This window comes from Streptomyces sp. NPDC038200, assembly GCF_055600785.1.
Genome location: NZ_JBVJYH010000012.1, coordinates 1 through 115,343, shown reverse-complemented (window position 1 = coordinate 115,343; position 115,343 = coordinate 1). Strand labels below are relative to the sequence as shown.

Below are 115,343 nucleotides of genomic sequence, written 5' to 3'. Positions count from 1 at the left end.
CGACAGATCCGCCACCGGCAGGATGTCCTCGGGCAGCGGCACCCGTGCCTGCCGGGGCGCCCCGCCGTCGGCCGGATCGGCGAACACCGTGCTGTGCAGCGTGTAATGCCGTTCCGTCAGAGCGCGCACCGAGGCGCGCAGCGTCCCGGCGTCCAGCAGGCCGTGCAGCCGCAGGGCGAACACCTGGTGGAACGTGTCGGCGACGTCCTCCAGCTGCCCCATGGCCCAGTAGCGCTGCTGGGCGTGGGACAGCGGCAGCGGCTCCCGGTGCTCGGTGCGCACCAGGTCGGGGCCGGTGAGCGGGCGGGACCGCTCGGCCAGCGCGGTCAGGCCCGCGGCGGTGGGTGCCTCGAACAGCGCGCGCACGGGCAGATCCACGCCGAGCGTCTGCCGGAGGCGGCCGACCGTCCGGGCCGCCGTCAGCGAATGGCCGCCCAGGGCGAAGAAGTTGTCGTCGACACCCACCCGGGGCAGGCCCAGCACGTCGGCGATCACCGAGCACACCACCTCCTCCCGGGCGGTGAGCGGCCGCCGTACGGCGGGCACGTCGTTCCGCGCGGGCTCCGGCAGGGCCGCTCGGTCCAGCTTGCCGTTGGCGGTGCGGGGCAGTTCGTCGAGGAGCACGAACGCGGCCGGCACCATGACCTCCGGCAGCGCGGCCCGCAGGCGCTCGCGCAGCGCGGCGGGCTCGACGGCCGGCCCGGGGCGCCCCGGGACCACGTAGGCGACCAGACGGCCCGCGCCGGCCGGGCCCTCGCGCAGCAGCACGACCGCCTGGGCGACCCCGGGGTGCTCGCGGAGCACCGCCTCGATCTCCCCCGGCTCGACCCGGACGCCCCGGATCTTGACCTGGTGATCGACACGCCCCAGGAACTCGATCTCGCCGGCCCGCGTCCACCGCACCAGGTCCCCGGTCCGGTACATCCGGGAGCCCGGCGGTCCGAACGGGTCGGGAACGAACCGCTCGGCGGTCAGCGCGGGCTGGTTGCGGTAGCCGTGGGCGAGCTGCGCGCCCGCCACATACAGTTCGCCGGGCACGCCCGGGGCCACCGGGCGCAGCCACGCGTCCAGCACATGGCAGCGGGTGTTGAACACCGGCCGGCCGATGGGCGGTTCCTGGGGCCAGCCCGCTCCGCCCGGCGGCAGGGTGTGGACCGTGGCGACATGCGTCTCGCTGGGGCCGTAGTGGTTCTGCAGGCGCAGCCGGGGGTGGCGCGCGCTGAACGTCCTGACCTCCTGGCTGAGCACCAGGGCCTCACCCGCGTGCACGATGTGCCGCAGCTCGGGCAGGCCCTCGGGGGTGGCGTTGGACTCCCGGGCGATGGCCTGCAGGACCAGGTTGGGGATGAACAGCGCGTTGACGCGGTTCTCGCGCAGCCAGCCGACGAACCGCTCCGGGTCCTTGCGGACGTCGTCGTCCGGGACGACCAGACAGCCGCCGGACAGGGCCGCCGTGAACGTCTCGTGGGCGAGCACGTCGAAGCCCAGCGCCGAGAACTGCGCGACCCGTGCGGCGGCGCCGTCCGGGAGCTGCGCGAGGTTGTCCCACAGCAGGTTCACCAGCGCCCGGTGCGGCAGCACCACGCCCTTGGGCCGGCCGGTGGAACCGGAGGTGTAGAGCACGTAGGCCGGCGCGTCCGGGGACACCCCGGGGAACCGCGGCGCGGGCGTGCGCCCGGCATGCGGCCGGTACCGGTCCTGGTCGAACCTCAGCACCGGAACGCCCTCGGGCAGCCGGGGCAGCGTGGCCTCGTCGGTGACCACCAGCCGGGGCACGGCGTCGGAGACCATGTGGGCGATGCGGGCGGTCGGGTAGTCGAGATCGATGGGCAGGTAGGCCGCACCCGTCTTCAGCACCGCCCAGACGGTGGCGATCGTCAGCGGCGAGCGGGGCAGGGCGATCGCCACGACCCGGTCGGGCCCGACCCCGTGCTCGATCAGCTCCCGGGCCAACCGGTCGGACCAGGCGTCGAGTTCGGCGTAGGTCAGCACCAGACCGGCACCGCGCAGCGCCTCGGCGTCCGGGGTACGGGCGACCTGCCGGGCGAAGAGGTCGGTGAGGGTGGCCTCCGGGACCTCGTGCGCGGTGTCGTTCCAGTCCGCCGCGACCGCCCGGCGCTCGTCGGGGGTGAGCACGTCCAGGTCCGACAGGGGCAGGTCCGGCCCGGCCACGGCCGCGCGCAGCAGTCGTACGAAACGGTCGGCGAGCCGCTCGGCACTGTCGTGGTCGAACAGGTCCCGGCTGTACTGCACCGCCAGGTCGAGTCCGGCGGGGGCGCCGTCGTCGTCGCGTTCGGTGAGGTTGATCAGGAGGTCGAACTTGGCGGTACCGGTGGGCGCCGGCTCGAAGTCGATGGCGACGTCGGGCAGCGCGATCTCGCCGTCGTCGTGGTTGTCGAGGACCAGCATCACCTGGAAGAGCGGATGCCGGGACAGCGACCGGGCCGGGGCGAGCAGCTCCACGAGCCGTTCGAACGGGACGTCCTGGTTGCTGTAGGCCGCCAGATTGCCGGCCCGCGTCCGGTCGAGGGCCTCCCGGAAGCTCGGGTTCCCGTCCGTGTCGATCCGCAGGACCAGGGTGTTGGCGAAGAAACCGACGAGGTCGTCCAGAGCCTGGTCGGTGCGGCCGGCCACCGGCGAGCCGATCGGGATGTCGTTGCCCGCGCCGAGCTTGGTCAGCAGCATGGCGAGCGCGGTCTGCAGGGCCATGAACAGGGTGGCGCCGTTGCCGCGGGCCAGCCGCAGCAGCTCCGCGTGGAGCCCGGCGTCGATCGGCGTCTCGAACTGACCGCCCTGGTGGTCGCTGACCGCGGGACGCGGCCGGTCGGCCGGCAGCCGCAGCTCCTCGGGGATCCCGTCGAGCGCCTGGCGCCAGTGGGCGACCTGGCCGGACAGGATGCTGTCCGGGTCGTCCTCGCCGCCGAGCAGTTCGCGCTGCCACAAGGTGTAGTCGGCGTACTGGACGGGCAGCGGCTGCCAGCCCGGTTCGGCGCCCCGGGCACGGGCCGCGTAGGCGGTGACGAGGTCGCGCGCCAGCGGACGGATCGACCAGCCGTCACAGGCGATGTGGTGCAGGACGAGGAGCACGACGTGCTCCTCGGCACCGAGCCGGAACAGCCAGGCGCGCAGCGGAGCGTCCCGCGTCACGTCGAACGCGGTACGGGACGCCGACAGCAGTTCGCCCGCCAGGTCGTCGGCCGCCACCTCCCGGGTGACCAGCGCCGGCCGGGCGGAGGCGACCGGAAGGATCAGCTGACGGGGCAGGCCGTCGTCGTCCGGGAAGACCGTGCGCAGACTCTCGTGCCGGCCCACCAGGTCGCCGAGCGCCGCGGCCAGCGCTGCCTGGTCGAAAGAGCCGCGCAGCCGCAGCGCGGCGGTCATGTTGTACGTCGGGCCGGGGCCCTCCAGCCGGTTGAGGAACCACAGCCGCGTCTGGGCGTACGACAGCGGGAGCCGGTCCGGGCGTTCCACCGGGCGCAGCGCGGCGTGGGCGGAGCCGGCCGTGTCGAGGGCGGCGGCGAGCGCCGCGACCGTGGGTGCCTCGAAGAGGCGCCGCAGCGGCAGTTCCACGCCGAGCGCGGCCCTGATCCTGCTCGCCAGCCGGGTGGCCAGCAGCGAGTGGCCGCCCAGGTCGAAGAAGCTGTCGTCGACGCTGACGCGGTCCACCTGCAGCACTTCGGCGAACAGGGCCGCCAGCACCGCCTCCCGCGGGGTGCGCGGGGCGCGCCCGCCGGAGGTTCCGCCGCGGTCGGGGGCGGGGAGCGCGGCTCGGTCGAGCTTGGCGTTGTGCGTGAGGGGGAGTTCGGGCAGTGCGACGTAGGCGGCCGGCAGCATCGCGGAGGACAGCAGCCGCGCGGCGTGTTCCCGCAAGCCGGCCCGGTCCGGCAGGGTGTGCCCCGGAGCGGGCACGAGGTAGGCCACGACACGCTGGTCGCCGGGTTCGTCCTCCCGGACGACCACCGCGGCCTGGCCCACGGCGGGATGCCCGGTCAGGGCGGCCTCGATCTCGCCCAGCTCGATACGGTGACCGCGGACCTTGACCTGGTCGTCGCCGCGTCCGCAGAACTCCAGCCGGCCCAGCGGGCCCATCCGGACCATGTCACCGGTGCGGTACATCCGGGCGCCGGGCGGCCCGGCCGGATCCGGCACGAAACGGGCCGCCGTCAGCCCCGGCTGATGGTGGTAGCCGCGGGCCAGCGCCGCGCCGGCCACGCAGAGTTCACCCGTCTCCCCGGCCGGCACCGGTCGCAGGTCGGGCCCGAGGACCCGGAGCGCCACATTGGGCACGGCCCTGCCGATCACCGGCTGCTCGCTGTCGGCGAACGCGGCGACCGTCGTGTCCACGGTGCACTCCGTGGGCCCGTACATGTTGTGGGCGAGCACCCCGGCGGTCTCCCGCAGCTCCCGCCACAGAGCCGGCGGTACGGCCTCGCCGCCGAGCAGCACCACAGGGGGCCGGTGGTGTTCCGGGGACAGCAGTCCCGCCGCGTTCAGATGGGCGCAGTGCGTGGGCGTGACGTCCACGACGTCGACCCGGTTGCGCCGCACATAGGCCACGAAGGCGGAGGTGTCGCGCCGCACGCCGTCGCCGAGCAGATGCACCGTGTGCCCGGCGAGCAGCCACAGCAGCCCGCACACCGAGGCGTCGAACGACAGCGGTGCCGCCATCGCCACGCTCAGCTGCCGTCCGCCGACCGTGGCGGCCGACGGGCCGAACAGCTCCGTGCTGTGCGAGCCGAAGACGTTGACCGCGCTGCGGTGCGTCACGACGACGCCCTTGGGCCGGCCGGTGGAGCCGGAGGTGTAGATGATGTACGCCGCGTTCCACGGATCCAGGGGAGACGTCCGGTCGGCGTCGGTCAGGTCGGAGTCGGGCTGGGCGGCCAGCTCCCGCAGGACGGCGTCGTCCTCCGGATCGAGCACCGGCACGCCGTGGTCGGCCAGACCGGAGGCGATGTCCGCGCGGGTGAGCAGCAGTGCGGGGTCGGCCTCGGCGAGCACCGCCCCGATCCGCTCGGCGGGCTGGTCGGGATCGACCGGTACGTAGCAGCCGCCCGCCTTCCACACGGCGAGCAGGGCCACGATCGCGGCCGGGGTCTTCGGCAGCAGCAGGGCGACCGCGCGCTCCGGACCGATGCCCCGGGCCACGAGCAGTCTGGCCAGCCGGTTCGCCCGGCCGTTGAGGTCGGCGAAGTCCAGCCGGGCGTCGTCGACGGCGATCGCCGGGGCCGCCGGGGTACGGGCGGCCTGAGCCTCGAAGAGGCCGCCCAGGGTGGTGTCCGGGATCGGCGCGGTGCGCACCGGGATCGCCGCGCCGGCCAGCGACCGGCGGTCGACCTTGCCGTGGGCGCTCAGCGGCAGCTCCGGCACGCACAGCAGCTGGGCCGGGATCACCTGGGCGGCCATGCGCTCCAGGAGGTGACCGCGCACCCGCTCGTTGGTGAGAACCCCGGCGCCCGCCACCGGCACGACGTGGGCGACGAGTTCACGGTCGCCGTCCGCCGCGGTGCGCACGTGCACGGCGGCCCGCGCGATGTCCGGGTGGGCGACCAGCGCGGCCTCGATCTCCCCGAGTTCGACACGGTGGCCGCGGATCTTGACCTGGCGGTCGACCCGGCCGAGGAACTGCAGAACACCGTCGGTCCGCAGCCGTACGCGGTCTCCGGTGCGGTAGAGGCGGGAGCCGGGCGGCCCGAACGGGTTCGGACGGAAGCGGTCGGCGGTCGTCCCCGGCTGCGCGAGGTAGCCGCGTGCCAGCCCCACGCCGCCGATGTGCAGTTCACCGGGGACGCCGGGCGGGGTGGGGCGGCCGTGCCGGTCCAGCACGTGCACCGTGTAGTTCGGCCGGGGCCGGCCGATGGGCGCGACGTCCTCGCCGGCCAGGTCGCCGGCCGTGCCCGAGGTGGCCTCGACGGTCGTCTCGGCGGGCCCGTACCCGATCGTCACCTCGCGGCCGGGCGCCTGCCAGCGGGCGCACAGCGCCGCCGGCACCTCCTCGCCGCCGAGCTTGAGCCTGCGCAGGTCCGGCAGGTCGGCGCCGTCGAGCAGCGACAGCACCGCGGGGGTGGCGATCAGGGTCGTGACGCGCTTGTCGCGCAGCAGGGCGACGCTCGCCCGCGGGTCCAGCAGCGTCGTCCGTTCGGCCTGCACCAGACAGGCGCCCCGGCACAGGGTGCCGAGCATCTCGTACATGCTCACGTCGAACGTCGGGCTCGCGAACTGGAGCATGCGGTCGCCGGGACCCAGGGCGAAGCCCTCGCTCAGGCCGAGCACGAAGGCGACCGCCGCCGCGTGCGGCACCTGGACGCCCTTGGGCACGCCCGTGGAGCCGGAGGTGAACACCACATAGGCGAGGTGACCCGGTGCGGCGAGCGGCGCGGGCCGCACGACGGGCGTGTCGGGCGCGGCGGCGGGGCGGACCTCGACGCCGGTGACGCCGGGCGGCAGCGCCTCCAGCCGGCCGACCGTGGTGACGACATGGACGCACCCGGCGCGTTCCAGGGTGGCCCGCCGCAGCTCCGGCGAGTGGGCGGGGTCCAGCGGGAGATAGGCGCCGCCCGCCTTCATCACTCCCAGCAGGGCCGTCGGCAGCTCGGCGCGCGAATCGAGCAGGACCCCGACGACGGTGTCCGGGCCGACCCCGTGCGCGCGCAGCGCTGCGGCGAGCCGGTCGGCCCGCTCGTCCAGCTCCCGGTACGTCGTCGTGGTGTCGCCCGTCATCAGCGCGGGCGCGTCGGGCGTGCGGTCGGCCCACTCCTCGAACAGCTGGTGCACCAGTGGCAGAGCGGACGTGAAGGGCAGCACGGGACCGGTGCCGGCGGCGCGGAGTTCCGCCTCGTCGGCCGGGCCGAGCAGGGGCGCCGCGGACAGCCGGGTGTCCGGGGCGGCGAGCAGCGCCCGCAGCAGCGTGGCGTAGTGCTCCAGCAGCCGGGTGATGCGCGGGTGGTCGAAGAGCTCGGTGGAGTACTCCGCCCACAGCCGTACGCCCTCGCCGACGACCTCGGTGACCTCCACCAGCAGGTCGAACTGGGTGACGTCGCGGTTGCGCGGATACGGCTCGATGCGCAGGCCGCCGGCCTCGACGGACTCGGTGATCGCGTGGTGCAGGGTGAAGCAGGTGCGGAACAGGTCCTCGTCGCCGTCCCGTGTCGGCCGCAGCTCCTTCACCAGGTGGGCGTACGGCAGGTCCTGGTTCAGATGGGCGCCCACCACGGTCTCGTGGGTGCGGCGCAGCAGTTCGGCGAAGGTGGGGTCGCCCGCCGTGGACGTCCGCAGCACCAGCGTGTTGGCGAAGTAGCCGATGAGTCCGGTGACCTCGGCCTGGTTGCGGCCCGCGAAGACCGAGCCCACCGCGATGTCGTCCTGGTCGGTGTACCGGGACAGCAGGGCGCTGAACGCGGCGAGGTACACGGTGAGCGGGGTGACCCGGGCGGACCTGGCGAGGTCCTGCACCGCGGCGCCCAGGTCACTGGGGAGCATCAGCCCCGCGGTGGCCCCGGCGGCGGTCGGCCGGGCGGGGCGGCGGCGGTCGGCCGGCACCTCGACCACCGGCAGACCGGCCAGCCGCGTCCGCCAGTAGGCGAGTTGCCGGTCGAGTTCGCCGCCCTGGGTGCGGGCCCGCTGACGGCGCGCGAAGTCCGCGTACTGCAGGGGCAGCGGGGGCAGCTCGGGGGAGTGGCCGGCGCGGGCGGCGGTGTAGTGGGCGATCAGCTCGCGGGCGAAGACCTCGAACGAGGCGCCGTCGAAGGCGATGTGGTGGACGACGACCACCAGCACATGCCGCTCCGGCGCCAGCCGCCCCAGTCCGGCGCGCAGCACCGGTCCCGTCGCCAGGTCGAACGGAGCGTCGCCCAGGGCGTTCACATAGCGCTCGACCTCCTCCGGCGCCGCCGTGGTGAGATCGGTGACCGGGACCGGCCAGTCGGCGGGAGCGGGGTCGACGACCGGGTGCGCGGAGCCGTCCGTCTCGGGGTACCGGGTGCGCAGGATGTGGTGCCGTTCGACCAGTGCGGTCAGGGCGCGCGCCAGCGCGGGCACGTCGAGCGGTCCGGCCAGCCGCAGCGCGAGCGTCACGTGATACAGCGGCAGTTCGGATTCCCACTGGTGCAGGAACCACTGCTGCTCCTGGTTGTACGACAGCGGGGGCGGCGCGTCCGGACGCGGATCCGCTGCCGACGGCGTCGCCGTGGCGTCCGTCCCGGACGAGGTGCGCCGTCGCTGCCGGGCCCGCTCGCCCTGCAGGGCGCGCCGCGCGTCCGCGAGGCTGGGGGCGGCGGGGCGCCGGTCCTGACCGCTCATGGTCATCTCCGCTCAGCTCCGGGACGTGTCGTCGGCTTCGGCGGCGAGCTGCCGGATGGTGTGCTCGCCCAGTGCCACCTCGATCGGCAGCTCCAGGCCGAGTTCACGGGCCCGGGTGATCACGCGCACGGCACGCAGCGAGTTGCCGCCCAGGGCGTAGAAGCCCTGGTCCATGGAGATGGACTCGTCCTCGAAGATCTCCGCCCACAGGCCGGCGATGAGGGCCTCGGCCTTGCTGGACGGCGTGTGGTCACCGTCCTCCGCGGCGGCCGGAGCCTCCGCGGCGGCCGGGGCGGGAGACGTCGTGCCGAGCGGGCACGGCAGCTCGGACACGAGTGCCGCCGGGTTCTCCGCCGCGGCGGCGAGCAGCGCCTCCCAGCCGCGTGCCGCCCGGCGCACCGTCTCCGGGGTGAAGACGTCGGCCGCGGCGCCGAGGTTTCCGGCCAGGCCGCCGTCCTCCTCCTTCACGTCCAGCACCACGTCGAAGGGCAGCTGGCTCATGGGCAGCGCCAGCGGCTCGCCCGTCAGTCCCTTCATGGTCACGCTGCCGTGCGGCTGCTGAAGGTTGATCCAGGCCTGGGCCAGCGGGCTGCGGTCCACGACGCGCTCCGGGCTCAGGCTCTCCACCAGCTTCTCGAACGGCACGCCGGAGTTCGCGTTGGCCGCCAGGCACCGGCGCCGCACGTCGGACAGCAGGTCCGCGAAGCTCTGGTCGGCGGAGACGGGGATCCGCAGGGGCACGGTGTTGATGAAGAAGCCGACCAGGTCGAGCAGTTCGCCCTGATCACGGCCCAGCGACGGGAAGCCGACGACGACGTCCGGCTGTCCGCTCCAGCGGGTCAGCAGCGCCGCGTACCCGGCCACCGCCACCATGAACGGAGTGGCACCGGAGCCGAGCGCGGTCAGGGTCTTCACGACGCCGGCGGGCACGGCCACCCGGTCCACCTCGGCCGCATGGGTCGGCCGGGCCGGCCGCGGCCGGTCGAGCGGCAGTCGCAGCGGCTGGATCCCGCTCAGCTCGCGCCGCCAGTGGTCGATCTGTTCGTCGAGCGCGCCGGACGCGAAGGTCTCGCGCTGCCAGACCGCGAAATCGGCGTACTGCAGCGGAAGTTCGGGAAGCTCGGGGTTCAGCCCGGCCGCATGGCCGCTGTACAGGTGGGCCAGTTCGGCCAGCAGCACCTCGATGGAGTGGCCGTCCCCGATCGCGTGGTGCATGACGAGCAGCAGCACCTGCTCGCGGGGGCCGGAGCGGATCAGATGGCAGCGGATGAGCGGTGCCGTGGCCAGGTCGAAGGGCTCCGCGTCCAGGCGCCGGATCAACGCGTCCACACCGTCCGGGCCCTCGTCCGGGGTGACGACGCGCAGCGGCGTGTCGATGCTCTCCAGCACGTCCTGGACGACCTGGTCGCCGTCCAGGCGCAGGACCGTGCGCAGCACCTCGTGCCGGGCCACGATGTCCCCCAGGGACCGGCGCAGGGCCTCCTCGTCCAGCTCGCCGGTCAGCCGGAGGCCGCCGGTCAGGTTGTGCAGGGCGGAGCCGGGCCGCAACTGGTCGAGCAGCCAGAGCCGTTCCTGTCCGAAGGAGGCGGGCAGGACGTACGCGGTCTGGGACATGGTCAACGATTCCTCTCGACGGGCAGCGCCGACAGCGGCCGGTCCTCGGGGGCCACTTCCGCCACATGGCGCATCGCCCCGAGAACACGGCGTACGGTCCCGGGGTCGAAGAGTTCGGTGGAGTACTCGGCGCGGCAGGTCATGGTGCCGCCGGCCGTCGTGATGAAACACGCGGAGAGATCGAATTTGGCGGTGTCCGTGAACAGGGGCACGGGCTCGATCTCCAGATCCCCCAGCCGCACCGGCACGGGGGGCTCCTCCCACTGCACCAGGTGGTGCACGAGCGGGGTGCGCCCGCCGGACTCGCGCCCCAGCCGCAGGGCCTCGACCAGCCGCTCGAACGGTACGTCCGCGTGGGCGCGTGCGATACCGACGGCCTCGTTGACCCGGTCCAGCACCTCGCTGAACACGGGGTCGCCCGACAGGTCGACACGGACCGGCACGGTGTTCATGAAGCACCCGACCAGCGGCGCGAGCTCGTCGCGCTCACGGCCGCCGACCATCATGCCCACGACGACGTCGGTCTGGTCGGCGAGACGGGCGAAGGCGGCCATGCTCACGGCCATCACCGCGGCGAACGGGCTGGCCCGGCGCCGCCGTGCCAGATCGAGCAGCGCCGCCGCGGACCGCGCGGGGACGGTCTCGGTGAGAGTGGAGCCGGCGGAGGTCGGCCGGCTCGGCCAGGGCCGGTCGGCCGGCACCCGCAGCGGCTCCGCGCCGTCGAGCCGGCGGCGCCAGTGCGCCAGCGCCGGGTCGGCTCCGGCCGCCCGGGCGGCGGCGGCCCGCTCCTGCTGCCAGGCCGCGTAGTCGGAGTACTGGACGGGCAGTCCCGGCAGCAGCCGGGGGTCGGTGTAGGCGGTGGTGAGTTCCCTGAGCAGGACGTCCAGGGACCAGCCGTCGGACACGATGTGGTGCATCACCACGACCAGCAGGTGCAGGTCCTCGGCGACCTTGAGCAGGGTGGTGCGGAACACCGGTCCCGTCGTCGGGTCGAGCGGGGTGCCGATCAGCCGGCGTGCCGTGTCGAGGGCCTCCCGCGTGCCCGGTCCGGCCTCGATCAGGGGCAGCTCGCTCACCACCGGGCCCACATGGCCCGCCAGTTCGCCCTCCCGGTCCACCCGGTAGGTGGTCCGCAGCACCTGGTGGCGGTCGAGGACGACCTCCAGCGCCCGGCGCAGCGCGCCGACGTCGAGGGGGCCGCGCAGCCACAGCCCGCCACCGATCTGGTAGCGCGGACTGTCCGGCATCAACCGGTGCAGGAACCACAGGCGCTGCTGGACGAACGACAGCGGCACCACGGGACCGGGGGTGCGGGGCAGGATCCGGGCCGAGGCCGCGGCGGTTCCCTGCGCGTCGAGCAGCCGCTCCAGCAGCGCCCGCCGGTCTGCCGAGAGCCAGTTCGATGTCACGCGATGATGATGGTCGGTCGCCGGGATCGGTGCCATCAGGGGTTTCCCGGACTGGCGCGGGCTCTGCCGCGCTGTTGCCATCGTCTCTGGCCCCCTGCGGGGCGGCCGCGCCGGCCCCCGTGCCGAGGGGGCGCGACCGAAGGACGGCTCACACCTGATGCTAGAACGCAGTCATCACATGCTTGATCCGGGTGTAGTCGTCCATGGCGTAGGCCGACAGGTCCTTGCCGTACCCGGAACCCTTGAAGCCGCCGTGGGGCATCTCCGTGGCGAAGCGCAGGTGGGTGTTGATCCACACACAGCCGAAGTCCAGCAGCCCGGACAGCCGCGTCGCCGTCGAGTGGTCCCGCGTCCACAGGCTGCACGCCAGCCCCTGCGCGACCCCGTTGGCCAGCGTGACCGCCTCGTCCAGGGAGGAGAAGCGCTGCACGGTGATCACCGGGCCGAAGATCTCCTCCTGCACGATGTCGTCGTGCTGTGCGACGTCGGTGATCACCGTCGGCGCGTAGAAGTAGCCGCGGTCCCCGACCCGGTGGCCGCCGGCCACGATGCGCGCGGTCCGCGGAAGCCCCTCCACCAGGCCGGTCAGCCGGCGCAACTGGTCGGCGTTGTTGAGCGGACCGTAGTCGGCCGTGGGGTCGCTCGGCGGTGCGGTGACCGTCCGCTTGGCCCGCTCCGCGAGCGCGTCCACCAGGTCCTGGTAGACGGCGGGGCCGGCGATGACCCGGCTGGCCGCCACGCAGTCCTGCCCGGCGTTGAAGTAGGCGGCCTCCGCGATGGTGTCGGCGGCGGCGGCCACGTCGGCGTCGTCGCAGACCACGACCGCCGCGTTACCGCCCAGTTCGAGGTGCAGCCGCTTGACGCCGTCCGCGGCGGCCGCCGCGACCTCCCGGCCGGCCCGGGTGCTGCCGGTGAGCGACACCAGCGCCGGTTCGGGGGCCGCCACCAGCGAACGACCGGTGTCCCGGCCGCCGCACACCACGTTGAGCACACCGGGCGGCAGGAAGTCCGCGGCGATCTCGGCCAGCCGGACCGTCGTCACCGGGGTCGTCTCGGCGGGCTTGAGCACCACGGTGTTGCCGGCGGCCAGCGCGGGCGCGATCTTCCAGGCGGCCATCATCAACGGGTAGTTCCAGGGGGCGATCTGCGCGCAGACGCCCACGGGTTCGCGGCGGGTCGACGAGGTGTGGCCCGCGAGGTACTCGCCCGAGGCGCGGCCCTCGGGCAGCCGGGCGGCACCGGCGTAGAAGCGCAGGGTGTCGATCGCGGGCAGCACCTCCTCGTCCATGGTCGGCGCCGGCGGCTTGCCGGTGTTCGCCGACTCCAGCGCGACGAGGGTGTCCGCCTCGGCTTCCAGGGCGTCGGCCAGCCGCAGCAGGGCCCGGGACCGGTCGCCCGGCGGGGTCGACCGCCAGTCGGGGAACGCGGTGGCCGCGGCGGCCGTGGCCGCGCGCACGTCGGCCTCCGCGCTGACCACCGCCTCCCCGAACCGCTCACCGGAGACGGGGTCGATCAGCGGCGCCCTCCCGCCGGCCGTGCCGGTCACGCTCCGGCCGTTCACGAAGTTGCCAATCACCAGTTCAGACATGGGAGTTCAAGCTCCTATTCGCCGCGGCGGACCGAACTCGTCCGGTGGCCGCCGGTCATCCTAAGCATGATCTTCGAAAGGTGTTCGATGACTGTTCTTGCCGACACAGCCGTTGCCGACCCCGAGATCGCCCGCCTGCTGGGAGACAGCGCGATGGCACTGGCGCGCGACGGAGCGACCGCGGACGAACTGTCGCCGCTGGTCGTACCGCCCGATCTCGATCAGGCCCTGCGCACCGTGCTGCGGGCACCGGATCCGGTCACCGGCCGGCTCGTGGTCCGGGGACTGCTCGCGTTCCTGCCGGATCCCGGCCCCACGCCCGCTCACTGGAGCGACGCCCGGACGGATTCCACCCGGGCCCTGGACCTCGCGGTCCGTATCGTCGCCTCCACCCTCGGAAAGGTGTTCGGCTGGACCGGCCAGCAGGAAGGCCGGCTGGTGCACAACATACTGCCCACCCGCGAGGCGGAACACCAGCAGGTCGGGGCGAGCAGTGCCGTTCCGCTGTACTGGCACAGCGAGGACGCCTTCCACCCGGAGCGGGCCGGGGTGCTGATGCTGGCCTGCGTCCGCAACCCGACCGGCGTGGGCAGCAGGGTCGCCAGCGTCCGCGAGGCCGGGCTCACCGAGCGGCAGCTCCGGGTGCTGGAGCGGCCGGACGCGGCGATCCTCCCGGACGCCTCGTACCCGGAGTCCTCCAGGAGCGAGCCGGACCCGGCCGGGCTGCGCGGCATCCCCACCGTCTGGCGGAGCGACGACGGCCCGTGCATCCGCTACGACCCCTCGTACACCCGCTTCCTCACCGACGACCCCGAGTTCTCCCGGGCCTACGAGGAGTTGGGGCGGGCGCTGGACCGGTGCGGCACCACCGTGCCCAACGAGCCCGGCGACCTGACACTCATCGACAACGACGTGGCCGTGCACGGGCGAGTGCCGTTCCGGCCGCGCTACGACGGCACCGACCGCTGGCTCAAGCGGGTGCTGATACGGCCGAACCGGCAGCGCCCGGCCGTGGAATCGACCGAGGACGGCTTCGGCCAGCAGACCGTCTCACCGTCCGTGAACTCAACCCTGGAGACCCGGCCATGAACCCTCTGTCCCTGCTGTCCCGGCCGCTGAACGAACTGCTCGCGCTGCCGCTGCCCGAGCAGTTCCCCGGTCTGCGCGCGGGCTCCGCGCGGTTCGACGGCCCGGGCGGCACGCTGACGCACCTGGCCGTCCGGGACGCGATCACCGCCTACCTGGGCAGCGAGCACGTCGCCAACGACCACGGTGCCTTCCCGGCCAGCCAGTACTCGACACGGGTCGCCGAATGGGCGGCCGACCGCTTCCGCGCCCTGATCGCCGCGGAGGACGGCGAGGTCGTCTTCGGCGCCAACATGACCACCCTGACGTCGACGTTCCTGCACGGTCTCGCCGAGCACCTCGGCCCCGGCGACGAACTGGTGGTGACCGAGCTGGACCACGAGGCCAACGTCGCCCCCTGGCGTGCCCTCGCCGCCGCCCGGGGGGCCTCGGTCCGGGTGGCCCGGATGACCGAGGGCGGCGCCCTGCCCGTGGAGTCCGTGCGCGAGCAGCTCGGCGACCGGACCCGATGGGTCGCGGTGACCGCCGCGTCCAACGCCCTGGGCACGGTCCCGGACCTGCCGGGGATCTGCGCCGCCGCGCACGCCGTGGGCGCACGCGTGTACGCCGACGGCGTGCAGATCGTCGCCCACCGGCCGGTGGAGGTGTCCGCCTGGGGCTGCGACGCCTTCGTGACCTCCCCGTACAAGTGGTACGGCGCGCACTGCGGCGCACTGTGGCTGAGCGACTCCGTCGCGGCCGAGGTGCGCCTACCCGGACAGACGCCCTCCGCGGGCGACCGGCCCGGTGAGCGGCTGGCCCTGGGCACGACCAACTTCGAGGCGGTCCTGGGCGCCGGCGTCGCCGCCGAGGTCCTGATGGGGTGGGACCGCAAGCAGCTGGCCGACACCGAACTCGAACTGACCGCGGGGCTGGTCACGGGACTGACCGCCGACCCGCGGGTGACCCTGCTCGGACCGGCCGCCGGAGCCGAGCGGGCCGGCGTCGTCACCTTCCAGGTGGCGGGGCGGTCCGCCGAGAGCGTCGCGGAGGACCTGGCTCGGTCGGGCGTCTCGGTGTGGCACGGCACCTTCTACGCGTCGTCGGCGATGCGCGCCGTGTCCCCCGGCGCCCCCGACGCCGTACGCGCCGGGATCTCCGCCTACACGACCGCCGAGGACGTCGCCCGGCTGGTCGACGCGGTGCACTCCCTGGCCGACTGACCCGGACGGACCACGAAGGCCGCCGCCGCACCGAAGGGTGCCGGCGGCGGCCTCGTCGTACGAGCACTCAGGCCAGCCGGACCAGCAGCTCCCGCATCCGTCGCGCGGCACGCCCGACCGTGTCCCGGCCCAGGGCCTGCGGCCGGTAGGTGAAGGTCAGCCGCAGCCGCCGGCCGGCCGTGGCCACCAGCGACAGCGGGTAGTGCGTGCGGTCGGTGGCCTCGACGTCCGTCACCAGAGTGCTGCCGACGGCCGCGTCCCGCAGCCGCACCGACCGGTTCTCGAAGACCACCAGGGTGTCGAACAGGGCCGATCCGCCCAGCCGTTGCTGGATCGCGCCGAGCCCGATGTGCTGATGGGGCGCCAGCCGCGTCTGCTCGTCCCGGATGCGCACCAGCGTGTCGACCGGGCCGGCGTCCGGATCCGTGCGCACCCGGACGGGCACGGTGTTGACGAACATCCCCACCAGGTCCTCCGCGCCCGGCAGTTCGGCCGGCCGGCCCGACTCCACGGCACCGAAGACGACGTCCCGGCGGCCGGTCAGCTCCCCGAGCACCTCGCCCCAGGCGCCGAGCACCGCCGTGTAGAGCGTCAGCCGGTGACGGCGCACCACCGTCTCCAGCCGGGCCGTGTCCTCCGCGTCCAGTTCGACCGTGACCTGGTCCTCCGGTCCGGACACCGCGGGCGCGGCGGCGAGGAGCGTGGGCCGTACCGGCCGGCCCGTGCCGTCCTCCAGGGCACGCCGGAACGCCTCCGCCGCCCCTTCGCGGTCGGCCGCCGCCAGACGGCGCAGCAGCGCCGTGTGCGTCGTCCCGGCCGGCCGCTCGACCGCGTCCTCGGCATCGAGGCGGGCCAGCAGCTCGCGCACCACGAGCCCGCTGGACCAGCCGTCCAGGACCAGATGGTGGAAGGTGAGCAGCAGCCGGTGTTCCGCCGGGCCGAGCCGGATCAGGTGCCAGCGCACCAGCGGCGGCCGGGCGAGGTCGAAACGGCTGTGCAGCTCGGCGCGGGCCGCCTCGGCCCACTCCCCGGCGGGACGGCCGCTCAGGTCGCTCTCCCGCCAGGACGGCGCGGCCGAGGCGGACACGAGCTGCAGCGGGCCGCGCAGACCGTCCACGAGGAACGCCGAGCGCAGGGCGGCGTGCCGCAGGGTCACCTCCGCCACGGCGGCGCGCAGCGCCCCGCTGTCCAGCGGGCCCCGCAGGGTCAGCGTCAGCTGCTGGGCGTACACGTCCTCGGCGGGACGGTCCGGGCCGGCGGCGTGCTGTGCGGCGTGGAAGAGGAGCCCCTGCTGGGCGGGGGTGACCGGCCAGATCTCCTCGACGTCCGGTACGGCCTCCTGCACCCGGGCGAGTTCCGCCTCGGTGAGATGCACCAGGGGGCCGCCGGCCGCCGCCCGGCGCTCCCGCCCGGGATCCGCCCGGTCCGCCGCCTCGGCGAGCAGCCGGGGAGTGGGGCCGGCGAAGACGTCGGCGACCGTGACCTGGAGTCCGGCGGAACGGGCCAGGGTCACCAGCCGCGCGGCATGGATGCTGTCGGCGCCCAGCGCGAACAGGTCGTCCTCCGGGCCGGCCGCGGCGACGCCGAGCACCTCGGCGAACGCGGCGCACAGCACGCCCTCCGTGCGGGAGCGGACGTCCTGGCGGGCGGTCGCGTCGAACCGGGGCGCGGGCAGCGCCCTGCGGTCGGTCTTCCCGCTGGGGGTGAGGGGCAGCCGGGGCAGGACGACCACCACCGCCGGCACGGCCTGTGACGGCAGCCGGTCGGCGAGTTCACCGCGCAGCAGCGCCGGCTGGAGCCGTTCCCCGGAGGCCGCCACCACATAACCGATCAGCCGGGGGTGCCCCGTGCCGTCCTCCTTGAGGGCCGCCGCCGCGTGCGCGACCCCCGCGCAGCGGGCCAGCGCGGCCTCGACCTCACCGAGTTCCACGCGATGGCCGCGCACCTTCACCTGGCTGTCGGCCCGCCCCAGGCACACGAGGGTGCCGTCGGGCTCGCGCCGGGCCAGGTCCCCGGTGCGGTACATGCGGGTGCCCGGCGGACCGTAGGGGTCGGGCAGGAAGCGGGTGGCGGTGAGCGCCGGACGGTTGAGGTAACCGCGGGCCACACCCGCACCGGCGACGTACAGTTCGCCGGTCCGTCCGTCGGGAACGGGCCGCAGCCGCTCGTCGAGGACATGGGTGCGGACCCCGGTCAGGGGCCGGCCGATCGGCGCGACGGGCGGCAGGTCCGTGTGCGGGGCCCGCAGCACATGGGCCGCGGCGTCCTGGACCTCCGTGGACCCGTACTGGTTGCGCAGCCGCAGCCGTGGATGGGCGCGCAGGAACCCGGTCACACCGGGGCCCAGCCGCAGTGGCTCACCGGACTGCAGGACGTCCCTGAGGTCCGTCAGCGGGGCACCCGACTCGGCGACGGCCGCCGCGACGAGTTCGATGGCGACCGTGGGGGCGAACCACTGCTGGATGCGGTGCCGGCGCAGCCACTCGACCAGCCGCGGCGGATCGCGGCGCACCTCCTCGGACGGGACGACCAGCGTCTTGCCGAGGACCAGCGTGGCCAGGATCTCGTGCAGCGACACATCGAAGCCCAGGGCCGAGAACTGCGCGGTGCGGATGCCGGGCGCGCACGGGACGTGGGCCGCGTGCCAGTCGAGCAGATTGAGCAGGACCCCGCCGGGCACCTGGACGCCCTTGGGCGTGCCGGTGGAACCGGACGTGTAGACGACGTACGCGGGATGCCCGTCGAGCAGCGGGCCGAGCCGGTCCTCGTCCGTGGGATCACCGGCCGCGCCGCCCGGACCGCCGTCGGCGAGCACCACGGCGCGGCCCGGCGCCGCGGGCAGCGACCCGGCCGGCGCCGCGCTGGTCACCAGCACCGCGGGGGCGGCGTCGTCGAGGACGAAGGCGGTGCGTTCGCGGGGGTAGGACGGGTCGAGCGGCAGATAGGCCGCGCCGGTCTTGACCGTGGCGAGCAGGGCGACGACCAGCTCCGCCGACCGGGGCAGCGCCACGGCCACGATCCGTTCCGGACCCGCCCCGGCGTCGATCAACGCCCGTGCCAACCGGTTGGCACGGGCGTTGAGTTCCGCGTAGTCGCAGGAACCGGTGTCGGTGATCAGCGCGGTGTCGTGCGGCCGGCGGCGGACCTGTTCCTCGAAACGCCCGGGGAGGTTCACCGCCCGTCGGCTCCCGGCCGTGGGCGGCGCACCAGCTTCGGCCCCTCCGGCTCCTGCCGCGGCCCGGAGACCAGCAGGGCCTGGGCCTCGACGGTGGTCGCCTCGAACAGCTTCGCCAGGTCGACCGGGCTGCCCGTCGCCGCTTCCAGCCGGGCGGCCAGGCGCAGCAGCAGCAGCGACGTCCCGGACAGACCGAAGAAGTCGTCGTGCGCGCCGACCTGTTCGACGTCCAGCAGAGCCGACCACACCTCGGCGACCTGCCGCTCGGCAGGGGTGCGGGGAGCCACGTACGGCGGCCGGTCCGCCCCGTCGGGGTGTTCGGCGTTGTGCTGTGCCTCTGTGGCCATCGGGGCTCCTCAACTCTTCATCTCGCGCGACCGACAGAGGCCCATGGTGGTCGTCTCCGGCCCGCACCGCAGGTCGGGCATTTACCTGACTCCACCATGCTCCGGCCGGATGCCAAGGTGGAGGCCCGACCCCAGCCGTGCGACGGAGTGGAGCACCCCTTGTCCGAAGTGATCGTGCGGCCGCTGGAAGCCGGCGAGAGCGGACTGTTCGAGTCCTTCGCGCATCCGGCGCCACCCGGCACGGGCCCGGACCAGGACTCGTACCGCGAGCGGGCGGAGCAGGGGCAGTACCGTCCCGAGTGGACGTGGGTCGTCCAGGAGGACGGGGTGACCGTCGCACGCGCCGCGTTCTGGGGACTGCCCGAGGACCGCCACCCCGTCCAGCTGACCTTCTTCGACCCCGGCGACGGGCCCGGCCGGCTCGACCGCGGGCGGCGCCTGCTGGAGGCCGCCTACGCCGGGACCCGCACCGAGGAGGGGGAGCGGCCCCGCTACCAGCTGAAGGTGCCGCCGGGCTGGCGGGACTCCGAGGAGGCGAGGCGGGCCGTCGAGGAGCGCACCGACTGCGTGACCTCCCTGGGCATGGGCCTGTTCGTGGAGCGGCTGTCCTTCAGCTGGACCCCCGCCGACGGACTGCCGCCCCGCGAGGGCGCGTTGACCTTCGGACCCGCCGAGGACGACGACGCGGTCCGTGACGTGCTCGCCAGGATCAGCGACGGCACGCTCGACGCGGGCACCCGCGCCGCCGTCGAGCGGCTGGGCCGCGCACCGGCGGCGGCCGAGGAACTCGACCTGATGCGGGACCGGTACCCGGGCACCCGCGACGCGTGGCGGCTGGCCTACCTGGCCGGCGAACCCGCCGGGATCATCGTGCCCGCGACGAACTTCCAGGGCGCGCAGATCGCCTACATCGGGGTCGTACCCGAACACCGCGGCCGGGGCCATGTCGACCAGCTGCTCGCCGAGGGCACCCACCTCCTCGCCGCCACCGGCGTGGACGAGGTCTGGGCGACCACCGACCACGGCAACACCCCCATGGCGGCGGCCTTCGCACGGGCCGGCTACCGCAACGACGACGCGATGCTGATCTACACATGGTGACCGCCCTGCCCGACCTGGGCGACGAGAGCTTCTACGCGGCGAACGACCCCACCCCCCTGTGGCGCGAACTCGTCGCACAGGACGCGGTCGTGTGGAGCGCACCCAGCGCGACCCACAACGGCTTCTGGTCCGTCTTCTCCCATCGGCTGTGCAGCACCGTGCTGTCCGAGAAGTCGCCCTTCACGTCGGAATACGGCATGTTCATCGGCTTCGACACCGAGCGCCCCGACACCGGCGGCGGTCGCATGATCGTGGTGAGCGAAGGCGAACAGCACGCGCTGCTGCGCCGGGTGATGGGCACGTTCATCACCCGGCTCGTCTCCGGGCCCCTCGCGCGGTACGTGCACACCAACGTGGACGACATGCTGGCCGCCCTGGTCGCGGAACCGGGCCGGGACGTGGCCGGCGAGCTGGCCTGCTGGCTGCCCAACGCGGTGGTCTGCGAGCTGCTGGGCGTCCCCGCAGAGGACCGCGAACAGCTGCGCAGGCTCACCTACTTCGCCGTCGGCGCGCCGGAGGAAGGGGCGCCGATGACGGCCAGCGGCGCCCACACCCGGATCATGCTGTACTTCGCCGAACTGGCCGACCGCCGCCGGCGTCACCCGCAGGACGACATGCTCAGCCACCTCATCCACGAATGCGGGATGAGCGAGGAGGACGTCCTGCTCAACTGCGACAACCTGTTCAACGCGAGCAACGCCACCACACCGATCTCGCTCGCCGCCGTGTTCCATGTGCTGGCCACCGTGCCCGGCCTCCTGGAGCGGCTGCGCGGCGACGCCGGAGCGGTCCGGGACGCCACCGAGGAACTGCTGCGCTGGAGCACCCCGGGGCCGCATCTGCTGCGCATCGCCACGCAGGACATGACGCTCGGCGGACAGCACATCGCCAAGGGCAGCCCGGTCGTCGCCTGGGTGAGCGCCGGCAACCGCGACCCCCGGGTCTTCGACCAGCCCGACGCGTTCCGGCTCGGGCGGCGGCCCAACCGGCACCTGTCCTTCGGGCACGGACTGCACTACTGCATCGGCGCCGTCCTCGCCCGCCTGGAGATCCGGCTGCTGCTCGGCGCACTCGGCGAGCGCGCCCGGTCCCTGACCCTGACGGAGCCCCCGGTCCGCCGGTTCACCACCAAGCTCAGCGGCTACCGCCGGCTGACCGTCGACATCGACTGGAGGTAGACGCAAGGTGTCCGACACCACCCTGATCGGCCCGCAGACCGCCCGGCGCCTGGGCGTGCACAGCGTGCCCGGCCCCGTGCCGATGCTCACCCCCGTCCACCGGGACGTCGACGTGCTCGCCTGGGCCGCCGAGCACCGGGACACGGTCGACGGACTGCTGAAGGCCGGCGGAGCGCTCGTCCTGCGCGGCTTCCCCGTGACCGGGCAGGAGACCTTCGAACAGCTCGCGCTGGCCCTGAGCGCGTCCGGCTCGGTCGCCTACCGCGAGAACGCCACCCCGCGCTCGCACGTGGCGGGCAACACCTACACCTCGACCGACTACCCGGCCGACCGCACCATCTACGCGCACAACGAGAACTCCCACACCCTGAGCTGGCCGGGCAAGCTGTTCTTCTACTGCGCCACCCCGGCCGCCACCGGCGGGGAGACACCGGTCACCGACTGCCGCGCGGTCCTGCGCCGCATCCCGGCCCCCGTCCGGGACCGGTTCCTGGAGGAGGGGTGGCTCTACCGCCGCTCCTTCAGCCCCCGGCTGGGCATCGGCTGGCGCCAGGCCTTCGGCGTGGAGACCCCCGAGGAGGCCCACGCCTACGCCGCGGACAGCTGGATGGACGCCGAGTTCGACGGCGACCGGCTCGTCGTCCGCTACCGCCGCTGGGCCGCCGTCGACCACCCCGGCACCGGCGAGCGGGTGTGGTTCAACCACGGCACCTTCTTCAACCAGGCCACCCTGGAACCGGAACTCAGGCGGTTCGCCACGGCACTGGGCGCGGGACGCCTGCCGTACAACACCTTCCACGGCAACGGCGACCCGGTCTCCGAAGAGGTCGTCGACATCCTGCGCAAGGCGTACGAGGCGGAGACCACCAGCTTCCCCTGGGAACGCGGCGACATCCTGATGATCGACAACATGCTGGTCGCGCACGGCCGCCGCCCCTTCACGGGCGAGCGGCGGGTGCTGGTGACCATGACCGAGCAGATGGCCGCCGCGGCGACCGACCTGCCCGGCGCGGTGGCCGTACGCACCAGCCCCCAGGCCGGTCCCCCCGTGGACCTGCCGGCCGTCTGAGCGGACGGCCCGCCGGCGACACCCGTCCCGGCAGACCCAGCACGGACGTCACGCAGTGGAAAGGCGGCCCCTCCATGCCGGAGGAAACAGGAGGAGTGGACAAGGCGCTCGGCGCCCTGTCCCCGGCGAAGCGCGCGCTTCTGACGCTGGAGCTGGCACGCCGCCGTGCCGGGACCCGGACCCCGGGTCTGCCGGTGCTGCCCCGGCCCGACGGCCCCGCGCCCTTCCCGGCCTCGCCGGGACAGGAGCGGCTGTGGTTCCTGCACCGGCTGGACGAGGACTCGGCCGCGTATCTGATGCCGATCGCGGTCCGGCTGACCGGCCCGCTGGACGAGACGGCGCTGATCCGGGCGCTGACCCGGATCGTGGACCGGCACGAAGCGCTCCGCACCGGCTTCGACACCGGCGGCCCGGACCAGGCGGTGCGCCAGGTCGTCCACCCGCCCGGGTCGGTGCGCCCGGAGGTCCGTACCGCCGAGACCACCCAGGACGAACTGACCGCCGCGATCGGCGCGCTGGCGCCCCGCGGCATCGACCTGGCCCGGCCGCCGCTGCTGACCGCGACCCTCCTGCGGGTCACCGACGCGGCGGAACCCGAGCGGGTGCTGGTGCTGTGGGCCCATCACATCGTCCTGGACGGCTGGTCGCTCGGGATCCTGGTCCGCGACCTGACCACCGCCTACGCCGCGCTCGCGGCCGGTGACGAGACACCACCGCCGGCGCCGTCCGGGCCCCAGTACGCGGACTTCGCCGCCTGGCAGCACGACTGGCTGCGCGGTGAGGAGGCCCTGCGGCACGAGGAGTACTGGCGCACCCGGCTGGCCGGCGTGACCCCGCTGCCCCTGGCGGCCGGCCCCGCACCGGAGCGCACCACCGCGGGCGACGCCGTCCCGGTCCCGCTGGACGCCGGCCTGGCCGCGCGGCTGCGGGCCGTCGCCGAGGCCGAGCAGGCGACACCGTTCACGGCCCTCGTGGCCGGCCTGTCCGTGCTGCTCGCCCAGTGGACCGGCCGTGACGACCTGGTGATCGCGACCGCCGTCGCCGGGCGCCCCCGCACCGAACTGGAGGGGGTCGTCGGGTTCTTCGTCAACACCCTGCCGCTGCGGATCACGGTCCGCGAGGACCTCGGCTTCCGGGCGCTGCTGCGCCACGTCGCCGAGGTCTGCGTCACCGGGTTCGCCCATCAGGACCTGCCCTTCGACCGGATCGTCCGGGCCCAGGGCGGAGCCGACGCGGGCGCCGCCCTGGCCCAGGTCATGCTCTCCCTGCGCAACGTCGACCTGCCCCCGCTGACCCTCGGCGAGGTGCGGGCGGAGATCGTGGAGGTGCCCAGCGGAGGCGCCCAGGCCGAGATGGGACTGGAGTTCGCGCCGACGGCCGACGGCGGGCTGTCCGGCTGGCTGGAGTTCTCCACCGACGTACTCGGCCACGAGCAGGCCCGGCAGCTGGCGTCCGGGCTGCGCACCCTGCTCGACGCGGCGGCCCAGGACCCCGACCGGCCGGTGGGAACCCTCCCCGTGCTCGACCCGGCCCACCGGCACCGGCTGGTGGAACGGTTCAGCGGAGCCGGGACGCCCGCCACCCCGCGCAGCCTGCCCCGCTGGTTCGAGTCGGTCGTGGACGCCTCGCCCGACGCCGTCGCGGTGGACGACCGCGACCGCGTCCTCACCTACCGCGAACTCGACGCCTGGGCCAACCGGCTCGCCCACCACCTGCTGAGCCTCGGCATCGCGCCCGAGGACCGGGTCGGCGTCCGCATGGACCGCGGCCCCGGTCTCGTGGCCGCGCTGCTCGCCGTCCTCAAGTCCGGCGCCACCTACCTGCCGCTGGATCCCGCGCTGCCCCCCGCCCGCCTGGAGCGGATGGCCGAGGCCGCCGGAGCGTCGGTGGTGCTCGCCGACGCCGAACCCGCCGGACTCGACCGCTTCCCGCCGGACCGGCTGCCGGCCGCGCCCGACCCCGACCAGGCCGCGTACGTGCTGTTCACCTCGGGCTCCACCGGTGCCCCCAAGGGCGTCGTGTGCACCCACGGCGGCCTCGCCAACCGGCTTACGGACATGATCGAACGACACGGGTTCGGACCCGACGAACGCGTCCTGCAGAAGACCCCGCCGGGCTTCGACCCCTCGCTGACCGAGACACTGACCCCGCTGCTCACCGGTGCACGGCTGGTCGTGGCCGCCCCGGGCCGGCACGCGGAGCCGCGCTACCTCCTCAACCTTATCGAGGAGGCCGGGATCACCAGCTGCGACTTCGTGCCCTCGGTGCTGCGCGTCGTACTCGCCGAGAGCGCGGTCCCGGCCCGCACGAAGAGCCTGCGCCGGGTGTTCTGCGGCGGCGAGGAACTCTCCGCCGACCTGGCCCGGTCCTTCGCCCGTGCCGTCCCCTCCGCCGAACTCGTGAACCTCTACGGCCCCACCGAGGCGAGCGTCGACGCCAGCGTCCACACCGTACGGCCCGGCCACCACGGCCGGATCCCCATCGGCCGGCCGCTGACGGGCGTGGAACTGTACGTACTGGACGCGCGCATGCGGCCCCGGCCGACCGGTCTCCCCGGGGAACTCTTCATCGGCGGAACCCAGGTGGCCCGCGGCTACCTCGCGGAGCCCGGCAGGACCGCCGCACGCTTCGTCCCCCATCCGTTCCGGGCCGGCCGGCGCCTGTACGCCACCGGCGATCTGGCCCGCTGGTCGCCCGACGGCGAACTGGAGTTCCTCGGCCGCCTCGACGACCAGCTCAAGATCCGGGGCAGCCGGATCGAACCGGGCGAGATCGAATCGGCGCTGCGGGACCACCCCGCCGTCGCCGACGCCGCGGTGGTGGCCGCGCGCCCCGACGGCCCGGACGCCGCCGACCGGGACGCCCTGCTGATCGGCTACCTCACCCGGACGCCCGGCCACGACGAGCCCGCCGCCCGGGACCTCAAGGACTTCCTGCGCCGCCGGCTCTCGGACGTGATGGTGCCGGCCGCGTTCGTCTGGCTCGACGCGTTCGCCCTGACCAGCGCGGGCAAACTGGACCGGCAGCGACTGCCCGCCTGGGAAGGCCCCGCGCGCGACGAGCGTCCCACCACCCCGCCCGCCGACTCCGTGGAGGAGGTGCTCACGGAGGTGTGGGCCGACGTCCTCGGCACACCCCGCGTCGGCGTGGACGAGGAGTTCCACGAACTCGGCGGCCACTCGCTGCTCGCCACCCGGGCCGTGGCCCAGATCAACGGGCTGCTCCGGCTCGACCTGCCGCTGCGGGACTTCGTCCGCTCCGCCACCGTCCGCGAACTCGCCCGCCGGGTCAGGGAGGTGGCAGCCCGCGGCGGTGTCGACGCCGACCGCGTCTGCGACACCGTCCTCGCCGTGCGCGACATGCCCGACGAAGAGGTCGCCCGTCTACTGCGCCACGAGGAGTAACCCACCATGCCGTACGCCCCCGCTTTCACCGGCCTGGTCGAGGTGTTGCGCGAGCGCGCCCGCACCACCCCGGAGGCGGACGCCCTCGCCTGGCTCGACTCGCACGGTGCCGTGCGCACCATCGGCTACCGGGAACTGGACGCACGGGCACGCGCCGGGGCCGTCCGGCTGACCGTCCTCGGGCTGCGGCCGGGGGACCGGGCCCTCGTGGTGCACCCGCCGGGCCTCGACTACGTGACCGGATTCCTCTCCTGCCTGTACGCGGGCGTGGCCGCGGTACCCGTACCGCTGCCGCGCGACCGCCGGGGGCTCGAACGCGTCTGGGCGATCGCCACCGACTCCGCGGCCGGCGTGGCCCTGACCGACGCGGCGAGCCTCGCCGAACTGCGCGCACGCCTGACGGAACTCGGCGTCGACCCGGACGCCGCGGCCGGACCCCGCTGGGAGAGCACCGACGGCATCGGCACCCGCGACGCGGACGCGTGGTCGCCCACCGCGCCCGGTCCGGAGGCCCTGGCCTTCCTGCAGTACACCTCCGGTTCCACGGCCGCCCCCAAGGGCGTGATGGTCAGCCACCGGAACCTGGTGCACAACTCCTCGCTCATCGCCGAGGCACTGGAGGTCGCACCGCAGACCAGGGGAGTGAGCTGGCTGCCGCCCTACCACGACATGGGGCTCATCGGAGGCATCCTCCAACCCCTCTACAGCGGCTTCCCCTGCCTGCTGATGTCGCCCATGACCTTCCTGCACCGGCCCTTCGCCTGGCTGGAGGCCATCAGCCGCTTCGGCGCCACCTCCAGCGCCGGACCCGACTTCGCCTACGCCGAGTGCGTGCGCCGGGTCACCGACGAGGAGATCGCCCGGCTCGACCTCAGCCGCTGGCGGCACGCGCTGGTGGGCGCCGACGTCGTCCGCCCGGAGACCCTGGACTCCTTCGCCGAACGGTTCGCCCCGGCCGGATTCGACCCCTCCGCGTTCCTGCCCTGCTACGGACTCGCCGAGGCCACCCTCTTCGTGACCGGCGTGAAAGCGGGCGACGCGCCCGTCGAGCGCCGGCTGGACCGGGCCGCACTGGCCCAGGGCACGGCCGTGGACGCCGACGCCGGCGCGGACGGACTGCGCAGCGCCAACTGCGGCTGGGGCCGGGGCGAGGACGAGATCGCCGTGGTCGACCCGACGGCCCGCACCGCCCTCGACGCCGGGCAGATCGGCGAGGTCTGGGTCTCGGGCCCCACCGTCGCGGCCGGCTACTGGCGCAACAAGGAGGCGACCGAGAGCGTCTTCCGCGCCCGCCTGGCCGACGATCCCGGCCGGACCTGGCTGCGCACCGGCGACCTCGGCTTCCACACCCACGGCGGCCTGCACATCACCGGCCGGCTCAAGGACCTCATCGTGGTCCGCGGCACCAACCACTACCCCCAGGACATCGAGGACACCGCCGCCCGGGCGCATCCCTCGCTCCGGCCCGGCCGCGCGGCCGCGTTCGCCACCGACGAAGGCCGCCGGGTCGTCCTCGTCCAGGAGGTCTCGCCCGGCCGGATGTCCCCCGAGGAGCGCACGGCACTCCTGGACGCCGTCCAGGAGGCCGTCGCCTCCGGACACGGGCTCGCCCTGCACCGGGTGCTGCTGGTCCGGCCCGGCGCGGTGCCGCGCACCTCCAGCGGCAAGGTCCGGCGCCGGGAGTGCGCCCGGATGTACCGGGACGGCGAGTTCAGGGTGCTGGCCTCCTCCGGCACCGAGGAGACCGCCCGGCAGCCGGAGACCGCCGGCCGGGCGGCTCGCGGGGGCCCCGAGGCGGCGATCGCCGCCCTGGCCGGCGCCGTCCTCGGCACCGACGCCCGGCTGGTCGACCCGACACGCACCCTGGTCGCCCAGGGCCTGGACTCCCTGACCGCGGTCCGGCTGCGCGCCCGTCTCCAGTCCGACCTGCGACTGGACGTACCCCTGCGGGACCTGCTCGGCACCGCCACGGTCGAGGACCTCGCCACCCGCCGCCCCGCCGACACCGACACCGCCCCGATTCCCCGGCTGGCGGGCACCGCGACGCCCCCGCTGTCGTACGGCCAGGAACGCCTGTGGCTGCTGGCCGGGATGGGCGCCGGCGCCGCGTACCACACCACCGGCCTGATCGAACTTCCCCCCGACACCGACCCGGAGGCCGCCGCCGCGGCACTGCGCCTGCTCCTGGACCGGCACGAGCCGCTGCGCACGGGCGTCCGGCAGAGCGCCGACGGCACGCTCGAGGCCGTCCTGCTGCCGGCCGGCGAGTGCACCGTCGACCTGCCGGTGCGCGAGGTCCAGGACCGGGAGGAACTGGAGAGCCACGTACGCCGCTGGTCCCGGGACCTCTTCGACCTGGCACGGCCGCCGTTGCTGCGCGCGGCCCTCTACCGCGTCGGCGGCACGGGGTGGCGGCTCGCGGTCTGCGCGCACCACATCGCCGTCGACGGCTGGTCGCTGGGGGTGCTCGCGCAGGAGTTCGCCGCGGCCTGCCGGGAGGCGGCGGCCGGCCGCGAACCGTCCCCCGCCCCGCTGCCGGTGCGCTACGGGGACTTCGCGGCCTGGCAGCGGACACAGGGGGGCGAACGCGAGCTGGAGTACTGGCGGCACGCCCTCGACGGCGCCGCCCCGCCGCAGCCGGCCGCGCCCGCGCCGCCCGCGAGGGCGGGAGCGAACCTGTTCGACGGGGCCCGGCTGCCCTTCGACCTCCCGCCCGGGCTGACCGCGGACTTGCGCCGGGCCGGCACGGACTGCGGCGGCACCCTGTTCATGGTGCTGCTCGCCGGTTTCACCACCGTGCTCGGCCGCTGGGCCGACACCGAGGACGTCCTGGTGGGCACCGTCACGGCCGGCCGGCAACGGCCCGAACTGCTCGACCTGGCCGGGTTCTTCGCCGACGTGCTGCCGCTGCGGGTGCCGCTCGGCGGCGACCCCGGCCTGCGCGAGCTGGTGCACCGCACCCGCTCGGTGTGCCTGGACGCCTACGCGCACCAGGACGTCACCTTCGAGCAGATCGTCCGGCACACCCGCCGGCCCGGCGAGACGGCACGCCTGCGCCCGCTCGTACGGCATCTGCTGGTCCTCCAGGACGAACAGGCACACACCGGCGGCGCGGGCCAGGTCACCGTCCTGCCCGCCGAAGGCGCCCGGTTCGACCTCGAACTGGAACTGGTGCCCCGGCCCGACGGGGGACTGTCGGGAACACTGAGCTACGACACCACGCTCTTCACCGCGGACTTCCTCGACGACCTGCTGAGGAACCTGCGCGGGCTGCTGGAACAGGCGGCCGGGGCACCCGAACGGCCGCTGTCCGCGCTGCTGCCGACCGAGGGGGACCGGGCCCGGCTGCACGACTTCAGCGGCACCGACAGCCGGCCGGTGACCTGGCCCGCCTTCCCCGCCTGGTTCGAGGCCCGGGTCGACGCCGCGCCGGGCGCGACCGCCGTCGTCGACCCCGACGGCGGTGCCACCAGCTACCGGGAACTGGACGTGTGGGCCAACCGCATCGCCCACCGGCTGCGCGAGGCGGGCGTCGGGCCGGAGGACCGGGTCGCGGTCCATCTGCCCCGGGGCGCCGCGCTGAGCGCCGCGGTGGTGGGCGTGCTGAAGGCCGGCGCCGTCTATCAGCCCCTCGATCCCAGCCAGCCGGCACAGCGGCTCGCCCTCCTGCTGGAGGACGGCGCTCCCGCCCTGGTCCTCACCACGGCCGAACTGGCCGCGCGGCTCCCGCTCGACCCGGACCGCGCCGTGCTGATCGACACGGACGACGACCTCGCCTGCGCCCCCGGGCACCGCCCCCGGGTCCCGATCGCCCCCGGCAACGCCGCCTACCTCCTCCACACGTCCGGATCGACCGGCCGCCCCAAGGGCGTGGTCAACACGCACGCCGGACTGGTGAACCGGCTGGACTGGGCCCGCACCTGGCACGGTCTGCGGCCGGGCGACCGGGTGCTGCACAAGACACCGATCGGATTCGACGTCTCCCTGTGGGAGCTGCTGCTGCCGCTCACGACCGGCGCGACCCTGGTCCACGCCGGTCAGGACGCCCACCACGATCCCGCCCTGCTGCACCGGCTCATCGACGAACAGGGCGTGACCACCTGTCACTTCGTGCCGTCGATGCTGCGGGCCTTCCTCGACGCCCCCGGCCCCGCGCACCCCACGCTCCGACAGGTCGTGTGCAGCGGCGAACGCCTCACCGCCGACCTGGCCGCCCGTTTCCACGAGCGTCACCCCGAAGCGGCCCTGCACAACCTGTACGGACCGACCGAGGCGGCCATCGACGTGACCGCGCACACCGTGTCCGCGCCCGCCGTGTCCGTCCCCATCGGCACCCCCGTCCCGGGCGTCGACCTCCATGTGCTGGACCGCCGGCTCAGGCCGCAACCGGTCGGCGCGGCCGGTGAACTCTTCATCGGCGGCGCCCAGGTCGCCCGCGGCTACCACGGGCGGCCCGGGCTGACGGCCCAGCGTTTCGTACCGCACCCCTTCGCGTCCGGCGAGCGCCTCTACGCCACCGGCGACCGGGCCCGCTGGCTGGCCGACGGCACCCTGGAATACCTCGGCCGCGCCGACGACCAGGTGAAGATCCGCGGTCAGCGGATCGAGCCCGCCGAGGTGGAGGCGGCCCTGCTCACCCACCCCGGGGTCGCCGCGGCGGCCGTGGTGGCCCGGCAGGGCCCGGACGGCCAGCCGTTCCTGGCCGGCTACGTCACCACGCACCCGGCCCAGGACGGCACCGGGTTCGGCGTGCGGGACCTGCGCGAATACCTGGCGCAGCGGCTGCCGGCCGCGCTGGTCCCCACCGCGTGGTGCCGGCTGGACGCCCTGCCCCTGACCACGAGCGGCAAGACCGACCGTGCGGCTCTCCCGCCGATCGCCGCCGCCGAGCACACCGGCGGCGAGTACCTCGCGCCGAGGGACCCCGTGGAGCGGATCCTCGGCGAGATCTTCACCGACGTCCTGAAAGTGCCCAGGGTGGGCGTCCACGACCGCTTCTTCGACCTCGGCGGTCACTCGCTGCTGGCGATCCAGGTGGTGAACCGGATCAACGAGCGCTTCGGCACGGCACTCGCCGTCGGGGAGCTGCTGCTGGCCGGGCAGACCGTGGCCGAACTGGGCGAGCTGGTCCGGCAGGGCCAGCTGGCGGCCGCCGAACCCGGCGACACCGAGGAGATCCTGGCCATGCTGGCCGACATGACGGAGGAGCAGGCAGTCGAATGGCTCGCCCGACTGGAAGACGACGTCCGCTGAACCCGGTGACTCCGTGCTGAGCCGCGCACGCCGACGGCCGGACACGACCACCGGCACGAGCGTGTGGCGGCTGCGCGAGTACCGCCTGCTGTGGTTCGGGGACGCCGTGTCGGCCCTCGGCTCACAGGTGACGCTCAACGCGCTGCCCCTCATCGCGCTGCTGACCCTGCACGGATCGGGCTCGGAGATCGGCTCCCTGCGCGTGCTGTACATGGCGCCCTTCCTGCTGCTCGCCCTGCCGGCCGGGCTCTGGCTGGAACGGGCCCGCCAGCGGCGGGTGATGCTGGCCATGGACCTCGGCCGGGCCGCGCTGGCCCTGACCGTCCCCGTGGCGGCCTGGCTGGACCTGCTCGGCCGGACCCAGCTGTACCTGGTGGCGGTGCTCGGTGGCGCGATGACCGTGGTGTCCGAACTGGCCCTGCCCGCCTACCTGTCGAGACTGGTCGGCCCCGACCGGCTGGCCGCCGGCAACAGCGGACTGGCCGTCAACCTCGCGACCAGCGGCACCGTCGGACCCGGGATGACCGGCTGGCTGATCGGCCGGCTCGGCCCGAGCACGACACTGCTCGTCGACGTGGCCTCCTACCTGGTGTCGGCCGTGACCCTCCTGCTCATGCGCGAACCGGTCCCGCCCGCCGCACTGCCACGGCAGCCCGGCGCCGGGGAGCGGACCCCCAGGGACTGGAGAGGGGAACTGCGCGAAGGCTTCGGCGCCGTGTGGCACAACCCGCCGGTCCGCGGGCTGGTGATCGCCTCGGCCATCGCCTCCTTCGGCGTCCAGTTCGTCTCCGTGGCCGGGGTCGTCCGGCTCGTCGCCGACCTGGACGTGTCCCCGGGCTGGTTCGGCACGGCGGCGGCGCTGGCCGGGGCCGGCGGAGTGCTGGGCACCGTCTGCGTCCCGGCCGCCGTGCGACGGCTCGGATACGGCCGCGTGCTGCTGTACGGCTCCGTCCTGGCCGCCCTGCCGTGCGCCCTGTTCCCGCTGTCGGGCGACCCGGAGACCGCCGTGGCACTGAACTGCGCCGGCTTCCTCCTGATCGGCGCGGGCGGCGGCGCCACCGGCACGGCCACCGTGACACTGCGGCATCTGCTGACCCCGTCCCGGGTGCACGCCCGGATGAACTCCGTCTTCCGGCTCGCCCAGTTCACCGCGATTCCGCTCGGATCGGCCGTCGCGGGACTCCTGGTCGACACGGCCGGGGCGCGCGGCACCCTGTGGGTGTGTCCCGTCGTCATGACGGCGGCGCTGATTCCCGTACTGACAAGGCCGCTGAGCAGGCTTTCCACGGTCGAACCGGTGGGCTAACCCACCTCCCTGAACAGCAGTAGTCCGGCAAACTCCCGACGTGATCCGCCGGGGCGGGTCTGTGATCGTGGGGGTGTCGTTGGCGGACCGTTCCGGCAGCAAGCCGCCGGAGGGCAGAGTGCGGATGGCGGATATGACCAGCACGGACACCTTTGTCGAGTACGAACTCAGCGCGTCCGAGGCCGACGAACTGCGCGAGCTGGCCGAGCGAGTGGGCACCTGGGGCGAGGACCCCGTCACGGCGGCCTTCTACGATCGAGCCCGCCCCGCGGTCGAGCGGATACCGGACGGACTGCGCGCCTTCCTGGAAGGATTCGCCGCCGAACAGGCCGCGGCCTGTCTGATCCACGGGCTGCCCGAGCCGGAGCCGCCCGTCCGGCCCACCCCCGCCCACTGGCAGGAGGCCGCGGCCGACCGCTCCACCGTCGGCCGGGAGACACTCCTGGCGCTCTGCGCGATGACCCTGGGCGAGCCGTACACCTGGGCCACCCTCCAGTCGGGCCGGCTGATCCAGGACATCCTGCCCATCGCCGGCGACGAGAAGCGGCAGAACGGACACAGCAGCGACACCCTGCTGGAGTTCCACACCGAGGACGGATTCCACGACAGCCGCTACGACTTCCTGCTGCTGATGGGCCTGCGCAACCACGACCGGATCCCCACGACGGTCGCCTCGATACGGGACGTCGACCTGGACGAGACCGACCGGGAACTGCTGCGCCGCCCCAACTTCCACATCCTCCCCGACGACGAGCACGTCCGTCAGATGGAGGCCCTCGGCGGCCCCGGGCACCCGGCACTGCACAAGATGCGCCGCATGCAGCGCCACCCGGAGCCGGTCGCCGTGCTCTTCGGCGACGAGAAGCACCCCTACCTGCGGCTCGACCGTCCCTTCATGCGCTCCGCCGACGGCGACCCGGCCGCGGAACGCGCGCTGGACCGGCTGGTCGACGCGCTCGCCGCGGCCCGCCGCGACATCGTCGTCGAGGCCGAGTCGGTCCTGGTGGTCAACAACCATCTCGCCGTCCACGGACGCATGCCGTTCACCGCGCGCTACGACGGCACCGACCGCTGGCTCAAGAAGCTCGGCGTCGGCCGCGAACTGCGCAGCACAGACGCCCGGCACGGAGCTCCGGCCGGACCCCGTGTCCTGTTCTGACGGGTCCTTGACCCGCAACCCCGAATGGATTGGCTGAGGAGGCGTCCTGTGCGGACGGTCATTGTGTCGGGCGCTTCGAGCGGCATCGGGCGGGCCACGGCCGAACGCTTCGCCCGCGGCGGCGACCAGGTGGTGAACCTGGACATCAACCCCCCGCCGGCCGACGGCGACCCCGGGATCGGATGGATCGAGACCGACGTGGCCGACTGGGCGTCGATCCGGCAGGCCGTGGCCCGGGTGCACGACGAACACGGCCGGCTGGACGTGGTCGTCGCCAACGCGGGCATCAGCCTGCGCCGCCCCGCGCTGGAGGTGAGCGAGGAGTCCGCGCGGCGCGTCCTGGAGGTCAACCTGCTCGGCGTGCTCGGCCTGTGGCAGAGCGCGGCCCGCTACATGGTGGCCAGGCGCACCGGTGTGCTGCTCGCCACCTCCTCGGTCAACGGCAGCCGCGGCTACCCCTTCTACGCCGACTACAACGCGAGCAAGGCCGGAGTCGCCGCGCTCTGCCGGACGTTCGCGCTGGAACTCAGCCCCCACGTACGGGTGGCGTGCGTGAGCCCGGGCGCCGTCCTGACGCCCATGCAGCGCGCCGAGTACACCGACGAGATGCTCGACGAGGTCAACCGGCGCATCCCGGCCGGACGGCACGCCGCACCCGAGGAGATCGCGGCGGCCTTCCACTACCTGGCGTCCGACGACGCCCGGTTCATGACGGGACAGGAACTGGTGATCGACGGCGGGGAGACGGCGGGGGCCACCACCGCGGTGTTCGGGCATGACGACGCTTGACGGGACGGCCGCCGAGGTGCGGGACCTGGCGCGGCGGCTCAGCCGGGAACCCGCCGCGGTCGACGGCGCCGTGCTGGCCAAGGTGGTGCACGTCGTCAGCGGCGGCCGGGCCCCGAGCGTCACCGACCTCCCCGACGGCTCCTGGCAGTCCCTGCTCACCTGGGCCGAGGCCGCCGGCCCCGGACTGGCCGGACGGCTCCGGGCGGAACTCGCCGAGTACCGTCCGGACGGCGGCACCGGCTACCTGGCCACCGCGCTGCGGCACCTGGCCCAGGACCCGGACGCCCCGCACCACGAGCGGAGTCTGCTCCCGGCGGACGAGCGGGAACACCTGCTCACCGGCCTCGCCGGGCCGGTGCGGGACCTGCCCGACCGCCGGGTCCACGAACTCTTCGAGGAACAGGCCGCGAAGACCCCGGACGCCGTGGCCGCCCGCTGCGGGGAGCGCACGTGGACCTACGGCGAACTCAACCGGCGGGCCAACCGGCTCGCCCATCTTCTGCTCTCCCGGCGGCCCGCCCCGGAGACGGTCGTGGCGGTGGTCACCGAACGCCATCTCGACTGGCTCGCCGCCGTCCTCGCCGTGTTCAAGGCCGGGTGTGCCTACCTGCCCGTAGAGCCCGGCTATCCCGCCGACCGGGTCGCCGGCATGGTGGCCCGCTCGGACTGCGCCCTGGTCCTCGCCGAACGCTCCTCCACCGGTGCGCTGAGCGGGCTCGCGGGGACCGACGTGGTCCTCCTGGACGACGTGGACCTCACGCCGTTCCCCGACACCGATCCCGCCCGGGAGATCGGCCCGGACCGGCTGGCGTACATCTTCTTCACCTCGGGCTCCACCGGCGAACCCAAGGGCGCCATGTGCGAGCACCTCGGCATGCTCAACCACATGCTCGCCAAGATCGAGGACCTGGAGATCGACGCCACGAGCGTGGTCGCCCAGACCGCCTCGCAGTGCTTCGACATCTCCGTCTGGCAGCTGCTGGCGGCCCTCCTGGTCGGCGGGCGCACGGTCATCGTGGAACAGGACGTGATCCTGGACATCGAGCGCATGGTGACCACGCTGGTGGAGGAGGAGGTGACGGTCTGGCAGGTCGTGCCGTCCTACCTGAACGTCATGCTGTCCCACGTCGAGCGCCGGTTCGTGCCCCTGCCCGCGCTCCGGTTCGTCAGCGCGACGGGCGAGGCGCTCCACCCCTCCCTGGTGAGCCGGTGGTTCGCCCGGTACCCGGGGATCCGGATGCTCAACGCGTACGGCCTCACGGAGACCTCGGACGACACCAACCACGAGATCCTCGACGCCCCGCCGGAGCACGGATCCGTCCCGCTCGGGCGGCCCGTGGCCAACGTCTTCGTGTACGTGGTGGACGAGCGGCTGCAACTGGTCCCGCTCGGCACGCCGGGGGAGATCGTGTTCTCCGGGATCTGCGTGGGACGAGGCTACGTCGGCGCCCCGGAGATCACCCGGCGCAGCTTCCTCGACGACCCCCACCGGCCCGGCCGGCGGCTCTACCGCTCCGGTGACTTCGGGCGCTGGGCGCCCGACGGCAGACTGCTGTTCCACGGCCGCCGGGACGCACAGGTCAAGGTCCGCGGGCGCCGCGTGGAGATCGGCGAGGTCGAGAGCAGACTGCTCAAGGCACCCGGCGTGCGGGACTGCGCGGTGCTGGCCAGGCCGGGACAGGACGGCGACGCACAGCTCGTGGCCTGGTACACCGGTACGCCCTCGACGCCCGTCCGGGCGATCAGGCAGGCCCTCGCCCGGTCGCTGCCCGAGCACATGGTGCCGACCCGGTTCCACTGGCTGGACGCGCTGCCGACGACCGGCAGCGACAAGATCGACCGCAAGGCCCTGAACCGTCTGCTCGACGCCGACCAGCGGCCCGGGAGCGCCCCCCGCCCCCCGCGCACCGCGACGGAGCGGCGGCTGACGCTGGCCTGGGCCGACGTACTCGGCGTCCCCGCCGACCAGGTGGACCCCGAGGACCACTTCTTCGAGCGGGGCGGCACCTCGCTGGCCGCGATCCGGCTCGTCGCCCGGCTGGACGGCGCCACCACGGTCGCCGAGGTGACCCGCCACCCGGTCCTGGCCGACCTCGCCGGCGCCCTCGACCGCCACGCCGGCCGGGCGGACCGCCCGGCCCGGCGGACGACCGAACTGTCCCCGCCGGGGGTGTGTCCGGACAAGGGCACCCTGGTCTGCTTCCCCTACGCGGGCGGCAACGCCGTCAACTACCGGGCCATGGCCGAGGCGCTGGCACCCGCCGGCATCCGGGTGTACGGCGTGGAACTGGCGGGCGGGGCCGGGGAGTTCCGCAGCGTCGAGGAGCTGGTCCGGGACGTCGTACCCGATCTGGCCGAACGGGGGCCGCTGGCCCTGTGGGGGCACTCGCTGGGCACGGCCTTCGCGATCGAGGCCGCCCGGCAGCTGCACGCCCGGGGCGGCCAGGTGCGGCACGTCTTCCTCGCCGCCCAGCTCCTCGGCACGGCGGGGGAGCGGGCGCGGACCGCCGCGTGGGCCGACGGCCTGGACGAGACGCGGGCGGCCGACGCGCTGCTCGCCGAGTTCGGCGGCGCGCACGAGGCACCGATCGACACGGAGACGGCCCGTCGTGCCGCCGCCGCGTACCGGCACGACGTCGCGACCGCCAGCCGTTACCTCGCCGGCGTGCTCGCGGACCCGGCCGGATTCCCCCTGCCCGTCGGCGCGAGCGTCGTGGTCGCCGCGGACGACCCGGGCACCGAGGGCTGGCGTACGGCGCACGGCGACTGGGCCCGCCTGGTCTCCCCGGTCGAGCCGTGCGAACTGCCCGGCGGCGGCCATCACTTCCTGCACACCCGAGCGGCCGACTCGGCCGCGATCGTGATCCGAAACGGAGGCTTCGGTGACTGATTCCGCCGTCAGCGCCCACCCCACGACGGCCGCCGAGCGCGCCTCGGCGGTGACCGACCGGCTGCGGGCCCACTGGGCCGGCCGCGAGGTGGTCCTGCTCGTCAACCGGGACGACGGCGCCACCCGCGCACTCGCCGGCGAGCTGCGGGCCTGCGGCGCGGTCGTCGCCGCCGTGGTGGCCGGGGACCGCTGCGCCCCCGGCGACTTCGGCGCCCGTCAGGTGTGGAACTGCGCCGACCACGGCATCACCCTGCCGCGGTCCCGGTTCGACGCATGGCTGCGGGAGCCTCCGGCGGAACTGGCCGACTGGCTGGACCGCCTCGACCCCGGGCGCACCTGGACGGCCCTGGGCACCACCTACACCGACACCGGCGAGTTCTGCGGCCGGCCGGTGCACGGGTGGTGGCGCCGGGACTGGGCGCACTGGGAGGACAAGACCGAGGTCGACGCCCTGTGGGAGCGGGCGGGCACCCCGGCCCCGCCGTACGAGGTGCTGGCCGTCGACAGCCCCGGCCTGCCCGACGCCGTGGCCAGGCTGGACCGGGGCAGGGGAGTCGTGCTCGCGGCCGACGCCACCCGGGGCGCCCTGGGCAGCTCCAAGGGCCTGCGGTGGGTGCGGCGTCCGGAGGAACTCGGGGCCGCGCTGGACGACTTCCGGGGTTCCACGGACCGGCTGCGGGTCGCCACGTTCATGCCCGGCGTGCCGTTCTCCGTCCTGGGGATGGTGCTGGACTCCGGCGTCGCCGCCTTCGAACCCTTCGAGATCATCACGCTGCGCGACCCGGTCGACGCCCGACTGGTCTACGGCGGCACCTCCACCTGGTGGCGGGCGGACCAGCGGGTGCGCGAACGGATCCGGCACCACACGAGGCTGGTCGGCGAGCGGCTGGCGGCCGAGGCCGACTACCGCGGCATGTTCAGCATCGACGGCCTCGCCACCGCCGACGACTTCGCGGTCACCGAACTCAACCCGCGGCACGTCTCCGGGCTCACCCTGTGGGCGGGCTGGCCCGAGTTCCCCGCCCGGCTGTTCAACCGGGCGGTGCAGGAACGGCTGACGGGCTTCGTCGACGTCGACTGGCGCGACATCGAGGAGTCCTTCAGCGACGCCATCCGGCGAAGCCCCGCCTACATGGTCAAGCTCCCCGTGGCGGAGGGCCTGGTGACGACCCCGGTCACGGGCACCGTGCGGGTGCCGGGCGGTCCGCAGGGCGGCCCGGAGTCGGACGAACGCACCCTGCGCTACGCACTGGAGCCGGGAGCGCTGCGCGTCCTGGACGTCGACCGGCCCCGGCAGGACGGCGCGATCGCGCCGCTCGCCGCCGAGGCGGCCAACCGGCTCTGCTCGGCCGGTCTCGTCTCCTTCCTGGACGACGAGCGCGCTCACTGACCGAGCAGCGCCTTCCTGTCCACCTTTCCGTTGGGCGTCAGCGGCAGCTCCTCGCGGACGACGTACTCCGCCGGCACCATGTAGTCGGGCAGTGCCCCGGCCAGGTACCCGCGCAGCTCACGGGAGCTGACGCGGGATCCGGGCTCGGGCACCACGTACGCGGCCAGATACCGGTCACCCGGGATCTCGTCGCGCAGCAGGACGACCGCCCGGTGGACCTCGGGCCGCGCGGCGAGCGCCGCCTCGATCTCCCCCAGCTCCACCCGGTACCCCCACAGCTTCACCTGGTGGTCGGCACGCCCGACGAACTCCAGCAGGCCGTCGGGACGGCGCCGGCCGATGTCACCGGTGCGGTACATCCGGCTGCCGGGCGGCCCCCAGGGGTCGGGGACGAACCGGGCGGCGGTCAGGGCGGCCCGGCCGAGATAGCCCCGGGCGAGCTGCGGGCCGGCGATGTGGAGCTCTCCCTCCCCGCCGACGGGAACCGGACGCAGCCGCTCGTCCAGCAGATGGATGCGCATGCCCGGATGCGGGGTGCCCAGGGGCACCGGGCCGGGGCCGAGCGGCTCGGCCGGGGCGATGCGGTACTCGGCACAGTTGACGGTCGCCTCGGTGGGTCCGTAGACGTTGTGGACCGCGACGTCCGGATGGCGCTCGCGCCAGCGGGCCAGTGCCGCCCCGGTGAGCACCTCGCCGCCGAGGACCAGCTCCGTCGAGGGGGAGTACTCGGGGGCCGCCGCGTTCAGCAGCGGCAGATGGCTGGGCGTCCCCTTGAGGAAGGTGCACGGCGCGTCGCGCAGATGCGGCGACGGGGTGCGCTCGCGCGCCGACAGCGACGCGACATGGATGCGCCCGCCGAGGACCAGCGGCGTGAAGAACGTGGTGACCGTGCCGTCGAAGGCGCTCGAGGTGTGCCACACGGCGACCTCGGCCGCCCCGCGGTAGGTCCGCGCGGCGCGTTCCACGTACGCGGCCAGCGCCGCGTGTTCCACCATCACGCCCTTGGGTTCCCCCGTCGAACCGGAGGTGTGGACGACATAGGCGAGCTGGTGCGGATCGGGCCGTGCCCCGGGGTCGGTGTCCGGCAGGGCGTGCAGCCGCCGGGTGACCTCGGGGTCGTCCAGGACGACGCGGGGCGGCAACGGCCCCTCCACGGGCAGCGGGGTGTGCGAGTGGCCGACCAGCAGATCGGCGCGCGCGTCGCGCAGGAGCCGGGCGAGGCGCGGCCCCGGGTGGCCGGGGTCGAGCGGCAGGTAGGCGGCGCCCGACTTGAGCACCGCCAGCACGGCCACCAGCATGCTCCACGAGCGGGGCAGCGCCAGCGCGACGATCCGTTCGGCACGGGCGCCGCGCTCCGCGAGCAGGGCGGCGAGCCGGTTGGCACGGCTGTTGAGTTCGCCGTAGCTCAGTACGGTCTCGCCGTCGACGACGGCCGTGGCGTCCGGGGCGAGGCGGACCCGCGACTCGAACCGCTGGACGACCAGGGACCCGTGGGCTCTGCGAGGTGTCATCTCCGTCATCTCCGGGTCAGCCCGCCAGGGTGCCGTGTCCCACCCGCGCCGCGACGGCCGCGCGCGAGGACACCTCGAACTTGCTGAAGATCCTGCTCAGGTGGGTCTCCACCGTCTTGTGGCTGAGCCCCAGCTCACGGGCGATCTGCCGGTTGGTCCGCCCCCGGCTCACCAGCACGGCGACCTCACGCTCGCGCGGCGTCAGCTCCTCCAGCGCCGGGGTCTGCGGCGGCGTGGAGGAGGCGTCCGGTCCCGCGCCCTCGGCCCGCAGCGCGGCGATGCGACGGGTCATACGGCGCGCCCCCATGAGCGTCGCGAGGTCGTCGGCCCGGGTCAGCGGTTCCGCGGCGGCGCCGGCGCCCTGCCGCAGCCGTTCCCGGGCGATGAGCGTGTACGCCTGCGCGACGGTGGGCAGATGGTCCGCCTCCTCCGCCGCGGCCAGGGCGTCGGTCGCGTGCCGCAGCCGCTCCTCCCCCGTGGGGGCGCACTCGGCCAGCGCCGTCTGGGCGATCGCCGTCCGGCCGGTGATGCCGAGCCACCTGGCCGCCCGGCCGGCCTGCTTCGCCCAGCCCAGGGCCGTCTGCCGGTCGTCCGTGGCCAGGGCGGCCCGGGTCAGCGCCGCGTAGGCAGGCGGGTGGTACGGGGCCGCGAGCAGGGGCAGCCGTCCGCCGCCGCACTGCTCGACGAAGCCGGCCGCGGCACCCTCGGCCGCGAGATCACCCACGCCTTCGCCCTCGCCCTCGCCCTCGCGCTCGGCGAGCCGGGTCTCCAGCACGGCCAGCCGGGCGGTGAGCAGGACCGCGTTGTCGGCGGGCAAGGCGCGCAGTGCCTCGTCGAGTTCGTCGACATGGGACACGGTGTCCGCGGTGGACGACTCCAGGCGGCACAGCAGGGCCAACGCCGAGGCCGCCGTCTCCAGGGCCCCGCTCTTGCGGGCCAGCCAGAGCGCGCGTTCCACGTGCACGGCTGCCTCCGCGTAGCGTCCGTGCCGCAGGCACAGCTCCGCCAGTCCGGACCGCGCCGCCGCGGCCAGCTCCCACTGCCAGCGGTCCACCAGACTCAGGCACCGGGACAGATGGCGTACCGCCGAGTCGTCCTCCTCCAGGAGGAGTTCGCACCAGCCGAGGACCAGCAGGGTGGACGGACGCCGTGCCGCCTCGTCGGGGGTCAGGGTGTCGACCAGCCGCGCGCAGGCGGTCGCGGCCTCACCGCCGCCCGCGATGTCGCCGCCGCTCAGCCGTGCCATGGCCTGGACCGCCAGCGCGTGCATGTGCAGCACCAGATCGGGACCGGCGGCCGTCGCGTGCACGGCGCTGTCGGCCCACACCTGCCCGATGCCCGGCCAGCCGCCCGGGGCGGCCACGGCCGCGCGCTGCACCTGGAGCCGGGCCGCCAACGCGGGATCGATCCCCACCACTTCGTCCAGCGCACCGTTCAGCACCTCGACGGCGCCGGTGCGGTGTCCGCGCAGCCGGGCCATGCGTGCCCGGACCATCGCCAGCTTGGTGCGACGGACGGGATCCTCGTCGTCGACGGTCATCGCGTCACCGATGCGCAGCGCGCGGGCGCACTCGGCGTGCCGCCCGGCGTTGAGGCAGGCCCGGGCGAGAGCGAGCTGGACCGCGAAGGGGTCGCCGCCCGACTGCCGGGCCGCGTGTCGGTACCAGGCGATGGCGATTTCAGGGGTGTGTTTGTCGACCTCGTGCGAAACCTCGGTCATCAGCGCCGCCAGCTCGTTCGCGCGGGTCATGACCGCGGATTTTGTCCGATCCGCGAAAGGGTCGGGCGCGGAGGGATCGGTGGCGGGCTGTGATGGTTCGTGGCCGTCGAGCACGCCGAAAGTACGGCGAGACTTGATCGTCATGCGATTTCCCCGTTGTTCGAGGGGGAGATTGCGTCATCGGTCCCGCCGCGATGCAAAGCCCCCGTCCGAATGCCGCCCGCCATCGTGTGGCGCATCCGCGGCACAGTGTGTGCTTGGTGCCCGAAAATTTCAGCGAATTATGGGCGGTGTCGGTTCTGGCTTTTCCCGCGGCCGTGGTCAGTGGCCTCTGGGTCGCTTCCGGGTCAGCGTGGAAAGAAGAATGGAGCCGGAAACAATGCCTGCCAAGAGTTCTGCGTCCGAGACGCGCAGAAGCCTCCTGATTCTCGTCAGCATGGACGATCTCCCCCGTTGTGTGCATGACGCGACGTCAGCACGCCATTGGCCCATGCTAGGTGTCGTCTGACTGAACTCGCAAGCATGGTGCAGGAAATGATGAGTCCGGTTGTGGCTCTGGGGTGTTTTTCCGGATTGGTCGCGAGTGTTACGTGATAAGGGAGCACACCGGAACTAATCGAAGTCAACGGTGCTCGTGCGTTCGGTATCCTTTCGGCAAGGTTTCTCTGAGTGATGAGTGCGCCGCCCCGGAGCGGCAATTCGTCCGCATCGCACACGACCGCGGCCGTGCACCGTCCGACACCGACAGCGCGGGCGGCACCGGCCGAACCAGGGGGAGACGCACATGTCCGAGCAGATCTGGACCACGGTCCTGCGGCCCACACGGCACACGCCACGAGGGAGGGTCGTCACCGTTCCGCACTCCGGCGCCGGACCCAACGCGCTCCTCCCGCTGCTGCTGCGGCTGCCGCCCGACATCGAGGTCGTCGGCATCACCCTGCCGGGACGCGAACGGAGGTACGGCGAGAGCTTCGACCGGCTCCCGGAGGACCCGGAGGCCGTGGTGGACGCCGTGCGCGGTGAACTGGAGGCCGCGCCCCGGCTCCCCACCGTCCTGTTCGGTCACAGCATGGGCGCCGCCTTCGCGGCCACGCTGGCGGTGCGCGCGCCGGCGCTGTGCCAGGGACTGGTGCTGAGCAGTCTCGCCCGGTCCGGTTCGCCCTCCGAACCGCCTGAGCGTCCGACCGAGGCGGACGTGCTCGACGTGGTCCGGATGGGCGGCGGCACACCGGAGGAGTTCCTCCTCGAAGCCGGCCTGCGGGCGCACCTGCTGAGGCTCCTGGTGTGCGATCTGACCCTCGGGCGCAGGCTCGCCGCGCTGAGTGCCGGCCGCCCGTTGCCCGTGCCCCCGGTCGTGCTGGGCGGCCGGGACGACAAACTGGTCGCGCCCGAGGACCTCGCCGACTGGACCGGAACCGGTTCCGGCGCGGCACGCACGCGGCTGTTTCCCGGCGGCCACTTCTATCTCCTGGACCAGGCCAATCTCGACGCCGTCGCGGCGGAGTTGACGACTGCCCTGCCGAGCTGACCCACCGGAACCCGGCGGCCGGACCCGGCGCGGCACCGGCTCCTCGGCCGGCCCGCGAGGAACGCCGCCGCCCGCCCCCGTCCGCGTCGTCGGGGAGGACCCGGACCCGTTCGCACCGGCCCGGAGCGGCGAGGAACGCGCGGCGGGGGAGGCGGGGCGGGACCGCGACGAGACGGTGGCGCTCGCGGAGCGGACGGGGCGGCATAGGGTGTCAGCGGATGCCGCTACTGGCCGGCGGGAGGCGATGTGGTCGACGAGAGTGCGCCGGGCCCGCTCCTGGAAGGGCTGCTGCCCGCGGCCGTCGCCGTGGCCGAGCTGTTCGGCCCCGCCGCCGGGGTCGAGCTGTTCCCGCAGGAGGCCGAGGCCGTCGCCGGTGCGGGGGAGGAGCGGCGGCGGGAGTTCGGCTCGGTCCGGCTGTGCGCGCGCCGGGCGCTGGCGCAGCTCGGCGTGGCACCGCGACCCCTCGTGCCCCGGGGAAGCGGCCCGGGGTGGGCCCGCCGGGCACCGCGCTGGCCCGAAGGCATCGTCGGCAGCATGACCCACTGCGCGGGCTACCACGCCGCCGCCGTCGCGCCCGCGGCGTCCTTCGCGGCCCTCGGCGTGGACGCGGAGCCCGACGAACCCGTCTCCGAGGACGTACGCGAGCTGATCACGGTGCCCGAGGAGCGGCCCGTGCTGCAGCGGCTCGGCACCGCCCACCCCGGCGTGCACTGGGACCGGCTGCTGTTCAGCGCGAAGGAGAGCGTCTACAAGGCGTGGTTCCCGCTGACCGGACGCTGGCTGGACTTCGACCAGTGCGCGATCACGCCCGACCCGGAGCGCGGCACGTTCACCGCGGTCCTGAAGGCGCCCGGGCCGGTGGTGGGCGGGGTGCGTCTGGACCGCTTCGACGGGCGGTGGCGGGTCGGGCGCGGGCTGCTGGTGACCGCCGTGGTGATCCCCGCGCCTACCAGTGGGCGGGTCGGCTGAGCGCGGGAGACAGCGCGGTGGCCGCGTCGCCCTTGGCCGCGTTCAGCTGCGCCTGGGTGAGGAACAGGGCACCGGTGAGGTCGGCGCCGCGCAGGTCGGCGTCGCGCAGGTCGGCCCCGATCAGGTCGGCGTCGCGCAGGTCGGCCCCGCTGAGATCGGCCGCGACGAGGAGGGCGCCGCGCAGGCTCGCCCCCCTGAGGCCGGCGCCGGACAGCTTGGCGCCGATCAGATCGGCTCCCCGGTGGTTCTTCTTGCGGCCCGGCACCCGGGCCCGGACCAGCTCGCTGGCCCGCAGCAGCAGGACGTTGACCTCGCCGCGCAGCGCGTTCACGTCCAGCGCGACGACCGACTCGGCGTCGCCGCGGGTCAGCCCCTCGACATGGGCCAGCGCTCGCCGCAGCTCCTTGTGGACGGGGCGGGCCGGTGCGAGGTCGAGGGCCTCGGTGACGTACCAGAGCAGCTCGTGCAGCTGCCGCATGACGGGGAAGACCTCGAACATGGAGCGCGCCGTCTCGGGCGCCTGTCGCCAGTCGGTGCCGCCGAAGGTGACCTGGGACACCTTCTGTCCGGCGCCGAAGCAGTCGAACACGGTGCAACCGGAGTAGCCCTTGTCGCGCAACTGCGCGTGGATGCCGCAGCGGAAGTCCGACCGGAGGTTCGAGCACGGTTTGCCGGCGGGCTTGTCGACGGCGAAGTCGGCAGAGCGGGCGAAGGGCAGGGCCACACAGCACAGGCCGAAGCAGTCGCCGCAGTCGGCCTGGAGGTCCCCCCGGTCCGGGGAGGCCCCGCGGCTCCGGGGCGCCTCGCGGTCGTGGACTGCCCCGCGGTCCCGGGCCTCCCGGTCCGGCCCGGCCTGCCGGTCGTTCCCGGCCTGCCGCGCGGAGCGGTCCTGGCCGGCGGTGCCGCGCTCCCGGTCCTGTTCCGCGGTCCGCGCACGCTCGCGCTCGCCCGACCGGGACGGGCGCCCCCGCCCGCCGCCGGCGGAAGACCGCCGGCGTCCCCCGGCGGAGGAGGGCTGCTTGCGACCCCCGGAGGAAGAGGGGGATCCGTGCTGTGGCGACACCTGTGTGCTCCTGTTGGGCGGCGAGCACCGCATACCGCGGCGCTCCGAGAACGGCCCCCCATTGTCGCAGGCGGCACAGGATGCCCCACCGAGCGGCTGCCGGAGCCGTGCCGGGCCGGGGTCCGGACGGGAGCCCGCGCCGGGTCGCGGCGCTCGCGCGGTGCTCGTCCCGGCGCGGGACCGAGGCGGGCTGTCACCGACCGCGTCCGCTCCCGTACAGTCCGTGCTGTCGACGCCCCCCAACGGCCAAGTCCCGCCCGCTGACCAGGAGAAGAAGCATGGACACCGAGACCGGCACCGGCTCCGCCGCGGACGTTCCCGAATCGAGTCGGCCGGTCCCCGAGGCCGAGCCCGGGCTCGTTCGACGCTGGCGGGCGGAGGGAGGCGAACTGGTCGAACTGCTGTCCCAGGTGCACGAGCGGTACGGCGGCATCGCCGCGTTCCGCCTCGGTCCGGCCCCCACCGTCCTCGTCACCGATCCGCAGGCGGTCCAGCACGTCCTCGCCCGGCAGCCGGAGCTGTACGTCAAACGCTCCCACCGCGCCCGTCTGCTGATCGGTGACGGTGTCCTCGCCGCCACCGGCGCTGCCTGGAAGCGGCAGCGCCGACTGTTGCAGAGCCAGTTCACGGGCACGGGGATGCGGAGCTACGAACGGCGGATCACCGAGGCCGCCCGGACCGCGGCCGACCGCTGGGCCGGATACGCCCGCACCGGTGAGACCTTCGACGTCGGCCAGGAGGTGCGCCGCTTCGCACTGGACACCATCTGGCGCACCCTCACCGGGCACCCCCTCGACGACGGGACCGAGCGCGAACTGGCCGCCGTGGCAGCGGTGGCGGCAGTCCTCCCGACGCTGCCCGCCGACGCCGTCGCCGCCCAGGACGCCGTCGCCGCCGACCTCGCCCGGATCGACGCGGTCGCCCGGCACGCCATCGACGCCGCGCGCAGCGGCACGGCCGGCCCCGCGGGCCCCGGGCTGCTGAGCATCCTGACCGACGCGGCCGCCGAACGCCCCGAGTACACCGACCGGTTGATCCGCGACGAGCTGGTCACGCTGCTCGTCGCCGGGCACGAGACCACCGCCACCACGCTGACCTGGCTCTACCTGCTGCTCGACCGCTACCCCGCCGCGCGCGAGGAGGCACTGGCCGCGGGCGCCGCAGGCTCCGCCGAACGGCGCCGGGCCGTCCAGGCCCTGGTCCACGAGACGCTCCGGCTCTACCCGTCCGCGTGGATCCTGCCCCGCCACGCCACCCGGGACGACACCTTGGCCGGCTACGCCGTCGAGGCGGGCACCGACATCCTGGTCTGCCCCTACCTCACCCACCGCGATCCCCGACTGTGGCCGGACCCCGAGCACTTCGACCCCCGGCGCTTCGGCACACCGGACGGCCGGCCCACCGACCCGGGCGCCTACTTCCCCTTCGGCATGGGCCCCCGCGCCTGCCTCGGACTGCAGTTCGCCCTCCGTGAATCGACCGTGCTCCTCGAACACCTGCTGCCGGTCCACGTCCCCGTCTTCTCCGCCGCACCCGCGAAGGCGGTGTACGGCATCACCGTCCGCCCCGACGGCCCGGCCCCCGCGACCCTGAGGGCGCCCCTCGCCTGAAGCGGGGCGCGCCGCGGGTGCGGACGGCTGTGAGCCCGTCCGGGTTCTCCTCCGTACGTCTCTTTCCGTGTACACCGAGAGGTGGATCAAGACTGCCCTGAAGGGGGATTCGCCGGCGTCCCGGACACGAAATCGTCGCTCCGTACGCATAGTTGACGGAAAGGAACGGCACATCGTGCGGATAGGACGCATGGCGCCCTTGCTCGCGGTGGGGGTCACGGCAACGCTGGTCCCCGCCCTCGCCCCGGCGCAGGCATCCGCGGCAGAACCGCTGAAGAGATTCGAGACGCAGAAGCCCGCGTGGCACCGATGCGACGCGTCGCAGCCGGCGGCGTTCCAGTGCGCCACGATCACGGTCCCGCTCGACTACAGCCGCCCCGGCGCCAAGACGATCAAGCTGGCCGTCTCCCGTGTGAAGACCGGCGTCCCGGGCAAGCGGCACGGCGCCCTCCTCTTCAACCCCGGTGGTCCGGGCGGCGAGGGCCTGGACATGCCGGTCATGATGAAGGACATGCTGCCCAAGAAGGTCCGCGAGAGTTACGACCTCATCGGGTTCGACCCGCGCGGCGTGGGGCGCAGCACCCCGGTCACCTGCGGTCTCACGGGCACCGAGCAGAACATGGAACACCCCTACAAGGCCGAGACGTTCAGCCGGGACGTCAAGTGGGCCCGGACCGTCGCCGACAAGTGCCGTGCCAGGAACGGCGACCGGCTCCCGTACATCACCACGCGCAACACCGCCCGCGACATGGACGTCATCCGCGCCGTGCTGGGCGAGAAGAAGATCTCCTACCTGGGGTACTCCTACGGCACGTACCTGGGCGCCGTCTACGCGCAGATGTACCCCGGGCGGACCGACCGCTTCGTGCTGGACAGCGCGGTCGACCCCGCACGGGCCTGGCGCGGCATGATCCAGGTGTGGGCGGAGGGCACGGAGCCGGCGTTCACCCGCTGGACGAAGTGGACCGCGCGGCACCACCGCACCTACCGGCTCGGCGACACGCCGGCCAAGGTGAAGAAGACGTTCTGGGACCTGGTGGCCCGCGCCGACCGTACGCCCATCGACAACGGTGGCCAGAAGTTCACCGGCGACGACATCCGGGCCGGCCTGCGCCCCGCGTTCTTCACTCCCCGGTACGCGGCCGAGGCGGTCGTGGACCTCAAGAAGGCCGCCGGCGGACATGCGACCCCCCGTCGTTCCCCGGCGCCCGAGGCGCAGCCGGGACCGGGCCGGTCCCGGGCATGGGCCGCGCAGGCGCGGGCCGACAACGAGTCCGCTGCCTTCTGGACCGTCGTCTGCGGTGACACCGCGGCGTGGCCGCGCGACCCGGAGCAGTACCGGCGTGACGCCATCCGCGACAAGGCCGCGTACCCGCTCTACGGCGACTTCGGCTCCACCATCACGCCCTGCGCGTTCTGGGACAAGCCGGCCGAGCCCGTCACCGCGGTGGACAACAAGGTCGGCCTGCTCACCGTCCAGAACCAGTGGGACTCCCAGACGCCCCTGGTCAGCGGCCTCGGCATGCACCGCGCTCTGAAGGGGTCGCGCATGGTGTACGTCCAGGGCGGCGAGGGCCACGGCGTCTACTCCGGGGACCCGCAGGCCTGCGCCGACCGCACCGTCAACGACTACCTGAGCAACGGGAAGCTCCCGGCACGGGACGTCACCTGCAAGCCGTCCGGTGACCGGAACCCGGGCGTGGCCCGCCCCCTCGTCCCGGCGCGGCCCACACCGGGAGCGCCCCGCTTCTGACGCGCCTTCCCGACCCGGTGACGCCCGTCCGGTCGTGCGACGCACCGCCCGGACGGGCCCGACGCGAGACACCCGCCGCCCACGGCCGGATCCCGGCCCGGGACAGCGGGTGTCTCCCGGTCATCCTTGTGTCCGCGCGACATCCGCTTCCGGCGCGGTGGGCCCGGTCGCCGCGCGCTCACGGGCGACCGGGACGTCGCGGGCGCCGGCCTGCGCGGGAAGGGTGAGGAAGAGGGTCAGCGCGGCGCTCGCCAGATAGAGACCGGCGAAGATCCACATCACGCCTTCGACGCCGAGCGGTCCGAGGAAGAGGGCGACCACGGCCGGACCGACGAACGTGCTGGCTCCCGCGCCGAGATTGAGCGCCGACATCGCCTGGCCCTTGTGTTCCGGTGCCAGGGAGGGCATGAGCGCGGACAGCGGCACATAGCCGGCGAGCGTGGCACCGAAGAGGCTCACCAGCACCATCGCCACGGCGAAGTCGTCGCCGGCGGCCGCCGTGCCGTAGTAGAGCAGCAGCGTGGTGACCGCGCAGCCCACCCCGCCGAACCAGGCGACCGTGCGCTGCCAGCCGAGGCGGTCGCCGACGAGACCGAAGAGCAGGTTGAAGAAGATGTTGGCGGCGAACATCGCCGACAGCAGCCGCAGCCACTCGGTCAGCGAGAAGCCCAGCGTGTCCGTGAAGAAGACGGGCAGGAAGACCAGGAAGCCGAACTGCGCCGCGGTGTTGACGGTGCGGACCACCGCGCCGACGCCGATGCGCGGGTTGCGCCAGACGATGGAGAGCGAACCGAAGAGCGTGGCCAGCGGGCGCTCACCGGCGGGCGCGAGCCGCCGTCTGCCCGTCGGCTCGCGCACCAGGAGCAGTGCGACCAGGCCGCCCGCGACGACCAGGACCAGCGCGAGCCACAGCGTGCGGTAGGTGCCCACCCACGGCACGGTGAAGCTGGCGACGAGCGAGCCGAGCGTGGGCAGCCCGCCGGTGAAGGCGAACCAGAACCAGCCCACGGCGGAGCCGAGCCGGTACCGAGGTGTCACCGCCGTCACCCAGACCAGGAAGCCGTACGCGAAGAGCGGATAGCCGAAGCCGCGCAGGCCGTAGCTGATCACCAGCAGCCCGTAGTGGTGCGTCGGGACGGCGAGGCCGAGGAAGGCCACCTGGAGCGTGGTCCAGACGGCGAGGCCCAGCATCATCACGCGGCGCGGGCCCCACAGGTCGGAGAGCGCTCCGGAGAACCAGGCAGAGACGCTCGCCGTGACGCCGTACACGGTGAACAGCAGGGCCACACGCTCCTTGGAGATGCCCTCGTGCAGCAGATAGGGCGAGAGGAATCCCGATTCGACGCCGTCACCGATCATGAAGATCAGGACGCCGAGAAAACCCCACGAAAGGGCCTTCGGAATGCCTGCGCGATCCAGGAATCCGCGTGCCCCGGTTTCGTCGGGTGCGGAATGAGGATTCAGGGGGACGGTCACGGCGGCCACCTTCTTGGGGAAATGGGGAGAGCGGAGTGCCGTACGGCGTGGCACCGATGAAAAGTCCGCTCCCGGGCGGGGTCAATCCGTCGTGGAAAAGACCTCGCGAGCCGTGTGACGCGTGGCGTTAAGTCGTCGCTCCCTCGCCGCGCGACGGTCCCCGGGCCGGGGGCGTCGCCCCAGATCAGGGCGCCGAACGGGCCCTGGCTAACGGGGCGCGGCGAGTGAGGACCGTGTGATGTTCACGTGGCGCCGTGCGGCCGGGTCGCGCCGGGCGCGCCGGTGACGGTGCGGACGTGGACGCCGTTGTCGCGCAGCCGCCGTATCTCGGCCGCCGGGGCCGCGTCGTCGACGAGCACCAGGTCGAAGTCGGTGAGCGGAGCGAGCGCGTACAGGCCCTGGTTGGCGAACTTGGTGTGGTCGATGACCAGTACCCGACGTGCGGCGGCCGCCATCATCGCCTGCTTGACCTGCACCGTCTCGGGTGACATGTGATAGCAGCGGCCGCCGGTCACCGCCGTGGTCGACATGAACAGCACGTCCGCCCGGAACGCCTCCACGCTCCGCGCCGTGTGCGCGCCCAGGAAGGCGTCGTAGGCCGGGAAGTAGGTGCCGCCCAGCGCGACCAGGGCCACGCCGGGTTCGCGGGCCAGCGCCGAGATGGCCGGCAGCGAATTGCTGATGGCCGTGACGGGCGTGTGGTCCGGCAGGTGCCGGACCAGGTTCAGGCAGGTCGTGGAGTCGTCGATCATGACCACCTGGCCGGGCGCGAGTTCCTCGGCGGCGGCACGCGCCAGCAGCTGCTTCGTCTGCACCATCGTCGTCAGACGTTCGCTGGTGCTGCCGTGGAACTGTGTCGAGGGCAGACAGCTCGCCCCGCCGCGCACCTTGCGCAGCCACCCCTGCGCCTGGAGGGCGTCCAGGTCGCGGTGGACGGTCATGACGCTCACACCGAACTCGGTCGCGAGGTCGGCGGTCCGGACGAAGCCCTTGCCCGTGACGAGTCCGCGCAGCCGGTTCCGGCGCTCCTCCTGGGCGTCCGTCCGGGCATCCACACCGGCCATGGCAGCCGCTCCTTCCGGGCTCCGCGCGGTTCCCCGCCGCGACGGACGGGAACGGATGAGAAGAGCCTCATGAGAACCCCACATGAACGTAACACGGCGGCGGCGGGCCACGGACCGGTCGCCGGCCGCCCGAGCGGCGCACGCGCGGGGTGGCGCGCCCGGCCCGGCGGGGATTTCACACGACGCGCGGGCCGGACCGCGGGACGATTCGCGCGACCGATTGACGGACTCACGGAAACGCGTTTCCCTGATTTCCGCGAGCCGCCCGGAAGCCGGGCCGCTCGATTAGAGAGTCCCGGTCCGTGGGTGCGGCCTTTGTTGAAGGGGCAGGTAGAGCAGTCATGTCGGTTCTCACCATCGATGTCGGAACCTCGGTCATCAAATCCGTCGTGTTCGACGACCAGGGCCAGGAGCTGGCGGTCTCCCGTATCGGCACCGAGGTGCTGCGTCCCCGACCCGGCTGGGCGGAGCAGGACATGGACGCGGTGTGGAACGGGGTCGTCTTCACCGTCCGCAGCGCCCTGTCCCGGCTCGGCCCCGCCCAGGACCCGGTGTGGCTGGTGAGCTTCACGGCACAGGGCGACGGCTGCTGGCTCGTGGACGGCGACGGCCGCCCCACCGGCCCGGCCGTCCTGTGGTCCGACGGACGCGCCGGCGACCTGCTCACCCGCTGGCAGGACGACGGCGTCCTGGAGCAGGCGTTCCGCCGCAACGGCTCACTCACCTGCAGCGGCATGCCGAACGCGGTGCTCAGCTGGCTCGCCGGGCACGACCCGGAGCGGCTGCGGCGCTCCCGTACCGCGCTGACGGCGGCCGGCTGGCTGTTCCTGAAGTTCACCGGGGTCAGCGCCGTCGACGAGTCCGACGCCTCCGCGCCCTTCCTCGACCACACCACCGGCGCCTACGACCCGGAGATCCTCGACCTCTTCGCCCTGCGGTGGGCCGAGCCGCTGCTGCCGCGGATCCTCGGCGAGCACGAGCGCATCGCCGAGATCACCCACCACACCGCCGCCGAACTCGGCCTGCCCGCCGGGCTGCCCGTCGTCATGGCCCCCTACGACATCGCCGCCACCGCCCGCGGCGCCGGAGCCGTCGACCCCGGCCAGGCGTGCGCCATCCTCGGCACCACCCTGTGCACCGAGATCGTCATGCGCGAGCCGGACACCGGGGGAGAACCGTGCGGCATCAACATCGCCTACCGCGGCCGCGAACGCATCCTGCGCGCCTTCCCCACCCTCTCCGGCACCGAGGTCCTCGACTGGGCCTGCCGCACCCTGTCCGTGGAGGACCCCGCCCACCTCGGCAGGCTCGCCTTCGGCGTCGAGCCGGGCGCGGGCGGACTCGCCTTCCTGCCGTACCTCTCGCCCGCCGGTGAGCGCGCCCCGTTCCTCGATCCGCACGCCCGCGGCGCCTTCTGGGGCCTGTCCCTCGACCACACGCCCGCCCATGTCGCCCGCGCCGTCTTCGAGGGGCTGTCCCTCGTCGTCCGCGACTGCCTGGCCGCGTCCGGGACCGACGTCCACGAACTGCGCCTGTGCGGCGGCGGATCCGCCAGCGACGCCTGGTGCGGGCTCATCGCGGACGTCACGGGCGTGCCGACGGCCCGCGGCGCCGACACGGAGCTGGGCGCCAAGGGCGCGTTCCTGACCGGTCTCGTCCTCACCGGGGCGGAGAGCAGCATGCGCGAGGCCGCCGCCAAGTACGTCCGCATGCGCGCGGCCTGGCAACCGGACGCCGAGCGCGCCGCGTTCTACGACGGGCTCTACGACGCGTACCTCACCTGGCGCGACACCGCCCGCTCCCTCGGCTGGGCACCCGCGCCCGCCCTCTCGTCGACCGCCGCCGTACCGACCGCCGCCTCCCCGGCCCGTACCCCGGAGGCTCCGCATGTCTGACGCCCTGTCACCCGACGCCGTCCACCTCGGGCTCGATCTCGGCACCCAGAGCGCCCGCGCGGTCGCCGTGGACGGCGCCGGACGGCTGCTGGGCGCCGCCTCCCGTCCGCTGACCGGCAGCCGCGACGGCGTACGCCACGAGCAGGACCCCGAGCAGTGGTGGTCCGCCCTCGCCGCCGCCTGCCGGGAGGCCCTGACCGGGATCGACCCCCGCCGGGTGCGGGGCCTGGCCGTGGACGCCACCTCCGGGACCCTGCTCCTGGCCGACGCCGCGGGCATCCCCCTGACCCCGGGGCTGATGTACGACGACCGCCGGGCCGACGCCTGGGCCGACCGCGTCAACACGCGCGGCGCACCGGTGTGGGAGAAGCTCGGCTACCGGACCATGCAGCCGTCCTGGGCGCTGCCCAAACTGCTCTGGCTGCTCGACGACCTGAACCGGCCCGGCGGCCCCGGCCTTCCCCAGGGCACCCGCCTGCTGCACCAGGCCGATCTGATCACCTGGCGGCTGGCCGGGCACCAGGTCGCGAGCGACGCCAGCCACGCCCTGAAGACCGGCTACGACCTGATCGCCGAGCGGTGGCCCGGATCCGAACTGGACGCCCTCGGCGTCCCGAGCGAGCTGCTGCCCGACGTCGTACGGCCCGGCACGGTCCTCGGCACCGTGTGCGCCGCCGCCGCCGAGGCCACCGGCATCCCCGCCGGCACCCTCATCACCGCGGGCATGACCGACGGCTGCGCGGCGCAGATCGGCGCCGGAGCGCTCACTCCCGGCGCCTGGAACTCCGTGCTGGGCACCACCCTGGTGTTCAAGGGGGCGAGCCCCCGCCTGGTCCGTGACCCCGGCGGCGTCGTCTACTGCCACCGCGGCCCCGGCGGCACCTGGCTGCCGGGCGGCGCCTCCAGCAGCGGAGCCGGCGTCCTCACCCACCGCTTTCCCGGCGCGCGCCCCGCCGATCTCGACGCGCTGACCGAGCGGGCCGCCGCGACCGGCTCCACCGCCGTCGTCTACCCGCTCGTGGGCGAGGGCGGCGAACGCTTCCCGTTCCGGGCCCCCGAGGCCGAGTCCTTCGTCCTCGGCGAACCCTCGGGCGACGCGGAGGAGTTCCACGCCTGTCTGCTCGGTGTGGCGTTGCTCGAACGACTCTGCCTCGACTACCTCGACCACCTCGGCGCCCCCGTCGACGGCCCGCTCACGTTCACCGGCGGCGGGTCCCGCAACCGCTACTGGTCGCAGCTGCGCGCCGATGTGCTCGGCCGCGCCGCCCGGCTGCCGGAGCAGGCCGAGAGCGCCCTCGGCATGGCGGTGCTCGCCGCCACCGCCTCGGGTGCCACGCTGGAGGAGGCCGCGGGCGCCATGGTGCGTCTGCGCGAGGACGTCCGCCCCGACCCCGCCCGCACGGCCCGCCTGCTCCCCGTCTATCTCGATTTCGTCGACGCGCTCGTCCGCCGCGGCTGGCTGGCACCGGCCGTGGCCGGCCACGCGCGTGGAAAGGCCGGACAGTGACCGACTTCGTCCTCGTACGCCACGGGGAGACCGTCTGGCATGCGGAGAACCGTTACGCGGGCCGCACCGACGTACCGCTCACCGAGCTGGGCCGCCGACAGGCCGCCGAGCTGGCTGCCTGGGCCGCCGGGCAACAGCTGGACGCCGTGCTCTGCTCCCCGCTGTCCCGGGCCCGGCTGACCGCCGAGCCCGCGGCGGCCGCGCTCGGCCTCACGCCCTGGGTCGACGAACGCCTGTACGAGGTGGACTTCGGTCGCGGCGACGGTCTCACCCGTGCCGAGATGGCCGAGGCGTTCCCCGAGGAGCTGGCCGCCTTCCTCACCGATCCCGTCGCGCACCATCTGCCCGGCGGAGAGCATCCCGCCGCGGCGGCGGACCGCGCCGTCCACTGCCTGGAGGAGGCCGCACGCAAGCTCCCCGACGGGCGCGTCCTCGTCGTGGCCCACTCCACCCTGCTGCGCCTGGTGCTGTGCGAGCTCCTCGGCATTCCCCTCGCGCGCTACCGCCAGGTCTTCCCCGCCCTCCACAACGGCGCGCTGACCGAACTGCGGCTGCGCGACGGCCAGGCGTCCCTGCTCCGCCTCAACGCACCCGCCAGCTGATCCTTCGCCACCTGGGAGAACCACCGTGCCCACCACCGTCCTCGCCGCCGGCGACCACTTCGTCCTGCCCGGACTGCTCGAACAGGAACTGCGCGCGGCCGTGCCCGACGGCACCGAGCTGGACGTCCGGCAGCTCCGACTCCCCTGGCCGCACACGCCGTTCGGCAAGGTCGCCGAGGTCGACGAGGCGTCCGGAACCGAGGAGGAGATGATCGAGGCACTGCGCGGCGCGCGGATCTGCGTCACTCAGATGGCCCCGCTCACCGAACGGGTGCTGGCCGCCTGCCCCGACCTGGAGCTGTTCTGCGTCAGCCGGGGCGGACCGGTCAACGCCGACCTGGAGGCGGCCACCCGCCACGGCGTCGCCGTCTGCTACGCCCCGGGGCGCAACGCCGTGGCCACGGCCGAGCACACGCTGGCCCTCATCCTCGCCGCCGCGCGCGGGATCGGCGACGTCCACACCGACCTCAGGCAGGGGACGTGGCGCGGCGACTACTACGACTACACGCGCTGCGGCGTCGAGATCGACGGCTCGGTCGTGGGCCTGGTCGGCTTCGGCGCCATCGGCTCGCGCGTCGCCCGCGTCCTGACCGCCATGGGGGCCACCGTCCTCGTCCACGACCCGTACGTGCGGCCGGAGGCGGTGCGGGGCGTCGCGCAACTGGTTCCCCTGGACGCGCTGCTGAGCCGTTCCAGGATCGTCTCCCTGCACGCGCGGGTGACGGACGAGACCCGCGGCATGATCGGGCAGGCCCAGATCCGGACCATGCCACGGGGGTCCGTGCTCGTGAACTGCGCCCGGGGCGCCCTGGTCGACTACGACGCGGTGTGCGACGCGCTCGACTCGGGACATCTGGCAGCCGCCGGATTCGACGTGTTCCCCGTCGAGCCGGTACCGGCCGGCTCACGCCTGCTGTCCACTCCGAACGTGATCCTCACCCCTCATATCGCGGGCGCCAGCCGGGAGGTCGCCCACAAGGCCGCCCGGATCGTCGCCGCCGAGGCCGGCCGCTTCCTCCGCGGCGAGCCGCTGGCCCACTGCGCCAACCCGGAGGTCGCCGGCGGCTGAACGAGCGCCCGGCGCAGGTCCGTACGGGTCCGTGAGCCGGTCCGGCGGGCCGGCAACGGCGTGGACGGGAGGGCCGGACACCACGCGTGGTGTCCGGCCCTCCCGTCGGCCGATGCCGGTGCGGGGTCAGTGCCCGGCCGACTCCTCGGGGCGCGCGTGGCGCGGCAGGAGGAACGCCAGCAGGAACGTCAGGGCGAGCATGCCGTCGACGATCCACAGCACCGTCTGCATGACCGAGCCGAAGCCGCTGCGGAAGGCGGACGAGGCGGTCTCCTGCAGAGCGGCGGGTATCCGGGCGCCGGCCTGGGGCGAGGTCACGGCGGACCGGGTGTCCTTCTCCAGGCGCGTGCAGGAGGCAGGGGTGGCGGCGGGGTCCTTGGCCACGGCGCGGTCAGAGGCGCAGGCGCGCAGGTCCGCGACGACGCGGTCCTGGGCGGCGGGCGCGACGTGCGCGGCGGCCAGCTGCCGCCGCAGGCCGTCCGCGTGCTGGTCGACGGCGGTGGCGATGCCGCCGCCCAGCAGACCGAAGAACACGGTGCCGAGCACGGCCACGCCGAAGGCGCCGCCGAGCTGCTGTATCGCGGTCATCGTGCCGGACGCCGAGCCCGTCTCGTGCTGCTCGACACTGGCGAGCACGATGTCGAAGAACGGCGCCATGAGCAGGCCCATCCCGATGCCGGAGACGAGCAGGGACGGCACGAACTGCCAGGGGCCGACGGTGTTGCCCACCACGTCGAGGGTCAGCCACACGCCGAACACACCGGCCGCCATGACCAGCGTGCCCGCCTGGAGTACCGCCCGGCCGAAGCGGGCGACGCCCTGGGCGATCCCGAAGCCGACGACCATGCCGCCCGACCAGGGCACCAGCACCAGTCCCGCCTTGAGCGGCGAGTAGCCGAGGCCGATCTGGGCGTAGAGGGTGAAGACCAGCATGAAGCCCTGCATGGCGGAGAAGAAGACCAGCCCCAGGGTCATGCCGCCGCTGAACCCGCGCTTGCGGAAGAGGCTCGGGACGACCAGCGGGTCCCGGCCGGCCTTGCCGACCCGCGACTCGTACACGGCGAAGACCGCGAAGACGACCAGGGAGGCGGCCATCATCGCGAACGTCCACAGGGGCCAGTCGTACTCACGCCCCTGCACGAGCGGGAAGATGATGAGCAGCGCGGCCAGCGAGACCAGGAGCATGCCGGGGATGTCGAGGCGGGGCTTGGCGCCGGACGCGTTCCTCGGCAGGTAGCGCAGGGCACCGAGGATGGCCGCGGCGCCCAGGGGCAGGTTGATCAGGAAGATCATCCGCCAGCCGGTGCCGAAGTAGTCGGCGTCCACGAGCCAGCCGGCCAGGATCGGTCCGCACACCGCGGACAGCCCCATGACCGGACCGAACATGCCGAACGCCTTCTGGGACTCCTTCGGCGGGAACATCTCCTTGATCATGCCGAGGCCCTGCGGCAGCATCACCGCGCCGAACAGTCCCTGCACGACGCGTGCGGCGATCAGCATCTCGGGCGACACGGCTATCGCGCACAGCAGCGAACCCAGGGTGAAGCCCGCGGCCCCCACCAGGAACATCCGGCGGCGCCCGTGGATGTCCCCGAGCCGTCCTCCGGTGACGAGCCCGATGGCCATCGAGAGGGTGTACGCGGCGGCGAGCCACTGGAGGGTGGAGGCGCCGCCGCCGAGGTCGGCCCGCATGGCGGGGCCGGCGATGGTCGTGACGACGGCGTCGAGGAGATCCATCACCTCGGCCGCGAGAATCACGAACAGAGCAGCCCAGCGCCACCGGTAGGGCGCTGGTGAGTCGGTGGGCGTCTCGGCGGACGCGACACCGGTGGTGGACATCGGAACTCCTCGTGGCAGCAGAAGCAGAAGCAGAAGCAGAAGCAGAAGCGATAGCAGAAGCGATAGCAGAAGCCGCGCCGGGGGTGGCGATCGTGAGGGCGCGCTGGACGAACCGTCCGGAGAACGGTGTTCACCATAACAGAACGCTGCTCACCATCAGAACGCTGTTCACCAAGATATAGCGCAAGTGTGAGACTGGCACAAGATATATCGCGTCTTCGGTGAACGCGCGTCTTCGGTGAACGCGCTGCTCTCTGCGGGAGAACACTGTTCTCCCGCCACCTAGACTGGGTTCATGACCGACGCGGCCGCCGACACCCCCACGCCCCCTCCGACCTCCCCCTGGGAGCGCGAGCGCCCCGCTCGCGCCCGCGTCGCCCCCGCTCGCGCCCCCCTGTCCCGTGAGCGGATCGTCGAGGCCGCCTTCACCGTGCTGGACCGCCAGGGCCTCGACGGACTGTCGATGCGGCAGGTGGCGGCCGAGCTGGGGGTCACCGTCTCGGCCCTGTACGCGCACGTCAGCTCCAAGGACGATCTCCTGGAGCTGATGTACACCCGGCTCTTCGCCGGCTTCGGGATGCCCGCGCCGGACCCGGAGCGGTGGCAGGAGCAGCTGCGGGACTTCGCCCGCTCGGCACGGCAACGCCTCCTGTCCCACCGGGACATGGCCAGGATCTCCATGGCCCACGTCCCCTTCACCGCCGAACTGCTGCCGCACGTGGAGGCGCTGCTCGCCGTCTTCCGCACCGCCGGACTGCCCGACCGTATCGCGGCGGAGGCCGGCGACCTCATCTCCACCTACATCGACGGGTTCGTCCTGGAGGAGGGGATGTGGCAGGACCGGGCCGCCCAGCTCGGCGGTGACGATTCCTCCCTGGCCCGCCCCGACTGGCGTGAGATGGCCGGCGACATGCGGAACTACTTCGCGTCCCTGCCCGCGAAGGACTTCCCGCATCTGCGCGCTCTGGCCGGGCTGATGGTGACGGACTCCTCCGACGAGCGCTTCGACATCGGCCTGGAGATCATCCTGCGTGGTCTGGCGAGCTACCTGCCGCAGCCGGCCGCGGACGGCGGCCCGGCCGTCTCTCGGGCTGCGGACAGTCCTCGTACTCCGGACGCCTCCCGTACTCCGGACGCCCCCTGACCCTCGACGCTCCCGCCCGGGTGTCCGGCTCTGTCCCGGAGCCGGCGGTCGGCGGACGCACGCCCGCTACCGTTCGGTGCTCCCCGGCTCGCTGAGCCGGCGGACGGCCTCCACGACCGCCGCGCGGTGCTGGGCCAGCCGCTCCGGCGACCAGGGCTGCCCGCCCTCGTCCGCCCAGAACCACGCCTGGGCCGCGGCCAGGATCATGGTCAGGAGATCATCGGGTGCCATGCTCCGGGCCAGTTCGCCACGCTGCTGCGCGTCGGCCACCGTGGCGGTCTTGTGCCGGTAGGCCTCCGGCTCGGGCCCGGTGGCGGCGGGGCGTTCCAGCAGCTTCCACAGGCGCAGACGCATGAGGTCCGGCCGGGCCACGAGATGGTCGAAGATCGCGCCGGCGTATCCGGGCAGGTCGTCGACGTCGAACGGCACGGACTCGGCACCCGCCGTCATCGCCCGCCGCAGCACCTCGTCGAACAACTGCTCCTTGTTGCCGAAGTAGGCGTAGATCAGCCGCTTGTTCGCCCCCGCGTTCTCGGCGATCCGGTCCACGCGGGCGCCGGCGATCCCGTAAGCGGCGAATTCGCTGAAGGCGGCGTCGAGCAGCCGGGCCTTGGTGGCGCTGGAGTCCCGTGGCATGTACGCCACCCTAGCAAGTAACTATCTAGTTATTGACACTCGCGCCCCCGGGGTCTACGGTCGTGTATCTATCCAGTTAGTTACAGGTTGGGAGAACTCTCATGGAACTTCGCGCACTGGGCGGCCAGGGGCTGACCGTCGGCGTCCAGGGGCTCGGCTGCATGGGCATGAGCGCCTTCTACGGCGCCACGGACGAGGCCGAGTCGCTGGCCACCATCGACCGGGCGCTGGAGCTGGGTGTCACCCTGCTGGACACCGCCGAGAGCTACGGGCCGTTCGTGAACGAGCGGCTGGTCGGCAAGGCGCTGGCCGGCCGCCGGGAGGCCGCCGTCCTCGCCACGAAGACCGGTGTGGAGATCACCGACGACGGCAGGGCGCTCGGCCTCAACGGTCGCCCGGAGTACGTCCGCCATGCCCTCGAACGCTCACTGCAGCACCTGGGCACCGACCACGTCGACCTGTACTACCTCCACCGTATCGACCCGAAGGTGCCGGTCGAGGAGACCGTGGGTGCCCTGGCCGAGCTGGTCGCCGCGGGCAAGGTCCGCCACATCGGCGTGTCCGAGGCCTCCGCGCGGACCATCCGCCGGGCCCACGCCGTGCACCCGCTGACCGCCGTCCAGACCGAGTACTCGCTCTTCGAGCGCGGCATCGAGCACAACGGAGTGCTCGACACCCTGCGCGAGCTGGGCATCGGTCTGGTCGCCTACTCCCCGCTGGGGCGCGGCTTCCTGTCCGGCGCCATCACCGGGCCCGACGACTTCGCCGAGGACGACTGGCGGCGGACCGACCCGCGCTTCCAGGGCGAGAACTTCGACCGCAATCTCGACGTCGTCCGCGAGGTCCGGCGTATCGCCTCCGCCAAGAACGTCACGCCCTCGCAGCTGGCGCTCGCCTGGGTCCAGCACCAGGGCGCGATCGCCATCCCCGGCACCAAGCGCCGCCGCTACCTGGAGGAGAACGCCGCCGCGACCGAGGTGACCCTCACGGCGGACGACCTCGCCGCGATCGAGGCGGTCGCCCCGCACGGTGTCGTCACCGGCGACCGCTACGCACCCGAGTTCATGGGGACGCTCAACGGCTGAGAACCGCCGCCTCCCGCGAGGACGACGACCGCGCACCGCCCGCCGGCGGTGCTCAAGCCGCTCGACGGTGTCGTCGAGTCCGTCCGCGGCGACACCGCCGCGCTCGGTGTGATCACCGGGCGGCTTTCCCGGGGACGGCCGAACGAATCCGCCTTCGCCGGCGTCGGTCTTCCGTGAAGACCTACACAGGGAAATGTCGTGTCGTGTCGGCCGCCGTCGCGGCCCTGATCGGCCTGACGGCATGTTCGTCATCCGAAGGGGACGGGGCGAGGACCGTCACGAGGGACGAGGCGATCACGCGGCCGGTCACGGTGAGCGGTGACGGCCGCACCCTCGCCGTCATGGCCGAGTCGGGCGGGTGCGACGAGACGCCTCGCCTCCGGGTGGTGTCCGAGACGCCCCGGGGGGTGACCCTGACCGTGCGGGTCGTCACCCGGACCGGACGGGACGTCGTCTGCCCGGCCGCCGCCCGGTTCGGCCCGGCCTGCGCCACCCTGCGCACGGCCCTCGGCTCGAGGCCGGTGACCGATGAGCGGACCGGCCGCCGGCTGGCGGTCCGCGCGGAGGAAGACGCCGGGAAGGCCGAGGCACCGCACTGCCCGGCGGAGCAGTGACGGCGGCGGCGCGGGGCGCGTCGGGAGCCCCTTGGGGTATGCAGCTGGTGCCGCGCACCGGGCCGGGTGCCGGCTCGCGCACAGCGAGAGCCGGGCCTCGCCGGCGATCAGACCGGAGCCTCGTCGGTCGACGGAGGCACGACGCGCGGACGGAGGACCATGAGCGCGTCTTCCGGGGCCGCCACCCTGGCGAAGGGGAACCGGTCGAGCTGGCGACAGAGGGCGACGTCATCGGGATGGACTCCTTGACGCACACCCTCCGCCACACGAAGCCGGCGCACAGCACCAGCGACGCCTCCTTGACGGCGAGGGCGCCGACCGTGCCCGTCGTGGTCTTCTGCACAACGGTCCGTCCGCCTGGGTCGACGGAGCGCAGCAGGCCCGGCGAGTTGACGGTGTCGAACCCGGGCGGCGGCCGGCCCGGGTTCTCGCGGTGACCCCTGTGCCGGGTCCGTCAGCCGGCGGGATCGAGGACGACCGGCAGCTCCGCCAGGCCGCGGAAGGCCGGGAAGGGAACCTCCAGCCAGTGCGGTGCGCCGGCGGGGTCGGCCAGGGCCATCCCGGGGAACCGGTCGAACAGGCGGGTGAGAGCCAGCTGCGTCTCCAGCCGGGCCAGCGGGGCCCCCAGACAGTAGTGGCTGCCGTGCCCGAACCCCAGGTGGGCGTCCTGCGCGTTGCCCGCCCGCCGCACGTCCAGCTCGTCCGGGGCGTCGAACTTCTGCGGGTCCCGGTTGGCGGAGCTGATCGCGATCTGGACCAGCGCGCCCTTCGGGATCAGGGTCCCGCCGTACTCCACGTCCTCGGTCGCGTAGCGGAACGTCGCCGTCTCCACGGAGCCGTCGTAGCGCACCAGTTCCTCGACCGCCGCGCGGATCAGGTCCGGGTTCTCCCGCACGGCGCGCAGCTGCGCGGGACGGGACAGCAGATGGTGGACGGCGTTGCCGATGAGGTAGGCCGTCGTCTTGTGCCCCGCGAACATCAGCAGGAACGCCGTGGACACCAGCTCGTTCTCGGTGAGCGCGTCGTCGTTGTCCCGGACCGAGGTGAGCGCGCTGAGCAGATCGTCCCCCGGACGTCGCCGCTTGGCGGTGATGAGATCCGTGAAGTACGCGTGCAGATCCTCCTCCGCCTGCTGCTGGGCCCGCTTGGCCTCCTCGCCGAAGCCGGTCTGCGCCACCGTCGTGGACAGGTGCTGCATCCGCGAGCGGTCCTCCGGCGGCACGCCGAGCAGATCGCAGATCACGATGATCGGCAGCGGGAACGCGAACGCGGGCAGCAGATCGACACGCTCCCGCGCGGGGCACGCGTCGAGCAGGTCCTGGACGATCTCCTCGATCCGCGGTCGCAGCGCCTGCACCCGCTTCGGGGTGAACGCGGAGTTGACCAGCCTGCGCAGCCGGGTGTGCTTGGGCGCGTCGGAGTTGAGCATGTTGTCGTCCAGCGCGACGGAGGAGTCACCGAAGATCCTCCGGTACGCGTCCATCGCCCCGTACATGTCCTTGCTCAGCCGCGGATCCGACAGCGCGGCCCGCGCGTCCTCGTACCGGGTGATCAGGTAGGTCTCGTTGCCGTGCGGCGGTCTCATGGGGCAGACCGGCGCCTCCGTGCGGAGGCGGGCGTAGACGGCGTGCGGATCCCGGCGGAACTCGGGGGTGCATCGCTCGGCCGCGGTGACGGCGTCTTGCGTGGTGGTCACGGACGACTCCTGAGGTCGAAGACGGCCTGGGCGTTGCCGCCGAGGATGCGCTGCTGGGCCGCCTTGTCGATCGGCAGCTTCTCGATCATGCGGATGAAGTCCTCCAGCGGCGCGGCGATCGGCGGGGAGTCCGTGCCGAACAACATCCGCTCGGGCCCCAGCACCTCCGCGTTCAGGCTCAGGTGTGCCGCGCTGAACGGGCTGGTGTCGACGTACATGCGCTGGAGCGCCGCCGCCGGTCGCGCCGATCAGTCGCAGACCCGGGTACTTGTCCAGCCACCCCGCGAACGCGATCATCGCCATGCCCACGGTGACGTCACCGAACCTGCCGATCTGCTCGACGAAGCCGGTCGCGTCGACCCGTTCCGTGCCGACCGGTTCGGCCGGGGCGTGCACCAGAACGGGCACCCCGGCCTCCGCGGCCAGCGCGAAGAAGGAGTCGGCGCGCGGCGAGCCGAGCAGCTCCCCGTGGACGCTGGACGTGGTGATCAGGCCGACGAAGGCGGGGTCCGCCAGGGTTTCCCGCACCCCTTCGAGGTGATCGTCGTCCCCGAACGGGTTGGCGTACACATAACCGCGCAACTGGTCCGGGAACGTGCGGATCAGGCCTGACATCCAGTCGTGGAAGCCGCGCAGCCGGTCGCGGGGCTGGGCGTAGTTGTCGACGCCCGGCACCCGCGCCATCGCGCCGGCCCCGACGGGGCTGCCGATGATGGTGAGGTCGATCCCCGCCTCGGCGCGAGCGGCGAGCATGCCGTCCACGTCGGTCAGGCTCGGGGGCATGGGGAAGCGTTCGGCCGCTTCCGGTGGGGACAGATGCCCGTGAATGTCGATGATCACGTGTCGGTTCCCGATTTCGGTATGAGTGCGCGGGTGACCGCGGCACAGTCCTGGTCGCCCAGTCCTTGCTCGGTGGCGCGGACGTGGGTCTCCGCCGCGGCGGTCGCCAGCGGCAGACTCAGGCCGACTGCTGCTGCCTGCTTGGAAGCGAGCATGAGGTCTTTCGCCATCAGCCGCAGCCGGAAGTCCGGCTCCTCGAAGCGGCCCGAGGCCAGACGCCGGGACTTGAACGCCATGACGGGCGAGGCGAAACCGCTGCCCGCGATGGTCTTGAGGACCAGCTGCCGGTCGAGTCCGCAGGCGGTCGCCAGCTCGGTGGCCTCGGCCAGGGCCTGCACCTCTATGCCCATCAGCAGGTTGAGGAGCAGTTTCATCCGCATGCCGGACCCGAGTGCGCCCAGATGGACGACCTCCTTGCCCAGCGTCTCCAGCAGCGGGCGCACGCTCTGGAACGCCTGCTCCTCGCCGCCGACGAACAGCCGCAGCTCTCCGTCACGGGCGTGGTCCCGGTTGCCGAGCATGCCGACGTCGAGGACCGAGGGGGAGTCCCCGGCGATCTGCACGACCTCTTCGGGGCCCACGGTGCTGGCGCAGATCAGGACGCCGGGGTAGGGGCCCGCCGACAGCACGCCGTCCGGTCCGTGCAGCACGGCGGCGAGGGCCTCGCCGTCGGCCACGACGCAGAGGGCGACGCTCGTGCCCGCTACGGCGTCGGCGGGATGGGCGGCGGTGTAGGCGCCCGCCTTCGCGAGCGGCGCGGTCCGGTCCGCGGTACGGTTCCAGACCCGCACCTGCACGCCCTGGTCGAGAAGGCGACCGGCCAGGCCGGCGCCCATCGTGCCGAGGCCGAGTACGGCGACGGGGCCGTTGGGGGGGCGCGTCACGAGGACACCCCCTTGGTCTCCTTGACCACGCGGAACCGCAGCGACTGCCGCTGGTCGACGAACTGGCGCAGCGGCGCCACCAGCTCCTGGTGCTCCTCGCTCTGCTGCCAGGCGAAGAAGTCCTCGGCCGACCGCCATTCGCTGGTGATCACCCACTGACGGGAGTCGTCGGCGGGTTCCCCGAGCCGCTCGATGATGTGGCCGGGGGTGCTGGAGACGGACTTCCGGAGCTGTTCGTACAGATCCAGGAACCCCTGCTCGCCGCCCTCGACGACGCGGACCGCGAACACGACGCCCAGCCGGTCGGCCGGTCGTCCGTTGTGGTTGGTGCCCATGTCTCCTCCTGAGTGAGATCCGGTGGGACACGACTCCAAGGACTCATGTCCCTCGTACGGCTGCAACTCCGAATGGGGGACGGGCCAGTGGGGACAAGGGCCGCACGCTCCGTCATTAGTCATTTCGGGTGAGTCGCGGACCGTTCCCGACTACCTCGCGACCTGATCTGGACGGCCGCACCCGAACGGGCTCCCACGCGCAGCGGGGAGGGCGGCGCCGACCGCCCGCTGACGTTCGGCCCGCCGGGAACCGGCGAGGTGGTCACGGTCGACCCGGACACCCCCGGGACCACTCGGGAGACCTGCCGGCTGCCGCCCTCGAGGACCCCGCGTCCGTGGGGCTGGGCCCGGTGCCGCTCGGCCTCGCCTTCGGAGTGTTGCCCGCCGCCGACGGCGAAAGTCCCCCGCCGCGGCCGTCCCGCCCGGTACCCCGTGACGGCGTGCCGGTTCCCGACTGTCACAAACCCGAAGGCTGCCTTGTCCTGGAGAGGTGCGCGTCGGCGCACCGGGCCCGGCGGATGGCGCGGGTGCCCGTCGGGCAACGCATCAGTTGACGGAGACAGTGATGAAGATCGTGGTGATCGGCGGTACGGGGCTCATCGGCTCGCAGGTGGTCGAGCTGGTGCGCGCGCACGGGCACGAGGCCGTGCCCGCCTCTCCCTCCAAGGGGGTCGATGCCCTCACCGGCGAGGGCCTGGCCGAGGCGCTCAGGGGTGCGGACGTGGTCGTGGACGTGTCGAACTCCCCGTCCTTCGAGACCGAGGCGGCGCTGGACTTCTTCACCCGCTCGGCGCAGCACCTGTTCGCCGCCGAGAGGGAGGCGGGCGTACGCCACCATGTCGCCCTCTCCATCGTCGGCGTCGACCAGGTGCCCGACTACGGCTACTACCGGGCCAAGGTCGCCCAGGAAGAGGCCGTGCGCGGCAGTGGCGTGCCCTACAGCATCGTGCGCGCCACCCAGTTCTTCGAGTTCATCGCTCCGGTGATGGACATGTCCACCGAGGGCACGGAGGTGCGCCTGCCGTCCACGCGCCTGCGCCCGATCGCCTCCGCCGACGTCGCCGCCGCTGTCGCCGAGGCGGCCCAGAGCGAGCCTTCCCATGCCGTCCGCGACATCGCGGGACCCGAGGTGTACGGACTCGACCGGCTCGGCGAGATCACCCTGGCGGCGAGGCCGGACGGCCGCACGGTCGTCACGGACGAGACCGCCGGCCTGTTCGCGGGCATGCCCCACGACGCTCTCGTCGGCGACGACAGCGTGCGCGTGGCGGCCACCGGCTATGAGGAGTGGCTCAAGCGGAACTGACCGCCGAGGCCGGGCCGCACGGACCCGTGTGGGGCGGCGGCGGTGGGCCGGGCAGTGTGACGGGCGGCGGCGGTGGTGGTGACCGCGCCGCCGCCCGTCACGGCCGGACCGTCAGGAGTCCTCGATGGTGATGAAGGGGTCCCACTGGAAGTACCCCTGCAACTGCCGGTGCCGGTCGAGGATCTGGAAGTAGAAGTGGTACACGACCTTGCCGACGCTCTTCACCGTGGTGCGCCAGTAGTGGTCCTGGTACCTCTGCGTCACGAAGTCCGGACTGCCCTCGCTGCCCTCCTTCGGCAGCGGATAGACGCCGTCGATCACCTCGATCTCCGGCGTCCTGATGAGCGTGTGGTCGGGGTCGCTGCTCACGTACCGGTACAGCAGCGCCTTGTGGTCGCTGCCCAGCGAGACCGTCGTCTCCCGCCACCGGATGGTGTCCCCGGGCTCGGCCCGCAGATTCAGTTCGGCGCCCGAAGTGCCGACGATGTGGTCGTGCCGCGTCGTCATGTAGATGAGGCTCTGGTCGACGTAGGTCGGCGCGTCCGGATTCCGTGACGCGTTGGGATTCTGCTCGACGATCGTGGCGGCGTCGAAAGCGATCAGTACGTTCAGGTCGGCCATTTCGTCCCCCTCGGGGATTCGGGAATTCCTGTGACGGGACTTTCGGTGACGGGCCTTTCGGTCATCAGCGCGCCGGTTATGAGGACACCGGTTACGAGGACACCGGTCATGAGGAAACCGGTCAGGAGGTTTTCGGCACCTTGTACGCCATGGCCCGCGGATAGTCGTGCCGGTGCAGGCGGACGCGGACCAGGAGGGGCCCGGCGTTGACCGGGTCGCGCGGGTCGGACAGGCGGGCCAGCAGGTCGTCCAGCTCCGCGGGGCCGGTGACGTCGAGCCCGCTCGCCGGGGTGTCCTCGCCGGCGAAGACGGCCGCGAGGCGGTCGTAGTGCCAGGGGTGCAGGACGTTGTAGAAGTCCGGCTCGGCGGGGTGCTGCCCGGCGTAGTGGGCCGGGTGCACCAGCATCTGCTCGATGCCGTAGAAGGACCCGTTGTCCAGGACGAACACCACCGAGCGCAGCCCGAGCCGGGTGTGGGTGGAGATCTCCTGGCAGGTCTCCTGGAAGGCGCCGTCGCCGACGAACACCATCGGGCGGGCGCCCTCGCGTTCGGGGGCGAGCGCGGCGCCGGTGGCCGCGCCGACCGACCAGCCGATGGACAGCCAGCTGATCTGGGACAGGAAGCCGCCCGCGGACAGGGACAGATTCATCGAGCCGATGAGGGAGAACGCGGCGTCGGACACGACCGTCCAGTCCTCCGCGGTCTCCCGGCCCAGGAAGTGGTTGATCCGGTCGAACACGCCGTCGTACGTGAGCCGTTCGGCGTCCCGGGACCGCGCACCGCTGAGGCTCAGCGAGGCACGGTACTGCGCCAGGCCGGCGGGGCGGTCGTCCCGCGCTCCCCGGTAGCTGTAGGACTCGGCGTAGTAGTCCGCGGACAGGCCCTGGGAGCCGTAGGCCTTCACCAGCGCGTCCTGGAGGGCGGGCAGCAGCCGGGCGAGCTGGACGTCGGGGAAGTAGGAGGTGCCGACGCTGATGCCGCCGTGCGCCGCCATCACCCAGTCGGTGCCGACGCTCTGCTCACCATTGAGGTTCTTCGACGTGGACCAGGCGCCGAGCCCGATCCGGCAGGTGGCCCAGTCCTTGAAGATCGCGGACACGTCCGGGTGACTGGCCTTGCCGTTGTAGACGCCATGGAACTGCGGCAGGTCCTCGTCCACGACCGCCTTGGCCCCGACGGTCGTGCAGAACGGCACGCCGGTGGCCTCCACCAGGTCGACGAGTTCCCCGCCGAGCCGGTACCGGTCGATCTCCTCGCCGGCCCACACGATCGGGTGGGGCCTGCCGTCCGGGCCGGGATGCTCCTCGATCAGGGTGAGGATCGCGTGCACGGCCCGGTCCAGCATGCTCTGGTCGCGCTCGCCGAAGGGCCGTTCGCGGCGGACGATCGGCTCCGTCGGTTCGGGACAGGGCTCGTCCCACAGGTCTTCCATGACCTCCAGATAGACCGGCCGGCGCTCGGAGACGCACGCGGTGAGCGCGGCGTCGATCTGGGCGGGCGCCAGGCCCGGGTGGGAGATGACCCGGGCGTCCACGGTGACCTGCCGGTAGACGTCCAGGTTGCTCTCGGCACGGGGGCTCATGTGCGAGGTGAGCAGCCCGACGGCGCGGAAGTTCTGCCACTGCTCGTACGGCGGACAGGCGTTGACGGCGATGAGCGGGACCTGCTCGACGTACGCGCCGCCGCAGGCGTTGAGCAGATTGAACGCGCCCACGCTGTACGTCACCGCCGCCGCCCCCACGCCGTGGATGCGGGCGTAGGCGTCGGCGGCCTGGCCCGCGCCGCCCTCGGTCGGAGTGCCGACCCACTCGATGTCGCCCTCGGCCCGCAGGGTGGTGAGGAACGGGCCGAGGTGGTTGCCGGGGACGCCGAACAGATGGGTGATGCCCAACTCGGCCAGTCGCAGCGCGAGATAGCGGGCGACCGTGCAGGCGGGGGTGATCGGGCTCACGAGGACTCCCCTTCCCGGTCGGAGCCCGAGCCGTCCGGGTTCGGGTCTTTCCTGTCGGTGACCGGCGGGGCCTGGTGGACGGCGAGGGCGGCGCGGACGGCGCTCTCCAGGGCGCCCTCGATCCACGCGTGCTTGAGGGACGTGTGCTCGCCGGCGAAGTGCACCGGGCCCTCGGGCCGGGAGACGTCCAGGTGGAAGCTGGTCATCTGGTGCGCGGTGTAGATGGCGGCCTCGCCGAAGGCGTACGGGTCACGGGCCCAGCTCTGGGTGGCGCCCCGGCCGGTGAAGAACACCTCGATGCGCCGGCCGTGCAGGGCCTGGAGGTTGCGCAGCGCGTAGAGGTAGCGCTCCGCCTTCGGCAGGGAGTCCCAGCGAGCGGCGTCGTCGGACCAGGAGTACGAGGCGAGGACGACGCCGCCGCCCGTGCTGTCCGCGATCGGGTGCGAGGGGTAGTACATGAACCGGTTGGGGTTGTCGGCGGCGGAGCCCCCGCCGAAGCAGTGGGTGGCGGGCCGGACGGCGGGGCCGCGCAGCGGCAGAGTGCCGTCGATCCGGCGCATCTCCTCGGTGACGAGGCTGTCCTTGACGGCGGCGCCGAGCAGCCCGGCCTCCGGCTCGGGCAGCGTGGGCACGGACACGGTGTCCGCCTCGGGCCCCCGCCGGTAGTACTCGTACAGGCCGGGGGCGATGCCGTCCAGGGTGTCGCGCCAGTCGTCCTCGGTGAACTCCCACCAGCGGTGACTGAATTCGAGCAGCACCTTGGTGGCCTGGTCGTAGTGGGTCTCGATGACGGCGCGGCGCTTCTTGTACGACATCGAGGGGACGATCTCCACGAAGCGCAGCGAGGAGAAGGGGATGGTGACGACCGCCAGGTCCGCCGTCCACAGACGGGGGAGTTCCTTCGGGTCCTCCTCGTCGACGGTCTGTACGGCCACGCCCCACCCGTCGGGTCCGACCGCCCCGGTGCCGTCGGGGTCGGTGTCGCGGCTGGGGTCGTGGTACTCGAGGCGGATCATGCGCTGACCCAGCCGCACCTCGTCGCGCAGGCCCTGGTACAGGGCGTGCGGCAGGCGCCAGCTGCCGCCTGGGATCTCCCAGTAGCGGACGCCGGGGTTGATGTCGCTGCGGCTCAGGAAGCTGTGGAAGAAGGAGAGGTAGAGCCGCGAGGACATGTTCTCGAGGGTGCCGACGGCCTCGACGGCCTCGTCGCTGAGCCCGGCGTGGTCGCGCAGGAAGGAGCCCATCGAGTAGCCGTCGAAGTCGCGGATCACCCGTGCCCAGCCCTCGACCCACTCGTCGAACGGCTTGTTGACGCGTCTGCCGTCGACGACCTCGGAGTAGTAGTCGCGCACGCTCTCCAGCGCCTCGTCCACCATCCGCGCGACGGGGGCGCGGACCTCGTCGTCGGTGAGGTGGAAGCCCTCGTTGATCCGCTCGGGACCGGCGGCGTAGTCGGCACGCCGCACCTGGACGCGGTTGGCGCGGATCCAGGAGTTGCCGCGCTTGTCGGGTTCGGTGAAGTCCGGGCTGTCGTCGCCGTAGGTCCACGTCCGGCCGGTGAAGGAGGTGTACGTCACCGGAGGGACGGGCACCTCGGGACCGCTGCCGGTGTGGGGATCGATGTCCACGTTGTAGAACTGCCGCCGCCCGAGTCCCAGTTTGTCGACCAGGGCGAGGACGAGCGGGTGGAAGTCGGGCAGCCGCATGGCCCCGGCCTCGGCGTACTGGGCCGGGTCGGCGAAGGGCTGGTGGTCCTTGGTGGTGCGGAAGGTCTTGATGCGTCCGCCGACACGATTGGCGTTCGCCTCCAGGACGGTGACGTCGTGCCCGGCGTCCTTGAGCAGCCGGCCGACGACGAGGCCGGTGATGCCGGCACCGATGACGAGGACCTTCTTGCGCGGGTGACGGGTGGTACCGAGGCGGCCCGTGTCTATCAGGGCGTGCAGATACTCGAGCTTCAGGTCTTTGCCGTCGGGTCCGACGAGGAGGAGTTCACGGGCGAGCCTGAGACAGGTCTGCCAGCGGGCACGGGTGGCGGAGTTGTCCCGTGGAGTGTCGGTCATAGCCTGCGATCGTAGATATGCCGAAACGGTTTCGCGGTTCACCCCGGAGACAAAGTCCGGAAACTACCGAGGGGATGGGGGTGGCGCGATATCCACTTGCCGGGATTCTCGGTAAGAAGGCGGAAGATCCCTGAGGGGCGGAAGGGAATTCGGATGCCATGGGCAAAACAATTCACTCATGGAATGTGAAGCCCGTGCGGCGAGGATGTGCGGATCCGGCCGACCGGCCCGACGGGGAAACCGTCACGCCCCTCCCGCGACCGACCGGCCGATCAGCGGCGTCGACCTATGCATCCGGCCAATGTGCACCGGAGGGCCGCCGACGGCACCCACACCTGCACCCACCGCCGGCCCGACGCGGGGGGCCGCCCGTCGACCGGTCACGCCGAACGGGTCCGCGACGAGGTCTCCGCACCCCGCTGAACCACCGCTCGGCCACCGCAGCACCGGGCACCACCGCTCGGCTGCCGGCCTTCCCGCAGCCCGGCGGAACCAGAACCTGACGAAGCACCAGCGAGCCGGGCCGGTGGCCCTGCGCGGGGAACTCTCGTACGCCCGCGGCTCCTCGGGCGCCCGGTGCGCAACTCGTCGGCTCGGAGGACGCTCAGTCGATGCAGAACTCGTTGCCCTCGACGTCCTGCATCACGATGCACGAGTCCTTGCCGTCGTACAGCAGCCGCACGCGTACCGCGCCGAGCGGGACCGGCCGTGCGCCCTCGGCCTCCAGCGCGGCCAGGCGCTCTTCACCCACGAGCCCGGTGCCGACCCGCACGTCGAGATGCCCCCGATTCTTGACGACCTTGTCCCGCGTCCCTCGCGAAGCCGCCACGACCGGCCGTGCCGTCGCCCCGGACGAGGCCGCTCGCCGGACCGACCCGGATGACGGGCCGGCACCGGTGATGAAATGATGACCGGCGACATAAGGCGACGGCGGTCCGAGGAAGCCGGTGTGAATCCGGCGCGGTCCCGCCACTGTGACCGGTGAGCGAGTTCCGGCAGGCCACCGCCCCGACCGGGCGGGAAGGCGGGACGAGCCGTGACCCGGGAGCCAGGAGACTCACGCGGTCGCCTCCTCACGCGACACCGGGGCGGATCTCCCCGGGAGGGGAGGGGCGCGGTATGCCCAAGAGGCCGACCGGAGCGGCCTCGGCCGAGGCCGGGGAGAGAAGCGGACCGGTGCCGTGCCGGGTCGTCGTGTGCCGGGACTGCTGCTGCGGCAGCCCCAAGGTGCAGGGCGTCGATCACGCGGCGCAGACCGCACGGCTGCGCGCCGAGGTGCCCGTGCGCATCTCCGACTGCCTGGACGTGTGCGACCAGGCCAACGTCATCGTCGTACAGCCGTCCGCCGCGGGCCGGGCCGCCGGTGCGCGGCCGGTCTGGCTGGGGCTCGTCAACGACCAGGCCGCGACCGAGGACATCGTCACCTGGGTACGCGCCGGCGGCCCGGGCGTGGCCCCTCTGCCGGACATCCTCGACCTGTACACCTTCACACCACCGCGACGGCGCTCGGAGCCTTGACCACCCCACCGTGCGGGCCTGCTCCTCGACGCACCGGAGTGCCGCTTCCGCCCGGCCGGCACGGTGACGGAGCCGGCCGGCCGCGCTCCGGTGACGCAGACCGCCCGCGCGCCCGGCGCGGCGACCGGCAGGCGCCGTACCGTGTGCGACGGCGAAGCGGTTCGCCCCGGTCACCGGGGCTCGGTCGCCGCCGCGCTCCAGCCGCACGGCGGCCACCGCCCTCTCGGCGGGTACGGGGCATCGAGAAGATCGTCCGCGACCTGCGGGCACACCGGATCCTGGAAGGAACGTACGAGATCATGCGCGTCATCGTGGCCCGCGGCCTGACGGAGGCATGCGGATGACCGGCAGCGAACGGTCCGCCCCGCCCCCGGCCGCCCACCCCGTCCTGCTGCACACCGAGGGACGGGCCGCCCACATCACGCTCAACCGGCCCAGGGCGCTCAACGCCCTCAACCACGAGATGGTCCGCCGGATCGACGCGGCCCTGACCGCGTGGGAGCACGACCCGGCCGTCGAGACCGTCGTCATCACCGGCGCGGGGGAGCGGGGCCTGTGCGCGGGCGGCGACATCCGCGCCGTCCACGACGACGCCCGTGACGGCGACGGCACCGCCTCCGCCGCGTTCTGGCGCGACGAATACCACCTCAACGCCCGCATCGCCCGCTACCCCAAGCCGTACGTCGCCCTCATGGACGGCATCGTCATGGGCGGCGGCGTCGGCGTCTCCGCGCACGGCAGCGTCCGCGTCGTCACCGAACGGTCCCGGATCGCCATGCCCGAGACCGGCATCGGCTTCGTCCCCGACGTCGGCGGCACCCATCTGCTCGGCCGCGCACCCGGCGAGCTGGGCACCCATCTCGCGCTGACGGGCGCGCAGATCGGCGCCGCCGACGCCCTGCTGTGCGGGCTCGCCGACCACTGCATTCCGTCCGCGGCCCTCCGGCACTTCACCGACGAGCTCGCCCGGATGCCCGTACGGGACGTCCTCGCCCGCCATGTGCAGCAGCCGCCGCCGGGCCGGTTGGCCGACCGGCGCGAGTGGATCGACGCCTGCTACAGCGCCGGCACGGTCGAGGAGATCGTCCACCGGCTGCTCGCCCACGGCGGTCCGGACGCCAAGGACGCCGCCGAGACCCTGCTCGCCAAGTCACCCACCGCCCTCAAGGTCACCCTGGCCGCGATCCGCCGGGCCCGGCGCCTCGGCACGCTGGAGCGGGTCCTCGACCAGGAGTACCGCGTCTCCTGCGCCGCCCTGGACAGCCCCGACCTGGTGGAGGGGGTCCGGGCGCAGATCATCGACAAGGACCGCGACCCGCGCTGGTCGCCGGCCACCCTCGCCGAGGTCACCGACGCCGATGTGGAACGCTTCTTCGCCCCGCTCGGCGACCGGGAGTTGGGACTCGGCGGGCCCGCCCCCGGCACCGCCCCGGGGACGGCAGGGTGAGCGACGCCGTCCCCGTTCTTCCGGCCGTGGAGCCGTGTCCGACCGGGCGCACCGAGGACACGGCGGAGGCGAACGCGCGAGGCCGCCTCGCGCGTTGAGCCCGCCGGCCGGAAGGATGGCAGGGAAAAGGGCGGGGTCGTCCTGGTGGTCGGGCGACCGGCGGAATTCCGCCACCGCTGACCCACGGACATCAGAACCGTCCGCCCGTGCGAGAGGTAGATCACGCAGGGCGGACGCGGTCTTGGCCGCGGGCCGGTGGCGCGGTACGGTCTGTCCGATATCGACGACGGCGAGACGGAAGCCGGTGGAAACCCGGCACGGTCGCGCCACTGTGTGCGAGAGCCTCCAGAGGCTGCTCGTGAGTCAGACCCGGGGCCGTCGTCCTGTGCACCACCGAGAGGGGACGCGAACTCCCCAAGGAGGTTCTGCCATGGCGCAGACCGTCGCCCAGCCGACAGCCACCACTCCCGCCATCCCCGCCAAGCTGCCGCTGAAGGCGATAGCCCCCTGGGCGGTCTTCTTCGGCATCCTCATGCTGGTCCTGCTCTACTTCGTCGGCGCCGAACAGGGCGCCACCTCCGTGGTGAACGGCACGGACGTCCACGAATGGGTGCACGACGCACGCCATCTGCTCGGCTTCCCCTGCCACTGACGCGAGGGGACAGCCCGCACCCATGAACTCCGCAACTGTACGGAACCTCCTCGTACGGGGCATGCTCGCCGGCCTCGCGGCCGGCGTGCTCGCCCTGATCGCCGCCTATCTCCTCGGTGAGCCGAGCGTGGACAAGGCGATCGGCTTCGAGGACGCCCACGCGCACGAACACGAGATGGAGGTCGTCTCCCGCTCCCTGCAGTCCACCGCCGGTCTCGCCACCGGCGTCCTGGTCTACGGGGTCGCCTTCGGCGGCATCGCCGCGCTCGCCTTCTGCTTCGCGCTCGGCCGCGTCGGCCGTTTCGGCCCCCGCGCCACCGCGCTGCTGCTGTCCGGCACCGCGCTGCTCGCCGTCTACGTCGTGCCGTTCCTGAAGTACCCGGCCAACCCGCCGTCGGTCGGCGACCCCGACACCATCGGCAAGCGGACCACCCTGTACTTCCTGATGATGCTCCTCAGCGTCCTGCTGGCGGTCGCCACCACCCTGCTGGGCAAGCGTCTGGCGCCCCGCCTGGGCAACTGGTGGGCGACGGTGGCCGCGGTGGCCGCGTTCGCCGTCGTGATCGGACTGGCCTTCCGGTTCCTGCCGGTCGTCAACGAGGTGCCGGGGGACTTCCCGGCCACCCTGCTGTGGCGGTTCCGCCTGTCCGCGCTGGCCATCCAGACCGTCCTGTGGGGCGCATTCGGCCTCGCCTTCGGCGAGCTGGCCGAGCGGCTGCTGAACCCCGCGCCGGCGAGGGCGACGACCCGCCGCGCGGTTCCGGCGGCGCACTGACTCCGTCCGGACGACAGAGGGCCCTCCGGAACCGTCCGGGGGCCCTCCGGAGTCGTCCGGGGGCCCTCCGGAGTCGTCCGGGGCCGACGCCTAATCGGCCTCCGGCGCGGCCGGCGGCCGCCCCACCCGCAGGTTCCAGCGTCCGCCGCGCCCGCTCAGCTCCGTCACCGAGAGCGGGGCGACATCGAGGCGCCAGAAGACCCCGGCGGGCAGGCCCAGCGCGGCCACGACCGCCGCCCGCACCACGTCCGGCTCGACCACGGCGAGTGTGCGCCCCTCCAGAGCCCCCGCGCCGGCCAGCCAGCGAGCGACCCGTCCGCACAAGTCCTCCAGCGATTCACCGCCGTGGGGGGCGCAGCCGGGGTCCGTGAGCCAGCGGCCCACCGCCTCCGGTTCGGCGGCCCCCACCTCGTCGAGGGTCCGTCCGCGCCAGCGGCCCACCTCCAGACCCGCCAGCTCCGGCACCGGAACACCGTCCAGGCCCAGCGCCGCGGCCGTCTCACGGCAGCGCACGCTCGGAGAGGCGAGGACCCGCACCGCGGAGGGCAGCGACCCGGCCGCCGCCCGGGCCCGGGCCGTGCCGCCGTCGTCGAGGGAGCCGCCGTCGTCGAAGCGGGCCTGCCGCAGCGACGCGTTCATGGCAGGGGACACGAGAAGGACTCGGCTGGTCACGCGGTCGCTCCTGTTGCTGTTGTCATGTCGTCGGTGTCGTGGACGACCGGTCCGGCCCCTCGCCGAGGACGAGGGGCCGGACCGGCCCTCGGGAGTGTCAGGCTCCGGAGATCTCCTCACGGACCGTGCGTGCCGCGGCTACCAGGTTCTCCAGCGAGGCACGGGTCTCCGGCCAGCCGCGGGTCTTCAGCCCGCAGTCCGGGTTGACCCACAGCCGCTCGGCGGGGATGGCCCGCAGACCGGTGCGCAGCAGCCGTGCCGCCTCCTCGGCGCTCGGTACGCGCGGGGAGTGGATGTCGTAGACACCCGGTCCGGCCTCGCGGGGGTAGCCGTGCGCGGCCAGTTCGTGGGCGACCTGCATGTGCGAGCGGGCGGCCTCCAGGCTGATGACGTCGGCGTCGAGGTCGTCGATGGCCCGGACGACGTCGCCGAACTCCGCGTAGCACATGTGGGTGTGGATCTGGGTGTCCGGCCGCACCCCGCTCGTGGTGAGACGGAAGGCCTCCGTCGCCCAGGACAGGTACGCGGCCCGGTCGGCGGCGCGCAGCGGCAGCGTCTCGCGCAGTGCGGGCTCGTCCACCTGGATCACCGACGTGCCCGCCGCCTCCAGGTCGGTCACCTCGTCGCGCAGGGCGAGGGCGACCTGCCGGGCGGTGTCGCCGCGGGGCTGGTCGTCGCGGACGAAGGACCAGGCGAGCATGGTCACGGGGCCGGTGAGCATGCCCTTGACCGGCCGGTCGGTGAGCGACTGGGCGTACGTCGTCCAGCGCACGGTCATCGGCTCGGCGCGGGAGATGTCGCCGGCCAGGATCGGCGGGCGGACACAGCGGGTGCCGTAGGACTGGACCCAGCCGTGCCGGGTGGCGAGGTAGCCGGTGAGCCGCTCCGCGAAGTACTGGACCATGTCGTTGCGTTCGGCCTCGCCGTGCACCAGGACGTCCAGACCCGCCTTCTCCTGGAAGGAGATCACCTTCTGGATCTCCGCCTCGACGCGCCGCTCGTATCCGGCGGTGTCGATGCGCCCGCCGCGCAACGCCGCCCGCGCGGTGCGCAGCTCGTCCGTCTGCGGGAAGGAGCCGATCGTCGTGGTCGGCAGCACCGGCAGACGCAGGTGGGCCCGCTGGGCCGCCGCGCGTTCGGCGTACGACGGGGAGCGGCGGACGTCGGCCTCGGTCACGGCGGCGGCGCGTGACCGGACGGCCGGGTCGCGGGTGAGGGGGGAGCCGGCGCGGGAGGCCAGGTCGGCCCGGTTGGCGGCGAGTTCCGCGGCGATCGTGTCGGTGCCCCGGGCCAGGCCCTTGGCGAGGGTGACGATCTCGCGGGTCTTCTGCCGCGCGAAGGCGAGCCAGCGCAGGATCTGCGGCTCGATGTCGCGTTCCATGGCGGTGTCGAGCGGAACGTGCAGCAGGGAGGAGGAGGCGGACACGTCCACCCGGTCCGCCAGCCCCAGCAGGGTCCCGAGCGTGGAGAGCGACTTCCCCAGGTCGTTCACCCAGATGTTGCGGCCGTCGACGACCCCGGCGACCAGGCGCTTGCCGGGCAGGCCGCCCACGGCCGCGAGGTCGTCCAGGTTGGCCGCGGCCGCCTCGGTGAAGTCCAGGGCGAGTCCCTCGACCGGTGCCTTGGCCAGCACGGGCAGGGCCTCGCCGAGCCGTCCGAAGTAGGACGCCACCAGCAGCCGGGGACGGTCGGTGAGGGCGCCGAGGTCGCGGTAGGTGCGGGCGGCGGCGTTCAGCTCGGCCGGGGTGCGGTCCTGGACCAGGGCGGGTTCGTCCAGCTGCACCCAAGTGGCGCCGGCCGCGCGCAGGTCGGCGAGGACCTCGGCGTACACGGGCAGCAGACGGTCGAGCAGGGTGAGCGGTTCGAAGCCGGCGGGCACGCCCGGCGCGGGCTTGGCGAGAAGCAGATAGGTGACGGGGCCGACCAGGACGGGCCGGGCGCGCAGGCCCAGGGCAAGGGCCTCCGTCAGCTCCGCGACCTGCTTGGCGGAGTTCGCGGAGAACACCGTGTCCGGGCTCAACTCCGGCACCAGGTAGTGGTAGTTGGTGTCGAACCACTTCGTCATCTCCAGCGGCGCCACGTCCTGTGTGCCGCGCGCCATGGCGAAGTAGCCGTCCAGTGGGTCGGCGGCGACGGCCGCTCGGTGGCGTGCGGGGATCGCGCCGACCATGACGGTGGTGTCCAGGACGTGGTCGTAGTACGAGAAGTCGCCGGTGGGGACCTCGTGGATGCCCGCCTCGGCGAGCTGCCGCCAGTTCGCGCGGCGCAGGCCGGCGGCGGTGGCGCGCAGGGCGTCGGCGGTGACGCGGCCCTTCCAGTACCCCTCGACCGCCTTCTTCAGCTCCCGGTGCCGACCCTGGCGGGGGTAGCCGTACACGGTCGCCCGTGCTGCCGCGGCTGCGGACTTCGTGGTCACGGAGATCTCCTTCGCGAGATGAATCCCTGAGATCCTGGCGACGGGACGTGAGCGCGAAGGGTGACGGACCGGCCGGCAGCGGCCCCTGGCCGTCCGTTCGGTGTGCACGCCGACCCGCCCACGAGGTCACCGGGATGTCCGCGCCCGAGTGGGTCGCGCGCGGGCAGGTGGCAGGTCTTCGGACTCACGGGCACGTCCTCACGAGGAGGACACCTACTGGCCGTCGCTTCCCAGGCCCTCCTCGGGCCCAGTGCGTATGACGGCGGTCGTTCCCGCTCACCGCTGCGGGGCAGTCCCGGATTCCCACCGGGTTCCCTCTTGCGACGCCTCCCGCCTGGCTGACGGGGCGAACCAGCTGCACGGGCCAGCCTACGGCCCCGGCCGGGGATGCGGTGCGGCGCGTCCGTCATTCGGATGCGGAATCGAGATCCCCGGTCGCCGCCCTGTCCTGCCCGTACGTCCCGAGGCGCGGCGGGAGAGGGCGAGTTCCGCTTGCCAGGACCGACGCCGAGGCGGCCGGACGTACGGCCATCGCCGTGGCCCGGGACGGCGAGGCCCGCGCGGTCCTCGAAGTCGCCGACGCCGTCAAGGAGACCAGCCCCGAGGCCGTCCGCCGACTGCCTGCCCTCGGACTGACGCCCGTCCTGCTGACCGGTGACAACCGGGCCGTCGCCGAGACCGTGGCGGCCGAGGTGGGCGTCGACCCGGAGCACGTCATCGCCGAGGTGCTTCCGCAGGACAAGGTCGACGTGGTCGAGCGCCTTCAGGCCGAGGGACGTTCGGTGGCCATGGTCGGTGACGGCGTCAACGACGCGGCGGCCCTCGCCCAGGCCGACCTCGGCCTCGCCATGGGCACGGGCACGGACGCGGCGATCGAGGCGGGCGACCTCACTCTCGTGCGCGGGGACCTGCGGGTCGCGGCGGACGCCGTCCGGCTCGCCCGCAAGACGCTGGGCACCATCCGGTCCAACCTCTTCCGGGCCCTTCGCCTACAACGTCGCCGCCCTGCCGCCGGCCGCCGCCGGACTGCTCAACCCGATGATCGCGGGAGCGGCGATGGCCTTCTCCTCGGTCTTCGTGGTCGGCAACAGTCTGCGCCTGCGCGGCTTCCAGGCCGTCGACCGGTGACCGCCGGCGTGCGGCGGTCACCGACGCAGCCGTCGAGGGCCCGGCGCCCCGGGCCCTCGACGGACCGGTCGTTCAGCGAAGGGAGTCGCACGACGGGACGCCGGCCGGTGCCGCCGGTCCGGCGGACGGCTGCCGGCCGGCCGGGGCTGCGGCACTCCTCCCCGCCGACGCCGTACCGGTCGGTGTCACGCGGCCTGGGCCTTGTCGTACAGGGCCTTGACCACGTCACCGAAGTACGGGCCGAACATCCGGTTCGGCAGGAACGTGTAGCCGAAGCTGTTCACGGAGACCTGCAGACCGGTGCCGGTCGCCTCGTCGAAGCCGGTGAACCAGGGGCCGCCGCTGGAGCCGCCGGTCATGTTGCACCCCAGGCTGTGGTCCTGCGAGAAGAGGAAGTCCTTCGAGCTGTTGCCGCTGCAGTAGACGAGCTTGGTGCCGTCGTACGGCGACGCGGCCGGGAAACCGAAGGAGTACATCGGCTTGTTGTAGCCCCCGTTGAACTGGATGCCCTGCGCGCCGACGACCGAGGTGAGGGTCTTGCCGTTCAGGGGAGCGACCACCGCGGCCCCGACGTCGTAGTTGATGTCCTCGCTCGCCTCCCATTGCGGAGTCGTGAGCGTGGTGGCCCCGGTCCACTGGCCGTACGGCGCGTTGCCGTTGGCGTAGGCCGGCACGAAGACCCAGTTGGTGTGCCAGCTGCCCTGGTACTTCACGCAGTGCCCGGCCGTGATGACGGTGCTGGCGTTCTGGCTGGTCACGGCGTTGCCGGTGCAGGAGGCGGTGCGCCCCTGAAAGGTGAAGAACACGCGGCCGGAGGTCGTGACGACGGCGCCGCCGCCGGTCCAGGGACCACCCGCCTGCGGGAAGGAGGCGAGGGCGGCGGAGGACGCGGAGGCGGGTGCCGCGGTGGGTGCGACGGTGGTCGTGCTTCCGTGGGACCTCCGGGGGTCGAGGGTCTTCGCGGCCTGCCGGGTCGGCGGCAGATCGAAGGGGGTGGCGCCGCGCATGCGCTCGGCCGTCCAGAAGGTGCGGGCCCTGTGCTGTTCGGCCGCCGAGGCGGAGTGGGCCACGGCCGTCGGTCCGGGAGGCGTCGCGGCCGGCACCGCGTCGGCGGCTCCGGCCTGGACGAGCCCGCCGGCGAACAGTGCTCCGGCGGCCAACAGAATGCCCGCGGCAGTGCGATGGCGTCTCACGCAGGTCTCCTTCTGCCGTGTCCGGACTGGTCGGGTCCGGACAGGGTGGGGGAACGAAGAACGGTGCGGACAGACGTGCGTGAGGCAGCGTGCCACGGATACCGTGACTTGTCAGGAGCATGCAACGGTGATTCCGCCGTGCGGCCCCGCGGTCGTCTCAGGGCGCGCGGTGGCGCAGCAGGAGGTCCGCGACCACGGGGCGGTGGTCCGACGCCGTGGTCCCGGACTCGTGCGCACCGGTGACGGTGACGTCCGGGGAGACCGTGACGAGGTCGATGCGCCTGACCGGGTCGACCGCCGGATAGGTCTTGCCGCCGTTCGGGGCGGCATCGGTCAATGGCCCCCACAGCCGGGCGAGTTCGGGAGCACTCGGCTCGGCGTTGAAGTCTCCCAGGAGGACCTTCGGGCCGGTGTCCCCGGCCAGGACGGCCAGCATGTCGTCGACCTGGGCGCGGCGGACCGAGGGGTCGGCGCGGTAGTCCAGGTGGGTCGAGTACACGTGCACACGGACGCCCCGCACCCTGAGCGTCACCTCGGCGAAGCCCGGCGCGGGGGCCGGTACCGGGTCGGGTGTCTGGGTGGACAGCCGGGTGATCTCGTGGTTCTGCGCGTCGCGCGGCGGACGGCGGCTCAGTATCGCGACGCCGTACTGCCGTCGGTGGCCGTCGGCCGTGGCCGGGGGCAGGTCGTAGATCGGCGCGAAGAAGACGTGCATGTGCAGGCGTGCGGCCAGTTCCCCGGCCTCGTCCGTGGAGGCGCTCCGGGCACCCCAGTGCACATCGACCTCCTGGAGGGCGATCACGTCGGCGTCGAGATCCCGGATCGCCGCCGCGGTGCGGTCGAGGTCGAAGACGTTGTCCTCGCCGGCTCCGGCGTGCATGTTGAAGGTGGCCACGCGCAGGGACACGCGTGACGCGGCCGGTCCGGCACCCGGCGCCCGGTCCGCCGCCGCGGCCCCGGGCGATGCCGCGCCGAGCACGGCGGCGACGGCGAGCGCGGCGGCGGCCGGCGCGCGGTGAGAAGCCCGGCGGGTGCGGGCGAGCGTGTTGCGAAGGAGCGGCACGGCGTATCGACTCCTCAGGTGAGAGTACGGCGTTGACGCGCGTGCACCGTATGGCGCCCCAGGGGCCCGCGCAATGGCTCCCTCGGGGTCGGGCCGAGGAGACGGCGGCCCCCTGGCACCGGTCGGCGCCCGCCGCGCGGCCGTGTCACTCCGTCGAGTGGACTGTGGCAGCCGGACGAGGCATCAGCCGCCTGTGCCGCGCCAGAAGCACGGCAACCCGCTCGGCCCGACGGCGGACCAGCCGTACCTCACGTACGGGTCCTGGGAGCAGGTCGGCGACGCCGCCACGCGTTCTCACCCGGCCGTGGACCACGAACTCGGCCTGGAGTTCCGTCACTGCTCCCGCGAGGTGCTCGAAGCGGTGTGAGCGGCGCCCGACGGCGCCGGGTTGCCCTGGTGGGTGAAGGCCGCCCAGTGCTGGAGATGATGCAGGTCCGAGCGGGCGGCCTCACGGCGGAGGGGGCCGTCCAAGGGGAACGGGAGTGTGCGGTGGGGGTCGAGCATCCACAGCTGGGCGGCGCGCAGGGCGTCGGGCGGGGCCAGCCCGCCGGCGTTGAGGTGGTGGTGGAAGACGGCCATCATCACGGCGGTCGGCCCGTCCCGCACCGCCCACCGCGACCCCACGACGTCCGCCGCACCACGCGTGACCAGCGCGGTGGCGAGGGTCAGTGCCTCGTCGTGCTGACCCGTGCTGAGGTCGGTCTCGCAGGCGCTGAGCACGACCAGCGGTCCGGCGGCGTCCGGCCGGACCCCGGCGGCGTCGTCGAGGAGGCCGGCCACGGTGAGCCTGCCGGTGTCCGGGTCCGCGCCGGGCAGACCGGCCAGCCGTAGCGCGGAGTCGGTGGGGCGGGAGGCGGCCCGGGCGTGACAGGCCAGGTGGACCACGGACGCCGGTGACCGGCCGCCGGGCAGCACCGCGAGCAGATCCGCGGGTGTGCCCGCCGCGTCCGCTTCCTCGTCGGTGTCGAGGAACTCGCCGTAGCGGAGGGCGTCCGGATAGCAGGAGGCACGCAGCGCGGCCGCCTCCACCTCGGCCCACGGCAGGGTCAGTTCGGGGTCGGCGACGACCACCTGCCGTCCGTCGGCGGGGGACATGCGCCGCCGGCCGGCCGCGGTGAGGAACCGGGTGCCGGAGGGGGCGTAGCTGATGACGGCCTCCTGGCAGGCGTACCGGTGGCCCCGCCCGCCGGCGACCGTGGTCCGTGCGGCGTGCCACGGTACGACACCGATCCGGCCGCAGGGCACCAGAACGATCCGCGGCGGCCGGGCCCCCGCCCCCGGGGCGGACGCCGGCGGACCCACCGCCGAGAGCACCGGACCCATCACCGCGGGCCAGGCCCAGTCACACAGCTCGCGCAGCGTCACCTGCCAGTGGCCCTCGTAGGCGGCCTGCCACGAGGCGTGCATGGCCGGATGGGCGAGTGCCCGGGAACGGTCCGCCGCGGCCTTGAGGTAACGCTCCAGCGGTGTGCTGCCGGGGCGGATCAGCTCCGGCAGCGGCAGCACGGCGGGATCCGCGCCGGGGCGCAGGATCAGCGCGTGCCCGGGAAACGGGCGCCCCGCCGAAGGCAGGGGGACACCGGGCAGCAGGTAGACCAGGGCGTCCGTGCCCGAGGCCGCGAGGCCCTCGCGGAGCGCGGCGACGTCCGCCGGTCCGGCCAGCTGCCGGGCCCCCCGGCGCCGCCCGGGGCGGGCACGGACGCCCAGTACGGCCAACACGTCGCGGCGCAGGGCACTGGGCACAGGCGGCCCGCCGGCCGGCCGGGCCGGCGCGTCGCCGGCAACCGGCCGCAACGGGTCGGCGCGGACCGGCCGCAACGGGTCGGCGCGGACCTGGGCCCCCCACCGCCGGGCCAGTTCGCGGTGGCCGGCGGCGTCGAGGAGTTCGGGGATGCCGCGGGACGTGGCGGCGGCCTGGTGCACCAGGCCCCGCCCCCTCTCCAGATCGGCCACCGCGTCGGCCGGCCGACGGAGGATGAGGGCCGCCCACGCCAGCCGCTCCGCCAGCATGTCGCCGTTGCGGGCCGCCGACAGTCCGTGGTCGGCCCCCGTCTGGAGCAGGACGTCGGCGGCCAGTTCCTCCAGCGCCTCGCGGGTGACCTCCAGGAACGCCCGCTCGTCCGCGGCGGTGTGCGGCCCGCGCCGGGCGGCCCGCATCATGTGGGCCTCGGCCAGCTTCATCAGCACGTCCACCCGCCCGTATGCGCCGCGCCCCTCCGCGAGCAGGGCGCGAGCACGGGTCAGCTGGGTGATGGCCGCGTCCAGCAGCGGCGGGTGGTGCACGCCGCGTCTGACGGAGAGGAGCAGCCGCAGACCGAGCCGGGCACGGCGGTCGTACTCGTGCTGGTGATACGTCGCCGGCGCGTCCAGCTCGCGCCGGACCTCGTCGACCGTGCGTCCCAGGTCCGCCAGCTCGGCGGCGACGTCCAGCGGCCGGGCGGCCCCGGGCTCCCCGCCCGCGGCGGCCCGCTGCCGCTCCGCGCACAGCTTCTCCAGCCGGTCCAGCCGCTGCGCCAGCTCGCCGCGCCACCCGCTGTCCGGAGACAGGGCGGTGTGCCGGGCACGCAGCTCCTCGATCAGCGGCGGCAGCGCCTCGTGGCTCCCGGTGCGCTGCGCGTGGAGCAGTTCGCGGTCCGCGGTGGAGAGGAGGAGTTCCAGGGTGAAGGGCGCGTCGAGCGGCACCGAGCCCTCGTCGCGCAGTCTCGCGCCCAGTTCGCGCAGGGTGGCCAGGGAGCTGTCCGCGTCGTGGAAGCTGCCACCGTGCGAGGCGGCCTGATGCAGGATCGCGGCCAGCTCCGTCCGCAGTGCCATGACCCACCAGGAGTCCGGCGGACTCGCGTCGATCGCCTCTTGGAGCAGGGTGGCCGCGTCCTCCACGTAGCCGGTGTCACCGGTCCGGTAGGCCAGCAGCCGGTCGATGCGGGCCGCGTGGCTCCGCTCGTGCACGCCGATCTCCAGGGCGAAGTCCCTCAGGCTGCTGTTCAGAAAGGCGGCGAGACCGGGCTCCAGGGTGAGTCCGACGGGCCAGTCGTCGAGCCGGTCGCCGTCGTCGTCGGCGGGGTCCGGCACGGGCCGCTCCGCGGTGCCGAAGTCGACCGATCCGGGCTCCAGGATCTCCAGGGCGACCAGCAGATAGGCGTGGAGCCGGGCGACGCGGGCCCGCTCGGGTGCGTCCGACGGCAGTGCGTGGAGCGCCCCCAGCACCAGGTCGGCGGCACGGCGGACACCGCCGGCACCGGCCGCGCCGCCGAGGGCGGCCCGGCGCAGCAGCGCCGCGTCCCGAGGGTCCAGGCCCGGCTCCGCGCCCGAGGAGCCGCCGGTCCGAGCCCCCAACACCACGACCAGCCAGACCAGGATCCGGGTGAACTTCGCCGTGCTGCGGACACCGGCCAGGGCCACCAGTCCGCGGACGGCGTCGAGCAGCGCCTCCTCGGCAGCCTCCGTGCCGGCGCCGTCGGGTCCGGACGCAACCGCTTCCGTCGCCGCCGCCGTGGTGGCCGGGGCCGCCGTGTCGGCCGCCGCGTCCATCGAGACCGGGCCGGGGGCCAGCATCCGCTCGATGATGTGCTTGACGTTCGCGGTCCGCTCCCGGAACTCCGCGTCGAGCGGGGCCTCGGCGATCCGGTCGACGACTCCGCGGGCCTCGGTGAGATCCCGGCGCAACGACTCGGTCAGCAGGCAGTCCCCGTGGCCGGCCGTGAGCAGCGCGTGTCTCAGGACGGTGTCGGTGCCGTCGGCGCGGGGCAGGGCCCAGGGCACGAGCAGGAAGACGAGCATCATGCGGGCCTGCACGGCGAGCCGGTCGGCCGGCGGCCCCTGGCGATCCGCCCACCGCAGGCGCTGCAACGCTTCCGTCCGCTCGCAGGAGCCGGAGTCCGACGACGCGTGTTCGCCCTTCCGCAGGCAGTACGCGCCGAGCAGGAGACCGAGGACGACGAAGACGACCTGGTGGTCCCGCCCGCGCCCCGCCGACGGGGGCCGCAGCCGGGACAGCCGGTTGATCACGGGAACCAGTGCCTCGGCGGGCGCCGCGCCCAGGGGCTCGTCCAGCAGCCGGTGAGCCTCCTGGAGGGCTTCGTCCAGTTCCGTCGGCGGTTCCGTCTGCCGTTCCACCGCCGCGGAGCCGTCCTCGTCCCGCCGCACCTCGCCGACCATCGGTTCCCCCGTCGCGCGCCCGCCGTGTTTCCGCATCATGCCCGGCAGGGCGGCGAGGGACCACCAGCGCGTCACGATGCCTGGAGGCAGGCGGGTTCCGGCCGCGCGGAGGCGAAGGGCAGCGGGCGCGCCTGACGCGTTTCGGCCATGCGCCTGCGGTCCGCTTCCGTTGCCCGGCAAGGGTCCGTGCATCAGGCATATTCCGTGACCCGCTCCGTACGGCGGTTTCGAGGCCGTCCGAAATACGTGTGTTCGAAATCGGGGACCGGTCGTTGAGCCTGACGACGTAACCGGACGACCGCGGAGAGGGACCACGGTGACCTGGGCCGCACGAGGACACGGAACGCACAAGGAGCACGAGACGGCCGCGAGCGGGATCTCGGCCGCCGAACAGGAGTTGTTCGGCGGCCGGCTGCGCTGGGACCAGTCGTACGTCCGCCACGAAGGCGCGCTGACCCGGATGGGTTTCGCGCGGATGGCCGCGGCACTGCCGCGCATGGCCGGGATGGTGCTCCGCATCGGCTGGGAGGTCGACCGCCGGGGGTTGACCGGGGTCCTCGCGGCACAGCTCGGGCTCGGACTGCTCGCCGCCGGAGGACTGGTGGCCGTCAACGACGTCCTCACCCGGCTGTTCGCCGCGGGGCCGACCGCGGACAAGCTGCGCGAGGCCCTGCCCTCGCTGGTGCTGCTGGCGGTGGTGTCGGTCGGCTCGGCGCTGCTGACGGCGTGCTCGACGGCGCTCTCCGGCCGGCTGGAGCCACAGGTCGAGCGTGCCGTGTCCGCCCGCTACTACGCGGCCGTCACCCGGATCGAGGTCGAGGCGACCGAGCGGCCGGAGATCCAACGCGTCCTGGAGGCGGGCAAGTTCGGCACGGACTCGGCCCGCAGCATGCTCCGGCTGTCGGTCGGTGTGGGGAACGTGCTGATCGGAATGGTCGCCGCGGCCGTGGTGCTGGCCTCGCTGCACTGGGCGCTGCTGCCGATGCTGCTGGCGATCGCCCTGCCCAAGGGGTGGGGCGCGGTCCGCTCGGCGCGCCGTGACCACACCTCGCGGCTGAACTGGGTGGACCACCGGCGGGCGATCGCCTCGATGCTCGCGTATCTGACCCGCCCCCACGCCGCCGGCGAGATCCGGGCCCACGCGGCCGGCGAGAAACTCCTGGCCGGGTACGACGAGATGGCCCGGCAGACGGAGGCGGAACAGCGCCGCCTGGCGCGGGCACAGGCCCGCACCGACCTGGTCGCGGGCGGCCTCTCCGGTGTGGCGTCGCTCGCCTGTTACGGAGTGCTGTGGTGGCTGCTGACCGGCGACGGCCTGGCGCTGGCCGTCGGCGGCACCGCAGTGATCGCCATCCGCAACTCCACCGCCCGGCTGACCTCCCTGGTGCAGCAGGTCAACCGGCTGTACGAGGAGATGCTGTTCCTCACCGACACCAAGAACGCCACCGAACTGGCCGCCGAGCACGCCATTCCGCGCATCGGCACGCCCCTGCCCGACCAGGTGAGCGCGGTGCGGATGGACGACGTCTCCTACTGCTATCCCGGTGCTGCCGAGCCCTCCCTGAAGGGAGTGAGTCTCACGGTCCGCAGAGGCGAGGTGACGGCCCTCGTGGGAGCCAACGGCTCGGGCAAGACCACTTTGACGAAGATCCTCGCCGGGCTGCTGCTGCCCACCGGCGGCGACGTGTGGTGGGAGGGGACGTCCGGCGAGCGCGTCGCGCTCCGGGCGGCCGACCGCACGCAGGTCTTCGGCGCCGTCGCGCTGATCGCGCAGGACTTCCCGCGCTGGGAGATGACCGCCGCCACGAACGTGGCCATCGGCGTCGGCGACCGTCCCCGCGACATGGGCCGGGTGAGCGAGGCCGCGCGGGCCGCCGGAGTGTACGACCTGGTGCAGGGCCTCCCGCACGGCTGGGACTCGATCGTCTTCAAAGGGTACGAGCGTGGCGTCCAGCTCTCCGGCGGTCAGTGGCAGAAGCTGGTCACCGCCCGCAGCCGGTACCGGGCCGCCCCCTTCTTCCTGGTCGACGAGCCCACCTCCGCACTCGATCCGCACGCGGAGATCGCGGCCTTCGAGAGCCTGTGGTCGCTCGCCGCCACCGGACACGCGGTCGTCCTGGTCACCCACCGGCTCGCCGCGACCGCGAAGGCCGACCGCATCTTCGTGCTCCATGAGGGACATCTGGCCGAGGCGGGCACCCACGACCAGCTCATGGCCCGGCCGGCGGGCCGGTACCGGGAGATGTACACGGCCCAGGCCGCCCAGTTCGGGCTCGCTCCACCGGCGGGCGAGAGACTGCCCGCCCCGCGCGACGGCAACGACCCGTGGCAGGAGGGGGCCCGGTGACACCGACCGTCCCCCGCAACCGGGCCGCCGTCGACGGGGTCCGCGCCGGCCGGCCGTACACCGAGAGGGGCCGGTGACGGAGATGCCCCCCACCGAGCCGGACGGACCCCGCCCCGGCGGTGAGCGCCACCGGGAGCCACTGGACGTCCATCTGATCCTGCGCAGAGAGACCGTCGGAGGCTCCGAGGTCCTGATGTCGCGGCGGGCCGGGACGGTCTACGCCGCCGGGCTCTGGCACCTGCCGTCCGGGCACCTGGACGGCCCGCACGAGGACGTCGTCACCGCCCTGGTCCGCGAGGCCCGGGAGGAGACCGGCGTCGTCATCGCTCCGGCCGACGTCCGGGCCGCCGTCACCGTCCACCACCGCGGTCCCGGCGGACGCTCCCGGACCGGCTTCTTCTTCGAGGTGCGGCGCTGGCAGGGCGAACCACGGATCGCCGAGCCGGACGTGTGCGACGCGATGGACTGGATCCGCCTCGACGCCCTGCCCGCCCGGACGGTGGCCTACTGCCGGGCCGGGCTGGACGCGTACGCGGCCGGGGTGCGGCTCGCGGTGCACTTCCAGCAGCCCGAGGACGCGATCTGCTACGAACCGGCCGCCGACCGCCTCCGGCTCGTGCCCGGCATCGACGCCGCAGCGGCGACCCGTCACCGCCCGCCGGTGGTGGGGGAGTTCGCCGGGGGACGGATCCTCCGGGCCGGATCCGCCGAGCAGCGGGCGCCGGAGGGCCGGACCCGCCGGCAGCGCCGCCGCGCCGCGCACGACCCGGCTCCCGCACCGGAGCCGGCGAGGAAAGGAGACGTGGTGAGCCGAGTCTGGCTGCCGCCCGAGGAGTATGCCGAGCAACTGATGAAGGCGACCGGATTCGCCTGCGTCCACTTCACCGACGAGCAGGACCGGCCCGTCCAACTGCACGCCCCCTACAGCCCCGCGCACCCGTGGCAGATGGCCGGCGGCACCATGGAACTGGGCGAGCGGCCCTGGGAGACGGCCGTGCGCGAGTGCCATGAGGAAACCGGCATCACGGTGGCCGGGCCGCCACGACTGCTGGCCGCGGTCTACGGACTGCCCGGCGACGCATGGCCGTACAGCACGATGGGCCTGGTCTTCGACGGGGGCCGCCTGAGCGAGGCGCAGATCCAGGCCATCACCCTGGACCCGGAGGAGCACGACGAGTTCCGCGTGCTCCCCCTGGAAGCGTGGCGGCCCCTGATGCCGCTCCAGGACTTCGCACGACTGAGAGCGGTGACACAGGCCCGCCGCACCGGCCTGGCCCAGTACTTCGACACCTGGGACTGGGGAGAGACATGAGCGTGGTGCCGGCACCGACCGGGCTCGGGCGGCTGTCTCCCGAGTCCGGTCGGGCGTGGCGCGCGGCAGGCAAACCGTGGCGGCCCGGTGCCGTCCACCCGGCGCCCCGTCCCCCCTCGGTCGCCACCGAGCCGGGTGAACTCCCGGGCGGCGGACGGCTCGCGCGAGTCGCCGGTCCGACCGTCACCGGACGGGTGGACCGCCGTCTCAGCCGGTGACGAGTGCGGTGAAGCGGTCGACGTCGATGTTGCCGCCGGACGCGATGATGCCGATCCGCCGTGGGAGGTTGTCGACGCGTCCGGCCAGCAGGGCGGCCAGAGGCGTGGCACCGCTGGGTTCCAGGACGATCTTCAGCCGTTCGAAGGCGAAGCGCATCGCGGCGATGATCTCGGCGTCGCTGACGAGGGCGATGGCGTCGACCAGCCGCTGGTTGACCGGGAACGTGAGTGCGCCGGGAGTGTCCAGGGCCTGGCCGTCGGCGATGGTACGGGGGACCGGGACGGTGACCCGTGCGCCGGCCTCCAGGGAGCGCTTGGTGTCGTCGCCCGCCTCCGGCTCGACGCCGATGACGCGGATGCCGGGGTGGAGGGCCGTGGCGACGGTGGCGCTGCCCGCGATGAGGCCGCCACCGCCCACCGGCACCAGAAGGGCGTCCAATGCACCGGTCTCTTCGAGGAGTTCGAGGGCCGCGGTGCCCTGGCCGGCGATGACATGAGGGTGGTCGTACGGCGGGATCAGAGCCAGGCCACGGTCCTCGGCCAGCGCGTGGCCGAGCGCGGTGCGGTCCTGGGTGTAACGGTCGTAGGTGACGACCTCCGCCCCGTATCCGGCGGTCGCCTCCCGCTTGGATCGGGGAGCGTCCTCGGGCATCAGGATGACGGCGCTCGTGCCCAGTTCACGCGCGGCCAGCGCGGTGGCCTGGGCGTGGTTGCCGGAGGAGTAGGCGGCGATGCCCTTCGCCAGCTGGTCCGGGGGCAGTTGGGCGGCGGCGTTGTAGGCGCCGCGGAACTTGAAGGCGCCGATCCGCTGGAAGTTCTCGGCCTTGATGAACACCTCCGCCCCGACAAGGGAGTTCAGGGTGCGCGAGGTGAGTACGGGAGTGCGGTGGGCGATGCCCTCGAGACGGGCGGCGGCCTCGCGGACGTCGGTGAACGACACGGGCAGTTCGGCGGCCATGAAGGAGTCCTCCGGGTAGGGGATGGTGACGGCTCGGACGGCGTGACGGGCAGACCGTCACCAGCCGGTGACGCGGGGCCAGTACGCCTCGATCGCGGGCGCCGGGGCCGCCGTGCCGTGGGCGCCGTCGACGACGTGGTAGCCCTGGTGCTGGGCGGCGGTGGCGCAGGCATGGTTGGGCAGGACGCGCAGGCGGGTACCGATGGGCAGTTCGGGCAGTGCGGCGCCGTCACGGGCGGTGAGGGTGCCGTGCTCCTGGCTGGCGCCGGTCATCACCAGGCCCGGGATCACCGTGCCGGTCAGGTCGGCGACCAGGCCGTAGCCCTGGTCCTGCGGCTGCACGGCCGTACCGCGGTCGCGGGACATGGCCGTCCAGCCGCCGTCGGTGACGATCCACCCGTACTCGGGACGGTGGCCGATGACGGTGACCACGACCGACAGGGCGAGATCGGCCGGGTCGCAGACACCGAGGCCGGCCATCACCAGGTCGAAGAAGACGTAGGTGCCCGCGCGGAGTTCGGTGACTCCGGTGAGGTCGTCGGCGGCGTGGGCGGTGGGGGTGGAGCCGACGCTGACGGTGGCCACGGGCAGGCCCGCCGCCCGGAGCCGCCCGGCCGCGGTCACCGCGGCGTCGCGTTCGCCGCGCGCCGCCTCGCGCCGCTCCTCGGCGGTGTAGCGGAAGTACGACTCGCCCGCGTGGGTCAGCACGCCGTCCAGGCACCCCGCGTCGTGCAGGATGCGACCGATGCCGGGGAGCCCCGGGGCATCCGGCTCCAGGCCGCCGCGGTGGCCGTCGCAGTCGATCTCGATCTGGGCGGGAACGGCGATGCCCGCCTCCCGCGCGGCCGCGGCGACGAACATCGCCTGCTCGGTGCTGTCCAGCAGGACCCGCAGGATGACGCCGCGGCGCAACAGCGCCACCACACGCGGGAGTTTGTGCGGCGCGATGCCGACGGCATACGTGATGTCGCGGTATCCGGCGTCGGCGAACGCCTCGGCCTCGGCGAGGGTGGAGACGGTGACGGGGCCGGGGCCGCCGTCGTGCAGGAGGGCGGCGGCGTCGAGGCTCTTGGCCGTCTTCACATGCGGGCGCAGGGCGACCCCGAGACGGTCCGCCCGGGCCTGCAGGCGGGCGATGTTCCGCCGTGTCCGGTGCACGTCGACGACGGCGAACGGGGTGCCGGGGCCGGCGAGGGTCCGGGCGGTGGGGGAGAGGGCGGTGGACATGACCGAGTGACCCTTCACTTCGCGTAGTTGTAGACCGTCGCCCGGGAGACGCCGAGCAGGTCCGCGATGGTCTGTGCGGCGTCGCGCGAGTCGAAGTAGCCGTCGCGTTGCAGCTGTCGTACGAGTGCCTTCTTGTCGTCCCGGCTCAGCGAGCGGGGAGTGGCCGCGCGCTCGGCGGCACGGGCCTCCACCGCTTCGCGCAACTCCCGTGCGGTGCGCGCCCGGAGGGTCTCCAGGGGCTGGTCGCGGTGCTCGGTGTCCGTGGCCACCAGATTGGCCAGGGCGAGGGTCACCGGGGACAGGACCGAGACGTCGAGGTTCAGGCACAGTGCCGCGACGTACTCGCCGGCGGCGTTCTTGATGCCGATGGACGTGCTCTTCGCCGGGCGGCCGTCGGGAAACCGGTTGGGGTAGTTCTGGAGGACGCTGGGGTACTCCGGGTCCGCGATGCGGGCCAGCCCCAACTCGGTGGCCGCGTCACCGACCTGACGGCCGGACAGGTTGTTCTCGATCGCGCGGATCGCGTGGTCCGGGTCCCGCAGATCGTGCAGCACCACCTCGCACAGACCGGGGAACATGCGGCCCAGCGCGACCGCGATCTTCTCGGCCTCGCGGACGAGGTGCTCGTCGGCCCCGTCGGTGTCGTGGTCCATGACGCCCCTCTCGCCGAGCCGTCGACATGCCGTCTATATCTGGACGGTGAGTCTAAGCAGGAGGAGAGGTGGTGTCCAGAGGCGCCTCCCGAGGGGAGCGACCGCCTGTGGCCGAAAAAATACGGCGCGTCATCCAGCCGTCACCCCGGATTGCATGAATATCGGTTCATGCGTGTTATCGGTCGATGTAAAGCCGCCGTAATCGGCACATCCTCGGAACCGTTGTCGATCATGTCGGGTAAACGTGCGTAAACAACTCAAAGCGGACAGCTCGAAGATTCTTGCAGGTGCCGCGGGTGGCGTGTAGGGTTCCCATTGGTTCGGCCAGACGGGGGAAGGCTGTTATGAGCACGTTCGAACCAGACCAAAAATCAGGGCAGCTCCTGTCGATGGGTATGACAGGAGGCGGGGGGATGAATAGCGATTCGGCCAGTGCCGGATTAACCGAAGAATCATCGGCGTACCAGCAGCGGCGCGACGAAATAGCGTCCCGCGCCGCGGACCACGTACTCGGCGGACCCATTGCGGAAGTCGAGTACACCGACGCCGAACACGCGCTGTGGCGCCTGGTCTCCCAGCGGCTGGCGGAGCGGCACCAGCACCTGGCCGCGCCGGAGTTCCTGGCCGCGGCGGAGCGGCTCGGTGTGGCCGAGGACGGCGTTCCGCAGCTGCAGGACGTGTCCGAGCGCCTGCGCGAGCTGACCGGATTCCGACTGCGACCCGCCTCCGGCGTGGTCCCCTTCGCCCTGTTCTGCGGCTCCCTGGCCGATGGATACTTCCATTCGACCCAGTACCTCCGTGACGGCGCGACCCCCTTCTATTCGACCGAGCCGGACATCCTGCACGAGGTCATCGGGCACGGCAGTGCCATGGCCGACGACCGGTTCGCGGCGCTGTACCGACTGGCCGGCGAGGCCGTACGCAGGGTCGAATCCGAGACAGCCGTCCAGTTCGTCGCCAAGACCTTCTGGTTCACGGTCGAGTGCGGGCTGCTGGACGCCGCCGACGGGCCCCGTGCCTACGGCGCCAGCATCGTCTCCTCCTACGGCGAGCTGGAGCACTTCCGCTCCGCCGACATCCGGCCGCTCGACATCGCCGACATGGTCCGCGTCGACTACGACATAACCCAGTACCAGACCACCCTTTACAGTGCGCGTTCCCTCACGCATCTGGAGGACGTCGCGGGTGAATTCTGGGCGTCCTGCGACGATACATCCATTGAAAAACTCCTGGTGGTTGATATATGACCCGGCTCGCAGGACACGTATCCACTGCACAGCAGAGCCCGGAATCAGAAGTACTGGACGTCACCGGAATCGGATTCGGTGCCGCGAATCTCGCGCTGGCCGTGGCGCTCCATGAATCAGAGGCCGCGGGACGAGCAGTTTTCCTGGAGAAGCAGAAGGAATTCGGCTGGCATCGAGGGATGCTCATCGAGGGTTCCTCGCTCCAGGTGTCCTTCCTCAAGGACATCGCCACCATGCGCAATCCCACCAGCGATTTCGGCTTCCTTTCCTATCTTCAGGACAAGGGCCGGCTGGTCGACTTCATCAACCAGCACACCCTGCTGCCCTCGCGCATCGAGTACCACGACTACCTCCAGTGGGCCGCCGACCGGCTGAACCACCTGGTCGAGTACGGCGTGGAGGCCACCGGCGTGCGCCCCGTGACCGACGCCGGCGAGGTCGTCGCGCTGGATGTGCTCGCCGGTGACCGGGTGGTGGCCCGGACCAGGAACCTCGTCATCGCCTCCGGCCTGCGCCCGCGGCTGCCCGAGGGCGCCGAGACCGGTGAACGCGTCTGGCACAGCTCCCAGTTGCTGCACCGGCTGCCCGCGTTCGACGAACGGCCGCCCCGGCGGGCCGTCGTGGTCGGCGCCGGCCAGAGCGCGGCCGAGGTCGCCGCGCACCTCATGGAGCGCTACCCCCAGGCCGAGGTGTGCACCGTGTTCGGCCGCTACGGCTACAGCGTCGCCGACTCCAGCCCCTTCGCCAACCGCGTCTTCGACCCGGCCGCCGTGGACGACTTCTACGTCGCCCCGCCCGAGGTCAAGCAGTCCATCATGCGGTACCACGGCGGCACCAACTACGCCGTCGTCGACGAGGACGTCCTCCAGGGCCTCGCCCGCCGCCAGTACGAGCAGAAGGTGACGGGCACCCCGCGCCTGCGGCTGATGAACGCCTCCCGCCTGGTGTCCGTCGAGTCCCGCGGTGAATCCGTCGCCGTACGCGTGGAGTTCCTGCCCACCGGCGAACAGACCGCACTCGACGCCGACCTGGTCGTGTACGCCACCGGGTACCGGTCCGGCGACCCGGCCGAACTGCTGGGCGGCGTCCGTGACGCCCTCCGCCGGGACGCGGCGGGGCAGTTGGTCATCGGCCGGGACTACCGGCTCGCCACCACCGGGGACTTCCGGTGCGGCATCTACGTCCAGGGCGCCACCGAGGCGACCCACGGCATCGCCTCCACCCTGCTGTCCATGGTGGCGGTCCGCGCGGGCGAGATCGCCCAGTCGATCATCGGCGGCCGGCGCGACCCGGACCGCACCGCCGCAAGCGAGGCAGTAGCCGGGAACAGGGGCTGAAGTGTACGAGCGTCCGCTGTACCGCGAGGACCGCGACGGCGTCGTCCTGGCGTTTCTGCAGCACAACCCACTGGCACTGGTCGTCACCTCGCACGAGGACGTCCCGGTGGCCACCCACGCGCCGGTGCTGTTCCGGCACGGGCCCGACGGGGCGGACGCCGAGGCGGTCGCCGCGGGCACGGTGCCGCTGGCCGGCTCCACCCTGATCGGCCACATGAACGTCGAGAACCCGCAGTGGCGCCGGATGCGCTCCGGCGACCGGGCGCTCATCGTGTTCCAGGGCCCCCACGGCTATGTCTCGCCGACGGTCTACGAGGTCACGCCCGCCGCACCCACCTGGGACTTCACCGCCGTGCACGTGACCGGCACGGTGGAGCCCACCGCCGAACCCGCCGCCGTGCTGGACATCGTCTCCGACACCGCCCGGCGGCTGGAGGGCGGCTTCGGACGCGGCTGGGACCAGGAGTCCTCCCTCGACTACTTCCGCCAGATCGCGCCCGGCGTGGGCGCCTTCACCCTGCGGATCGAAACCGTGCAGACGATGTTCAAGCTCAGCCAGGAGAAGCCCGCCCCGATGCGGCGGCGCGTGGTCGAGCAGTTCGAAGCAAGCGAGTCCGGCAGCCATCGCGCGCTGGCGAGCATGATGCGCGCCCGCGGACTCACCGACGCCGACGAGGAGCGGGAGACAGCCGGATGACGCAGGGGAGCTCGCGACGGCCGGGACTGGACTCGGCACTGAACCGGCTCCGGGAGCGCACGGCGAGAACCGGCACGACACCGGCGGGCATCACCCGTGTCCCCCGGGACCAGCCCCTGCAGCTGTCGTTCGCCCAGCAGCGGCTGTGGTTCCTCGACCGGCTGATGCCGGGCAGCGCCTTCTACAACTTCGGCACCGCGGTGCGCGTCCGCGGCCCGCTGGACGCCGGCCTGCTGGCCAGGGCGCTGAGCCGCGTCGTCGCCCGCCACGAGACCCTGCGCACCGTCTTCGCCGACCACGACGGCGTGCCCGGCGCCGTCGTCCTGCCGCCGGAGCCGGTCGCCGTACCCGTGACCGACGCCGCGGACGAGACCGACGCCGAGCGGCTGGCCGGCGAGGAGGCCGCACGCCCCTTCGACCTCACGAAGGGCCCCCTGCTCCGCGCCCGTCTGCTGCGGCTCGCCGACGACGACCACGTGCTGCTGCTGACGGTCCACCACATCGCCACCGACGGCTGGTCGCACGGCCTGCTGTGGACCGAGCTGACCGCGGCCTACACCGCCCTCGCCGACGGCCGGCAGCCCGCGCTGCCGGAACTGCCCGTGCAGTACGCCGACTTCGCCGCCTGGCAGCGCCGCACCCTGCCGCCCGCCGTGCTGGAGCGGCGACTGGCCTTCTGGCAGGACCGCCTGGCCGGCCTGCCCCCGCTGGATCTGCCGCTCGACCGGCCCCGCCCGGCCGTCGCCTCCGCCGAGGGCGGCGTCGTCACCTGGCGGCTCCCGGCGGACGCCGTCGCCGCCGCCCGCGCGGTCGCCGCACGGCAGGGCGCGACCCTGCACATGACCCTGCTGGCCGCGTTCAGCGCGGTCCTCGGACGGCACGCCCGCACCGAGGACGTGGCCGTCGCCCAGCCCGTCGCCGGCCGTCCCCTGGCCGAGGTCGAGGGCCTCATCGGGTTCTTCGTCAACACCGTCGTCACCCGCACCGACCTGTCCGGCGACCCCTCCTTCGCGGAACTGGTCGAACGCGTCCGCGCCGCCTCGGTGGACGAGATGGCGCACCAGGACGTGCCGTTCGAGTACCTGGTGGAACGGCTCGTCCCGGAGCGCGACCTGTCGCGCAACCCGCTGGCCCAGGTCGTCTTCCAGTACGTGCCCCGCCCCGCCGCCCGCCCGGCGCCGTTCCCCGGCACCACCGCCGAACCCTTCGCCGGCGACCGTGCGTTCACCCGCATGGACCTGGAGGTCTACCTCGGCGAGGACGCCGAGGGCGGCGTCGAGGGACTCGTCAACTACAGCCGCGCCCTGTTCGACCGGGAGACCGTCGAGCGGCTGGCCCGTCACCTGACGGCACTGCTGCGCACCGCCTGCGCCCGGCCGGACCTGCCCCTGTCCCGGCTGACCATGACCGACGCCACCGAGGACGCGGCCCTGGAGCGGACCGCCCGGGGCACCGACGTACCGCTCCCCGACGCCTCGCTGCCCGAACTGTTCGCCGCCCAGGCCGCCCGCACCCCGGACGCCGTCGCCGTCGCCGACGGAACCGAGCAGCTCACCTACGCCCGGCTCGACCGCGCCGCCAACCGGCTCGCCCACGTCCTGACCGGTCACGGAGTCGGTCCCGAGCGCATCGTCGCGCTGGCGGCCGAGCGCTCCGCGCACCTGGTCGTCGCCGTGCTCGCGGTACTCAAGGCGGGCGGCGCCTATCTGCCGCTCGACGTCCGCAACCCGGCCGCCCGGACCCGCGCCGTTCTCGCCGACACCGGCGCCGCACTGCTGCTGACCGACGGCGGCCCCGCACCCGCCGGCACCGAGCACCTCCCGGTGGTGAACCTGCGCGACGTCCCCGGCACCGCCCCCGACACGGCCCCGCCGGTCACGGTCCGCCCGGACGGCCTGGCCTACGTGATGTCCACCTCCGGGTCCACCGGCACCCCCAAGGCCGTCGCCACCACCCACCGCGCCGTGGCCGGCCTCGCCCTCCACCGGCGCTGGGCCGGCGGCGCCCACGACCGGGTCCTGCTGCACTCCCCGCAGGCCTTCGACGCCTCCACCTACGAACTGTGGTCCCCGCTGCTGTCCGGCCGCCGCGTCGTCGTGGCCCCGCCCGGCGACCTCGCACCGCGCGCCCTCGCCCGCGTCGTCGCCGACCAGGGCGTCACCGCGCTGTGGCTGACCTCCGGCCTCTTCGACCTCGTGGTCGAGGAGGACGTCACCTGTCTGACCGGCGTCCGCGAACTCGTCGTCGGCGGCGACACCGTGTCCCCCGCGACCGTGGCCCGCGTCCGCGCCGCCCACCCGGAACTGACGGTCGTCAACGGCTACGGCCCCACCGAGACCACCACCTTCGCCACTCTCCACCCGATCGCGCCGTCCGACCCGGCCCCCGGCGGCCGGGTGCCCATCGGCAGCCCCCTGGACAACACCCGCGCCCACGTCCTCGACGACCGGCTGCGTCCCGTCCCGTTCGGCGTGCCCGGCGAACTGTACGTCGGCGGCCCGCGCCTGGCCCGCGGCTACGCAGGCCGCCCGGCGGCCACCGCCGAGCGCTTCCTGCCCGACCCGTTCGGACCGGCGGGCAGCCGCATGTACCGCACCGGCGACGTGGTGCGCCGCCGCCCCGACGGCGTCCTGGAGTTCCTCGGCCGGGCCGACGACCAGGCGAAGCTGCGCGGTCTCCGGGTCGAGCCCGGCGAGGTCGAGGCCGTGCTGGCCGCCCACCCCGCCGTCGCGCACACCGCCGTCGTCGTGCGCGGCGACGGCCCGGCCGGCAAGCGGCTCGTCGCCCACGTCGTACCGCGCGCCGGGCACACCACCGACGCCGCCGCGCTGCGCGCGCACGCGGCGGCGGCCCTGCCCGACTACCTGGTGCCCTCCGCGTTCGTCATCGGCGACGCGCTCCCGCTGACCGCCACCGGCAAGATCGACCGGGCCGCGCTGCCCGCCCCGCTGGACACCCCGGACACCGGCGCGGCCACCCCGCGCACCGACGCCGAGCGCGCGCTGTGCGACATCTTCGCCGAGCTGCTCGACGTCGACGCGTTCGGCGCCGAGGACGACTTCTTCGTGCGCGGCGGACACTCGCTGCTCGCGACCCGTCTCGTCGCCCGCATCGCCCGCGTCTTCGGCACCGACGTCCCGCTGCGGGAAGTCTTCGAGCACCGCACCCCCCGCGCCCTGGCCGCGGTGGTCACCGGTGCCGCGCACCCGGCCGACCCGGCGCCGCCGCTGGAGCCGGCGGACCGCGACCGGCCGCTGCCGCTGTCCTTCGCCCAGCAGCGGATGTGGTTCCTGGACCAGCTCAGCCCCGGCAGCGCCTCGTACACCTCCGGCGGTGCCCTGCGCGTCCGCGGACCGCTGGACGCCGAGCGGCTCGCCGGCGCCCTGTCGGCGGTCGTCGCCCGCCACGAGACCCTGCGCACCACCTTCACCGTGGCGGACGGCGTGCCCGCCGCGGTCGTCGGCGCCGCCGCCCCGGTCGCCCTGCGGGTCGTCGACGTACCGGACGAGGACGCCGCCCGGGCCGCGGCCTCCGCCGAGCTGTCCACCGGGTTCGACCTGGCGCACGGCCCCCTGCTGCGCGCCACGCTGCTCCGGCTCGCCCCCGACGACCACGTCCTCGTCGTCGCCGTGCACCACATCGCGACCGACGGCTGGTCCCAGGCCCTGCTGTGGGCCGAGGTCGCCGCCGCCTACGACGGCACACCGCTGCCCCCGCCGCCCGTCCAGTACGGCGACTACGCGCTCTGGCAGCGGTCCTGGCTCTCCGGCGAGGTGCTGGAGCGCCGGGCCGGCTACTGGACCGACCGGCTGGCCGGCCTCGCCCCGCTGGAGCTGCCGCTGGACAAGGCCCGGCCCGCCGTCGCCACCGGCCGGGCGGGCACCCTGCCCTGGCAGCTGCCCGCCGAGGTGATCCGGGACGCCCGGGCCGTCGCCGCCCGCGAGGGCGCCACGCTCTACATGGTGCTCCTGGCCGCGTTCACCCTCGTGCTGTCCCGGTACGCCCGCACCGAGGACGTCGCCGTGGGCTCGCCGATGGCGGGCCGGACCCGCGCCGAGACCGAGGCGCTGATCGGCTTCTTCGTCAACGTCGTCGCCGTCCGCACCGACCTGTCCGGAGACCCGACCTTCCGGGAACTCCTCGGCCGCGTACGGGAGTCGGTGGTCGGCGCCGTCGAGCACCAGGACGTCCCCTTCGAGCACCTGGTGGAACGGCTCCGCCCCGAGCGCGACCTGTCCCGCAACCCGCTGGTGCAGGTGGCGTTCCAGCTGCTGACCGACGCGCCCCGGCGGACCTGGTGGCAGGGCGCCCAGGCCGGGCCGTTCGACATCGACCACGCGTACACCCGGATGGACCTGGAGGTGCACGCCGTCGAGACCGGCGACGAGGTCCGCGCGACCGTCCTGTACGCCGCCGACCTGTTCGACGCCGACACCGTCCGCCAGCTGATGCACCACGTGTCGGTCGTCCTCGGCGAGGTGCTCGCCGATCCCGACCGGCCGGTGTCCGCGGCGACCATGCTCGACGCGACCGACCGGCACCGCACGATGGTCGCCTGGAACGACACGGCCGCTCCGCTCCCGGACGGCTCCGTGCCCCGGCTCTACGCCGAACAGGCCGCCCGCACCCCCGACGCCGTCGCCCTGATCTGCGGCGACGAACGCGTGACCTACGCGGAACTGGACCGGCTGGCCAACCGTTTCGCCCACCTCCTGCTGGCCCACGGCGTCGGCGCCGACGAACCGGTCGGCGTGGCCACAGGCCGCTCCACCGGCATGGTCGCCGCCGTGCTGGGCGTGCTCAAGGCGGGCGCCGCCTATGTGCCCCTCGACCCGCGCAACCCTCCGGGCCGTACCGAGCGCATCGTGGCCACCTCCGGGCTGCGCGTCGTCATCGCCGACCGCCCGGTGCCCGGCACCGACGGCGTCACCGTCCTCGACGTGACCGACCCGGGACCCGGACCCGACACCGACCCCGGCATCGACCCGCACCCCGACACCACCGCGTACGTCATCTACACCTCCGGCTCCAGCGGCGAGCCCAAGGGCGTGGCCGTGACCCACCGCAACGTCGTGGTGCTGGCCGCCGACCGCCGCTGGCGGAACGGCAACCACGAACGGGTCCTGCTGCACTACCCGCTGGCCACCGACATCTCCACCTACGAGCTGTGGCCGTTCCTGCTGGCGGGCAAGCAGATCGTCGTCGCCGCCGACGAGCACGTCGAGCCGGACACCTTCGACCGGCTCATCCGCGAGCACGGCGTCACCGCCATGTGCCTGCCCGCCCCCCTGTTCAGCCTGCTCGCCGAGGAGTGCATGGACTGCTTCGGCGGGCTGCGCGAGGTCCTCACCGGCGGCGAGGCCGTGTCCGGCGAGACCGTCGCCCAGGTGATGGCCGCCCATCCGCACCTGACCGTGCTCGACGCCTACGGGCCGACCGAGGCGACCGCGTTCACCACGCTGTTCCCCATGGAGCCGGGCTTCCGCCTCGTCGGCTCCCGGGTGCCCATCGGAGCCCCGATCGACAACACCCGCGTGTACGTCCTCGACGACGCCCTCCGGCCGGCGCCGCTCGGCGTGGCGGGCGAACTCGTCATCGGCGGGCCCCGGGTGGCCCGCGGCTACCTGGGCCGGCCCGACCTGACCTCCGAGAAGTTCGTGCCGGACCCGTGGGGCGGGCCCGGCGAGCGGATGTACCGCACGGGCGACGTCGTACGGTGGCTGCCCGGCGGCGCGCTGGAGTTCCTCGGCCGCGCCGACGTCCAGGTCAAGATCCGCGGCTTCCGGGTGGAGCCCGGCGAGGTCGAGGCCGCGCTGCTGAGGCACCCGGCCGTCTCGCAGGTCACCGTCGCCGTGCGCGAGGACATCCCCGGCGACAAGCGCCTGGTGGCCTATGTGGTGCTGGAGCCGGACGCCGGTGACGGCGTGCTGCCCGCGCTGCGCGCCCACGCCGCGGGCGCCGTACCGGACTACATGGTGCCGTCGGCGTTCGTCGCGCTCGACGCGTTCCCGCTGTCCACCACCGGGAAGATCGACCGACGGGCCCTGCCCGCCCCCGACACCCGCTCGGTCGCCGAGAGCGGATACGCCGAGCCCGCCACCGAGGCGGAGCGGGTGCTGTGCGAGATCTTCGCCGAGGTGCTGGACGTGCGCCCGGTGGGCGCCGACGACGACTTCTTCGCCCTCGGCGGGCACTCGCTGCTGGCCACCCGGGCGATCGCCCGGATCCGCGCCCGCTTCGGGCCCGACGTGCCGCTCCAGGCGGTGTTCGAGCGGCGCTCCCCGCGCCGGCTGGCCGAGACCCTCGGCGAGCCCGGCGCGGTGACGGACGTGATCCGGCCGGCCCCCCGCGAGGGCGCGCTCCCGCTGTCGTCCTCCCAGCGCCGTCTGTGGTTCCTGGACCGGCTCACCCCGGACAGCGGCTTCTGGAACGTGGCGATGGGCGTGCGCGCCCGTGGCCCGCTCGACGTGGACGCCCTGGGCCGGGCCCTGTCCCTGGTGGTCTCCCGCCACGAGGTGCTGCGCACCGTCTTCGCCGCCGACGCCGGCGAGCCGGTGGCCGTCGTCCGCCCCGCGACCCCGCTGCACCTGGACGTCACGGACGTCGCCGACGAGGCCGAGGCACGCGCCCTGGCCGAGGCGGACGCCGCGCGCCCCTTCGACCTGGCCCGGGGGCCGCTGCTGCGCGCCCGGGTGCTGCGGCTCGCGGCCGAGGACCACGCCGTCCTCATCACCGCGCACCACGCGGTCACCGACGGCTGGTCGCACGCCGTCTTCTGGGGCGAACTGGCCGAGGCCTACCGCGCCGAACTGGCCGGCGACACCGCCGACCTGCCCGCACTGCCCGTCCAGTACGGCGACTTCGCCGTCTGGCAGCGCGACCGGCTCACCGGCGCCGAGCGGGAACGGCACCTGGCCTACTGGCGGACCCGGCTCGCCGGCCTGCGCCCCCTGGAACTGCCCCTGGACCGGCCCCGCCCCGCGGTCGCCGGCTCGGCGGGCGCCTCCCAGCCGTGGGAGCTGCCCGAGGACCTGGTCCGGGCCGCGCGCGCCCTCGGCGACACCGAGGGTGCCACCCTCTACATGACGCTGCTGACCGCCTTCACGGTGGTCCTGGCACGGTTCGCCGGCACCGAGGACGTCGCCGTCGGCGCACCGGTGGCGGGCCGGACCCGCCCCGAGGTGGAGCGGCTGATCGGCTTCTTCGTCAACATGCTGGTGCTGCGCACCGACGTGTCCGGCGACCCCACCTTCCGCGACCTGCTGGGCCGGGTACGGGAGACGGTGGTGGGCGCCATGGACCACCAGGACCTGCCCTTCGAGCACCTGGTCGAGACCCTGGCACCCGAACGGGACCTGTCCCGCAACCCGCTGGTCCAGGTCGTCTTCCAGCTCATGCGGGCGCCCGGGGACAAGGGCGACCGCCTCGGCGCCGCCCGGCTGGAACCGCTGCTGGACGAGCACGCGTTCACCCGCGTCGACCTCGAAGTGCACCTCACCGAGGACGGCGACCGGGTGCGCGGCACCGTGCTGCACTCCACCGCCCTGTTCGAGGCGGAGACGGTCCGCCGGATGCTGCACCACCTCACGGTCCTGCTGCGCACGGCGCTCGCCGACCCGGACGCGCCGCTGTCCACGCTCTCGCTGCTGGACGACGACGACCGCCACCTGCTGCTGGAGCAGTGGAACGACACGGCCCTGCCGTACCGGGACGCCTCGCTCGCCCGGCTGTTCGCCGAGCAGGTCGCCCGCACCCCCGACGCCCCGGCGGTGGAGTGCGAGGACGACGTCCTCACCTACGCCGAACTGGACCGCGAGGCCGAGCGGATCGCCGCCGGGCTGCGGGCACGCGGGGTACGGCCGGACGACCTCGTCGGCCTGTGCCTGGAGCGCAGCACCGTGCAGATGGCCGGCCTGATCGGCATCCTCAAGGCCGGCGCGGCCTATGTGCCGATCGACCCGAACCACCCCCGCGACCGGATCCGGCTCATCGTGGACGACGCCCGGATGACCGTCGCCGTCACCGACCGGGCGCACGCGGACGTCTTCGCCGAGGGCACCGCCCTCGTCCTCGTGGACGCCCCGGACCGGACCGAGCCGCTCCCGGCCGGGGCGACGGAGCGACCGGGCCCCGACTCGCTCGCCTACGTCGTCTACACCTCCGGCTCCACCGGCGTGCCCAAGGGCATCGCCATGCCCGCCCGGTGCGTGGTCAACATGCTCGCCTGGCAGAAGAAGGCGGTACCGGGCGGCCCCGGCACCCGGACCGCCCAGTTCACCGCCCTCACCTTCGACGTGTCGGTGCAGGAGGTGCTCTCCGCGCTGCTGTACGGCGAGACGCTGGTCATCCCCACCGAGGAGACCCGCCGCGACCCGGCCCGCTTCGCCCGCTGGCTCGACGAGCGGGCCGTCGAGCAGATCTTCGTGCCCAACCTGATGATCCGCGCCCTCGCCGAGGAGGCGGCCGCCGGCCGGGCCCGGCTCACCTCGCTGCGGCACATCTCCCAGGCGGGCGAGCCGCTGACCCTCGACTCCGTGCTGCGCGAGTTCTGCGCCGCCCGGCCCCGGCTGCGCCTGCACAACCACTACGGCTCCACCGAGATCCAGGTCGTCACCTCCTACACCCTGCCCGGCGACGTCGCCGACTGGCCCCGGGCCGCACATCTGGGCGAGCCCGTCGACAACTCCCGCGCCTACGTGCTGGACGACCGGCTGCGGCCGGTCCCCGTGGGCGTCGCCGGCGAACTGTGCTTCGCCGGCCCCGGGCTCGCCCGCGGCTACGTCGGCAAGCCGGAACTGACGGCGCAGAAGTTCGTCGCCGACCCCTTCGGCCCGCCCGGTTCCCGCCTCTACCGCACCGGAGACCTGGGCCGCCGGCGCCCCGACGGCAGCCTGGAGTACCTGGGCCGGCTCGACCACCAGGTCAAGATCCGGGGCTTCCGGGTGGAGCTGGGCGAGGTCGAGGCCGTGCTGCTGCGGCACGCCGAGGTGACCCGCGCCGTCGTCGTCGCCCGCGAGGACACCCCGGGCGTCAAGCGGCTCGTCGGCTACGTCGTGCCCGTCCCCGGCACCGACGGCGGACTGCCCGCCCGGCTGCGCGCCCACCTGGCGGACGCCGTACCGGACTACATGGTGCCGTCGGCGCTCGTCCCGCTGGACGCGTTCCCGCTGACCACCACCGGGAAGATCGACCGGGCCGCGCTGCCCGCCCCCGATCTGCGCACCACCCTCGACACCGGCTTCACCGCGCCCCGCACCGGCGAGGAGAAGGCCCTGTGCGAGGTGTTCGCCGAGGTGCTGGAGACCGAACGGGTCGGCATCGACGACGACTTCTTCGCCCTGGGCGGACACTCGCTGGTCGCGGCCCGCACGGTCGCCCGGATCCGTGAGGTGCTGGACGCCGAGGTCTCCCTGCGGGAGCTGTTCCAGCACCGCACCCCCCGCGCGCTCGCCGAGGTCGTCGCCGTGTCCCCGCGCTCGGCCGTTCCGCCCCTGGTGCCGGTGTCCCGGCAGGAACCCCTGCCGCTCTCGCTCGGCCAGCTGCGGCTGTGGCGGCTGCACGAGGCCGACCCCGGTGACCCGGTCTGGACGATCCCGCTGGCCGTGCGCATCACCGGGGAACTGGACACGCACCTGCTGGGCCGCGCCCTGACCGAGGTCGTCCGCCGGCACGAGGCGCTGCGCACCGTCTTCGTGCCCGGCGACGAGCCCATGTCGGTGGTCCTGCCCGCCAGGGACATCGTGCTGGAGCCGGTGGACGTGCCCGACGAGACCGCCGCCCGCGCCCTGGCCGACGAGGCCGCGGCCCGCCCGTTCGACCTCGTCTCCGGCCCCGTGCTGCGGCCCGCCCTGCTGCGGATCGCCCCGGACGACCACGTCCTGCTGCTGACGGTGCATCACATCGCCACCGACGGCTGGTCCCAGGGCGTGCTCTGGACGGAACTGTCCGGCGTCTACGCGGCGCTGCGCGAGAACCGTCCGTCCGAGCTGCCCGAACTGCCCGTCCAGTACGGCGACTTCGCCGTGTGGCAGCGCTCCTGGCTCACCGGCCCCGCGCTCGACGCGCAGCTGGACCACTGGCGCCGGCGGCTGGCCGGGCTGCGGCCCCTCACCCTGCCGGGCGTCCCGGCGGACGCCGCCCACGACGGCACCGGCGTGCTGACCGAATGGCGGCTGCCCGCCGACCTGGTCGACACCGCCCGCAGGGTCGGCGCCGAGCACGACGCCACCCTCTACATGACCCTGCTGGCCGCCTTCACCGCCACCCTGGCCCGCTGGACGGGCACCGACGACCTGGCCGTCGGCTCCCCGGTGGCGGGCCGCACCCGGGCCGAGGTCGAGGGGCTGATCGGCTTCTTCGCCAACTTCGTGCCCCTGCGCGTCGACCTCTCCGGGGACCCGTCCTTCGCCGGCTTGCTGGCCCGGGTCCGGGACACCGCCGTCGACGCGTACGCCCACCAGGCACTGCCCTGGGAACGCGTCGTCGAGGGCCTCGGCCTGGACCCCGAACAGCCGCTGGTCGACGTCGTGTTCCAGCTCGTCAACGTCGAACTGGGCGAACTGGGCCTGCCCGGCGCCCGCGTCGAGCAGTTCACCGGCGAACAGACCTACGCACGCTGGCACCTCGAGGTGCACCTCGTCGAGGACCCCGACGGCGGTCTCACCGGACACGTCGTCCACCGCGCCGCCGCCCTCGGCCGACGCGTCGTGGACGACCTGCTGGCCGGCACCACCGCCCTGCTGCAGGCCGCACTCGCCGATCCCGGCCTGCCCGTCTCCGCACTGCACGCACCGGACCCGCTGGAGGGGACCACCCATGACTGAGCCGCTGACCGAACCGACGGCCGCTCAGCCGCCCGCGCTCACGCACCGGCTCGCCGGTCTGCCCGAGCCCGAGCGCCGGCGCGTCGTCCTGGACCTGGTCCTGACGCAGGTCGCGGAGGTCCTCGACCTCGGCACCGCCGCCGACGTACCGCCGGACCGGGCCATCCGGGAACTCGGCCTGCGCTCGCTGACCGCCGTACAACTGCTGCTGCGGCTCAGCCGCGGCACCGGCGTGAAACTGCCCACCACCGCCATCTACGACCACCCCACCGCCCGCGCCCTCGCGGACGCCCTCGTCGACGCCGCCTCCGGCCGGCACGTCCTGCTCGTCGAGGACGACGAGCCCGTGCGGCGCGCGGCCGACGACGACCCGGTCGCCGTGGTCGGCATGGCCTGCCGCTTCCCGGGCGGCGTGCGCACCCCCGACGACCTGTGGCGGCTCCTGCTGGAGGAACGCGACGCCATCATGCCGTTCCCCACCGACCGCGGCTGGGACCTGGCCGCGCTCGCCGACCCGGACGGCCCCCTGGCCAGCCGCACCCGGCACGGCGGATTCCTCGACGACGTCGCCCTGTTCGACGCCGGATTCTTCGGCATCAGCCCCCGCGAGGCCCAGCTGATGGACCCCCAGCAGCGGCTGCTGCTGGAGACCGGCTGGGAGGCGCTGGAGCGGGCCGGTGTCGCCCCCGGCTCCTGGCGGGGCGGACGCGTCGGCGTCTTCGTCGGCGCCAACGCCCAGTCCTACTCCTCCCTGCTCGCCGGCATCCCCGAGGGCGGCGACGGACACGCCCTGACCGGCCGCCTGGCCAGTGTGGTGGCCGGCCGCATCGCCTACGTCCTCGGCCTGGAGGGCCCCGCCTTCACGGTCGACACCGCCTGCTCGTCCTCCCTCGTCGCCCTGCACCAGGCGGTGCGGTCGCTGCGCTCGGGCGAGAGCACCCTCGCGCTCGCCGGCGGCGTGACCGTCATGCCGACGCCGGAACTGTTCGTCGACTTCACCAAGCAGGGCGGCCTGTCCGAGGACGGCCGCTGCCGCTCGTACGCCAAGGCCGCCGACGGACTCGGCTGGTCCGAGGGCGCCGGCATGCTCCTGCTGGAGCGGCTGTCCGACGCCCGGCGCAACGGCCACCCGGTGCTCGCCCTGCTGCCCGGCACCGCCATCAACCAGGACGGCGCCTCCAACGGGCTCACCGCGCCGAGCGGCGCCGCCCAGCAGCGCGTGGTACGGCAGGCACTGGCCGACGCCGGACTGCGCCCCGGCGACGTGGACGCCGTCGAGGGACACGGGACCGGCACCACCCTGGGTGACCCCATCGAGGCCCAGGCCCTGCTCGCCTCCTACGGCCAGGACCGCGACCGGCCGCTGTGGCTGGGCTCGCTGAAGTCCAACCTGGGCCACGCGCAGGCCGCCGCCGGCGTGGGCGGAGTCATCAAGACGGTGCTCGCGCTCCAGCACGGACTGCTCCCCAGGACACTGCACGTCGACGAGCCCACCCCGCACGTGGACTGGGTGTCCGGCGACGTGCGGCTGCTGACCGAGGCCCGCCCCTGGCCCCGCGGCGAACGCCCGCGCCGGGCCGGCGTGTCGTCGTTCGGCGTCAGCGGCACCAACGCCCATGTGATCGTGGCGGAAGCGCCCGAGGCGCCCGAGGCGCGGGAAGCGGCGCCGGAGCAGCCGGCCGGTTCGGTCCCCCTGCCCTGGCAGCTGTCCGCGCGCAGTGAGGCCGCCCTGCTCGAACAGGCCGCCCGGCTCCGCGAGTTCGTCGCGGCCGACCCGGACCTGGAGCCCGCCTCCGTCGCCCTCACCCTGGCCACCCGCCGCACCGCGTTCGAGCACCGCGCCGCCGTCGTGGGCCGTGACCGCGCCGAACTCCTGGCCGCACTGGACGTGCTCGCCGCGGGCGGCGCCGACCCGGCCGTCGTCCGCGGCACCGCCGGCGCCGACGGCAGCGTCGTCTTCGTCTTCGCCGGCCAGGGCGGCCAGTGGCTGGGCATGGGCGTCGAACTGCTCGACACGGACCCGGTGTTCGCCGCGCGCCTGGCCGAGTGCGAACGCGCCCTCGCCCCCTGGCTGGACTGGTCGGTCGTGGACGTGCTGCGCGGCGCCGAGGGCGCCCCGCCGCTGAGCCGCGTCGACGTCGTGCAGCCCGTGCTGTTCGCCCTCATGGTCTCGCTGGCCGCCGTGTGGCGCTCGCACGGTGTCGTGCCCTCGGCCGTGGTCGGCCACTCCCAGGGCGAGATCGCCGCGGCCTGCGTGGCCGGCGCCCTCACCCTGGACGACGCCGCGAAGATCGTCGCGCTGCGCGCCAAGGCCGTGGCCGACCTGCCCGGCCGCTGCGGCATGGGCTTCGTCGCCGCGCCCGCCGCCGACGTCGAGAAGATGCTGGAGCGCTGGCCCGGCCGGCTCGGCATCGCCGCCGTCAACAGCCCCCGCTCGCTGGTCGTCGCCGGCGACCGCGAGGCCCTGGAGGACCTGCTCGACCTCTGCGACGACGAGGGACTGCGCGCCGGCCGGGTCGCCGCCGACTACGCCTCGCACTCCCCGCAGGTGGAGGCCGTACGGCAGCGGCTGCTCGCCGAACTCAAGGGCATCCGCCCGCGGGACGGCGAAATCCCCCTGTACTCCACCGTCACCGCGGACTGGATCGACGGCAGCGAACTGGGCGCCCGCTACTGGTACCGCAACCTGCGCGAGCCGGTGCTCTTCCAGGACGCGGTCCGGGGTCTGCTCGACGCGGGCTACCACGCGTTCGTGGAGATCAGCCCGCACCCCGTGCTCACCGTCGCCATGCAGCAGACCGCCGAGGCCGAGGGCACCGACCTGCGCGTGGCCGCCACCCTGCGACGCGACGAGAGCGACCGGCTGCGTCTCACCACGGCCCTCGCCGAGGTGGCCGCCGGCGGTGTGCCGGTCGACTGGCGGCCCCTGTTCGACACCGTCGGCGCCCGCCCCGTCGAACTCCCCACCTACCCCTTCCAGCGCGAGCGCTACTGGCTCGCCCCCGGCACCACCGGCGCCGGCGACCTGACCGCGGTCGGCCTCACCGCCGGCGGGCATCCGCTGCTCGGCGCCGAGGCCGAACTCCCCGACGACGGCGGCCTGCTCCTCACCGGCCGGATCAGCCCCGAGACACACCCCTGGCTGACCGAGCACACCGTGCTGGGCACCGCCCTGCTGCCCGGCACCGCGGTCGTGGAGATGGCGGCCCACGCCGGCCACCGGCTCGGCTGCGCCCAGGTCGAGGAACTGACCCTGGCCGCGCCGATCGGCGTGCCCGCCGACGGTCTGACCCTGCGCGTCACCGTGCACGGCGCCGACGACTCCGGACGCCGTACGGTCGCCGTCCACACCCACTCCGGCGACGCCTGGACCCAGCACGCCACGGGCGTCCTGGCACCGGCCGCGCCCGCCGGGCCCGTGCCCGGCCAGTGGCCCCCGGCCGACGCGGAACCGCTCCCGGTGGACGGCGTGTACGACCGCTTCGCCGCCCGCGGCTACGGCTACGGACCCGCCTTCCGGGGCCTGCGCGCCCTGTGGCGCCGGGACACCGAGATCTTCGCCGAGGTCGAACTCCCCGAGACCGTCGCCACCACCGGCCACCTCGTGCACCCCGCGCTGCTCGACGCCGTCACCCAGGCCGTGCCCGCCGCCGAGCCCGACGACGCGCCCCTGATGCTGCCGTTCTCCTGGACCGGCGTGACCGTGCACCCCGGCACCGCCCGTGTCCTGCGCGTGCGCGCCGCCCGGGAGAGCGCCGACACGCTGCGCCTGACCGCCACCGACCGCGAGGGCCGGCCCGTGGTGGAACTGGCCGCGCTGCGGCTGCGGCCCGCCTCGCCCGGACAACTCGCCGCCGTGGCCGCCGCCGGCACGCGCGACGCGCTGTTCCGCGTGGCGTGGCAGACCCCCGACATCGAGGCACCCGCCGTCCGGCGCTGCGCCGTGCTGGGCACGGAACCGGCAGGTCTCACCGCGCCCCCGCACGCCACCCTCGCCGACATCGACGCCGGCCCGACGGACCTCGTCCTCGCCCCCGTCGGCACCGGAGCCGACGTCGTCGCCACCACCCACCGGGTCACCGCCCAGGTGCTGGAGCTGCTGCGCGACTGGCTCGCCGACGAGCGGTTCGGCCACGCCCGGCTCGCCGTCGTCACCCGGCACGCCGTCGCCGTCCGCCCCGGCGAGGAACCCGATCCGGCCGCCGCCGCGGTATGGGGCCTGGTCCGTTCCGCGCAGACCGAGCACCCCGACCGGTTCCTCCTCGTCGACACCGACGGCACGCCCGCCTCCCTCGCTGCGGTGCCGGCCGTCGGCGACGAACCGCAGACCGCGCTCCGCGACGGCGAACGCCTCGTCGCCCGGCTGACCCGCGCCCCCGAGACCGCGCTGCGCCCACCCGCCGGGGCCGACGCCTGGCGCGTCGACGTGGTACGGCCCGGCAGCATCGACGGTGTCGACGCCGTCGCCGCCCCCGACGCCACGGCTCCCCTGGCACCCGGCCAGGTGCGCATCGCCGTCCGCGCGGCCGGCGTGAACTTCCGGGACGTGCTCTGCGCACTCGACATGTACCCGGACGAGGTCGACGCGATCGGCTCCGAGGCCGCGGGCACCGTGGTCGAGGTGGCCCCGGACGTCACCGACCTCGCCGTCGGCGACCGTGTCCTCGGCATGGTGCCGGGCGGCTTCGGCACCCTCGCGGTGGTGGACCGGCGACTCGTGGTGCCCGTCCCCGCCGGCTGGTCCTGGGTCCGGGCAGCGGCACTGCCGTCCGTGTACGCCACCGCCCGCTACGCACTCGTCGACCTCGCCGGAGTGCGGGCGGGGGACCGGGTGCTGGTGCACGCGGCGGCCGGCGGTGTCGGCATGGCCGCCGTCCAGCTGGCCCGGTTCCTGGGTGCCGAGGTGTATGCGACGGCGAGCCCCGGCAAGCACGGGGTGCTGCGGGCGGCCGGTCTGGACGAGGCGCACATCGCGTCGTCGCGGGACACCGGATTCGCGGAGCGGTTCCCGGGGGTGGACGTCGTGCTGAACTCCCTCGCGGGGGAGTTCGTGGACGCGTCCCTGCGCCTGCTGCGGCCGGGCGGCCGGTTCGTGGAACTCGGCAAGACCGACCGCCGCGACCCCGCGGACCTGCCCGGCGTCGACTACCTCCCGTTCGACCTCCTGCTGGACGCCGGCCCCGACCGCGTCCAGAGCCTGCTGACCGAGGTCGTCGCCCACGCCGAGGCGGGCGAGGTGACCGGCCTGCCGACCCGCACCTGGCCGCTCGCCGACGCACGCGGCGCGTTCCGGTTCATGGCCCAGGCCCGGCACACCGGGAAGATCGTGCTGACCGTCGCCCCCTACGCCGACGGCACCGTCCTGATCACCGGCGCCGGCGTGCTCGGCGGCGTCCTCGCCCGGCACCTGGTGGCCGAGCACGGCGCCCGCGACCTCGTGCTGGCCAGCCGCCGCGGCGCCGCCGCCCCCGGCAGCGCCGACCTGGTCGCCGAACTGGCCGCGGCCGGCGCCACCGTCCGCTTCGAGACCTGCGACGTGACCGACCGCGCCGCCCTCGACGCACTGCTCGCCCGGCTGACCGCCGAGGCACCGCTGACCGCGGTGGTGCACACCGCGGGCGCCCTCGACGACGGCGTGCTGACCGAACTCGGCTCCGACCGGCTGCCGGCCGTGCTGCGGCCGAAGGCCGACGCCGCCTGGCACCTGCACGAACTCACCGCAGACAGCGACCTGTCCGCGTTCGTGCTGTTCTCCTCCGCGGCGGCCACCCTCGGCACCCCCGCGCAGGCCAACTACGCGGCCGCCAACGCCTTCCTCGACGCGCTCGCCGAACGGCGCCGCGCCGCGGGTCTGCCCGGCACCGCCGCGGCCTGGGGACTGTGGGCCGACGCCACCGGTCTCACCGGACACCTGGACGCCGCCGACGTCGCCCGCGCCGGCCGCAACCGCATCGTGCCCATGGCCGCCGCCGAGGGACTGGCCCTGTTCGACGCGGCCACCCGCACCGGCGAAGCCGTGACCGTCACCGCCCGCCTGGACCTCGCCACCGCCTCCGCGGCTCCCACCCCGCCGCTGCTGCACGGCCTGGTCGCCACCCCGGCCGGCCCGGCCGCCGCCCGTCCGGCGACCGACGCGGCGGCCCTGCGGGCGCGGATCACCGCACTGCCCGCACCCGAGCGCACCCCCGTCCTGCTCGACCTGGTCCGCGGCCAGGTGGCCGACGTCCTGGGGCACCGGGGAAGCGAGGCGGTGGCACCCGACCGAGGCTTCAAGGAACTGGGCTTCGACTCGCTGACCGCCGTCGAACTGCGCAACCGCCTCGGCGCCGCCACCGGCCTGCGGCTGCCCACCACCATCGTGTTCGACCACCCCAACCCCGCCGCGCTCGCCGACCACCTGCTCGACGCGCTCCTGCCGAGCGAGTCCGACGAGGCGAGCGCCGACCGGATCATCGCCGAACTGGCCCGGGTGGAGAGCGCGCTGGGCGCCCTGCCGGCCGAAAGCGCCGACCGCGCCCGGGTGGCGGCGCACCTGCGGGAGCTGGCGGCCCGCTGGGACACCGACACGACCGGCGAGGCACCCGAGCGGGCCGCGCTGGACGGCGTCACCGCCGACGAACTCTTCGACCTGATCGACCGGGGCATCTCTTGATCCGCGCCGAACGAACCGCACGGGGGTGCACCGATGGCTGACGAGGCCAAACTGCTCGACTACCTCAAGCAGGTCACGGGCGACCTGCAGGTCGCCCGGCGCAGGCTGCGCGAGGCCGAGGCCCGCGACCGCGAGCCCATCGCGATCGTGGGCATGGCCTGCCGCTACCCCGGCGCGGTGGCCACGCCCGAGGACCTGTGGCGGCTGCTGACCGCCGGGACCGACGCGGTCGCCGCGTTCCCCGAGGACCGCGGCTGGGACATGGCGTCGGTCTACGACCCGGACCCCGACCGGCCCGGCACCTCCTACGCCCGCGAAGGCGGATTCCTCGACACCGCGGCCGACTTCGACGCGGGGTTCTTCGGGATCAGCCCGCGCGAGGCGCTGGCCATGGACCCGCAGCAGCGGCTGGTGCTGGAGACCTCCTGGGAGGCCCTGGAGCGGGCCGGTATCGACCCGCACGGCCTGCGCGGCAGCGCCACCGGCGTGTTCGTCGGCTTCAGCAGCGAGGACTACTCCGACATCACGGGCACGGTGGCCACCGAGCTGGAGGGCTATGTCGTCACCGGCACCTCGCCCAGCGTGCTCTCCGGCCGGGTGTCCTACACCCTCGGCCTGGAGGGCCCCGCCCTCTCCGTCGACACCGCGTGCTCCTCGTCCCTGGTCGCTCTGCACCTCGCCGTCCGCTCGCTGCGCGCGGGAGAGTGCACGCTGGCGCTCACCGGCGGGGCGACCGTGCTCTCCACGCCCGGCGTGTTCACCGAGTACAGCCGGCAGCGGGCCCTCGCCGCCGACGGCCGCTGCAAGGCGTTCGCCGCGGCCGCCGACGGCTTCGGCTTCGCCGAGGGGGCGGGCATGCTCGTCCTGGAGCGGCTCTCGGACGCCCGGCGCAACGGCCACCCCGTGCTGGCCGTGGTCCGCGGCACCGCGATCAACCAGGACGGCGCGAGCAGCGGACTCACCGCCCCGAACGGGCTTGCGCAGCAGCGCGTGATCCGCCAGGCCCTGGCCGACGCACGCCTGGCCGCGAGCCAGGTGGACGCCGTGGAGGCGCACGGTACGGGCACCCGGCTGGGTGACCCGATCGAGGCGCAGGCCCTGCTGGCCACCTACGGCCAGGAGCGGGACGAGCCGCTGTGGCTGGGCTCGGTCAAGTCCAACATCGGGCACACCCAGGCCGCCGCCGGCGTGGCCGGTGTGATCAAGATGGTGCAGGCGATGCGGCACGGGACGCTCCCGCGCACCCTGCACGTGGACGAGCCGTCCCCGCACGTCGACTGGGCCTCGGGCGCCGTGGAACTCCTCACCGAGGAGCGCGAGTGGCCGCAGACGGAACAGCCGCGCCGCGCGGGCGTGTCCTCGTTCGGTGTCTCCGGCACCAACGCCCACGCCATCCTGGAGCAGGCACCCGAGCAGACCGAGCCCACCGACGAAGCCACGGACCGCACCCTCCCGGTCGTCCCGTGGACGCTGTCCTCCCGTACGGCGGCCGGTCTGCGCGCCCAGGCCGAACGCCTCCTCGCGCACCGGCCCGCGCTGGACGCCGGCCCGTACGACGTGGCCCTCGCCCTCGCCACCACCCGCTCGGCCTTCGAGCACCGCGCGATCGTGCTGGGCGCCGACCGCGACGCGCTGCTCACCGGCCTGGCCGCCGTCGCGGCGGGCACCGAGTCCGCCGAGGTGGTACGCGGTCGGGCCGTGGGCGACGGCCGCGCCGTCTTCGTGTTCCCGGGTCAGGGGGCGCAGTGGGCGGGGATGGCGGTGGATCTGTTGGATTCGTCGTCGGTGTTCGCGGGGCGGATGGCGGAGTGTGC

General features: G+C 73.8%; 65 protein-coding genes, 6 pseudogenes and 2 riboswitches (1 of these 73 running past the window's edge). Of the genes and pseudogenes, 41 read left to right on the top strand and 30 right to left on the bottom strand.

Going from position 1 to position 115,343, the window contains the following annotated elements:
- The 4 genes from ACZ7KF_RS24225 to ACZ7KF_RS24210 form a co-directional block, all read right to left on the bottom strand.
- A protein-coding gene (locus tag ACZ7KF_RS24225; protein ID WP_471078662.1) for an amino acid adenylation domain-containing protein crosses the window boundary here: on the bottom strand, positions 1-8,298 show its 5' portion. It extends 1,092 nt beyond the left edge of the window; the window shows 8,298 of its 9,390 coding nt (coding positions 1-8,298); its start codon is at positions 8,296-8,298; its stop codon lies beyond the left edge, outside the window.
- Between the two features lie 12 nt (positions 8,299-8,310).
- On the bottom strand, positions 8,311-9,912 hold the full coding sequence (locus ACZ7KF_RS24220) for a condensation domain-containing protein (RefSeq protein WP_471078659.1): 1,602 nt from the start codon (positions 9,910-9,912) through the stop codon (positions 8,311-8,313).
- 2 nt (positions 9,913-9,914) lie between these two features.
- Positions 9,915-11,321 (bottom strand): condensation domain-containing protein, encoded by a 1,407-nt coding sequence (locus tag ACZ7KF_RS24215; protein WP_471078656.1) that lies wholly within the window; start codon positions 11,319-11,321, stop codon positions 9,915-9,917.
- A 160-nt stretch (positions 11,322-11,481) separates the two neighbouring features.
- Positions 11,482-12,909: an aminobutyraldehyde dehydrogenase gene (locus ACZ7KF_RS24210; RefSeq protein ID WP_471078653.1), complete on the bottom strand. Its 1,428-nt coding sequence runs from the start codon at positions 12,907-12,909 to the stop codon at positions 11,482-11,484.
- Between the two features lie 87 nt (positions 12,910-12,996).
- On the opposite strand from ACZ7KF_RS24210, the gene ACZ7KF_RS24205 reads away from it, so the two are divergent.
- A complete protein-coding gene (locus ACZ7KF_RS24205; RefSeq protein WP_471078650.1) occupies positions 12,997-13,998 on the top strand; it encodes a TauD/TfdA family dioxygenase in 1,002 nt (333 codons plus the stop codon).
- Positions 13,995-15,197 (top strand): aminotransferase class V-fold PLP-dependent enzyme, encoded by a 1,203-nt coding sequence (locus ACZ7KF_RS24200; RefSeq protein ID WP_471078648.1) that lies wholly within the window; start codon positions 13,995-13,997, stop codon positions 15,195-15,197. The genes ACZ7KF_RS24205 and ACZ7KF_RS24200 overlap by 4 nt, the downstream gene beginning before the upstream one ends.
- 67 nt (positions 15,198-15,264) lie before the next feature.
- On the opposite strand, the gene ACZ7KF_RS24195 is transcribed toward ACZ7KF_RS24200, so the two are convergent.
- Together ACZ7KF_RS24195 and ACZ7KF_RS24190 are read right to left on the bottom strand one after the other, a co-directional pair.
- A complete protein-coding gene (locus ACZ7KF_RS24195; protein ID WP_471078645.1) occupies positions 15,265-18,372 on the bottom strand; it encodes an amino acid adenylation domain-containing protein in 3,108 nt (1,035 codons plus the stop codon).
- Positions 18,369-18,719 carry a phosphopantetheine-binding protein gene (locus ACZ7KF_RS24190; protein ID WP_471078642.1) on the bottom strand — a complete coding sequence of 117 codons (351 nt, stop codon included), beginning with the start codon at positions 18,717-18,719 and terminating at the stop codon, positions 18,369-18,371. The genes ACZ7KF_RS24195 and ACZ7KF_RS24190 overlap by 4 nt, the downstream gene beginning before the upstream one ends.
- A gap of 168 nt (positions 18,720-18,887) precedes the next feature.
- Here ACZ7KF_RS24190 and ACZ7KF_RS24185 point away from each other — a divergent pair, with 168 nt between their 5' ends.
- The 10 genes from ACZ7KF_RS24185 to ACZ7KF_RS24140 all read left to right on the top strand — a co-directional run bounded on the left by ACZ7KF_RS24185 (position 18,888) and on the right by ACZ7KF_RS24140 (position 38,258).
- Positions 18,888-19,820, top strand: coding sequence for a GNAT family N-acetyltransferase (locus tag ACZ7KF_RS24185; protein ID WP_471079018.1), 933 nt, complete (start codon positions 18,888-18,890; stop codon positions 19,818-19,820).
- Positions 19,814-20,998 carry a cytochrome P450 gene (locus tag ACZ7KF_RS24180; protein WP_471078639.1) on the top strand — a complete coding sequence of 395 codons (1,185 nt, stop codon included), beginning with the start codon at positions 19,814-19,816 and terminating at the stop codon, positions 20,996-20,998. The genes ACZ7KF_RS24185 and ACZ7KF_RS24180 overlap by 7 nt, the downstream gene beginning before the upstream one ends.
- A gap of 7 nt (positions 20,999-21,005) precedes the next feature.
- On the top strand, positions 21,006-22,067 hold the full coding sequence (locus ACZ7KF_RS24175; protein WP_471078636.1) for a TauD/TfdA family dioxygenase: 1,062 nt from the start codon (positions 21,006-21,008) through the stop codon (positions 22,065-22,067).
- Between the two features lie 74 nt (positions 22,068-22,141).
- Positions 22,142-25,471, top strand: a complete 3,330-nt coding sequence (locus ACZ7KF_RS24170) for a non-ribosomal peptide synthetase (protein WP_471078633.1) — start codon at positions 22,142-22,144, stop codon at positions 25,469-25,471.
- A 6-nt stretch (positions 25,472-25,477) separates the two neighbouring features.
- Positions 25,478-30,724: an amino acid adenylation domain-containing protein gene (locus ACZ7KF_RS24165; RefSeq protein WP_471078630.1), complete on the top strand. Its 5,247-nt coding sequence runs from the start codon at positions 25,478-25,480 to the stop codon at positions 30,722-30,724.
- A 13-nt stretch (positions 30,725-30,737) separates the two neighbouring features.
- The gene (locus tag ACZ7KF_RS24160; protein ID WP_471078627.1) at positions 30,738-32,030 is read left to right on the top strand and encodes an MFS transporter; all 1,293 of its coding nucleotides are present in this window, start codon (positions 30,738-30,740) and stop codon (positions 32,028-32,030) included.
- 133 nt (positions 32,031-32,163) lie between these two features.
- Positions 32,164-33,189 carry a TauD/TfdA family dioxygenase gene (locus tag ACZ7KF_RS24155; RefSeq protein WP_471078624.1) on the top strand — a complete coding sequence of 342 codons (1,026 nt, stop codon included), beginning with the start codon at positions 32,164-32,166 and terminating at the stop codon, positions 33,187-33,189.
- Positions 33,190-33,237: 48 nt separating this feature from the next.
- The gene (locus ACZ7KF_RS24150; RefSeq protein WP_471078621.1) at positions 33,238-33,978 is read left to right on the top strand and encodes an SDR family NAD(P)-dependent oxidoreductase; all 741 of its coding nucleotides are present in this window, start codon (positions 33,238-33,240) and stop codon (positions 33,976-33,978) included.
- Positions 33,965-36,868 (top strand): non-ribosomal peptide synthetase, encoded by a 2,904-nt coding sequence (locus ACZ7KF_RS24145; RefSeq protein ID WP_471078618.1) that lies wholly within the window; start codon positions 33,965-33,967, stop codon positions 36,866-36,868. The genes ACZ7KF_RS24150 and ACZ7KF_RS24145 overlap by 14 nt, the downstream gene beginning before the upstream one ends.
- A complete protein-coding gene (locus ACZ7KF_RS24140) occupies positions 36,861-38,258 on the top strand; it encodes a hypothetical protein (RefSeq protein WP_471078615.1) in 1,398 nt (465 codons plus the stop codon). Before ACZ7KF_RS24145 ends, ACZ7KF_RS24140 begins: the two co-directional genes overlap by 8 nt.
- On the opposite strand, the gene ACZ7KF_RS24135 is transcribed toward ACZ7KF_RS24140, so the two are convergent.
- The gene (locus ACZ7KF_RS24135) at positions 38,252-39,769 is read right to left on the bottom strand and encodes an amino acid adenylation domain-containing protein (RefSeq protein WP_471078612.1); all 1,518 of its coding nucleotides are present in this window, start codon (positions 39,767-39,769) and stop codon (positions 38,252-38,254) included. The two genes, ACZ7KF_RS24140 and ACZ7KF_RS24135, sit on opposite strands and share 7 nt — an antisense overlap.
- A 16-nt stretch (positions 39,770-39,785) precedes the next feature.
- On the bottom strand, positions 39,786-41,519 hold the full coding sequence (locus tag ACZ7KF_RS24130) for a LuxR C-terminal-related transcriptional regulator (RefSeq protein WP_471078609.1): 1,734 nt from the start codon (positions 41,517-41,519) through the stop codon (positions 39,786-39,788).
- 754 nt (positions 41,520-42,273) lie between these two features.
- On the opposite strand from ACZ7KF_RS24130, the gene ACZ7KF_RS24125 reads away from it, so the two are divergent.
- Complete coding sequence (locus ACZ7KF_RS24125) at positions 42,274-43,017, top strand: thioesterase II family protein (RefSeq protein WP_471078606.1); 744 nt, start codon at positions 42,274-42,276, stop codon at positions 43,015-43,017.
- Positions 43,018-43,263: 246 nt separating this feature from the next.
- Positions 43,264-43,986 (top strand): 4'-phosphopantetheinyl transferase family protein, encoded by a 723-nt coding sequence (locus ACZ7KF_RS24120; RefSeq protein ID WP_471078604.1) that lies wholly within the window; start codon positions 43,264-43,266, stop codon positions 43,984-43,986.
- Here the strand turns inward: ACZ7KF_RS24120 and ACZ7KF_RS24115 are convergent.
- A pseudogene (locus tag ACZ7KF_RS24115) lies at positions 43,964-44,764 on the bottom strand (pentapeptide repeat-containing protein); the annotation flags it as partial. The gene ACZ7KF_RS24120 and the pseudogene ACZ7KF_RS24115 overlap by 23 nt on opposite strands.
- Positions 44,765-45,327: 563 nt before the next feature.
- On the opposite strand from ACZ7KF_RS24115, the gene ACZ7KF_RS24110 reads away from it, so the two are divergent.
- A complete protein-coding gene (locus ACZ7KF_RS24110) occupies positions 45,328-46,659 on the top strand; it encodes a cytochrome P450 (RefSeq protein WP_471078601.1) in 1,332 nt (443 codons plus the stop codon).
- A 175-nt stretch (positions 46,660-46,834) separates the two neighbouring features.
- Entirely contained in the window at positions 46,835-48,412 is a 1,578-nt protein-coding gene (locus ACZ7KF_RS24105) for an alpha/beta hydrolase (protein ID WP_471078598.1), read from the top strand.
- 120 nt (positions 48,413-48,532) lie between these two features.
- Here ACZ7KF_RS24105 and ACZ7KF_RS24100 read toward each other — a convergent pair whose 3' ends face one another.
- Positions 48,533-49,771, bottom strand: a complete 1,239-nt coding sequence (locus tag ACZ7KF_RS24100) for an MFS transporter (RefSeq protein ID WP_471078596.1) — start codon at positions 49,769-49,771, stop codon at positions 48,533-48,535.
- A 359-nt stretch (positions 49,772-50,130) separates the two neighbouring features.
- Positions 50,131-50,952, bottom strand: a complete 822-nt coding sequence (locus ACZ7KF_RS24095) for a DeoR/GlpR family DNA-binding transcription regulator (protein WP_471078593.1) — start codon at positions 50,950-50,952, stop codon at positions 50,131-50,133.
- 341 nt (positions 50,953-51,293) lie between these two features.
- Between ACZ7KF_RS24095 and ACZ7KF_RS24090 the strand changes: the two genes are divergently transcribed.
- Genes ACZ7KF_RS24090 through ACZ7KF_RS24075 form a run of 4 tightly spaced genes read left to right on the top strand, consistent with a single transcriptional unit; the run spans position 51,294 to position 56,025 of the window.
- On the top strand, positions 51,294-52,847 hold the full coding sequence (locus ACZ7KF_RS24090; protein ID WP_471078590.1) for an FGGY family carbohydrate kinase: 1,554 nt from the start codon (positions 51,294-51,296) through the stop codon (positions 52,845-52,847).
- Positions 52,840-54,354: an FGGY-family carbohydrate kinase gene (locus ACZ7KF_RS24085; RefSeq protein WP_471078587.1), complete on the top strand. Its 1,515-nt coding sequence runs from the start codon at positions 52,840-52,842 to the stop codon at positions 54,352-54,354. The genes ACZ7KF_RS24090 and ACZ7KF_RS24085 overlap by 8 nt, the downstream gene beginning before the upstream one ends.
- Entirely contained in the window at positions 54,351-54,956 is a 606-nt protein-coding gene (locus ACZ7KF_RS24080; protein WP_471078584.1) for a histidine phosphatase family protein, read from the top strand. The genes ACZ7KF_RS24085 and ACZ7KF_RS24080 overlap by 4 nt, the downstream gene beginning before the upstream one ends.
- Positions 54,957-54,981: 25 nt before the next feature.
- On the top strand, positions 54,982-56,025 hold the full coding sequence (locus ACZ7KF_RS24075; RefSeq protein ID WP_471078581.1) for a 2-hydroxyacid dehydrogenase: 1,044 nt from the start codon (positions 54,982-54,984) through the stop codon (positions 56,023-56,025).
- 126 nt (positions 56,026-56,151) lie between these two features.
- On the opposite strand, the gene ACZ7KF_RS24070 is transcribed toward ACZ7KF_RS24075, so the two are convergent.
- Entirely contained in the window at positions 56,152-57,864 is a 1,713-nt protein-coding gene (locus ACZ7KF_RS24070) for an MFS transporter (protein WP_471078578.1), read from the bottom strand.
- A gap of 11 nt (positions 57,865-57,875) precedes the next feature.
- Between ACZ7KF_RS24070 and ACZ7KF_RS24065 the strand changes: the two genes are divergently transcribed.
- Together ACZ7KF_RS24065 and ACZ7KF_RS24060 are read left to right on the top strand one after the other, a co-directional pair.
- Complete coding sequence (locus ACZ7KF_RS24065; RefSeq protein WP_471078576.1) at positions 57,876-58,046, top strand: hypothetical protein; 171 nt, start codon at positions 57,876-57,878, stop codon at positions 58,044-58,046.
- 113 nt (positions 58,047-58,159) lie between these two features.
- Positions 58,160-59,008: a TetR/AcrR family transcriptional regulator gene (locus ACZ7KF_RS24060; protein WP_471078573.1), complete on the top strand. Its 849-nt coding sequence runs from the start codon at positions 58,160-58,162 to the stop codon at positions 59,006-59,008.
- A gap of 66 nt (positions 59,009-59,074) precedes the next feature.
- Here ACZ7KF_RS24060 and ACZ7KF_RS24055 read toward each other — a convergent pair whose 3' ends face one another.
- Entirely contained in the window at positions 59,075-59,644 is a 570-nt protein-coding gene (locus tag ACZ7KF_RS24055; protein ID WP_471078570.1) for a TetR/AcrR family transcriptional regulator, read from the bottom strand.
- A 101-nt stretch (positions 59,645-59,745) separates the two neighbouring features.
- Between ACZ7KF_RS24055 and ACZ7KF_RS24050 the strand changes: the two genes are divergently transcribed.
- Both ACZ7KF_RS24050 and ACZ7KF_RS24045 read left to right on the top strand, forming a co-directional pair.
- Entirely contained in the window at positions 59,746-60,729 is a 984-nt protein-coding gene (locus ACZ7KF_RS24050) for an aldo/keto reductase (protein WP_471078567.1), read from the top strand.
- Positions 60,730-60,932: 203 nt separating this feature from the next.
- Positions 60,933-61,343 (top strand): hypothetical protein, encoded by a 411-nt coding sequence (locus ACZ7KF_RS24045; RefSeq protein ID WP_471078564.1) that lies wholly within the window; start codon positions 60,933-60,935, stop codon positions 61,341-61,343.
- A 107-nt stretch (positions 61,344-61,450) separates the two neighbouring features.
- Here ACZ7KF_RS24045 and ACZ7KF_RS24040 read toward each other — a convergent pair.
- The 3 genes and pseudogenes from ACZ7KF_RS24040 to ACZ7KF_RS24030 form a co-directional block, all read right to left on the bottom strand.
- Positions 61,451-61,764 (bottom strand): annotated as a pseudogene (locus ACZ7KF_RS24040) (2-phosphosulfolactate phosphatase); the annotation flags it as partial.
- 33 nt (positions 61,765-61,797) lie between these two features.
- Entirely contained in the window at positions 61,798-63,039 is a 1,242-nt protein-coding gene (locus tag ACZ7KF_RS24035) for a cytochrome P450 family protein (protein ID WP_471078561.1), read from the bottom strand.
- Complete coding sequence (locus ACZ7KF_RS24030; RefSeq protein ID WP_471078559.1) at positions 63,036-63,257, bottom strand: amidohydrolase family protein; 222 nt, start codon at positions 63,255-63,257, stop codon at positions 63,036-63,038. Before ACZ7KF_RS24030 ends, ACZ7KF_RS24035 begins: the two co-directional genes overlap by 4 nt.
- On the opposite strand from ACZ7KF_RS24030, the gene ACZ7KF_RS24025 reads away from it, so the two are divergent.
- Entirely contained in the window at positions 63,256-63,651 is a 396-nt protein-coding gene (locus ACZ7KF_RS24025) for a hypothetical protein (protein WP_471078556.1), read from the top strand. The two genes, ACZ7KF_RS24030 and ACZ7KF_RS24025, sit on opposite strands and share 2 nt — an antisense overlap.
- 224 nt (positions 63,652-63,875) lie before the next feature.
- On the opposite strand, the gene ACZ7KF_RS24020 is transcribed toward ACZ7KF_RS24025, so the two are convergent.
- The gene (locus ACZ7KF_RS24020) at positions 63,876-64,763 is read right to left on the bottom strand and encodes an NAD(P)-dependent oxidoreductase (RefSeq protein ID WP_471078553.1); all 888 of its coding nucleotides are present in this window, start codon (positions 64,761-64,763) and stop codon (positions 63,876-63,878) included.
- Positions 64,760-65,098: an antibiotic biosynthesis monooxygenase family protein gene (locus ACZ7KF_RS24015; RefSeq protein WP_471078550.1), complete on the bottom strand. Its 339-nt coding sequence runs from the start codon at positions 65,096-65,098 to the stop codon at positions 64,760-64,762. Before ACZ7KF_RS24015 ends, ACZ7KF_RS24020 begins: the two co-directional genes overlap by 4 nt.
- A gap of 565 nt (positions 65,099-65,663) precedes the next feature.
- Here ACZ7KF_RS24015 and ACZ7KF_RS24010 point away from each other — a divergent pair.
- Positions 65,664-66,404, top strand: a complete 741-nt coding sequence (locus tag ACZ7KF_RS24010) for an SDR family oxidoreductase (RefSeq protein ID WP_471078547.1) — start codon at positions 65,664-65,666, stop codon at positions 66,402-66,404.
- A 111-nt stretch (positions 66,405-66,515) separates the two neighbouring features.
- On the opposite strand, the gene ACZ7KF_RS24005 is transcribed toward ACZ7KF_RS24010, so the two are convergent.
- The 4 genes and pseudogenes from ACZ7KF_RS24005 to ACZ7KF_RS23990 all read right to left on the bottom strand — a co-directional run.
- Positions 66,516-67,025 (bottom strand): inclusion body family protein, encoded by a 510-nt coding sequence (locus ACZ7KF_RS24005; RefSeq protein WP_471078544.1) that lies wholly within the window; start codon positions 67,023-67,025, stop codon positions 66,516-66,518.
- Positions 67,026-67,146: 121 nt separating this feature from the next.
- A complete protein-coding gene (locus ACZ7KF_RS24000; RefSeq protein ID WP_471078541.1) occupies positions 67,147-68,976 on the bottom strand; it encodes a thiamine pyrophosphate-binding protein in 1,830 nt (609 codons plus the stop codon).
- Complete coding sequence (locus ACZ7KF_RS23995) at positions 68,973-71,039, bottom strand: flavin monoamine oxidase family protein (RefSeq protein WP_471078538.1); 2,067 nt, start codon at positions 71,037-71,039, stop codon at positions 68,973-68,975. Before ACZ7KF_RS23995 ends, ACZ7KF_RS24000 begins: the two co-directional genes overlap by 4 nt.
- A gap of 604 nt (positions 71,040-71,643) precedes the next feature.
- Positions 71,644-71,841 (bottom strand): annotated as a pseudogene (locus ACZ7KF_RS23990) (VOC family protein); the annotation flags it as partial.
- Between the two features lie 136 nt (positions 71,842-71,977).
- A riboswitch (cobalamin riboswitch) is annotated at positions 71,978-72,097 on the top strand.
- A gap of 61 nt (positions 72,098-72,158) precedes the next feature.
- On the opposite strand from ACZ7KF_RS23990, the gene ACZ7KF_RS23985 reads away from it, so the two are divergent.
- The 5 genes and pseudogenes from ACZ7KF_RS23985 to ACZ7KF_RS23965 all read left to right on the top strand — a co-directional run bounded on the left by ACZ7KF_RS23985 (position 72,159) and on the right by ACZ7KF_RS23965 (position 75,431).
- Positions 72,159-72,557 carry a (2Fe-2S) ferredoxin domain-containing protein gene (locus ACZ7KF_RS23985; RefSeq protein WP_471078535.1) on the top strand — a complete coding sequence of 133 codons (399 nt, stop codon included), beginning with the start codon at positions 72,159-72,161 and terminating at the stop codon, positions 72,555-72,557.
- Between the two features lie 21 nt (positions 72,558-72,578).
- Positions 72,579-72,901: pseudogene (locus tag ACZ7KF_RS23980) on the top strand (acyl-CoA dehydrogenase family protein); the annotation flags it as partial.
- Positions 72,898-74,004 carry an enoyl-CoA hydratase/isomerase family protein gene (locus tag ACZ7KF_RS23975; RefSeq protein ID WP_471078533.1) on the top strand — a complete coding sequence of 369 codons (1,107 nt, stop codon included), beginning with the start codon at positions 72,898-72,900 and terminating at the stop codon, positions 74,002-74,004. The pseudogene ACZ7KF_RS23980 and the gene ACZ7KF_RS23975, both read left to right, overlap by 4 nt.
- 430 nt (positions 74,005-74,434) lie before the next feature.
- Positions 74,435-74,656, top strand: coding sequence for a CbtB domain-containing protein (locus ACZ7KF_RS23970; RefSeq protein ID WP_391882429.1), 222 nt, complete (start codon positions 74,435-74,437; stop codon positions 74,654-74,656).
- Between the two features lie 22 nt (positions 74,657-74,678).
- Positions 74,679-75,431 (top strand): CbtA family protein, encoded by a 753-nt coding sequence (locus ACZ7KF_RS23965; RefSeq protein WP_471078530.1) that lies wholly within the window; start codon positions 74,679-74,681, stop codon positions 75,429-75,431.
- Positions 75,432-75,521: 90 nt separating this feature from the next.
- Here ACZ7KF_RS23965 and ACZ7KF_RS23960 read toward each other — a convergent pair whose 3' ends face one another.
- Together ACZ7KF_RS23960 and metE are read right to left on the bottom strand one after the other, a co-directional pair.
- Positions 75,522-76,103, bottom strand: coding sequence for a histidine phosphatase family protein (locus ACZ7KF_RS23960; RefSeq protein WP_471078528.1), 582 nt, complete (start codon positions 76,101-76,103; stop codon positions 75,522-75,524).
- Positions 76,104-76,200: 97 nt separating this feature from the next.
- Positions 76,201-78,519 carry a 5-methyltetrahydropteroyltriglutamate--homocysteine S-methyltransferase gene (gene metE, locus ACZ7KF_RS23955; RefSeq protein ID WP_471078526.1) on the bottom strand — a complete coding sequence of 773 codons (2,319 nt, stop codon included), beginning with the start codon at positions 78,517-78,519 and terminating at the stop codon, positions 76,201-76,203.
- Positions 78,520-78,671: 152 nt separating this feature from the next.
- Positions 78,672-78,890, bottom strand: a riboswitch (cobalamin riboswitch).
- A 123-nt stretch (positions 78,891-79,013) separates the two neighbouring features.
- Here metE and ACZ7KF_RS23950 point away from each other — a divergent pair.
- Positions 79,014-79,647: pseudogene (locus tag ACZ7KF_RS23950) on the top strand (HAD-IC family P-type ATPase); the annotation flags it as partial.
- Between the two features lie 185 nt (positions 79,648-79,832).
- Here the strand turns inward: ACZ7KF_RS23950 and ACZ7KF_RS23945 are convergent.
- Positions 79,833-80,840: a trypsin-like serine peptidase gene (locus ACZ7KF_RS23945; RefSeq protein ID WP_471078524.1), complete on the bottom strand. Its 1,008-nt coding sequence runs from the start codon at positions 80,838-80,840 to the stop codon at positions 79,833-79,835.
- Positions 80,841-80,997: 157 nt separating this feature from the next.
- Positions 80,998-81,903 (bottom strand): endonuclease/exonuclease/phosphatase family protein, encoded by a 906-nt coding sequence (locus ACZ7KF_RS23940; RefSeq protein WP_471078522.1) that lies wholly within the window; start codon positions 81,901-81,903, stop codon positions 80,998-81,000.
- A gap of 193 nt (positions 81,904-82,096) precedes the next feature.
- On the opposite strand from ACZ7KF_RS23940, the gene ACZ7KF_RS23935 reads away from it, so the two are divergent.
- A complete protein-coding gene (locus ACZ7KF_RS23935) occupies positions 82,097-82,270 on the top strand; it encodes a hypothetical protein (RefSeq protein ID WP_471078520.1) in 174 nt (57 codons plus the stop codon).
- On the opposite strand, the gene ACZ7KF_RS23930 is transcribed toward ACZ7KF_RS23935, so the two are convergent.
- Entirely contained in the window at positions 82,237-86,133 is a 3,897-nt protein-coding gene (locus tag ACZ7KF_RS23930) for a CHAT domain-containing protein (protein ID WP_471078518.1), read from the bottom strand. The genes ACZ7KF_RS23935 and ACZ7KF_RS23930 overlap by 34 nt on opposite strands.
- A 241-nt stretch (positions 86,134-86,374) precedes the next feature.
- Here ACZ7KF_RS23930 and ACZ7KF_RS23925 point away from each other — a divergent pair, with 241 nt between their 5' ends.
- Positions 86,375-88,405, top strand: coding sequence for an ABC transporter ATP-binding protein (locus tag ACZ7KF_RS23925; RefSeq protein ID WP_471078515.1), 2,031 nt, complete (start codon positions 86,375-86,377; stop codon positions 88,403-88,405).
- A gap of 82 nt (positions 88,406-88,487) precedes the next feature.
- Positions 88,488-89,717 carry an NUDIX domain-containing protein gene (locus tag ACZ7KF_RS23920; RefSeq protein WP_471079015.1) on the top strand — a complete coding sequence of 410 codons (1,230 nt, stop codon included), beginning with the start codon at positions 88,488-88,490 and terminating at the stop codon, positions 89,715-89,717.
- A 207-nt stretch (positions 89,718-89,924) separates the two neighbouring features.
- Here the strand turns inward: ACZ7KF_RS23920 and ACZ7KF_RS23915 are convergent, their stop codons facing one another.
- From ACZ7KF_RS23915 to ACZ7KF_RS23905, 3 genes are read right to left on the bottom strand one after another with little or no spacing between them, the layout of a single operon-like run.
- Positions 89,925-90,893: a threo-3-hydroxy-L-aspartate ammonia-lyase gene (locus ACZ7KF_RS23915; protein WP_471078512.1), complete on the bottom strand. Its 969-nt coding sequence runs from the start codon at positions 90,891-90,893 to the stop codon at positions 89,925-89,927.
- A 57-nt stretch (positions 90,894-90,950) separates the two neighbouring features.
- Complete coding sequence (locus tag ACZ7KF_RS23910) at positions 90,951-92,120, bottom strand: alanine racemase (RefSeq protein WP_471078509.1); 1,170 nt, start codon at positions 92,118-92,120, stop codon at positions 90,951-90,953.
- Between the two features lie 14 nt (positions 92,121-92,134).
- Entirely contained in the window at positions 92,135-92,773 is a 639-nt protein-coding gene (locus ACZ7KF_RS23905) for a helix-turn-helix transcriptional regulator (RefSeq protein WP_471078506.1), read from the bottom strand.
- Positions 92,774-93,186: 413 nt separating this feature from the next.
- On the opposite strand from ACZ7KF_RS23905, the gene ACZ7KF_RS23900 reads away from it, so the two are divergent.
- The 6 genes and pseudogenes from ACZ7KF_RS23900 to ACZ7KF_RS23875 form a co-directional block, all read left to right on the top strand.
- Positions 93,187-94,020 (top strand): phenylalanine 4-monooxygenase, encoded by an 834-nt coding sequence (locus tag ACZ7KF_RS23900; RefSeq protein WP_471078503.1) that lies wholly within the window; start codon positions 93,187-93,189, stop codon positions 94,018-94,020.
- The gene (locus ACZ7KF_RS23895; RefSeq protein ID WP_471078501.1) at positions 94,017-95,357 is read left to right on the top strand and encodes a lysine N(6)-hydroxylase/L-ornithine N(5)-oxygenase family protein; all 1,341 of its coding nucleotides are present in this window, start codon (positions 94,017-94,019) and stop codon (positions 95,355-95,357) included. Before ACZ7KF_RS23900 ends, ACZ7KF_RS23895 begins: the two co-directional genes overlap by 4 nt.
- A gap of 1 nt (position 95,358) precedes the next feature.
- Positions 95,359-96,054: an FMN-binding negative transcriptional regulator gene (locus ACZ7KF_RS23890; protein ID WP_471078498.1), complete on the top strand. Its 696-nt coding sequence runs from the start codon at positions 95,359-95,361 to the stop codon at positions 96,052-96,054.
- A complete protein-coding gene (locus tag ACZ7KF_RS23885) occupies positions 96,051-106,877 on the top strand; it encodes a non-ribosomal peptide synthetase (RefSeq protein ID WP_471078495.1) in 10,827 nt (3,608 codons plus the stop codon). Before ACZ7KF_RS23890 ends, ACZ7KF_RS23885 begins: the two co-directional genes overlap by 4 nt.
- Before the next feature lie 52 nt (positions 106,878-106,929).
- Positions 106,930-113,529: pseudogene (locus ACZ7KF_RS23880) on the top strand (SDR family NAD(P)-dependent oxidoreductase); the annotation flags it as partial.
- Positions 113,530-113,562: 33 nt separating this feature from the next.
- On the top strand, positions 113,563-115,343 hold a 1,781-nt coding region (locus ACZ7KF_RS23875; protein WP_471078492.1), incomplete at its 3' end, for a type I polyketide synthase.

Coding starts and splice junctions, on each gene's coding strand:
- ACZ7KF_RS24220 (WP_471078659.1), bottom strand. CDS start 9,912: ATGTCCCAGACCGCGTACGTCCTGCCCGCCTCCTTCGGACAGGAACGG.
- ACZ7KF_RS24210 (WP_471078653.1), bottom strand. CDS start 12,909: ATGTCTGAACTGGTGATTGGCAACTTCGTGAACGGCCGGAGCGTGACC.
- ACZ7KF_RS24205 (WP_471078650.1), top strand. CDS start 12,997: ATGACTGTTCTTGCCGACACAGCCGTTGCCGACCCCGAGATCGCCCGC.
- ACZ7KF_RS24200 (WP_471078648.1), top strand. CDS start 13,995: ATGAACCCTCTGTCCCTGCTGTCCCGGCCGCTGAACGAACTGCTCGCG.
- ACZ7KF_RS24190 (WP_471078642.1), bottom strand. CDS start 18,719: ATGGCCACAGAGGCACAGCACAACGCCGAACACCCCGACGGGGCGGAC.
- ACZ7KF_RS24180 (WP_471078639.1), top strand. CDS start 19,814: ATGGTGACCGCCCTGCCCGACCTGGGCGACGAGAGCTTCTACGCGGCG.
- ACZ7KF_RS24170 (WP_471078633.1), top strand. CDS start 22,142: ATGCCGGAGGAAACAGGAGGAGTGGACAAGGCGCTCGGCGCCCTGTCC.
- ACZ7KF_RS24165 (WP_471078630.1), top strand. CDS start 25,478: ATGCCGTACGCCCCCGCTTTCACCGGCCTGGTCGAGGTGTTGCGCGAG.
- ACZ7KF_RS24155 (WP_471078624.1), top strand. CDS start 32,164: ATGACCAGCACGGACACCTTTGTCGAGTACGAACTCAGCGCGTCCGAG.
- ACZ7KF_RS24145 (WP_471078618.1), top strand. CDS start 33,965: ATGACGACGCTTGACGGGACGGCCGCCGAGGTGCGGGACCTGGCGCGG.
- ACZ7KF_RS24135 (WP_471078612.1), bottom strand. CDS start 39,769: ATGACACCTCGCAGAGCCCACGGGTCCCTGGTCGTCCAGCGGTTCGAG.
- ACZ7KF_RS24130 (WP_471078609.1), bottom strand. CDS start 41,519: ATGACCCGCGCGAACGAGCTGGCGGCGCTGATGACCGAGGTTTCGCAC.
- ACZ7KF_RS24125 (WP_471078606.1), top strand. CDS start 42,274: ATGTCCGAGCAGATCTGGACCACGGTCCTGCGGCCCACACGGCACACG.
- ACZ7KF_RS24110 (WP_471078601.1), top strand. CDS start 45,328: ATGGACACCGAGACCGGCACCGGCTCCGCCGCGGACGTTCCCGAATCG.
- ACZ7KF_RS24100 (WP_471078596.1), bottom strand. CDS start 49,771: ATGATCGGTGACGGCGTCGAATCGGGATTCCTCTCGCCCTATCTGCTG.
- ACZ7KF_RS24095 (WP_471078593.1), bottom strand. CDS start 50,952: ATGGCCGGTGTGGATGCCCGGACGGACGCCCAGGAGGAGCGCCGGAAC.
- ACZ7KF_RS24090 (WP_471078590.1), top strand. CDS start 51,294: ATGTCGGTTCTCACCATCGATGTCGGAACCTCGGTCATCAAATCCGTC.
- ACZ7KF_RS24085 (WP_471078587.1), top strand. CDS start 52,840: ATGTCTGACGCCCTGTCACCCGACGCCGTCCACCTCGGGCTCGATCTC.
- ACZ7KF_RS24070 (WP_471078578.1), bottom strand. CDS start 57,864: ATGTCCACCACCGGTGTCGCGTCCGCCGAGACGCCCACCGACTCACCA.
- ACZ7KF_RS24060 (WP_471078573.1), top strand. CDS start 58,160: ATGACCGACGCGGCCGCCGACACCCCCACGCCCCCTCCGACCTCCCCC.
- ACZ7KF_RS24055 (WP_471078570.1), bottom strand. CDS start 59,644: ATGCCACGGGACTCCAGCGCCACCAAGGCCCGGCTGCTCGACGCCGCC.
- ACZ7KF_RS24050 (WP_471078567.1), top strand. CDS start 59,746: ATGGAACTTCGCGCACTGGGCGGCCAGGGGCTGACCGTCGGCGTCCAG.
- ACZ7KF_RS24025 (WP_471078556.1), top strand. CDS start 63,256: ATGCGCTGGAGCGCCGCCGCCGGTCGCGCCGATCAGTCGCAGACCCGG.
- ACZ7KF_RS24030 (WP_471078559.1), bottom strand. CDS start 63,257: ATGTACGTCGACACCAGCCCGTTCAGCGCGGCACACCTGAGCCTGAAC.
- ACZ7KF_RS24015 (WP_471078550.1), bottom strand. CDS start 65,098: ATGGGCACCAACCACAACGGACGACCGGCCGACCGGCTGGGCGTCGTG.
- ACZ7KF_RS24010 (WP_471078547.1), top strand. CDS start 65,664: ATGAAGATCGTGGTGATCGGCGGTACGGGGCTCATCGGCTCGCAGGTG.
- ACZ7KF_RS24005 (WP_471078544.1), bottom strand. CDS start 67,025: ATGGCCGACCTGAACGTACTGATCGCTTTCGACGCCGCCACGATCGTC.
- ACZ7KF_RS23995 (WP_471078538.1), bottom strand. CDS start 71,039: ATGACCGACACTCCACGGGACAACTCCGCCACCCGTGCCCGCTGGCAG.
- ACZ7KF_RS23985 (WP_471078535.1), top strand. CDS start 72,159: ATGCCCAAGAGGCCGACCGGAGCGGCCTCGGCCGAGGCCGGGGAGAGA.
- ACZ7KF_RS23975 (WP_471078533.1), top strand. CDS start 72,898: ATGACCGGCAGCGAACGGTCCGCCCCGCCCCCGGCCGCCCACCCCGTC.
- ACZ7KF_RS23970 (WP_391882429.1), top strand. CDS start 74,435: ATGGCGCAGACCGTCGCCCAGCCGACAGCCACCACTCCCGCCATCCCC.
- ACZ7KF_RS23965 (WP_471078530.1), top strand. CDS start 74,679: ATGAACTCCGCAACTGTACGGAACCTCCTCGTACGGGGCATGCTCGCC.
- ACZ7KF_RS23920 (WP_471079015.1), top strand. CDS start 88,488: ATGCCCCCCACCGAGCCGGACGGACCCCGCCCCGGCGGTGAGCGCCAC.
- ACZ7KF_RS23915 (WP_471078512.1), bottom strand. CDS start 90,893: ATGGCCGCCGAACTGCCCGTGTCGTTCACCGACGTCCGCGAGGCCGCC.
- ACZ7KF_RS23910 (WP_471078509.1), bottom strand. CDS start 92,120: ATGTCCACCGCCCTCTCCCCCACCGCCCGGACCCTCGCCGGCCCCGGC.
- ACZ7KF_RS23905 (WP_471078506.1), bottom strand. CDS start 92,773: ATGGACCACGACACCGACGGGGCCGACGAGCACCTCGTCCGCGAGGCC.
- ACZ7KF_RS23900 (WP_471078503.1), top strand. CDS start 93,187: ATGAATAGCGATTCGGCCAGTGCCGGATTAACCGAAGAATCATCGGCG.
- ACZ7KF_RS23895 (WP_471078501.1), top strand. CDS start 94,017: ATGACCCGGCTCGCAGGACACGTATCCACTGCACAGCAGAGCCCGGAA.
- ACZ7KF_RS23885 (WP_471078495.1), top strand. CDS start 96,051: ATGACGCAGGGGAGCTCGCGACGGCCGGGACTGGACTCGGCACTGAAC.